The sequence below is a fragment of the Gemmobacter aquatilis genome, assembly GCF_900110025.1.
Classification (GTDB): Bacteria; Pseudomonadota; Alphaproteobacteria; order Rhodobacterales; family Rhodobacteraceae; genus Gemmobacter; species Gemmobacter aquatilis.
On record NZ_FOCE01000002.1, the window covers coordinates 1 to 112581 of the forward strand.

109 protein-coding genes and 2 tRNA genes (1 of these 111 only partly in view) are annotated in these 112581 nt (G+C 65.6%); 62 read left to right on the plus strand and 49 right to left on the minus strand.

From position 1 onward, the window contains the following. The 3 genes from BMX43_RS03785 to BMX43_RS03790 form a co-directional block, all read left to right on the plus strand. The coding region (locus tag BMX43_RS03785) for a hypothetical protein (RefSeq protein WP_217643931.1) at positions 1-220 on the plus strand (220 nt) is incomplete at its 5' end. A 264-nt stretch (positions 221-484) separates the two neighbouring features. After that, a complete protein-coding gene (locus BMX43_RS19720; RefSeq protein ID WP_175482014.1) occupies positions 485-637 on the plus strand; it encodes a hypothetical protein in 153 nt (50 codons plus the stop codon). Further along, a complete protein-coding gene (locus tag BMX43_RS03790) occupies positions 637-1017 on the plus strand; it encodes a hypothetical protein (protein WP_091297205.1) in 381 nt (126 codons plus the stop codon). Before BMX43_RS19720 ends, BMX43_RS03790 begins: the two co-directional genes overlap by 1 nt. 383 nt (positions 1018-1400) lie before the next feature. Here the strand turns inward: BMX43_RS03790 and BMX43_RS03795 are convergent. Continuing rightward, positions 1401-1475: transfer RNA gene (locus BMX43_RS03795), tRNA-Gln, on the minus strand. Between the two features lie 102 nt (positions 1476-1577). Between BMX43_RS03795 and BMX43_RS03800 the strand changes: the two genes are divergently transcribed. From BMX43_RS03800 to BMX43_RS03810, 3 genes are all read left to right on the plus strand, one after another. Continuing rightward, the gene (locus tag BMX43_RS03800) at positions 1578-2756 is read left to right on the plus strand and encodes a BaiN/RdsA family NAD(P)/FAD-dependent oxidoreductase (protein ID WP_091297209.1); all 1179 of its coding nucleotides are present in this window, start codon (positions 1578-1580) and stop codon (positions 2754-2756) included. 117 nt (positions 2757-2873) lie between these two features. After that, a complete protein-coding gene (rpe, locus tag BMX43_RS03805; protein WP_091297213.1) occupies positions 2874-3566 on the plus strand; it encodes a ribulose-phosphate 3-epimerase in 693 nt (230 codons plus the stop codon). A gap of 94 nt (positions 3567-3660) precedes the next feature. Next, complete coding sequence (locus BMX43_RS03810; protein ID WP_245749370.1) at positions 3661-5415, plus strand: SulP family inorganic anion transporter; 1755 nt, start codon at positions 3661-3663, stop codon at positions 5413-5415. A gap of 18 nt (positions 5416-5433) precedes the next feature. On the opposite strand, the gene BMX43_RS03815 is transcribed toward BMX43_RS03810, so the two are convergent. Beyond that, positions 5434-6624, minus strand: coding sequence for an NAD(P)/FAD-dependent oxidoreductase (locus BMX43_RS03815; RefSeq protein ID WP_091297219.1), 1191 nt, complete (start codon positions 6622-6624; stop codon positions 5434-5436). A gap of 141 nt (positions 6625-6765) precedes the next feature. Here BMX43_RS03815 and BMX43_RS03820 point away from each other — a divergent pair, with 141 nt between their 5' ends. Continuing rightward, on the plus strand, positions 6766-7557 hold the full coding sequence (locus BMX43_RS03820; protein WP_091297222.1) for a helix-turn-helix transcriptional regulator: 792 nt from the start codon (positions 6766-6768) through the stop codon (positions 7555-7557). 367 nt (positions 7558-7924) lie between these two features. Here BMX43_RS03820 and tsf read toward each other — a convergent pair whose 3' ends face one another. Together tsf and rpsB are read right to left on the minus strand one after the other, a co-directional pair. Next, positions 7925-8833, minus strand: coding sequence for a translation elongation factor Ts (gene tsf, locus BMX43_RS03825; RefSeq protein WP_091297223.1), 909 nt, complete (start codon positions 8831-8833; stop codon positions 7925-7927). A gap of 73 nt (positions 8834-8906) precedes the next feature. Beyond that, positions 8907-9671, minus strand: a complete 765-nt coding sequence (gene rpsB, locus BMX43_RS03830) for a 30S ribosomal protein S2 (protein ID WP_091297228.1) — start codon at positions 9669-9671, stop codon at positions 8907-8909. Positions 9672-9907: 236 nt separating this feature from the next. Between rpsB and BMX43_RS03835 the strand changes: the two genes are divergently transcribed. The 4 genes from BMX43_RS03835 (at position 9908) to BMX43_RS03850 (ending at position 13789) form a co-directional block, all read left to right on the plus strand. Next, a complete protein-coding gene (locus BMX43_RS03835; protein WP_091297232.1) occupies positions 9908-11173 on the plus strand; it encodes a tetratricopeptide repeat protein in 1266 nt (421 codons plus the stop codon). Next, positions 11170-12069 carry a PfkB family carbohydrate kinase gene (locus BMX43_RS03840; RefSeq protein WP_091297236.1) on the plus strand — a complete coding sequence of 300 codons (900 nt, stop codon included), beginning with the start codon at positions 11170-11172 and terminating at the stop codon, positions 12067-12069. Before BMX43_RS03835 ends, BMX43_RS03840 begins: the two co-directional genes overlap by 4 nt. Continuing rightward, the gene (locus BMX43_RS03845; RefSeq protein ID WP_175482015.1) at positions 12066-12986 is read left to right on the plus strand and encodes a pseudouridine-5'-phosphate glycosidase; all 921 of its coding nucleotides are present in this window, start codon (positions 12066-12068) and stop codon (positions 12984-12986) included. The genes BMX43_RS03840 and BMX43_RS03845 overlap by 4 nt, the downstream gene beginning before the upstream one ends. An 86-nt stretch (positions 12987-13072) precedes the next feature. Further along, complete coding sequence (locus BMX43_RS03850) at positions 13073-13789, plus strand: DUF502 domain-containing protein (RefSeq protein WP_091297240.1); 717 nt, start codon at positions 13073-13075, stop codon at positions 13787-13789. Here BMX43_RS03850 and BMX43_RS03855 read toward each other — a convergent pair. Continuing rightward, positions 13760-14791, minus strand: coding sequence for a patatin-like phospholipase family protein (locus BMX43_RS03855; protein WP_091297243.1), 1032 nt, complete (start codon positions 14789-14791; stop codon positions 13760-13762). The two genes, BMX43_RS03850 and BMX43_RS03855, sit on opposite strands and share 30 nt — an antisense overlap. Next, on the minus strand, positions 14791-15564 hold the full coding sequence (locus BMX43_RS03860; RefSeq protein WP_091297246.1) for a 3-hydroxybutyrate dehydrogenase: 774 nt from the start codon (positions 15562-15564) through the stop codon (positions 14791-14793). Before BMX43_RS03860 ends, BMX43_RS03855 begins: the two co-directional genes overlap by 1 nt. Positions 15565-15915: 351 nt before the next feature. On the opposite strand from BMX43_RS03860, the gene BMX43_RS03865 reads away from it, so the two are divergent. Then, positions 15916-17730, plus strand: a complete 1815-nt coding sequence (locus BMX43_RS03865) for an extracellular solute-binding protein (RefSeq protein WP_091297249.1) — start codon at positions 15916-15918, stop codon at positions 17728-17730. A gap of 68 nt (positions 17731-17798) precedes the next feature. Further along, positions 17799-17915 (plus strand): entericidin, encoded by a 117-nt coding sequence (locus BMX43_RS03870; RefSeq protein WP_091297251.1) that lies wholly within the window; start codon positions 17799-17801, stop codon positions 17913-17915. Between the two features lie 25 nt (positions 17916-17940). Here BMX43_RS03870 and BMX43_RS03875 read toward each other — a convergent pair whose 3' ends face one another. The 3 genes from BMX43_RS03875 to BMX43_RS03885 form a co-directional block, all read right to left on the minus strand. Beyond that, positions 17941-19005: a dipeptidase gene (locus tag BMX43_RS03875; RefSeq protein ID WP_091297254.1), complete on the minus strand. Its 1065-nt coding sequence runs from the start codon at positions 19003-19005 to the stop codon at positions 17941-17943. A 62-nt stretch (positions 19006-19067) separates the two neighbouring features. After that, positions 19068-19463, minus strand: coding sequence for a Cu(I)-responsive transcriptional regulator (gene cueR, locus BMX43_RS03880; protein ID WP_091297259.1), 396 nt, complete (start codon positions 19461-19463; stop codon positions 19068-19070). Next, positions 19460-21883, minus strand: a complete 2424-nt coding sequence (locus BMX43_RS03885; RefSeq protein WP_245749371.1) for a heavy metal translocating P-type ATPase — start codon at positions 21881-21883, stop codon at positions 19460-19462. Before BMX43_RS03885 ends, cueR begins: the two co-directional genes overlap by 4 nt. A gap of 140 nt (positions 21884-22023) precedes the next feature. Between BMX43_RS03885 and BMX43_RS03890 the strand changes: the two genes are divergently transcribed. The 3 genes from BMX43_RS03890 (at position 22024) to BMX43_RS03895 (ending at position 23043) form a co-directional block, all read left to right on the plus strand. Then, positions 22024-22221: a heavy-metal-associated domain-containing protein gene (locus BMX43_RS03890; protein ID WP_091297264.1), complete on the plus strand. Its 198-nt coding sequence runs from the start codon at positions 22024-22026 to the stop codon at positions 22219-22221. Between the two features lie 225 nt (positions 22222-22446). Continuing rightward, entirely contained in the window at positions 22447-22581 is a 135-nt protein-coding gene (locus tag BMX43_RS20355) for a hypothetical protein (protein ID WP_281243107.1), read from the plus strand. 96 nt (positions 22582-22677) lie between these two features. Continuing rightward, positions 22678-23043 carry a TfoX/Sxy family protein gene (locus tag BMX43_RS03895; protein ID WP_091297268.1) on the plus strand — a complete coding sequence of 122 codons (366 nt, stop codon included), beginning with the start codon at positions 22678-22680 and terminating at the stop codon, positions 23041-23043. Here BMX43_RS03895 and ndk read toward each other — a convergent pair. Then, positions 23040-23462, minus strand: coding sequence for a nucleoside-diphosphate kinase (gene ndk / locus BMX43_RS03900; protein WP_091297272.1), 423 nt, complete (start codon positions 23460-23462; stop codon positions 23040-23042). The genes BMX43_RS03895 and ndk overlap by 4 nt on opposite strands. 306 nt (positions 23463-23768) lie before the next feature. Between ndk and BMX43_RS03905 the strand changes: the two genes are divergently transcribed. The 4 genes from BMX43_RS03905 (at position 23769) to BMX43_RS03920 (ending at position 28949) form a co-directional block, all read left to right on the plus strand. Further along, positions 23769-25619, plus strand: a complete 1851-nt coding sequence (locus BMX43_RS03905) for an ABC-F family ATP-binding cassette domain-containing protein (RefSeq protein WP_091297276.1) — start codon at positions 23769-23771, stop codon at positions 25617-25619. A gap of 129 nt (positions 25620-25748) precedes the next feature. Further along, positions 25749-27194 carry a calcium-binding protein gene (locus tag BMX43_RS03910; protein ID WP_091297279.1) on the plus strand — a complete coding sequence of 482 codons (1446 nt, stop codon included), beginning with the start codon at positions 25749-25751 and terminating at the stop codon, positions 27192-27194. A gap of 398 nt (positions 27195-27592) precedes the next feature. Then, complete coding sequence (locus BMX43_RS03915) at positions 27593-28210, plus strand: MarC family protein (protein WP_091298943.1); 618 nt, start codon at positions 27593-27595, stop codon at positions 28208-28210. Positions 28211-28376: 166 nt separating this feature from the next. Next, on the plus strand, positions 28377-28949 hold the full coding sequence (locus tag BMX43_RS03920) for a retropepsin-like aspartic protease family protein (RefSeq protein WP_091297281.1): 573 nt from the start codon (positions 28377-28379) through the stop codon (positions 28947-28949). On the opposite strand, the gene BMX43_RS03925 is transcribed toward BMX43_RS03920, so the two are convergent. After that, positions 28939-29406: a DNA polymerase III subunit chi gene (locus tag BMX43_RS03925; RefSeq protein WP_091297299.1), complete on the minus strand. Its 468-nt coding sequence runs from the start codon at positions 29404-29406 to the stop codon at positions 28939-28941. The two genes, BMX43_RS03920 and BMX43_RS03925, sit on opposite strands and share 11 nt — an antisense overlap. Further along, entirely contained in the window at positions 29406-30875 is a 1470-nt protein-coding gene (locus tag BMX43_RS03930) for a leucyl aminopeptidase (RefSeq protein ID WP_091297303.1), read from the minus strand. The genes BMX43_RS03925 and BMX43_RS03930 overlap by 1 nt, the downstream gene beginning before the upstream one ends. Before the next feature lie 151 nt (positions 30876-31026). On the opposite strand from BMX43_RS03930, the gene lptF reads away from it, so the two are divergent. From lptF to rsmA, 6 genes are all read left to right on the plus strand, one after another. After that, positions 31027-32157 carry an LPS export ABC transporter permease LptF gene (gene lptF / locus BMX43_RS03935; RefSeq protein WP_091297306.1) on the plus strand — a complete coding sequence of 377 codons (1131 nt, stop codon included), beginning with the start codon at positions 31027-31029 and terminating at the stop codon, positions 32155-32157. Further along, positions 32154-33248, plus strand: a complete 1095-nt coding sequence (lptG, locus tag BMX43_RS03940; protein WP_091297309.1) for an LPS export ABC transporter permease LptG — start codon at positions 32154-32156, stop codon at positions 33246-33248. Before lptF ends, lptG begins: the two co-directional genes overlap by 4 nt. Continuing rightward, positions 33248-35416: an LPS-assembly protein LptD gene (locus BMX43_RS03945; RefSeq protein WP_091297312.1), complete on the plus strand. Its 2169-nt coding sequence runs from the start codon at positions 33248-33250 to the stop codon at positions 35414-35416. The genes lptG and BMX43_RS03945 overlap by 1 nt, the downstream gene beginning before the upstream one ends. Positions 35417-35468: 52 nt before the next feature. Next, positions 35469-36677, plus strand: coding sequence for a peptidylprolyl isomerase (locus BMX43_RS03950; RefSeq protein ID WP_091297314.1), 1209 nt, complete (start codon positions 35469-35471; stop codon positions 36675-36677). Between the two features lie 3 nt (positions 36678-36680). Beyond that, positions 36681-37652, plus strand: coding sequence for a 4-hydroxythreonine-4-phosphate dehydrogenase PdxA (pdxA, locus tag BMX43_RS03955; protein WP_091297318.1), 972 nt, complete (start codon positions 36681-36683; stop codon positions 37650-37652). 70 nt (positions 37653-37722) lie between these two features. Next, on the plus strand, positions 37723-38565 hold the full coding sequence (gene rsmA, locus BMX43_RS03960; protein WP_091297321.1) for a 16S rRNA (adenine(1518)-N(6)/adenine(1519)-N(6))-dimethyltransferase RsmA: 843 nt from the start codon (positions 37723-37725) through the stop codon (positions 38563-38565). Positions 38566-38618: 53 nt separating this feature from the next. On the opposite strand, the gene BMX43_RS03965 is transcribed toward rsmA, so the two are convergent. From BMX43_RS03965 to BMX43_RS20130, 8 genes are all read right to left on the minus strand, one after another. Further along, on the minus strand, positions 38619-39479 hold the full coding sequence (locus BMX43_RS03965) for a DUF4167 domain-containing protein (RefSeq protein ID WP_091297324.1): 861 nt from the start codon (positions 39477-39479) through the stop codon (positions 38619-38621). Positions 39480-39709: 230 nt separating this feature from the next. Further along, positions 39710-40543 carry a peptide chain release factor N(5)-glutamine methyltransferase gene (gene prmC, locus BMX43_RS03970; RefSeq protein WP_091297328.1) on the minus strand — a complete coding sequence of 278 codons (834 nt, stop codon included), beginning with the start codon at positions 40541-40543 and terminating at the stop codon, positions 39710-39712. Then, positions 40540-41595, minus strand: a complete 1056-nt coding sequence (gene prfA / locus BMX43_RS03975; protein ID WP_091297331.1) for a peptide chain release factor 1 — start codon at positions 41593-41595, stop codon at positions 40540-40542. Before prfA ends, prmC begins: the two co-directional genes overlap by 4 nt. Positions 41596-41689: 94 nt before the next feature. Further along, positions 41690-42148: a DUF1499 domain-containing protein gene (locus BMX43_RS03980; RefSeq protein WP_091297334.1), complete on the minus strand. Its 459-nt coding sequence runs from the start codon at positions 42146-42148 to the stop codon at positions 41690-41692. Beyond that, positions 42145-43110 (minus strand): agmatinase, encoded by a 966-nt coding sequence (gene speB, locus BMX43_RS03985; protein WP_091297338.1) that lies wholly within the window; start codon positions 43108-43110, stop codon positions 42145-42147. Before speB ends, BMX43_RS03980 begins: the two co-directional genes overlap by 4 nt. Before the next feature lie 110 nt (positions 43111-43220). After that, positions 43221-44618, minus strand: coding sequence for an aminotransferase (locus BMX43_RS03990; protein WP_091297341.1), 1398 nt, complete (start codon positions 44616-44618; stop codon positions 43221-43223). 78 nt (positions 44619-44696) lie between these two features. Beyond that, the gene (locus BMX43_RS03995) at positions 44697-45443 is read right to left on the minus strand and encodes a YoaK family protein (protein WP_175482016.1); all 747 of its coding nucleotides are present in this window, start codon (positions 45441-45443) and stop codon (positions 44697-44699) included. A 13-nt stretch (positions 45444-45456) separates the two neighbouring features. Continuing rightward, a complete protein-coding gene (locus BMX43_RS20130) occupies positions 45457-46617 on the minus strand; it encodes a M20 aminoacylase family protein (protein WP_091297348.1) in 1161 nt (386 codons plus the stop codon). Positions 46618-46683: 66 nt separating this feature from the next. Between BMX43_RS20130 and mazG the strand changes: the two genes are divergently transcribed. From mazG to BMX43_RS04015, 3 genes are all read left to right on the plus strand, one after another. Continuing rightward, a complete protein-coding gene (gene mazG / locus BMX43_RS04005) occupies positions 46684-47538 on the plus strand; it encodes a nucleoside triphosphate pyrophosphohydrolase (protein ID WP_091297353.1) in 855 nt (284 codons plus the stop codon). 57 nt (positions 47539-47595) lie between these two features. Then, positions 47596-48603 carry a Fe(3+) ABC transporter substrate-binding protein gene (locus tag BMX43_RS04010; protein ID WP_091297356.1) on the plus strand — a complete coding sequence of 336 codons (1008 nt, stop codon included), beginning with the start codon at positions 47596-47598 and terminating at the stop codon, positions 48601-48603. Positions 48604-48744: 141 nt separating this feature from the next. Next, positions 48745-49683 carry a nucleoside hydrolase gene (locus BMX43_RS04015; protein WP_425431780.1) on the plus strand — a complete coding sequence of 313 codons (939 nt, stop codon included), beginning with the start codon at positions 48745-48747 and terminating at the stop codon, positions 49681-49683. Here BMX43_RS04015 and BMX43_RS04020 read toward each other — a convergent pair whose 3' ends face one another. Then, a complete protein-coding gene (locus BMX43_RS04020) occupies positions 49684-50715 on the minus strand; it encodes a sensor histidine kinase (protein WP_091298946.1) in 1032 nt (343 codons plus the stop codon). Between the two features lie 172 nt (positions 50716-50887). Between BMX43_RS04020 and BMX43_RS04025 the strand changes: the two genes are divergently transcribed. Continuing rightward, entirely contained in the window at positions 50888-51247 is a 360-nt protein-coding gene (locus tag BMX43_RS04025; protein WP_091297363.1) for a response regulator, read from the plus strand. 6 nt (positions 51248-51253) lie between these two features. Here BMX43_RS04025 and iolB read toward each other — a convergent pair whose 3' ends face one another. The 5 genes from iolB to BMX43_RS04050 form a co-directional block, all read right to left on the minus strand. Further along, the gene (gene iolB, locus BMX43_RS04030; protein WP_091297366.1) at positions 51254-52060 is read right to left on the minus strand and encodes a 5-deoxy-glucuronate isomerase; all 807 of its coding nucleotides are present in this window, start codon (positions 52058-52060) and stop codon (positions 51254-51256) included. Positions 52061-52132: 72 nt separating this feature from the next. Beyond that, positions 52133-53029 carry a myo-inosose-2 dehydratase gene (iolE, locus tag BMX43_RS04035; protein WP_091297370.1) on the minus strand — a complete coding sequence of 299 codons (897 nt, stop codon included), beginning with the start codon at positions 53027-53029 and terminating at the stop codon, positions 52133-52135. 11 nt (positions 53030-53040) lie between these two features. Beyond that, positions 53041-54867, minus strand: coding sequence for a 3D-(3,5/4)-trihydroxycyclohexane-1,2-dione acylhydrolase (decyclizing) (iolD, locus tag BMX43_RS04040; RefSeq protein WP_091297374.1), 1827 nt, complete (start codon positions 54865-54867; stop codon positions 53041-53043). Continuing rightward, positions 54864-56771, minus strand: coding sequence for a bifunctional 5-dehydro-2-deoxygluconokinase/5-dehydro-2-deoxyphosphogluconate aldolase (locus BMX43_RS04045; RefSeq protein WP_091297378.1), 1908 nt, complete (start codon positions 56769-56771; stop codon positions 54864-54866). The genes iolD and BMX43_RS04045 overlap by 4 nt, the downstream gene beginning before the upstream one ends. A gap of 120 nt (positions 56772-56891) precedes the next feature. After that, on the minus strand, positions 56892-57722 hold the full coding sequence (locus BMX43_RS04050) for a MurR/RpiR family transcriptional regulator (protein ID WP_091297381.1): 831 nt from the start codon (positions 57720-57722) through the stop codon (positions 56892-56894). An 88-nt stretch (positions 57723-57810) separates the two neighbouring features. Here BMX43_RS04050 and BMX43_RS04055 point away from each other — a divergent pair, with 88 nt between their 5' ends. Further along, on the plus strand, positions 57811-58941 hold the full coding sequence (locus tag BMX43_RS04055) for a Gfo/Idh/MocA family protein (protein WP_091297385.1): 1131 nt from the start codon (positions 57811-57813) through the stop codon (positions 58939-58941). A 265-nt stretch (positions 58942-59206) separates the two neighbouring features. Here BMX43_RS04055 and BMX43_RS04060 read toward each other — a convergent pair whose 3' ends face one another. Next, positions 59207-60577 carry a class II 3-deoxy-7-phosphoheptulonate synthase gene (locus BMX43_RS04060; RefSeq protein ID WP_091297389.1) on the minus strand — a complete coding sequence of 457 codons (1371 nt, stop codon included), beginning with the start codon at positions 60575-60577 and terminating at the stop codon, positions 59207-59209. 141 nt (positions 60578-60718) lie between these two features. On the opposite strand from BMX43_RS04060, the gene BMX43_RS04065 reads away from it, so the two are divergent. Further along, positions 60719-61741, plus strand: a complete 1023-nt coding sequence (locus BMX43_RS04065; RefSeq protein WP_091298949.1) for a GlxA family transcriptional regulator — start codon at positions 60719-60721, stop codon at positions 61739-61741. A gap of 12 nt (positions 61742-61753) precedes the next feature. Here the strand turns inward: BMX43_RS04065 and BMX43_RS04070 are convergent, their stop codons facing one another. Together BMX43_RS04070 and BMX43_RS19725 are read right to left on the minus strand one after the other, a co-directional pair. Next, the gene (locus tag BMX43_RS04070; protein ID WP_091297393.1) at positions 61754-62152 is read right to left on the minus strand and encodes a DUF805 domain-containing protein; all 399 of its coding nucleotides are present in this window, start codon (positions 62150-62152) and stop codon (positions 61754-61756) included. A 10-nt stretch (positions 62153-62162) separates the two neighbouring features. Continuing rightward, entirely contained in the window at positions 62163-62303 is a 141-nt protein-coding gene (locus BMX43_RS19725) for a hypothetical protein (RefSeq protein ID WP_175482019.1), read from the minus strand. Between the two features lie 150 nt (positions 62304-62453). Here BMX43_RS19725 and BMX43_RS04075 point away from each other — a divergent pair, with 150 nt between their 5' ends. The 7 genes from BMX43_RS04075 to BMX43_RS04105 all read left to right on the plus strand — a co-directional run bounded on the left by BMX43_RS04075 (position 62454) and on the right by BMX43_RS04105 (position 70899). Continuing rightward, complete coding sequence (locus BMX43_RS04075; protein WP_091297396.1) at positions 62454-63638, plus strand: ABC transporter substrate-binding protein; 1185 nt, start codon at positions 62454-62456, stop codon at positions 63636-63638. A 125-nt stretch (positions 63639-63763) separates the two neighbouring features. After that, positions 63764-64552: an ABC transporter ATP-binding protein gene (locus BMX43_RS04080; RefSeq protein WP_091297400.1), complete on the plus strand. Its 789-nt coding sequence runs from the start codon at positions 63764-63766 to the stop codon at positions 64550-64552. Between the two features lie 80 nt (positions 64553-64632). After that, a complete protein-coding gene (locus BMX43_RS04085) occupies positions 64633-65343 on the plus strand; it encodes an ABC transporter ATP-binding protein (RefSeq protein ID WP_091297402.1) in 711 nt (236 codons plus the stop codon). A 4-nt stretch (positions 65344-65347) separates the two neighbouring features. Continuing rightward, positions 65348-66358 (plus strand): branched-chain amino acid ABC transporter permease, encoded by a 1011-nt coding sequence (locus BMX43_RS04090; RefSeq protein ID WP_091297404.1) that lies wholly within the window; start codon positions 65348-65350, stop codon positions 66356-66358. Continuing rightward, positions 66358-67656 carry a branched-chain amino acid ABC transporter permease gene (locus BMX43_RS04095; protein ID WP_091297406.1) on the plus strand — a complete coding sequence of 433 codons (1299 nt, stop codon included), beginning with the start codon at positions 66358-66360 and terminating at the stop codon, positions 67654-67656. The genes BMX43_RS04090 and BMX43_RS04095 overlap by 1 nt, the downstream gene beginning before the upstream one ends. 148 nt (positions 67657-67804) lie before the next feature. After that, a complete protein-coding gene (locus BMX43_RS04100) occupies positions 67805-70225 on the plus strand; it encodes a GcvT family protein (protein WP_091297409.1) in 2421 nt (806 codons plus the stop codon). 86 nt (positions 70226-70311) lie between these two features. Next, positions 70312-70899, plus strand: coding sequence for a nucleotidyltransferase family protein (locus tag BMX43_RS04105; protein WP_425431774.1), 588 nt, complete (start codon positions 70312-70314; stop codon positions 70897-70899). A 28-nt stretch (positions 70900-70927) separates the two neighbouring features. Here BMX43_RS04105 and BMX43_RS04110 read toward each other — a convergent pair whose 3' ends face one another. From BMX43_RS04110 to ypfJ, 4 genes are all read right to left on the minus strand, one after another. Further along, positions 70928-73168 (minus strand): Hint domain-containing protein, encoded by a 2241-nt coding sequence (locus BMX43_RS04110; protein ID WP_091297411.1) that lies wholly within the window; start codon positions 73166-73168, stop codon positions 70928-70930. Between the two features lie 383 nt (positions 73169-73551). After that, complete coding sequence (locus BMX43_RS04115) at positions 73552-76449, minus strand: Hint domain-containing protein (protein ID WP_091297414.1); 2898 nt, start codon at positions 76447-76449, stop codon at positions 73552-73554. Between the two features lie 776 nt (positions 76450-77225). Beyond that, positions 77226-77309 (minus strand) — tRNA-Leu (locus BMX43_RS04120). A 52-nt stretch (positions 77310-77361) separates the two neighbouring features. After that, positions 77362-78204 (minus strand): KPN_02809 family neutral zinc metallopeptidase, encoded by an 843-nt coding sequence (ypfJ, locus tag BMX43_RS04125; RefSeq protein WP_091297417.1) that lies wholly within the window; start codon positions 78202-78204, stop codon positions 77362-77364. A gap of 140 nt (positions 78205-78344) precedes the next feature. Here ypfJ and BMX43_RS04130 point away from each other — a divergent pair, with 140 nt between their 5' ends. Together BMX43_RS04130 and BMX43_RS04135 are read left to right on the plus strand one after the other, a co-directional pair. Further along, positions 78345-78929, plus strand: a complete 585-nt coding sequence (locus tag BMX43_RS04130; protein WP_091297421.1) for a YqaA family protein — start codon at positions 78345-78347, stop codon at positions 78927-78929. Between the two features lie 18 nt (positions 78930-78947). Further along, positions 78948-79409, plus strand: a complete 462-nt coding sequence (locus BMX43_RS04135; protein WP_091297424.1) for a disulfide bond formation protein B — start codon at positions 78948-78950, stop codon at positions 79407-79409. Positions 79410-79482: 73 nt separating this feature from the next. On the opposite strand, the gene BMX43_RS04140 is transcribed toward BMX43_RS04135, so the two are convergent. Further along, a complete protein-coding gene (locus BMX43_RS04140; RefSeq protein ID WP_091297427.1) occupies positions 79483-80649 on the minus strand; it encodes a deoxyguanosinetriphosphate triphosphohydrolase in 1167 nt (388 codons plus the stop codon). 84 nt (positions 80650-80733) lie between these two features. Here BMX43_RS04140 and BMX43_RS04145 point away from each other — a divergent pair, with 84 nt between their 5' ends. Then, positions 80734-81060: a HesB/IscA family protein gene (locus BMX43_RS04145; protein WP_091298955.1), complete on the plus strand. Its 327-nt coding sequence runs from the start codon at positions 80734-80736 to the stop codon at positions 81058-81060. Here BMX43_RS04145 and BMX43_RS04150 read toward each other — a convergent pair whose 3' ends face one another. From BMX43_RS04150 to BMX43_RS04155, 3 genes are all read right to left on the minus strand, one after another. Then, a complete protein-coding gene (locus BMX43_RS04150; protein WP_175482020.1) occupies positions 81061-81951 on the minus strand; it encodes a DMT family transporter in 891 nt (296 codons plus the stop codon). Beyond that, positions 81948-83051, minus strand: coding sequence for a DUF6902 family protein (locus tag BMX43_RS19730; RefSeq protein ID WP_175482021.1), 1104 nt, complete (start codon positions 83049-83051; stop codon positions 81948-81950). Before BMX43_RS19730 ends, BMX43_RS04150 begins: the two co-directional genes overlap by 4 nt. Before the next feature lie 85 nt (positions 83052-83136). Then, entirely contained in the window at positions 83137-83391 is a 255-nt protein-coding gene (locus BMX43_RS04155; RefSeq protein ID WP_091297434.1) for a hypothetical protein, read from the minus strand. 347 nt (positions 83392-83738) lie between these two features. Here BMX43_RS04155 and xth point away from each other — a divergent pair, with 347 nt between their 5' ends. After that, positions 83739-84548 carry an exodeoxyribonuclease III gene (gene xth / locus BMX43_RS04160; RefSeq protein WP_091297438.1) on the plus strand — a complete coding sequence of 270 codons (810 nt, stop codon included), beginning with the start codon at positions 83739-83741 and terminating at the stop codon, positions 84546-84548. Positions 84549-84554: 6 nt separating this feature from the next. Here xth and BMX43_RS04165 read toward each other — a convergent pair whose 3' ends face one another. Together BMX43_RS04165 and dksA are read right to left on the minus strand one after the other, a co-directional pair. Next, positions 84555-85748: an FAD-dependent monooxygenase gene (locus tag BMX43_RS04165; protein WP_091297442.1), complete on the minus strand. Its 1194-nt coding sequence runs from the start codon at positions 85746-85748 to the stop codon at positions 84555-84557. Between the two features lie 85 nt (positions 85749-85833). After that, the gene (gene dksA / locus BMX43_RS04170; protein WP_091297445.1) at positions 85834-86256 is read right to left on the minus strand and encodes an RNA polymerase-binding protein DksA; all 423 of its coding nucleotides are present in this window, start codon (positions 86254-86256) and stop codon (positions 85834-85836) included. Positions 86257-86441: 185 nt separating this feature from the next. Here dksA and BMX43_RS04175 point away from each other — a divergent pair, with 185 nt between their 5' ends. From BMX43_RS04175 to BMX43_RS04205, 7 genes are all read left to right on the plus strand, one after another. Then, positions 86442-87281, plus strand: a complete 840-nt coding sequence (locus BMX43_RS04175; RefSeq protein ID WP_091297449.1) for an AAA family ATPase — start codon at positions 86442-86444, stop codon at positions 87279-87281. Between the two features lie 192 nt (positions 87282-87473). Beyond that, positions 87474-88838 (plus strand): DUF2927 domain-containing protein, encoded by a 1365-nt coding sequence (locus BMX43_RS04180; RefSeq protein WP_091297452.1) that lies wholly within the window; start codon positions 87474-87476, stop codon positions 88836-88838. A 32-nt stretch (positions 88839-88870) separates the two neighbouring features. After that, positions 88871-89035 (plus strand): hypothetical protein, encoded by a 165-nt coding sequence (locus tag BMX43_RS19735; protein ID WP_091297456.1) that lies wholly within the window; start codon positions 88871-88873, stop codon positions 89033-89035. Between the two features lie 4 nt (positions 89036-89039). Further along, entirely contained in the window at positions 89040-90221 is a 1182-nt protein-coding gene (locus BMX43_RS04190; RefSeq protein ID WP_091297459.1) for a vWA domain-containing protein, read from the plus strand. Further along, on the plus strand, positions 90221-90559 hold the full coding sequence (locus tag BMX43_RS04195; RefSeq protein WP_091297462.1) for a hypothetical protein: 339 nt from the start codon (positions 90221-90223) through the stop codon (positions 90557-90559). Before BMX43_RS04190 ends, BMX43_RS04195 begins: the two co-directional genes overlap by 1 nt. After that, positions 90556-91146: a DedA family protein gene (locus BMX43_RS04200; RefSeq protein WP_091297464.1), complete on the plus strand. Its 591-nt coding sequence runs from the start codon at positions 90556-90558 to the stop codon at positions 91144-91146. Before BMX43_RS04195 ends, BMX43_RS04200 begins: the two co-directional genes overlap by 4 nt. A gap of 43 nt (positions 91147-91189) precedes the next feature. After that, entirely contained in the window at positions 91190-91876 is a 687-nt protein-coding gene (locus BMX43_RS04205; protein ID WP_091297467.1) for a M48 family metallopeptidase, read from the plus strand. 117 nt (positions 91877-91993) lie between these two features. Here BMX43_RS04205 and BMX43_RS04210 read toward each other — a convergent pair whose 3' ends face one another. From BMX43_RS04210 to BMX43_RS04220, 3 genes are all read right to left on the minus strand, one after another. Then, positions 91994-92545 (minus strand): RSP_2648 family PIN domain-containing protein, encoded by a 552-nt coding sequence (locus BMX43_RS04210; RefSeq protein ID WP_091297469.1) that lies wholly within the window; start codon positions 92543-92545, stop codon positions 91994-91996. 1 nt (position 92546) lies between these two features. Continuing rightward, a complete protein-coding gene (locus BMX43_RS04215; protein ID WP_091297473.1) occupies positions 92547-93755 on the minus strand; it encodes an RSP_2647 family RNA methyltransferase in 1209 nt (402 codons plus the stop codon). Positions 93756-93850: 95 nt separating this feature from the next. After that, positions 93851-94531 carry a DUF6778 family protein gene (locus tag BMX43_RS04220; protein ID WP_139201521.1) on the minus strand — a complete coding sequence of 227 codons (681 nt, stop codon included), beginning with the start codon at positions 94529-94531 and terminating at the stop codon, positions 93851-93853. A gap of 257 nt (positions 94532-94788) precedes the next feature. Here BMX43_RS04220 and edd point away from each other — a divergent pair, with 257 nt between their 5' ends. After that, entirely contained in the window at positions 94789-96594 is a 1806-nt protein-coding gene (edd, locus tag BMX43_RS04225; protein ID WP_091297479.1) for a phosphogluconate dehydratase, read from the plus strand. Between the two features lie 129 nt (positions 96595-96723). Further along, entirely contained in the window at positions 96724-97365 is a 642-nt protein-coding gene (eda, locus tag BMX43_RS04230; protein ID WP_091297482.1) for a bifunctional 4-hydroxy-2-oxoglutarate aldolase/2-dehydro-3-deoxy-phosphogluconate aldolase, read from the plus strand. A gap of 15 nt (positions 97366-97380) precedes the next feature. On the opposite strand, the gene BMX43_RS04235 is transcribed toward eda, so the two are convergent. Both BMX43_RS04235 and BMX43_RS04240 read right to left on the minus strand, forming a co-directional pair. Continuing rightward, positions 97381-97650, minus strand: coding sequence for a hypothetical protein (locus tag BMX43_RS04235; RefSeq protein ID WP_091297485.1), 270 nt, complete (start codon positions 97648-97650; stop codon positions 97381-97383). Continuing rightward, the gene (locus tag BMX43_RS04240) at positions 97640-100435 is read right to left on the minus strand and encodes a [protein-PII] uridylyltransferase family protein (protein WP_091297489.1); all 2796 of its coding nucleotides are present in this window, start codon (positions 100433-100435) and stop codon (positions 97640-97642) included. Before BMX43_RS04240 ends, BMX43_RS04235 begins: the two co-directional genes overlap by 11 nt. Positions 100436-100633: 198 nt before the next feature. On the opposite strand from BMX43_RS04240, the gene BMX43_RS04245 reads away from it, so the two are divergent. The 7 genes from BMX43_RS04245 (at position 100634) to BMX43_RS04275 (ending at position 106268) form a co-directional block, all read left to right on the plus strand. Next, on the plus strand, positions 100634-101104 hold the full coding sequence (locus BMX43_RS04245) for a YbaK/EbsC family protein (protein ID WP_091297492.1): 471 nt from the start codon (positions 100634-100636) through the stop codon (positions 101102-101104). A gap of 37 nt (positions 101105-101141) precedes the next feature. Then, positions 101142-101708 carry a TetR/AcrR family transcriptional regulator gene (locus BMX43_RS04250; RefSeq protein WP_091298958.1) on the plus strand — a complete coding sequence of 189 codons (567 nt, stop codon included), beginning with the start codon at positions 101142-101144 and terminating at the stop codon, positions 101706-101708. Beyond that, positions 101705-102046, plus strand: coding sequence for a DMT family transporter (locus BMX43_RS04255; protein WP_091297495.1), 342 nt, complete (start codon positions 101705-101707; stop codon positions 102044-102046). The genes BMX43_RS04250 and BMX43_RS04255 overlap by 4 nt, the downstream gene beginning before the upstream one ends. Positions 102047-102168: 122 nt before the next feature. After that, complete coding sequence (locus tag BMX43_RS04260) at positions 102169-102612, plus strand: DUF2852 domain-containing protein (protein WP_091297499.1); 444 nt, start codon at positions 102169-102171, stop codon at positions 102610-102612. Positions 102613-102670: 58 nt separating this feature from the next. After that, positions 102671-103117, plus strand: coding sequence for an RDD family protein (locus BMX43_RS04265; protein ID WP_091297503.1), 447 nt, complete (start codon positions 102671-102673; stop codon positions 103115-103117). Between the two features lie 91 nt (positions 103118-103208). Next, a complete protein-coding gene (locus BMX43_RS04270; RefSeq protein WP_091297507.1) occupies positions 103209-104045 on the plus strand; it encodes an arginyltransferase in 837 nt (278 codons plus the stop codon). 459 nt (positions 104046-104504) lie between these two features. Then, positions 104505-106268 (plus strand): acetolactate synthase 3 large subunit, encoded by a 1764-nt coding sequence (locus BMX43_RS04275; protein ID WP_091297510.1) that lies wholly within the window; start codon positions 104505-104507, stop codon positions 106266-106268. A 61-nt stretch (positions 106269-106329) separates the two neighbouring features. Here the strand turns inward: BMX43_RS04275 and BMX43_RS20490 are convergent, their stop codons facing one another. After that, on the minus strand, positions 106330-106377 hold the full coding sequence (locus BMX43_RS20490) for a hypothetical protein (RefSeq protein ID WP_425431781.1): 48 nt from the start codon (positions 106375-106377) through the stop codon (positions 106330-106332). Here BMX43_RS20490 and ilvN point away from each other — a divergent pair. Next, positions 106358-106918, plus strand: a complete 561-nt coding sequence (gene ilvN, locus BMX43_RS04280; protein ID WP_091297512.1) for an acetolactate synthase small subunit — start codon at positions 106358-106360, stop codon at positions 106916-106918. The genes BMX43_RS20490 and ilvN overlap by 20 nt on opposite strands. A 172-nt stretch (positions 106919-107090) precedes the next feature. Here the strand turns inward: ilvN and BMX43_RS04285 are convergent, their stop codons facing one another. The 4 genes from BMX43_RS04285 to BMX43_RS04300 all read right to left on the minus strand — a co-directional run bounded on the left by BMX43_RS04285 (position 107091) and on the right by BMX43_RS04300 (position 111065). Continuing rightward, the gene (locus tag BMX43_RS04285) at positions 107091-107867 is read right to left on the minus strand and encodes an enoyl-CoA hydratase-related protein (protein ID WP_091297515.1); all 777 of its coding nucleotides are present in this window, start codon (positions 107865-107867) and stop codon (positions 107091-107093) included. Between the two features lie 63 nt (positions 107868-107930). Then, a complete protein-coding gene (locus tag BMX43_RS04290; protein WP_091297518.1) occupies positions 107931-108377 on the minus strand; it encodes a cytochrome c-type biogenesis protein in 447 nt (148 codons plus the stop codon). Between the two features lie 5 nt (positions 108378-108382). Further along, the gene (locus BMX43_RS04295) at positions 108383-110353 is read right to left on the minus strand and encodes a heme lyase CcmF/NrfE family subunit (protein ID WP_091297521.1); all 1971 of its coding nucleotides are present in this window, start codon (positions 110351-110353) and stop codon (positions 108383-108385) included. A 280-nt stretch (positions 110354-110633) separates the two neighbouring features. Further along, the gene (locus BMX43_RS04300; protein ID WP_091297524.1) at positions 110634-111065 is read right to left on the minus strand and encodes an Lrp/AsnC family transcriptional regulator; all 432 of its coding nucleotides are present in this window, start codon (positions 111063-111065) and stop codon (positions 110634-110636) included. A 108-nt stretch (positions 111066-111173) separates the two neighbouring features. Between BMX43_RS04300 and rocF the strand changes: the two genes are divergently transcribed. Further along, positions 111174-112100, plus strand: coding sequence for an arginase (rocF, locus tag BMX43_RS04305; protein ID WP_091297528.1), 927 nt, complete (start codon positions 111174-111176; stop codon positions 112098-112100). Between the two features lie 9 nt (positions 112101-112109). Continuing rightward, positions 112110-112581, plus strand: the start of a protein-coding gene (locus BMX43_RS04310) for an ornithine cyclodeaminase (RefSeq protein WP_091297531.1). 578 nt of this gene lie beyond the right edge of the window; only the first 472 of its 1050 coding nucleotides appear in the window; it begins with the start codon at positions 112110-112112; its stop codon lies beyond the right edge, outside the window.

A 112581-nucleotide genomic window follows, 5' to 3' on the forward strand; every position in this document is an offset into this window, starting at 1 on the left:
TTCTGGGCATCGAACCAAGCACAAGGCCGAACCGATGCCGCTGTTTCTCTCTGATGACGCCTATTCCCGCCTGCTGGCCGATCTGGCCGGGGCCTTCATTGCCGCCACCAGCACGGGCGCCGATCTGCGCGACAAGTTGGCCGAAGCCTTGGCCGGTGCGGACGTGCTGCCCGAGGCCTGCCGGGGTGACTTCGTGGAAGGCGTGGCGGCGGCGGCGTGATGGGGTGACGCCTGCAAATATCCTGCAAACTCGACTGTTTTCAGGGGCGTTACGGTTTTTTCTGCAAACGCAAATCCGCAACGCACTGAGATATAATGATAAAATCTGCAAAGTTTGCCGCGCATTTTCCTGAAGTTTGCCGCGCGACAGATAGCAGAATCGTGTTTATTAGTAGGTTTGCCCGCAGCGGTTCCCGCCGCTGCGAAGCAAGAGCGGCAGGTGTTAGCGCACCTGCCAAAACGAAACGCTCATACGGAGAAAGCCATGCACGAGCGCAACGACACGACCCCTTTTGACGAAATCAAGAAAGCCGAGGTAAATATGAATACCATGAACACGCCCGAAACCGCAACCATGACCGCCGCCCGGCTGATCCGCGCAAAGCTGGCACCTGTCGTCAACGTGGAGGCCGCGTGATGACCGTTTCTTACCTGCGCCTCGTTACCGTAGATGGTGTTCGAATTGGCCCGGACTACTCCGAACTTGACCTGTTTGCGCAGGAACAGGCTCGGGCAAGTGCGCGGTTTCATAGAGAAGAGGCCGCACACGAACGCAGATTCTGGTTTAATATGCGCGCAGCCTTGCCGCACTGTGCCGAAGCCGACTTGATGCTTGCTTCGGTTGAATACGGTGTTGCGATGCACCTGCGCGCCGCTGAATTGTTTGACCGCATTCATAAGGCTGACCAGTTCACCAAGGAGGTCTGCGAACAGAAGGCCAATCTTAGCGAGAAGGCCGCGCAGGCGTTTACGCAAGCTGGCGATTTGATGATGCAGATTGCCCCGCGAGTGGCCTGACCACGACCAGAACGGGCGCCTTCACCGGCGCCCGTTTTTCTTTCCATTCCAACCGACACTTCCCCGGCCCGCGCGTATTCATAGCTAAGAGGTTGACACGCCGGGCCACCCAAGCAGGGCCGAATGTGTTGCGATTAGTCGGAAAGTGCGCGGGTTCATTCACACCCAACAACCCCGACACGGCACGGCGGCTGCCTCCTAGCTGCGCGGTGCTGGAACTGGTTTGTGCAGCCAGAGAGAGGGGCGGGGCGAAAGCCTCGCCCTTTCTTCATGGCGAGAGTCGCCAAAATCTGTTCCTGGCCCATGTGGAACAGCCACGGGACTGTAACACAGGAGATCACTTCGGCCTGCGTAAGTCTTTGATTTTACTATGAAATTTCTATTGGCTGGGGCGCTAGGATTCGAACCTAGGTATGGCGGTACCAAAAACCGCTGCCTTACCACTTGGCGACGCCCCAACCGTGCCGCGGTGTTTAGCCAAGCAGCTGGGGGGCTGCAAGAGCGATCTGACGAAAAATGCACCCGTTGCTGTGCCGGGGCCGAAAGGTTACGAACATGGCATGACACAGGTGGATACGGTTGTTCTGGGGGCCGGTGCGGCCGGGATGTTTGCTGCGATCGAGGCAGGGCGCCGGGGGCGCCGGGTGCTGGTTATCGACCATGCGAAGGCCGCGGGCGAAAAGATCCGCATCTCCGGCGGCGGGCGTTGCAATTTCACCAATCTCGACATTCGGGGCGAGAGGTTTCTGTCGCGCAACCCGCGCTTTGCGCTTTCGGCGCTGAAACGCTTCACCCAATGGGATTTCATCGCCCGCGTCGATGCGGTGGGCATCCCTTGGCACGAAAAGACGCTGGGGCAACTGTTCTGCGATGGGTCTGCCAAAGAGATCATCGCCATGCTGCTGCGCGACATGGCGCAGGCCGGAGTGCAGCTTTGGCTGGAGACGGAGCTTGGCGCCGTGACGCAAGACAAGCAGGGCTTCCGCGTGGAAACCTCGCGCGGTGTGGTGGTGGCGGCGCGGGTGATCGTGGCGACGGGCGGCAAATCCATCCCGAAGATGGGCGCCACCGGCTATGGCTACCGCATCGCCGAAAGCTTCGGCCTGCCGCTGGTGGAAACCCGGCCCGGTCTGGTGCCGCTGACACTGGCCGAACAGGTGCTGGAACCGATGAAGCCGCTGGCGGGCACCTCGGTTCAGGGACGCGCCAGTCTGGGGCGCATCGGGTTTGACGAGGCGATCCTGTTCACCCATCGCGGGCTGTCCGGTCCGGCTATCTTGCAGATCAGCTCTTACTGGCGCGAGGGCGAAAGCCTGAGCCTAGATCTGGCGCGCGGCGCCGAGGCGGGGCGCGTGCTGCGCGAGATGCGGCAAAGCACCGGGCGCATCGCCTTGCGCACGGCGCTGGCGCGGCTGGTGCCCGAGAAACTGGCCCGCCATCTGGAAGAGATCAGCGGGCTGAACGGCAATCTGGCCGATCAGGGCAATGCCGCGCTGGATCATCTGGCGGGGCTGGTGCATGGCCTGCCGATCACACCGGTTGGCAGCGAGGGCTACCGCACCGCCGAGGTGACGCTGGGTGGCGTGGATACCGACGCGCTCGATGCCCGCACAATGGAGGCCAAGGCTGTGCCGGGGCTGCACTTCATTGGCGAGGTAGTGGATGTCACCGGCTGGCTGGGTGGTTACAACTTCCAATGGGCGTGGTCATCGGGTTGGGCGGCCGGGCAAATACAATAATCCGATAATCAATATTATGTAATATAAATACGGTACAGAACTGACCTTCGCATCAGCCCTTGCATTTCAGGGCAAGGATCGGGCAAAGAACCCGCACTCCCACAGATGAGGCTGCCCATGACCTTCTCGCGTGCCATCAAGATCGCCCCGTCGATCCTGTCTGCTGATTTCGCCAATTTCGGTGCCGAATGCGAAGCCATTGAGGCGCAGGGCTGCGACTGGGTGCATGTCGATGTGATGGATGGGCACTTTGTTCCGAATATCACTTTCGGGCCAAGCACTTGCGCGGCGATCCGCAAGCACATCAAGGGCGTGATGGATGTGCATCTGATGATTGCCCCGGTCGATCCCTATATCGAGGCCTTTGCCAGCGCTGGCGCCGACGTCATCACCGCACATCTGGAGGCTGGACCGCATATCCACCGCACCCTGCAGGCGATCCGCGCCAGTGGCGCCAAGGCCGGGTTGGCGCTGAACCCCGGCACCGGGATCGAGTCTGTGGCCCATCTGCTCGACATGGTTGACCTGATCTGCGTGATGACGGTAAACCCGGGCTTCGGTGGCCAGAAATTCATTCATTCCCAAGTGGATAAGGTGCGTTCTTTGCGTGCCATGATCGGTGATCGCCCGATCCATATCGAGATTGACGGCGGCGTGACGGTGGAAACCGCGCCGCTGGTGGCCGCTGCGGGCGCCGATGTGCTGGTGGCCGGGTCGGCGGTGTTCAAGGGCGGCTCTGTCGGCAATCCCGCCCCTTACGGCGAGAATATTCGCGCCATCCGGGCCGTTGCGGAAGCTGCGCACGGCTGACACATACATATTCAAGACTTGAAATGTATCCCCAGCATGGGTAGGTATCGCTGAGACGCACCGGAATTGGTCTGGTGCGTTACAGGTGCCAACCATGCAGCGCTACTTTCCCATCCTCGACTGGGGCCGGACCTATCGCCGCGCCACGCTGGGCAATGACCTGCTGGCGGCACTGATCGTCACCATCATGCTGATCCCGCAATCGCTGGCCTATGCGCTGCTGGCGGGGCTTCCGGCGCAGGTCGGGCTGTATGCCTCGATTGCGCCGCTGCTGCTGTACACGGTCTTCGGAACCGCGCGCGCCTTGGCCGTTGGCCCGGTGGCGGTGGCCAGCCTGATGACGGCCGCCGCAGTGGCACCGCTGGCCGCCGAGGGCAGCGCGGCCTATCTGGGTGCGGCTGTCGCGCTGGCCTTCCTGTCGGGGCTGCTGCTGCTGGCGATGGGGCTGCTGCGGCTGGGCTTCATGGCGAATTTCATCAGCCATCCGGTGATTTCTGGCTTCATCACCGCCTCGGGCCTGCTGATCGCGGCGGGACAGATCCCGCAACTGGCGGGGCTTTCGGTGCGCGGCGAAACGCTGCCCGACCTGGTGATCGCCATCACCGAAAAACTGCCCCAAGCCAGCCTGATCACCCTGCTGATCGGCCTGCCGGTGCTGGCCTTCCTGTTCTGGACGCGCAGCCGCCTGAAAGGCACGCTGATGCGCCTCGGCCAGTCAGCCAAGCTGGCGGGGGTGATGACCCGCGCTGCGCCAGTCGTCGCGGTTGCCGCCACGACGCTTGCAAGCTGGGGCTTTGGCCTGTCGGGCCGCGTGCCGGTCGTGGGCGAGATTCCGGGCGGCTTGCCGGTGCCGGTTTTGCCACCCTTTGACCTCGCGCTTTGGAAACAGATCCTCGTCCCCGCCGCGCTGATCTCGCTGGTGGGCTATGTCGAGACGATCTCGGTCGCGCAGACGCTTGCCGCCAAACGCCGCCAGCGCATCGACCCGGATCAGGAGCTTGTGGCGCTTGGCGTGGCAAACATCGGCTCGGCGGTTTCGGGCGGCTTTCCGGTGACGGGCGGGTTTGCGCGGTCGGTGGTGAATTTCGACGCCGGGGCCGAAACCCCTGCTGCGGGCGCCTTTACCGCCATCGGCATGGCACTGGCGACGCTGTTTCTGACCCCCCTGCTCTTTCACCTGCCCAAAGCGACCCTGGCCGCCACCATCATCGTCGCGGTGCTGAGCCTTGTGGATTTCGGCGCGCTGCGCCGCACCTTGGCCTATAGCCGCAGCGATTTCGCCGCCATGCTGGCCACCATCCTCGTGACTCTGGTCGCGGGGGTCGAGGCCGGGATCAGCGCAGGCGTCGCACTGTCCATAGGGCTGCATTTGTGGCGCAGTTCGCGCCCGCATGTCGCCGTGGTGGGTCAGGTGCCGGGGACCGAGCATTTCCGCAATGTGGCCCGGCACAATGTCGTCACCGCACCGGGCATCCTGTCGATCCGCATTGATGAAAGCCTGTATTTCCCCAATGCCCGCTTTCTGGAAGACCGCCTGCTGGAGGCGCTGGCCGAACAACCCGGGCTGCGCCACGTCGTGCTGATCTGCGCGGCGGTGAATGTGATCGACAGTTCGGCGCTGGAAACGCTGGAGGATATGAATGCCCGGCTGAAGGATGGCGGCGTGAGCCTGCACCTGTCCGAGGTGAAGGGTCCGGTGATGGACAAGCTGGCGCGCAGCCCGTTCCTGCACGAGCTGACAGGCCAGGTGTTCTTGACGCAGTATGATGCGATGATCGCGCTGGCCCCCGAAGTGACCCAAACCTGCCACGATGCGGCGCGCTGCGAAACGGCAAGGGCCGCGCGGTAGGGCGCGGCCTCCCTGCCCTTAGACGATGGCCTGTTCGCGGAATGGCCGCCCCGCCAGCACCCGCGCCACCGACAGATCCGACAGATCGATGCTCTGCCAGCCGCCATGCAACACATGTTCGGCAATGCCACGCCCGATCGCCGGAGCCTGTTGCAGCCCGTGGCCCGAAAAGCCGTTCATCAGGAACAGCGAAGGCAGATCGGGGTGCGGCCCGAGAATCGCGTTCTGATCCAGCGTGTTATAGGCGTAATGGCCCACCCAGTGCCGCAGCACCTTGGCCGCGTCAAACCCGGGTATGCGGTTGTAGATCTGTTCCCAGATCACATCCTCGAACAGATGCAGATCGGGTTCGAAATCATCCACCGCGCAAGGCCCGTCATCCTGCGGCACGGTCGCCGTGATCCATTGGCCATGCTCGGGGCGCATGTAATAGCCCGCGTCGATCAGCAGCGGCGCGTCGGGATGGCGGGCATTGGGCGCATCCACCACGAAGACCGTGCGCTTGCGCGGCTCCACCGGCAGGTCAAGCCCGGCCCAGCGGCAGACCTCTGCCGCGCGGGTGCCGGCGGCATTGATCGCGGTGGCGCAGGGAATGAAGCCGCGCCGCGCCAGTGTGACCCCGGTCACCTTGCCCCCGGCCACCGTCAGCCCGGTTGCGGTATCGCTGACAAACTCTGCTCCCTGTGCTTTCGCGGCGGTGCGGAACCCGGCCAGCAGGCCCATATTGTCGAACCAGCCCTCGTCCCGGTCACCGAACGACCCGCCGGTGATGTCATCCACCGCGATCCATGGAAAGCGCGCCTGAACGGCCTCGGGCGTCAGAACCTGCGTCGCCGCCCCATGTGCGCGCTGCATCGCCGCCGCCTCTTCCAGCATCTGCCGCCCTTCTGCGCTGTGGCACAGGAACAGATAGCCGTTCTCCTTCAGCCCCAGTTCACCGACACCGGCCCCCGCAGCGCCCAGACTCGCCTGAAAATCGCGGATGAAGCCAATGCCAAAGCGCGAAATCTCCACATTCACCGCCGTGGTGAACTGCTGCCGGATCGACGCCGCCGATAGCGCGGTGGAGGCGCGCGCAAAGCTCGGATCACGTTCCACCACCAGAACCCTCAGCCCAGGGGACATTCGCGTCAGCCAATACGCCGCCGCCGCCCCCATCACAGCGCCGCCGATGATCACGATGTCACGCGGCTGAACCTGTTCCGTCATCTTCCTGATCTTCCTTGCAAACCTGCCACCTGCCCTGCGTTAGGCTCGACAAGCGGCTACAATCGCCGGTAATACAGAGCTTCGGTGTAGTTTCCAGCCCTGCGGCGACAGTCTGTGACGGTTTCTGCCAGGTATGTCTAAATGGGGTTTTACAAGGTGACGGACGTGCTTGGCCTGCTGAACCGGATCGCGGCTGCCTCCAGTGTGGACGCCGTTTGGGATCTTGCGGTGTCGCAGTTCCGGCGACACGGGTTCTCACGGGTGAATTACGGCTATACCCGTTTCCGCAATGCCAGCTCGATGGGCAATACCGATGATGCGCTGTATCTGACGACCTTCGGCCCCGATTACAGCCAATTCTACTTTCGCGAGGGGTTCTTCGCACGGACGCCGCTCTATCGCTGGGCCGTCGAAAATGCGGGAGTCTGCACCTGGCGTTGGGTCGAGGAGCATTTGTTGTCGGGAAAATTCGGGCCCGAGGATGCCGCCGCCGTGCAACAGAACGCGGCCCGGGGTCTTCGGGCGGGCATCACCATCAGCTTCCCAGAACCGACACCGCGCGAAAAGGGAGCGCTGGGTCTGGCCGCCGATCCGGGGATGGACCACGATGCCGTGGATGCGATCTGGGAGGAACATGGCGCGGGAATCGAGGCGGTGGCGCATATGATGCATCTGCGCATATCGCAACTGCCGCTGGTCACCCGTCGCCGCCCGCTTTCACCTCGCCAGCGCGAGGCTTTGCAATGGGTCGCCGATGGCAAGACCACACAGGATATTGCGCTTTTGATGCAGATTTCGCCCACAATGGTCGAAAAACACCTGCGTCTTGCTCGCGCTGCGCTCGATGTGGAAACAACCGCGCAGGCGGTTGCCAAGGGCACGCTGCTGAACCAGATTTTCATTCGAGCCGACGAGAAGCCACAAAATCCCTAACAAATCATTAACGACCTATACGAAAGGTTAGGAATACCGCACTTACCCAGCGTCAAATTCTGTGGAACAACGTGGATGTCCCAGAGTGGTGGCTTCGGCCTTGGGATCAGCGGGAAGATACGATTTGTTGGTCTGAACGCGAACCGCCCTTTGGGGCGGATAGTGCCGGTTCGTGCAGAGATTGTTTCTGCCTCCGATCCGTTTATACCCGCGCTCCACCCTCATCCCCAATGAGGAGCGCAAAAAATGGTGCAGTCCTTGGGACTGCACCATTTTTTTATGCCTGGCCTGCAACATGCCTCACCCCTGCTCCAACGAAAAACGGCGCCCCTTGGGGCGCCGTGTTCCTTCAACCAATCCGGGAGAATCAGCCTTTCAGAGCTTTCGCCACTTCGGCAGCGAAATCTTCTTTCTCTTTCTCGATCCCTTCGCCCACGGCGACACGGGCATAGCCGGTGATCTCGACGCCGGCATCCTTGGCGGCCTGCTCGACCGTCAGGTCCGGGTTGATCACGAAGGCCTGACCCAGCAGCGTGTTCTCGGCGAGGAATTTCTTCATCCGACCGGGAATGATGTTGTTGTGGATCACCTGCTCGGGCTTCGGCTTGGCCGAAGTGGCGTTTTCTTCCAGCGCCTTGGCGGTCTGCACGGCCAGCTCACGCTCCAGCACCGACGGGTCCAGAGTGGCTTCCGACAGCGACAGCGGCGAGGTTGCGGCAATGTGCATCGCAAACTGACGACCGATTTCCTGCGCCTTGTCAGCCGGGCCATTCAGCGCAACCAGCACGCCGATCTTGCCCAGGCCATCGGCCGCAGCGTTGTGGACATAGGACACAACGGTATCGCCTTCCAGCACATGCAGGCGGCGGAAGGTCATGTTCTCGCCGATGCGAGCCACCGCATTGGTGATGACCTGTTCGACGGTTTCGCCGTTCAGATCAGCAGCCTTGACCACCTCGACCGTCTCGCCCACTTCCAGCGCGACTTTGGTCACTTCACGTACCAGCGCCTGGAAATCGGCGTTCTTGGCCACGAAGTCGGTTTCCGAGTTGATTTCGACGGCAACGCCGCGACCGTTGGAAACGGCCACGCCGATCAGGCCTTCGGCCGCAACGCGGTCGGCCTTCTTGGCGGCTTTCGCCAGGCCCTTGGTGCGCAGCCAGTCAACAGCGGCTTCCATGTCGCCATTGGTTTCGGTCAGCGCTTTTTTAGCGTCCATCATGCCTGCGCCAGTCGACTCGCGCAGTTCTTTCACCATCGCAGCGGTGATTGTCATTTCACATCTCCTGAAATCGGATTGCCCCGGCGGGATATGCCCCCGCCGGGTAACGGCCTTGCGACAGCAGGTCTCAGGCTTCGGCGACGGCTTCTTCTTCCGGCGCAACTTCCAGTGCGCCGATGTCAACGCCAGCGGCGCCGAGCTGAGCCGACATGCCTTCCAGCGCAGCCCGCGAAATGAGGTCGCAATACAGCGCGATCGCACGGGCGGCGTCGTCGTTGCCCGGGATCACATAGTCCACGCCCTTGGGCGAGCAGTTGGTGTCCACCACAGCCACGACCGGGATGCCCAGCTTCTGCGCTTCCAGAATGGCCAGATCTTCCTTGCCCACATCAATGATGAACAGCAGGTCCGGCACGCCGCCCATTTCACGAATGCCGCCCAGCGAAGCCTGCAGCTTGGACTGCTCGCGCTCCATGTTCAGGCGTTCTTTCTTGGTCAGACCGTCGGCGCCATGCGCCATCAGCTCGTCGATCTGCTTCAGACGGTTGATCGACTGCGACACGGTTTTCCAGTTGGTGAGCGTGCCGCCCAGCCAGCGGTGGTTCATGTAGTATTGCGCGCATTTTTCGGCGGCTTCGGCGATCGGCTTCTGGGCCTGACGCTTGGTGCCGACGAACAGGATACGGCCGCCCTTGGCGACGGTGTCGCGCACGACTTTCAGCGCCTGGTCCAGCATCGGAACAGTTTGCGTCAGGTCGAGAATGTGAATGCCATTGCGGTCGCCGTAGATGTATTCACCCATCTTCGGGTTCCAGCGAGCGGTCTGGTGACCGTAGTGAACGCCAGCTTCAAGCAGCTGACGCATCGAGAAATCGGGGAGCGCCATGTCCATATCCTTTTCCGGTTTGCGCCTCGGCGAAGCCTTGAGGGATCTCTCCCAACCGGCGGACCCATGAGGATTTCTCCCCCATGAAGCCCAAGCCTCGCCTGTGAAGTGCCGCGCACCTAGCACCCCGCCCCGGCCTTTGCAAGGGGGCGCGTCCCGCTTGCACCGCGTGTTTTCCGCAGTTCCCCGCCCGCGCACAACGCTTTATACACGGCGCAAGCGGAACGTGACAGAGGTGCAAGGTGCAGCTTGCCTACAAAGGCCCGGCCTATGAAGGGGCCTTCATCGACAGGGGCGGCAACACGCTCGTCGTGACATTCAGCGAACGCCGGATGCCGGACTCGCCTGCGTTTTTCGCCGAGGCGTTTCTTGAAAAGCGTGGCTACAGTGCCCTGCATATCCGGGCGCTGAACAATGGCTGGTATCTGGAAGACGAGGCTGCCACCTGTATCACCGCCTGTCTTGCGCAGGTTCCGTCGGGGCGGTTCCGCCGCACCGTTCTTTACGGCGCGTCGATGGGCAGTTTTGGTTTGCTGCGGCACGCCCATCGCTTTGCCGCCCGCGACATTCTGATCGCGGCGCCGGTCTGCAACATTGCCCCGAAATTCGATAATCGTTGGTTGCCGGATTACAAGGCTCTGATTGCAGGCCCCGAAGATCCGCGCCTGCGCTTCCGCAGCACCCTTGCCGGTGTCAGGGTCCGGGTATTGTATGACCCCTACGGTGACGATGCCAAGCAACTGCGCTTTCTGGAACGGTCGGTGACAGTTGATCGGATTGCCGTGCCGTTTGCCGGGCATAACGTGCTGGCCTTTCTGAAACGGGCCGGGGTGCTGGGTACGGCAATCGGCGCGCTGCTCGCAGAAGAAGACGGGGTGGCGCAGACGCAGGCCCTGATCCGGCAGGCCCGCAAGCAGAACCCGCTCTATTACACCGGTCTGTCCGATCGGCTGCGCCGTCGTCCCACGCTGGCGCGCCGCGTGCTGTCGCAGGGGGTGCGGGTCTTGCCCGCCGATCCCACGCTTGCGCTGCGCATGGCCGGGATCGAGGCCCAGACGGGTCAACCCGCGGCCGCCGCAAGCCGGATCAGCGCGGTTCTGAGCCAGCATGACCCGCGGCGCATTTCAGCCGAACTGTGCCGCGCCCTGGTACCCTATCTCGAAGCAGGCGGCGAACTTGCGCCGATGCAATCCGCCATCGCCCGGCTGGATGCGACACTGCGCCCGCGCAACCGCCCCGAACAGCTTTGGTATGCGCGGTTGCTGCGCGCGTCGGGGCGGCTGGACGACGCTTGCCGCGCCCATGAACCGCTGTTGCAGGGCGGCGCATTCGATGCACATGTGCATTACGAACGCGCCATGATCTTCCTGACGCTCGGCCTGCCGTATCTGGCCCGCAGCTCGCTTCATCAGGCCTTGGTCGCCGTTCCCGGCTATGGCCGCGCGCGCGAGGCTTTGCAGAATCTCGACACCCCTGCCCCGTACAAATCGGCCGAGGCGGCGCAATGATCGGTCAGCCCCCTGACATCCTCTGCATCGGCTCTGTCCTGTGGGACATCATCGGCCGCTCGCCCACCGCCATGCGGCTTGGCTCTGACGTGCCGGGGCGCATCACCCGCCTGCCCGGCGGCGTGGCGATGAACATCGCCATGACGCTGCGCCGCTTCGGTCTGGCGCCGGGCCTGCTGACCACCATCGGGCGCGACCCTGAAGGCGACGAGCTGGTCGCCGCCTGCGCCCGCATGGGCATGGTCACCGATCACATCTATCGGTCCGAAGACCTGCCGACCGACCGCTATATGGCCGTCGAGGGCGCCAATGGCCTGATCGCCGCCATCGCCGACGCCCATTCGCTGGAAGCCTCGGGCGACAAGATCCTGCGCCCGCTGGCCGATGGGCGGCTGGGCAGTGCGGCGGCGCCGTGGTCCGGCCCCATCGCGCTGGACGGCAACCTGACCGAGGCGCTGCTGGCCGACATCGCGGGCTCGGCCCTGTTTGCCCGCGCCGATCTGCGCGTGGCCCCCGCCAGCCCCGGCAAGGCGGAACGGCTGTTGCCGTTGCTGGCCCATCCGCGCGCAACGCTTTATGTGAACCTTGAGGAAGCCGGGCTGCTGTGTGCGGCCGAATTTTCCAGCGCGCCCGAGGCTGCGGAAGGCCTGCTGGCGCGCGGGGCGCATCGCGTGCTGGTCACCCATGGCGGCAAGCCCTGTGCCGACGGGTTGCACGGCGCCGGTGTGATCAGCGACAGCCCGCTCCCGGTTCTGGTGACCCGCATCACCGGCGCGGGCGATACTTTCATGGCGGCGCATCTCGTCGCCGAACGGCGGGGCGAGGATCGGGCGCAGGCGCTGGCCTCTGCCCTGCGCGCCGCCGCCATCTATGTTTCAGGAGAAATCGGATCGTGACCCAACTGCCGCTCAGCTTCACCCCCGAGGTCGCCGAGGCGCTGGCCGCTGGCCGCCCCGTCGTCGCGCTGGAATCGACGATCATCACCCATGGGATGCCCTTCCCGCAGAATGTGCAGGCGGCCCGCGCGGTCGAGGCCGAGGTGCGCGCCCATGGCGCCGTGCCCGCCACCATCGCGGTGATGGGCGGGCGCATCCATATCGGCCTGTCCGATGCGGAGCTTGATGCGCTGGGGCAGGCCGAACATGTGATGAAGCTCAGCCGCGCCGATCTGGCCGCCTGTCTGGCCATGGGGCGGATGGGGGCCACCACGGTCGCCGCCACGATGATCTGTTCGGCGCTGGCGGGCATCCATGTCTTTGCCACCGGCGGTATCGGCGGCGTGCATCGCGGCGCCGAAACCTCGTTCGACATTTCCGCCGATCTGCCGGAACTCGCCGCCTCGCCCGTCACCGTGGTGGCCGCCGGCGCCAAGGCCATTCTGGATCTGCCCAAAACGCTGGAAGTGCTGGAAACCCAGGGCGTGCCGGTCATCGCCTTCGGACAGGATGAGTTTCCGGCCTTCTGGTCGCGCTCGTCCGGCCTGAAGGCGCCGCTGCGCATGGATGATGCCGCGACGATCGCCGCCGCCCATCTGATGCGCGTGCGCCTGGGCCTGCCGGGCGGGCAGCTTGTCGCCAACCCGATCCCGCTGGAGGCCGAAATCCCCCGCGAAGACATCACCCCGGTGATCGAGGCGGCGCTGGCCGAGGCGGAGGCCGCCAAGATCGCCGCCAAGGACGTGACCCCCTTCCTGCTCGACCGCATGTTCGAGATGACCGGGGGGCGTTCGCTCGATGCCAATATCGCGCTGGTGCTGAACAATGCGCGCCTGGCTGCGGCAATCGCCACCGAAATCGTCGCACAACGCGGATAAGCAGGTGCAGGGCGGCAATTCTTCCGCCCTGCCCGTTGCCGCCCCCTGCCGCGACGCTTAGGTTAGCCGGGCCGACAGGAGATCGCATGGAAGAGCCGCACGATACCGCCCACCGCAAACGCGGCCTGCTCGCCGGGCTGCGGGCCAGTTTTCTGACCGGGCTTGTCGTGGTGCTGCCCATCGGCCTGACCATCTATCTGGTCTATACCGTGGTCGGCTGGATCGACGGCTGGATCCTGCCGGTGATCCCCTGGGGCTGGCGGCCCGATCAACTGGTGGCCTATTACCTTGGCCCCGACGCCAATTTCCCGACGCGCGGGCTCGGCGTCATCGTCTTTCTGGTGTTCACCATCATCGTGGGCTGGATCGCCAAGGGCCTGATCGGGCGCTCCATCCTCGCACAGGCCGAGGCGCTGGTAGACCGGATGCCGGTCGTCCGCTCGGTCTATGGCGGGTTCAAGCAGATCACCGAAACCTTCTTCGCCAAATCCGAGAAAAGCTTCGATCGCACCTGCCTTGTCGAATTCCCCCGCCCCGGCAGTTGGGCCGTGGGTTTCGTCGCCACAACCGCCAAGGGCGAGATTGCGGCGAAACTGCCCAGCGACAAGAAGATGATCGCGGTTTTCGTGGCGCTGACGCCACTGACCTCGGGCATCCTGCTGTTCGTGCCGGAAGAGGACGTGATCTTCCTCGACATGAAGGCGGATGATGCGGTGAAGCTGATCGTATCGGCCGGGCTGGTCTCGCCCGGCACGAAAGAGGTGCAGGGGCTGCTAGCCGAACAGCCCGCGCAGATCGACTGAGCTGCGCTGCCCCAGATCCTGCCGGTGCTGGCGCAGGAACCGCGCCGCCGCCTGCTGCCCCGCCTCGCGCAGTCGCGCGATCATGCCCGGCGCCGGGGTCAGCTTGCTGGAGGCATCCAGCTCGTTCATCAGCGCATCGTCGGCAATGACATGGACATTCAGATCCTTCATCGTCCCCTGCGGCATCCGCCCCTCGGCCAACAGCCGCTTGACGAAATTCACCGCCCGCAATTCGCCCAGCAGCGCCGAGTTGAAGCTGATCTCATTGATCCGGTTCTGAATTTCTACCGGCGTTACCGGCAGATCTTCGCGCCGCAGCGGGTTGATCGACACGATCACGATGTCATCGGGCAGATGCGGCTGATACAGCGGAAACAGCGCGGGATTGCCGGAATAGCCGCCATCCCAGAAGACTTCCTGCCGCCCCGTCGCCGGATCGCGCAATTCCACCGCCTGAAACACCGTCGGCAGGCAGGCCGAGGCCAGCAGCACTGCGGGCGAAATCTCGTCGCCCGCAAACACCCGGATCTTGCCCGACCGCACATTGGTAGCCGAGATGAACAGATCCGGCCCCTGCTTTGCGCAGATGCGGGTGAAATCGAACCGCGCCACCACCTCGTTCAGCGGGTTCTGCCAGAACGGCCCCCAAGCATAAGGCGTATAGACCTGCGCGGCCATCGCGGCGGGGGACACCGGCATGTTCGCCGCCATCGCCTCGGCCATGGCCGTGGTCATCGGGAAGGCCGCGCTCAGCCAGCGCGCCACCCGCAGATCCCCCAGCGCACTGACCCGGCCCCAAAGCCGGGCGAGGTTGTCCACCGCCCCGACCTTGCCGCCCTCGATCAGCCCCATCTTCAGCGCCGCCGCGTTCAGCGCCCCGGCCGAGGTGCCGGAAATCCCGGCAATCTCGATCTCCGGCTCTTCCAGCAGCCGTTCCAGCACGCCCCAGGTAAAGGCGCCATGCGCGCCCCCACCTTGCAGCGCCAGATTGATCCGCAGCATCAAAGCGCCGTCCAGCCGCCGTCCACGCTGATCGTGGTGCCGGTGATCTGCTCTGCCGCGCCCGAACACAGGAAGACAACGGTGCCGCCCAGTTGTTCCGTGGTCGCGAACTGCTTTGACGGTTGGCGCTGCAACAGCACGTCGCGCACCACCGTCTCGCGGTCCATGTTGTATTGCTTCATCGTGTCGGGGATCTGCGCCTCGACCAGCGGGGTCAGCACATAGCCGGGGCAGATTGCGTTGCAGGTGATGCCCTTGCCCGCCACTTCCAGCGCAACCGTCTTGGTCAGGCCCACCACCCCATGCTTGGCCGCCACATAGGCCGATTTGAACGGCGAGGCGGTCAGACCATGCGCCGAGGCGATGTTGATCACCCGCCCCCAGCCCGCAGCCTTCATTCCCGGCAGCGCGGCGGCCGTGGTGTGAAAGGCCGAAGACAGGTTGATGGCAATGATCGCGTTCCACTTGTCCACCGGGAAATCCTCGATGGCGGCGACGTGCTGGATGCCTGCATTGTTCACCAGAATGTCGCAGCCCCCGGCCTTTTCCACCAGCGCGCGGCACGCGTCGCCATTCGACATGTCGGCGGCGATGTAGCGCACGCTCACCCCATGGTCTGCCGCGATCTTCGCCGCCAGCGCGTGATCTTCGTCGCGGTCGGTAAAGCTGTTGATCACCACCTCGGCGCCCGCCTTCGCCAGCTCTTCCGCAACACCCAGCCCGATGCCGGAATTGGAGCCGGTGACGATGGCGCGTTTGCCCTTCAGGGTCATGTCTGATCTCCGGTTATGAATTTGCGATACCATAAGACGCGCCGCGCCGGATGACAGCCCCATCTTGCCGCACCCTGCACATGGGCCGAAAACCCGCCCCGCGCCCTTTGCAAACCGCCCGCGCTTTGCGCATTGCCGCCCGTAAAACAGGCGGCCGAACCAAAAAAAACGCCGGCGCGAAGCCGGCGTTAAGTCGTTGAGGCAGGTTTCATACAGGCAAGAAACCTATCGAGCAGTGAAACCCTTATACCCCTCTGCGCGCTTCGATCCAAGTTAAAAGTTTGAAAAGGCTCAAAAGCCGTCTTAGTGTCCAACCCAAGAAAAACAGGCGAACAAAGGATTGTTGCGCGGATGAGACAGGACTTTTTCAGCACGATGCGCAGAATCGGGATGATCGCGGGGCTTGCGCTTCTCGCATCTCCAGTCTTGAGCGACTCACCTGAACACGCCATAGCTATGTATGGTGAACCGGCCCTCCCACCGGATTTTGTGTCTCTGCCCTATGCCAACCCCGAAGCGCCCAAGGGTGGCCAGATCGTGTTCGGCGAGGCGGGCGGGTTCGACAGCCTCAACCCCTATATCGTGAAGGGCAACGCGCCCTCGCAGATCACGCCCTTCACCGTCGAAACCCTGATGGGGCGCAGTCTGGACGAACCGTTCACGCTTTATGGCCTGCTGGCCGAATCAATCCAGACTGACGCGGCGCGCAGTTATGTGGCCTTCACGCTGCGCGAAAATGCCCGATTCTCTGATGGATCGCCGGTCACTCCCGAAGATGTGATCTGGTCGTTCGAGACGTTGGGCACCCAAGGGCAGCCGCGCTATGCTACCGCCTGGCGCAAGATCGCCAGCGCCGAGATCACCGGCCCGCGTAGCGTGAAATTCACCTTCAACGTGCAAGACCGGGAACTGCCGCTGATCCTCGGCCTGCGCCCGATCCTGAAAAAGGCGCAATGGGCGGGCAAGGATTTCACCGCCTCGTCGCTGGAAGCGCCGATAGGGTCCGGCCCCTATGTCGTCGATACGTTCGAGCCGGGCCGCTTCATTGCGTTCCGCCGCAACCCCGATTGGTGGGGCAAGGATCTGCCGTTCAACCGTGGCCTCTATAATGCCGACACGCTGCGCGTCGAATATTTCGGCGTGGATACCGCGCTGTTCGAGGCGTTCAAGGGCGGCGCGATTTCCAGTTTCCGCGAATTGAACCCGGCGAAATGGGCCGCGAATTACGATTTCCCCGCCGTTGCCGCAGGCGATGTGGTGAAAGAAGAAATCCCGCATGGCCGCCCATCGGGGATCGAAGGCTTTGCCTTCAACACCCGCAACCCGCTGTTCGCCGACTGGCGCGTGCGCGAGGCGCTGATCCATGCCTTCAACTTCGAACTGGTGAACCAGACGCTGAACGGCGGGGTGCAGCCGCGCATCACCTCGTATTTCTCCAACTCCGCGCTGGGGATGGAGCCGGGCAAACCGGCCGAGGGCCGGGTGAAGGACTTGCTCACCCCTTTCGCCGCCGATCTGCTGCCCGGCGCGCTGGACGGCTACACCCTGCCGGTGTCCGATGGCAGCGAGGCCAACCGCAAGAACATCCGCACCGCCACCAAACTGCTGGCCGAGGCCGGGTGGACGGTGCAGGACGGTGTGCTGAAAAACGCCGCAGGCCAGCCCTTCGCCTTTGAAATCCTGCTGACCCAGGGCCAGGACGAGATGATCTCTGCCGCCGCGATCTATGTGGAATCGCTCAAACGGCTGGGCATCGACGCCCGCATCACCACGGTGGACAATGCGCAATACAAAGAGCGCACCAATGCCTACAGCTTCGACATGACCCATTACATCCGCGCCCTGACCCCCTCGCCGGGGAACGAGCAGATGCTGTATTGGGGCGCGAAAGGCGTGACCGAACCGGGCACCCGCAACTGGCCCGGCATCAACTCCCCTGCTGCCGAGGCGATGATTTCCGCCATGCTGACCGCCCCCGATACGCAAGAATTCGCCGCTGCGACGCAGGCGCTCGATCGGGTGCTGACAACGGGTAGATATGTGATTCCGGTGTGGTATTCTCGGGTCTCACGGCTCGCCTACCGCAAAGAGCTTCACCACCCTGCCCGCCTGCCGCTGTATGGTGACTGGCCGGGCTGGATGCCGGATGCGTGGTGGGTCGAGTAAACCAGTTTGCGCTGCGGGGTACCCCGCAGCGCATCACAAGAATAAACCAAGGCAGAAGAGCAGACCCCATGAAGAAACTTCTGATGATTGCCACGCTGGCGGCACTGGCAGGCTGCAACACCGTGGATGGTGTCGGGCGCGACATCTCGGGCGGCGCCAATCAGGTGGCAGGCTGGCTGGGCTGACGCCCAGCCCTTCGGCCCCCCGCGCTCAGGCGCCCCAGGTCCGCCGCAGCACGCCCATCCAGTTCGACCAGCGCAGCTTCTCGATCAGCGCCTCGTTATAGCCATGCGCGGCGAGGGCGGCGAGCAGGTTGGGCAGGCCCGCTGCATCGGTGATCCCCTCCGGGATCGCCGCCCCGTCGAAATCCGACCCGAAGCCCACATGGTCTTCGCCCAGGTGTTCGATCAGATGGTCCAGATGGCGCAGCACCGGCTCCCATCCCATCGCGGTCGATCGTTTGCCATCGGGCCACAGGAACACCGTGGCGAAGTTCAACCCCACCATGCCGCCGCTCTCGCGGATCATCGCCAGTTGGCGGTTGGTCAGGTTGCGGGTCGAAGGCGTCACCGCATGGGCGTTGGAATGGGTGGCGATCAGCGGCGCATCGGAAAGCGCCGCCACATCGTTGAACCCGGCCTCGTTCAGGTGGCTCAGATCGACGACCATGCGCAGCGCATTGCATTCGCGCACCAGCCGCTTGCCTGCCGCCGTCAGCCCCGGCCCGGTATCGGGGCTGCCCGGAAACCGGAACGGCACGCCATGGCCAAAGATCGTCGGGCGCGACCAGACCGGCCCGATGGAGCGCAGCCCCATGGCATGAAAGGCGTGCAGCGCATCAAGGCTGTCATCAATCGCCTCGGCGCCTTCCATATGCATCACGCCCGCAATCGCGCCCGCCGCCTGCGCCGCCTCGATCTCGGCCACGCTGCGGCAGATGCGGAACGCGCCTTGCGAGCTGCGCTCCATCCACAGCAGATGCCCCGCCATGGACAGCGCGACCGGCTGCGCCACCGCCAGCGGGATCATCGCCGGAAGCTCGATCTCGTAGGGCGGGTTGTCCATCATCGCGTCGTAATTCGGCGCGCCCGGATCTGCGGGGCTGGGGATATAGATGGCGAACATGCCACCCGCAAAGCCGCCCGCCTGCATCCGCGGCAGATCCAGATGGCCGCGCCCCTCGCCTGTCAGCCAGATCGCCTCGCGCTTGGCTGGCGCCATTTGCAGCCGCAGCAGGATGTCATTATGGCCGTCGAATACCGGCTGAAGCCCCATGTCCGTCTCCCCGTCTTGTCTTTTCGGCGAACCTGCCACGCGCTGCGGGGGAAGACCAGAGGTCAGCAACAGCCCGATGTCGCAAGCCCGGTCAGGATCGGGCAATCGGGCCGGTGATCGCCCGCGCAAGCCGTGACAAGATCGGACAAGGTGCGCTGCATCGCCTCCAGCTCGGCGATCTTGGCGCCGATCTGCACCAGATGCGCCTCGGCCAGCGCTTTCACATCCGCACTGGCCCTTCCCTTGTCCTCATACAGCGCCAGCAGCGTGCGACATTCCTCGATCGAGAATCCCAGCCCCCGCGCCCGGCCCAGAAAGGCCAGCTTGTGCAGATCGCTTTCGCGAAAGGCGCGATAGCCGTTCGCCTGCCGCTGCGGGCGGATCAACCCGATCTCCTCGTAATAGCGGATCGTCTTGGCGGGCAGACCCGCCCGCACGGCCACTTCCTTGATGTTCATGCTGCCTCCACCGCCTTGATGCGCTTCAACCGCAGCGCATTGGTCAGAACGAACACCGACGACAGGCCCATCGCCCCCGCCGCCAGCATGGGCGACAGTTGTGGGCCGCCGAACGGCACCAGACCCCCCGCCGCCACCGGGATCAGCGCGGCGTTGTAACCAAAGGCCCAGATCAGGTTCTGCCGGATATTGCGCATCACCGCCCGGCTGATGCGGATCGCAGAGGCCACCGCCAGCGGATCGCCGGTCATCAGCACCACCTCTGCCGCCTCGATGGCGACATCGGTGCCGGTGCCGATGGCGATGCCCACATCCGCCGCCGCCAGTGCCGGGGCATCGTTGATGCCGTCGCCCACGAAAGCCACGCCGGGTTTCAGCCCGCGCACCACATCGACCTTGCCACCCGGCAGCACCTCGGCATGAATATCGGTGATACCCAGTTCCGCCGCGATGGCACGCGCCACGCGTTCGGCATCGCCGGTGATCATCGTGGCTTCCACCCCCATCGCCTTCAGCGCGCCAACCGCCGCCGCCGCCGTCGGCTTCACCTTGTCCGCCACCGCCAGCACGCCCATCGGCTTGCCGTCCAGCGCCAGATAGACCGGGGTCTTGCCCTGCACCGCAAAGCCCTCGCCCTCCACCAGCCATGGCCCCAGCCCCTGCGGGAACATCCGCGCCGCGCCCAGCGTCACGCGGTGCCCCTCCACCATCGCCTCGGCCCCATGGCCTGGCGTGGCGGTGAACCCAGAGGCGTCAGGCACCTGCAACCCCTGCCCCTGCGCCGCCTGCACCACCGCCCGCGCCAAAGGATGCTCCGACTGCGCCTCCACCGCAGCCGCCAACCGCAGCAGATGGCCGGATTTCGGTTTGAGGTCGGTCAGCACCGGATGCCCCTCGGTCAGCGTGCCGGTCTTGTCAAAGGCCACGCGCCCCACCTCGGCCAGCGTCTGCAACGCCTCGCCCCGGCGGAACAGCACGCCCAGTTCCGCCGCCCGCCCGGTGCCCACCATGATCGACACCGGCGTGGCCAGCCCCATGGCACAGGGGCAGGCGATGATCAGCACCGACACCCCGGCCACCAGCGCCTCGGCCAGCCCCGGCCCGAAGATCAGCCAGACCCCCACCGTCAGCACCGCCAGCCCCATCACCACCGGCACGAACCACAGGGTGATCCGGTCCACCAGCGCCTGAACCGGCAGCTTGGCGCCCTGCGCCTCTTCCACCATCGCAATGATGCGCGACAGTACGGTATCGGCGCCGACCTGCGTCACCCGCATCACCAGTGCCCCGGTGCCGTTCACCGTGCCGCCGGTCACCGCATCGCCCGGCGCCTTGGCCACCGGCAGCGCCTCGCCCGTCAGCATCGCCTCATCCACCGCCGAGCGGCCTTCTTCCACCATCCCATCCAGCGCGATCCGTTCGCCGGGCCGGACCAGCAGCCGCGCCCCGGGGCGGATCGCCGCAATCGGCGCCTCGATCCAGCCCTCCGGCCCCTCGACCTGCGCCACCTTCGGCTGCAAGCCGATCAGCCCGGCAATCGCCGCGCCCGCGCGCCCGCGCGCCCGCGCCTCCAGCGTGCGGCCCAGCAGGATCAGCACCACGATCACCGCCGCCGCCTCGAAATACACCGCCCGCGTGGCATCGGGCAGCAGACCTGGCGCAAAGGTCGCCAGTGTCGAATAGGCCCAGGCGGCAAAGGTGCCCACCGCCACAAGGCTGTTCATGTCCGGCCCGCCCCGCAGCAGTGCCGGAATCCCCTTGGTGTAAAAGCGCCGCCCCGGAAACAGCAAGACCAGCGTTGCCAGCACGAATTCCAGCGGCCACAGCAGCTCCATCGGCAGCCGCATCATCAGCCAGTGATGGAAGGCAGGCACCAGATGCCCGCCCATCTCGACCACGAAGACCGGCAGCGTCAGCCCTGCCGCAATCACCGTATCGCGCCGCAGATGCGTAAGTTCCACCAGCCGTGCATCCGGGTCGGCCTGCGCCATCGCCGCCGCCTCATACCCCGCCCGCGTCACCGCCGCCGCCAGCAGATCGGGCGTCGCGGCGCCATCCCACAGCGTCACCGTGGCCCGCCGCGCCGCCAGATTGGCCGAGGCCGCAATCACCCCCGGCTGCGCCTTCAGCACCCGTTCCACCCGCGCCGTGCAAGAGGCACAGGTCATCCCCTCCACCGCAAGCTGCACGGTCACCTGCCGTGCCGGATAGCCCGCCTTGGCCAGCGCCCCGGCCAACCCTTCCCGCGTGGCGGGCGCCGCGAATTGCACATCGGCACTTTCATCCGCCAGATTGACCCGCGCCACCGCGACCCCCGGCTGCGCCTTCAGCACCCGCTCCGCCCGCGCCACGCAAGAGGCACAGGTCATCCCCTCCAGCCGGAAGCGGGCGGTCTCGGTCATATCGGCACTGTCAGGCATCGGGGGAACTCCTTTGTCTTGGATATGGGGCTTCCCGTCACGGGAAGGTCAACCTCTTTTCCCCTCACGATCCCGTCACCACGATGCCGCTTGACCTTCCAGCCACAGGAAGCCCCATATCGAAGACAAAGGAGTCCACCATGACCAAACTTGCCATTCCCGACATGAGCTGCGGCCATTGCCGTGCCTCGATCGAAGCCGCGCTGCGCCCCTTGCCCGGGGTCACCGCCATCGCCTTCGATGCCGACCAGCGCACGGCCACCATCGAAGGCCCGGCCCAGGTCGCCTTGCTGATCAAGACCCTCGAGTCCATCGGCTTCCCGGCGCAACCGGCCTGAGACCTGTGGCTCTGCGGCAAGATCGCACAAAAGTTACGCGGAATTGAATCGATTCTGTGGCGACAACCCTTGCCGCCCGTCCATTCCCGCCGTATCTGCCCGCGAACGCGCCACGAGTCTGCCGCATCGCCGCCGGTTTCCCGGTTCAGCATGGGGTTTATCGCAGTGGCGGGGGCGCCCGCCGCCCGACCCCATAAGCAGAGCCAGTGAACCGGAGCAAACATCATGGCCACCTCGGAACCGAAACCGCAACCGCAGCAGGGCGGCACCCCCAGCCCCGCGCAGCAGCAGGGCCAGACCGCCCAGCCGCAGCCGCAACAGGGCAGCACGCCCGTGTTCCGCGACTGGGCCGCGATCTGATCCACCAGCCCACCGGAGCTTGGACCGGGGCTTGGAATCGACTGGGCGAGCCATTAGGCTCGCCCGTGTCATTTCAGGGGGCCGCAGCGCCGCACCATGCCCGAACCCGTTTCCTCCATCCCCAATCTCGGCCCGGCGTCAGAGGCGGCTTTTGCCCGCGCGGGCATCCATTCTGCCGAAGAGATCCGCGCCTTGGGCGCTGATGCCGCCTATCTGGCGCTGCTGCGATCCGGCACGCAGCCGCATTTCATCGGCTATTACGTTCTGGTGATGGGCCTGCAGGGCCGCCCGTGGAACGATTGTCAGGGCGCCGAGAAAAAGGCGCTGCGGGCGAAATTCGATGCGCTGAAGGCCGAGGCAGGCCCGGCTCTGGCAAAAACCAAGGGCCGCTCCGATCTGGAAGCGGCCCTTGACATGTTGGGTGTGGTGGAGCGCGCTCCGACGCCCCGCCGCAAATCTTAGCCGACCAGTTCAAGGCCCGAGAAGTAGAAGGCAATCTCGCGTGCGGCCGAGGCTTCGCTGTCCGACCCGTGGACCGAGTTTTCACCCATCGACAGGGCAAATTCCTTGCGGATGGTGCCGTCAGCCGCATTGGCCGGGTTGGTGGCGCCCATCACTTCGCGGTTTTTCAGAATGGCGCCTTCGCCTTCCAGAACCTGCACAACGACCGGCTCGGAGGCCATGAATTCGCACAGTTCGCCATAGAAGGGGCGCTCTTTGTGCTCGGCATAGAACTGCCCGGCCTGCGCCATCGACAGGTGGATGCGCTTTTGTGCGACGATGCGCAGACCGGCTTCCTCGAACTTGGCATTGATCTTGCCGGTGAGGTTGCGCTTGGTTGCGTCGGGCTTGATGATCGACAGGGTGCGTTCGATGGCCATGAGGGCTCTCCATGGAAAAATGCGCGGGATTTGGCCCCCCGCGCGAATGCTGTTGCGGCCGCTCCCTACCATGGGCTGCGCATGATGAAAAGCCGTGACGGTGGGGGCGCTGCCCCTGCCGCGCGTGCCGCGCGACTCCCCCGGGATATTTTCGCCAAGATGAAGAAGGGGCGTCGGCATTGTCTTCATCTTGGTGAAAATATCCCGGGGGTCCGGGGGCTGGCCCCCGGCGCTGCCGCAAATGCGCGATGTGGTCCCCAGAAGGCCCGTTGACGCTGCGCCGCGCATCAGGCAAGGCTCCCGCCCATGCTGCGTATCACCGATATCACCTATTCCGTCGAAGGCCGCCCCCTGTTCGAAGGGGCCTCGGCCACCATTCCCACCGGCCACAAGGTTGGTCTTGTCGGGCGCAACGGCGCGGGCAAGACCACGCTGTTCCGCCTGATCAAGGGCGAACTGGCGCTTGAGGGCGGCGAGATCTCGATCCCCGCCCGCGCCCGTATCGGTGGCGTGGCGCAAGAGGTGCCCTCCTCCTCCACCTCGCTGCTCGACACCGTGCTGCAGGCCGATACCGAACGCTCTGCCCTGCTGGCCGAGTCGGAAACCGCCACCGACCCGCATCGTATCGCCGAAATCCAGACCCGCCTCGCCGATATTGATGCCTGGAGCGCAGAGGGCCGCGCCGCAGCCATCCTGCGCGGGCTGGGCTTTGATGCCGAGGCACAATTGCGCCCCTGTTCCGATTTCTCGGGCGGCTGGCGGATGCGGGTGGCGCTGGCCGGGGTGCTGTTCGCCCAGCCCGACTATCTGCTGCTGGACGAACCGACCAACTACCTCGATCTCGAAGGCGCGCTCTGGCTGGAAAGCTATCTGCAGAAATACCCCCATACCGTGCTGATCATTTCGCACGACCGGGGCCTGCTGAACCGCGCGGTGCAGGGCATCCTGCATCTTGACGCCAGGAAGCTGACCTATTGGAACGGCCCCTACGATCAGTTCGCCCGCCAGATGGCCGAACGCCGCGCCGTGCTGACCGCCGAGGCCAAGAAGCAGGACGCCCGCCGCGCCCATCTGCAAAGCTTCGTCGATCGCTTCAAGGCCAAGGCCAGCAAGGCCGTGCAGGCGCAAAGCCGCGTGAAAATGCTGGAAAAGATGACCCCGATCACCGCCCCGGAAGAGGCGCGCAAGCAGGTCTTCACCTTCCCGGCCCCCGAAGAACTGTCGCCGCCGATCATCAATATCGAAGGCGCCAATGTCGGCTATGGCGGCCCACCCGTGCTCAAGCGGCTGTCGCTGCGCATAGATCAGGATGACCGCATCGCGCTGCTGGGTCGCAACGGAGAAGGAAAATCCACGCTTTCCAAGTTGTTGGCGGGAAAACTTGAAGCGTCCGGGGGGCAGGTTACCCGCCATTCCAAGCTGCGCATCGGCTATTTCGCGCAGCATCAGGTGGACGAACTGCATATCGACGAAACGCCGCTGCAACATATCCAGCGGCTGCGCCCCACCGAAGGCCAGCCCCGGCTGCGCGCCCGCCTTGCCGGGTTCGGGCTGATGGCCGATCAGGCCGAAACCGTGGTGGGCCGTCTGTCGGGTGGCCAGAAGGCGCGGCTGTCGCTGCTGCTGGCCACCATCGATGCGCCGCATCTCTTGATCCTCGACGAACCGACCAACCACCTTGACATCGAAAGCCGCGAGGCGCTGGTCGAGGCACTGACCGAATATTCCGGCGCCGTGGTGCTGGTCAGCCATGACATGCACCTGCTGGGCCTTGTGGCCGACCGGCTGTGGCTGGTGAAGGGCGGCGCGGTCACGCCCTACGAGAAGGATCTCGAAACCTATCGCGCCGAGCTTCTGGCCGGGGAAGACCCTGTGAAGGAAGTCGCAAAACCCGTTGAAAAGCCGAAGAAACCCAGCCGTGACGAAATTCTTGCCCTGCGCGGCGAGGTGCGCAAATGCGAAGACCGGCTGGGTAAGCTGAACGAGATGCGCGACAAGCTGGCTGCAAAGCTGGCGGACCCCGCGCTCTATGAAGACAGCCGCAAGGGCGAGCTTGAGACCTGGAACAAGAAATACGGCGAACTGATGGATGGGCTTGACCGGGCCGAGGCGATGTGGCTGGCCGCACAGGAAAAGCTGGAAGCTGCAGGGGGGTAGCGGCAAGATCTGCCGCAGCTTTACTCGTCACGCCGGCGTGATAATGTGAACCGATCTGCCAAGCCAGCATCCCATGCCAGCCGGTGACCCTGACCCTGATCCCGACTGGCCCAACCAGCGGAGGACGAGATGAGCGAGCTCAGGATTGACGGTGCCGACAATGTGGATGACGTCATTTCGCCTGTCCATGCCAGCGATCAGGATACGCTCATATCTTCGACCGGCAGCGGCAACGATCATGTGACGCCATGGGCGGCTGCCTATCTGGTGCACCTCGGGGAAGGCGACGACCAGTTCGACGGCTATCGCAATGGCGGCACTGTCTGGGGCGAGGCCGGTCGGGACATCATGTTCACCGGGCCGCACAGCGGCACTCATGTCATGTATGGCGGCTCGGAACATGACTGGATCAGCGCTACCAGCTACAGCAGCAGCACCGGCACGCTTCTTGCGCATGGTGACGAAGGGCATGACCTGTTCGCGGACAGCGGAGTTCGGGGCACCGAAACTGTCAGCTGGAACGGAGGGGACGGGTTCGACATCGTCTTTTTCACGGGCAGCGGCGCCCTTGCCCTGAAACTTGACGGGCAGGGTACCGGAGGAACGGCGCTGAACCGCAGTTTCTCCAGTGTCGAGGGCGTTGGCGGCACGCAGAGCGATGACAGCATCATTGGCAGCATTGCCGACAATCTGATTGTGGGGGGCGGTGGCAACGACCATCTGACAGGCGCAGGCGGCAATGATCTTCTGATCGGGGACGCGCGGTATGACGAATTCTACGAGGCCTATACGGGCACGCTGATCAGTTCTGCCTTCACGCCGGAAGCGCCGCTGGACCCGCTGAATTCCAATGCGCTGGGCGGTTGGGCTTTCGATTCCGGCGGGCTGGTCGATACATTGCTGGGCGGCGCGGGGTCGGATGTTCTGATGGGCGGCGACGGCGGTGACAGTCTGAATGGCGGCGACGGTTCCGATTGGGTCAGCTACGTCTCGGCGCGCGAGGGGGTCAGCCTGCGGCTGGCCCGGGGGGGCACCCAGGGGCAGGCGGCGGGCGATGTGTTCAGGTCCGTGGAAAATGCACAGGGATCAAACTTTGCCGATCTGCTGATCGGCAGTGCGCAAGCCAATGAACTGCGCGGATTGAACGGTGCTGACCAGCTTAAAGGTCTTGCCGGGTCCGATACGCTGCTGGGTGGGGGCGATTCCGATACGTTGGTCGGCGCTGACGGCGCAGATGTGCTGACCGGGGGGGCCGATGCCGATGTTTTCGTGATCTCCGGCCCCGATGCCACGCTCTTTGCTGACCATATCACCGATATGGAGATCGGGATCGACACCATCCATCTGTCGCGCCACGTCATCCGAAACATCGGCCCGGCGGGGGCTGAACTCGACAGTGCCCGTTTTACGATCGGGAGCGAGGCCACCACCCGGGCGCAGCGGATTCTCTACGACGAAACGAACGGCGATCTGTTGTTCGATGCCGATGGCAACGGCGCGGGCTCTGCCGTGCTGATCGCCCAGCTATCGGCCGGGCTGGCGCTGGACGTTTCGGATTTCCAGATCATCGCGTGATGCCCGCCGCGTCTTGCGCCCGCTGAACAGGCTGCGCAGGTGAAGATAAAACCTGCGCATCAGCACAGTTTCAATAGGTTCCCCCCAGTCGCAGCGAAGCACCGTGTTGCTGCAACCGTGAAAGCTGTTTCAGATGACCTGTACCCTCCTCTCGCTCAAGGAGTGCTGCGGGCCAGCATTCCGGCAGCAAATCCTGCCCGACCTGGGTCAGCATGTCTGCTTGCGCCGCAGGTGAGGCACCGTGTTGTCCCATCACGTCGGCCGGTCAAGGGTTCGACGTGGCCGCCCGCGGATGCCTGCGGGATGGCTGACAGGCATCCGCGGCAACCCGGCTGCCTTTTTGATTGCGCGGCCGCGGGTTCCGCGTCACCATGGCTCAAGCGCAACAGGGCGGTGGCATGATCGAGACCGGATTTCTGATTACCGCCTTTGCCACCCTGTTCGTCGTGATCGACCCGCCGGGCCTTGTGCCGCTGTTCATCGCCCTGACGCGGGGGATGAGTACCGAACGCCGTCGCGCCATGGCCCTGCGCGCCTGCATCATCGCCACGGTGCTGTTGCTGCTGTTCGCCGTGGCGGGCGAGGCGATTCTGGGCTTTGTCGGAATCTCGATGCCAGCCTTCCGCATTGCAGGCGGCATGCTGCTGTTCCTGACCGCGCTCGACATGCTGTTCGAACGCCGCACCCAGCGCCGCGAGGGCCAGCACCCCGAGCCGGACCATGACCCCTCGGTCTTCCCGCTGGCCACGCCGCTGATCGCCGGGCCGGGCGCCATTGCCACGATGATCCTGCTGGCGGGGCAAAGCGGCGGCGGCTGGGTGGGCACTTTGGCGGTGATCGGGCTGATGGTGGCGATGATGCTGGTCACCTTCCTGTTCCTGCTCGCCTCGCCGCCGATCGAACGTGCGCTGGGGCGCACCGGCACGATCGTCATCACCCGGTTGCTGGGCATGTTGCTGGCGGCGCTGTCGGTGCAGTTCGTGATCGACGGGGTGAAGGGCACCGGCTTGATCTGACGCGCCCGGTGGCTGCCGCAGGCATGAGTATTTGGGCCAGGATGAAACACCTGCCGCTTTCATCCTGGCATAAATACTCCTCTTCCTTACCCCCCGCGCCGCAACCGGATCGCCGCCCATCTTGCGCAGCCGACCCCCGCCCCCTACCTCTGTCCCAGGAGGCGCCATGGACAGTGACCGGATCACCCAGCTCATCTATCTCGCCCTGATTCTGGCCGCCGTATCGGGCTGGGTCATGGTGGAATATCGCGGGCGTCTGGGGCAGGCGATGCGCGCCGCGATGGGCTGGGGGCTGATCTTTGTCGGCGTGGCCGCAGGTTATGCGCTGTGGAGCGACATCCGCCATAGCGAGCAGCCGATCCAGGCCATGGTGCAGGGCCGCATCGAAGTGCCGCGCGCACCGGACGGGCATTATTACCTGACGCTACAGGTGAATGGCGCGCCGGTGACCTTTCTGGTCGATACCGGCGCCACGAATATCGTGCTCAGCCGCCGCGATGCCGAAGCCGCCGGGATCGACCCCGGCGCGCTGGCCTATATCGGCAGCGCCAATACCGCCAATGGCACTGTGTCCACCGCGCGGGTGCGGCTGGACAGCCTCGCCCTGGGCGATGTGGTGGACGCGGGCATATCGGCCTATGTCACCAGCGGTGCGATGATGGATTCGCTGCTGGGCATGGATTACCTGCGCCGCTACCGGATCGAGATCGACGGCGCCAAGATGATCCTCAGCCGCTAGCCGGTTTCTCGGTCTTCATCTGCCAGCGCCCGCTTTCCTCCGACCAGTATTGCGCGTGCAGCCCTTCGGCCACCACCGCCTTCCACAAGCCCCGCGCGCCGTTCAGCGCCACCTCATCCAGCCCGTCGAACAGCACCCAGACACGCTCCAGCCCCGCCGCCTCGCCCGGCAGCGGCTGCGCGCCATCCATCAGCATCAGCGCACGGGCCCCGTTGGTGATCGGCCCGCGCCCCAGCAGCACCGGCTGATCCGCGTCATGCGGCCCGCCTTCCACGCCATGCGGCAGGAACCCGTCTTCCGGCCCCTGCCACAGCTTCTGGTCCAGCCAGTCCAGCCGCTCGGCCGTGCAGGCGCGCAGCATGACGCGCCAGCCCGCGGCCAGCGCGCGCGGCAGCAGTTGCACCGCCGTTTCCTCGGCGGAAGACCGCGTGAGGTGATAGAACAGGACGAGCGCCATCAGCGCTCGAACCGGTCCTTGATCAGCCGGTTCAGCGCCATCACGCCCCAGCCGGTGGCCCCCTTCGGCGCCAGAACCGACTCCGCCTTCAGCAGCGCCGTGCCCGCGATATCCAGATGGATCCACGGTGTTTCCGGCTTCACGAAGCGTTGCAGGAACTGCGCTGCGGTGATCGCCCCGCCGTCGCGCCCGCCGACATTCATCATGTCGGCAATGCGCGATTTCAGCTTGGCATCATAGGCTTCGCCCATCGGCATCCGCCAAGCCCCCTCGCCCTCGGCCTTGGCGGCCTTGAGGAAGTTTTCGCACAGTGCATCATTGTTGGAAAAGACCCCGGCATTTTCATGCCCCAGTGCCACGATGATCGCGCCGGTCAGGGTGGCAAGGTCGATCATGCCGACCGGGTTGAACCGCTCCTGCGCATACCACATCACATCGGCCAGCACCAAACGCCCCTCGGCATCGGTGTTGATCACCTCGATCGTGTCGCCCTTCATGGATTTCACCACGTCGCCGGGCCGCTGCGCCCGCCCGTCAGGCATGTTTTCCACCAGACCGACGATGCCCACCACATTGGCCTGCGCCTTGCGCAGCGCCAGTGTGCGCATCACGCCCGACACGACGGCTGCGCCGCCCATGTCCATCGTCATCTCTTCCATGCCTGCTGCGGGCTTGATCGAAATGCCGCCGGTGTCGAACACCACGCCCTTGCCGATCAGCGCCAGCGGCGGCGCACCTTCCGGCCCACCCTTCCACTGCAGCACCACGACTTTCGAGGGGGTCTCGGACCCCATGCCGACGCCGATCAGCGCCCCCATGCCCAGCTTGATCAGCTCGTCTTCCTCGATGATCTCCACCTCCAGCCCCAGCTCCTGCATGGCGGCCAGACGGGCGGCGAAATCGAAGGTGGTCAGCACATTGGCCGGCTCGTTCACCAGATCGCGGGTGAAGAACACGCCTTCCACCAGCGCGGCCATCGGCCCGGCCTGTGCCGCCACCGCCTCGGGCTCGCTGACCATCACCGTGACCGGGCCGGTCACGGTTTTCTCGCCGGTCTTGTGCGGGGTGAAATCATAGGCGCGCATCGCAAGGCCGAACGACAGGTCAGCCGCCAGTTTCACGTTTTCCGCCAGAACCAGCGTGCCGGCCTTGGCCAGCGCCTTGCCGATCGCGGCCCCCGCCTTGCGCGCCTGCGCCGCATCGGCCCGGCGCTCCAGCTTCACCACCTGCACCACTTCGGCTGCCAGCCCGGCGGGCCAGGCCAGATCGGCGGCCTCGCCCGATTTCAGGCTGCCGAACGCCTCCGACGCCAGATAGCGCGCCAGCGCCCCCTTCATCGCCTTGTCCAGCTTGCGCCCGGCAAGCCCCAGCTTGCCACCCTCGTCAACCACCAGTGCGATGCGCCCCGGCGTGGTCAGCACCGCATCGGCATCGACGGGCTGGAACTGAAGCGGAACGGGATGGGACATGAGACTTCTCCGGCTGGCTGCACCCGCGCTGTGGCGGGCTTTCGCCGGGAGGCTATCGCCGGGCAGCGCGCTTGACCAGATAGCAGTTTTCCCCGCGGGGGAATTCGGCTAGCGTCCCGCGCACTTGACGCGATTTTTGAAAGGAGCCCGCTTGTCCAGATTCGACAGATACCTGCTGTCGCACCTTCTGGCGCTTTTCGGGTTCTTCTCGCTGGTGCTGGTGGCGATCTACTGGGTAAACCGCGCGGTCAGCCTGTTCGATGAACTGATCGGCGACGGGCAATCCGCACTGGTCTTTCTTGAATTCTCGATGCTGACCCTGCCCAATGTCATCCGCCTCGTGTTGCCCATTTCGGCCTTTGCCGCCACGGTCTACGGCATCAACCGGCTAACTGCCGACAGCGAGCTTGTGGTGATGCAGGCCACCGGCTTTTCGCCGTTCCGGCTGGCGCGGCCCGTCTTGTATTTCGGGCTCTGCGTCGCGCTGATGATGATCGTGCTGATGAATGTGCTGGTGCCCGCCAGCCGCGCCGCCCTTGCCACCCGCAGCGCCGAAATTGCCGAGAATGTCACCGCCCGCTATCTGTCGGATGGCGAATTCCTGCATCCGGCCGAGGGAATCACCCTGTTCATCCGCCGCATCACCGATCAGGGAGAACTGCACGACCTTTTCCTCGCCGATGACCGCAAGCCCGAGGCGCGGCGCACTTATACCGCCGCGCGGGCGCTGCTGGTGCGGGGCGATGCGGGGCCGAAGCTGATCATGTTCGACGGCATGGTGCAGGCGCTGGATGGATCGGCCCGGCTGGCCGTCACCCGGTTTGACGATTTCACCTATGATCTGGGCGCGTTGCTGGGCGAAACCGTGCTGCCCGGGCGCAGCGTGGACGAGCTTTCCACGCCAGAGCTGTTTTCCGCCACCCCCGCCCTGATCGCCGAAACCGGCAAGAGCCGCGCCACCTTTCTGGCCGAGGCCCATGCCCGCATCGCCGTGCCCTTCCTTGGTCTTGCCTCTGCGCTGCTGGGCTTTGCGGCGCTGCTGGTGGGCAGCTTCTCGCGCTTTGGCCTCTGGCGGCAGATCGTCGGGGCGGTGCTGCTGCTGATCCTCGTGCAACTGATCTCCACCGCCGCCAGCGGTGCGGCGCAGCGGGTCAATCACGGCTGGGCGCTGGCCTATGTCGCGCCGCTGGCCGGTCTGGCGCTGGCGGGCGGCCTGCTGTGGCTGGCGCAACGCCCGCGGCGCCTGCGCCGCACACCGGCAGACGGGGGGCAGGCGGCATGACGCTTTCGCTGTATATCGCGCGCAAGTTCACCTGGATGTTCCTGCGGGTGCTGCTGGCCTTCTTCGGCATCATGGTGCTGATCGACATGCTGGAACAGCTGCGCCGCTTTGGCGACAAGGGCGCGGGGCTGGCGCAGGCCGCGCATCTGTCGCTGCTCAACGTGCCTGACAGCCTGTATCGCATCCTGCCGCTGATCATGATCCTGTCGGCCATCGCCCTGTTCATCGGCCTTGCCCGCAGCTCCGAACTGGTCGTGGTGCGCGCCTCGGGCCGATCCGGCCTGCGGTTTCTGGTCACTCCTGTCGTCGTGTCGCTGGGGATCGGCGTGATTGCGGTGGCGGTGCTGAACCCTCTGGTGGCGGCCACCAGCAAGGAATATGAAACGCTCTATACCAATTATGCCCGGGGCAAGGAGCGGATCTTGTCGGTGTCGGAAGAGGGGCTCTGGCTCAGGCAAGGCGGTGACGGATCGCAGACGGTGATCCATGCCGCGCGCGCCAATGCCGATGGCACCTCGCTTTACGGCGTCACCTTCCTGTCCTTCGATGACACCGGCCTGCCGGTGCAGCGGATCGAGGCAGACAGCGCCACCCTTGTGCCCGGTGCATGGGATCTGACAGCGGCCAAGCACTGGGCGCTGAACAGTGCCAACCCCGAACAGGCCGCCACCACCTCGGCCAGCAGCCAACTGCCGTCCGACCTGACGCGCGAGGCGATCCGCGACAGTTTCGGCAGCCCCGCCGCCATCCCGATCTGGGATCTGCCCGCCTATATCAAGGGGCTGGAGCGGGCAGGTTTTTCTGCGCGCAACCATCAGGTCTGGCTGCAGACGCAACTGGCCCTGCCGCTGCTGATGACCGCCATGGTGCTGGTCGCCGCGGGATTCACCATGCGCCATGCGCGGTTCGGGCGCACGGGGATGCTTGTGCTCATGGCCATTCTGGGTGGCTTCGCCATCTTCTTTCTGCGCAACTTTGCGCAGGTTCTGGGCGAAAATGGCCAGATCCCGGTGCCCCTGGCCGCCTGGGCGCCGCCCGTCGCCGCCACGCTGTTCGCCATCGGCTTGCTCCTGCATCTGGAGGACGGCTGATGCGCCCCCTTCCCCGCCTGCGATCCCTGCTCGCCGCGCTGCTGCTCAGTGCCCTGCCGCTGGCCACACCCGCGCAGGACATGGCCAGCCTTATGGCCGACCGCGTGTCGGTCAATGGCAGCAGCCTGCTGATCGCCGAAGGCGGCGTGGTGATCCGCTATCGCGGCCAGACCCTGCGCGCCACCCGTGTCAGCTACGATCAGGCCACCGACCGGCTGGAGATTGCCGGCCCGATCTCCGTGACCAGCCCCGAGGGAGATCTGGTGCTGGCCGACAGTGCCAGCCTCACCTCCGATCTGCGCGACGGCATCCTGCTCTCGGCGCGGCTTGTGCTGAAACAGCAGATGCAGATCGCGGCAGAACGCATGGTGCGGGCGGGCGGGCGCTATACACAACTGTCCAATAGCGTGGCCTCGTCCTGTCAGGTCTGCGCCGCGAACCCCACCCCGCTGTGGGAAATCCGCGCCCGGACCGTGGTGCATGACCAGCAGGAACGGCAGCTCTACTTCGATGGCGCGCAACTGCGCGTGGCAGGGCTGCCGGTGTTCTATATCCCGCGCCTGCGGATGCCCGACCCGACGCTGGATCGCGCCACCGGCCTGCTGACCCCGGAACTGCGCACCACCTCCGGCCTCGGCTCGGGGCTGAAGATGCCGTATTTCGTGCCGCTGGGCGACAGCCGCGATCTGACCTTCACCCCCTATCTCAGCACCGAGGGCGGGCGCACGCTGGAACTGCGCTACCGTCAGGCCTTCACCAATGGCCAGATTTCCGTCACCGGCATGGGGTCGCGCGACCAGATCCTGCCCGATGAGGCGCGCGGCTATCTGCGGGCCGAGGGCACCTTCGCCCTGCCGAAAAGCTTTACCCTGACCTTCGAGGCCGAGGCGGTCAGCGATCCGGCCTATCTGCTCGACTACGGCATCTCCGACAAGGACCGCCTGCTGAGCGAGGTGGAGATCGCCCGGACCCGCCGCAACGAATATATCTCGGGGCGGCTGGTCAATGTCCATTCGATCCGCGACATCGGCGGCCAGCTGGAAAGCAATGCCAGCCTGCCCACCCTGATCGGCGATGTCACCTGGCACCGGCGTTTTTCCGGCGGGCCACTGGGCGGCGAAGGCGGCTTCCGGCTGCAGACACATGCGCATTACCGCAGTTCCACCAGCCCGATCGACAGCGACATCGACACCGATACCATCGCCGATGGCCGCGATATGAGCCGCACCTCGCTGCGCTTCGACTGGCGGCGCAACTGGGCTTTCGGCCCCGGCCTGCTGGGCGCGGCCTTGGGCGAACTGAACGGCGATTACTATGTCATCCGTCAGGATGCCACCTATGAGGGCACGATCGGCCGCCTGTTCGGGGCCGCCGCCGTCGAACTGCGCTGGCCCTGGATCGCCACCAGTGCCGACGGCGCCAGCCATGTCATCGAACCCGTGGTGCAACTGGTCATGGCCCCCACCGACAGCGCCGATGTGCCCAATGAAGACAGCGCATTGGTGGAATTCGACGAAAGCAACCTGTTCTCGCTCGGTCGCTTTTCCGGCTCCGACGCGCGCGAGGAAGGCAACCGCGTCAACCTTGGCGTGATGTGGACCCGCTACGCCCCCTCGGGCTGGAGCCTCGCAACCGCGCTGGGCCGCGTCTATCGCAGCGCCGATCAGGGGCAGTTCACCTCGGCCTCGGGGCTGAACGGCATCAATTCCGACTGGCTTGCCACCGCACAGGTGATCGTGCCCGGCGGGTTGACGCTGACCAACCGGATGCTGATCGCCAATGACATGACGCTGACCAAGACCGAATTCCGCATGGATCTGGACCGTGAAACCTACGGTCTCAGTTCTTCCTACATCTGGCTGGAGGCTGACGATGCCGAAAACCGCACCACCGATACACAGGAACTCTACTTCGACGGGCGCTATGCCCTGACCGAAGCCTGGACCGGCAAACTCTCTGCCCGGTATGATTTCGAGGCCGACCGCGCCACCCGCGCCGGGGTGGGCTTCCAGTTCCGCAACGAATGCCTGCTGGTCGATCTTTCCCTCTCGCGCCGCTTCACGTCCTCGACTAGTGTGAAACCGACCACCGATTTCGGCCTCTCGGTCGATCTTCTGGGCTTTGGCGGCTCGGCTCCCTCCGGGGCAACCCGGCGCTGCCGAAGCTGACCCGAAGACCCACCGGAACCCGGCCCGAGGCCAACAGGATGAGACTGCCCCGATGACCCGCCTTTTCCCTCTGCTCACGGCCAGCCTGATCGCCCTCGGCGCCAGCCAGGCCCCTGCCCATGCGCAGGCCAACCCCTTCGCGCCGGTGCTGATCATCAATGATCGCGCCATCACCCATTACGAATTGCAACAGCGCACCCTGTTCCTGAAACTGCTGGGCGCGGGCGGCGATGTGGAAAAGCTGGCACTGGATGGGCTGATCGAAGACCGGCTGCGCCTGCAAGAGGCCAAACGCTACAAGGTCGAACTGCCCGAAGAAGACATCACCGCCGCGATGGAAGAGTTTGCAGGCCGCGCCAACCTGACGTCCGAGGCTTTCGTGGTGCAACTGGGCACCGCCGGTGTGGCCCCCGAAACCTTCCGTGATTTCGTCAGCGCCGGGGCGATCTGGCGCGAGATCGCGCGCGGCAAGTTCGCGGGCACCACCAAGGTTTCGGAAACCGAGATCGACCGCGCGATCGAGGCCGAAACCCGCAAGACCGAACTCAGCTTTTCGCTGTCCGAACTGATCATCGGTGTCCCACCGGGGCGCGAGGCCGATGCCATGGCCCTGGCGCAACAGATCAGCACCACCGTCAAGTCCGAGGCGGAATTCACGGCTGCGGTGGCGAAATATTCGGCCGCCGCATCGCGCGATCAGAACGGGCGCCTGCCGCCGATGATCTCGTCGAACATGCCGCCGCAACTCGCCTCCATCGTCACCGCCCTGAAACCCGGCCAGGTAAGTGCGCCGGTGCCGATGACCGGCGCCATCGCCATCCTCCAACTGCGCGGCGTGACCGAAATCAAGGCCGCCAGCGCGGGCCGGGTCGAAGTGGACTATGGTCGCCTGCGCCAGCCCGCCACACCGGAAGGTGAGGCTGAACTGGCCCGCGTGCGCAGCCAGATCGAAACCTGCAAGGATGTCTATGGCGTTTCCCCGGGCCTTGGCACCGACCAGTTCTCGATCCAGACCGCCGCCATGTCCAGCCTGCCCGCCGATCTGGCGCTGGAACTGGGGCGGCTGGATCCCGGCGAATCCGCGCTGCGCAGCGCCGCAGGTGCACGCGAACTGCTGATCCTCTGCGCGCGTCGCCCGGTCAGCGAAACCCCGATCGACCGGGAAACCGTGCGCCGCGCCCTGCTCAACCGCAAGATCGACGCCCAGAGCAACCTGTATCTTTCGACCCTGCGGGCCGATGCGATCATCCGGAAGCCCTGATCCGTGACGGCCCCGATTGCACTGACCTGCGGCGAACCTGCCGGAATCGGCCCGGAAATCGCGGTGAAAGCCCGCCATATTCTGGGCGCCGACCTGCCGTTCTTCTGGATGGGTGATGCGCGCCACCTGCCCCCCGGCACTGCGCATCGCCTGATCGCCAGCCCGGCCGAGGCCATCGCCGTGCCGCCCGGCCTTCTGCCGGTGCTGCCCCACCCCTTTGCCGCCCCCGCCACGCCCGGCCAGATCACCTATGCCAATGCGCGCGGCGTGATCGAGGTCATCGCCCGCGCGGTGCGGCTGGTGCAGCAGGGGCAGGCCAGCGCCATCTGCACCGCGCCGATCCACAAGAAGGTGCTGAAAGACGGCGCCGGGTTCAAGCATCCCGGCCATACCGAATACCTCGCCTTTCTGGCCGGGGTGGACCGCGTGGTGATGATGCTGGCCGCGCCCGCGCTGCGCGTGGTGCCGGTGACCATCCATATCCCGCTGGCCGAGGTGCCGCGCGCGCTGACGCCCGCGCTGCTGGAAGACACGATCCGCATCACCGAAGCCGCCCTGCGCCGCGATTTCGGGCTGAGCCACCCGCGTCTGGCGGTGGCGGGGCTCAACCCCCATGCCGGCGAAGGCGGCGCCATGGGCACCGAGGATCTGCGGGTCATCGCCCCGGTGATCGAGAAACTGGCGGCGGAAGGCATGGTGATCCGTGGCCCGCTGCCTGCCGACACCATGTTCCATCCCCGCGCCCGGGCGGGCTATGACGTGGCGATCTGCATGTATCACGATCAGGCGCTGATCCCGATCAAGACGGTGGATTTCGACGGCGGGGTGAATGTGACGCTGGGCCTGCCCTTCGTCCGTACCTCGCCCGATCACGGCACCGCCTTCGACATCGCGGGCAAGGGTATTGCCGAGCCGTCAAGCCTTGTGGCGGCGCTGCGGATGGCGCATCAGATGGCGGTGGCGCGGGGGCTTTGACCGCGCAGCGGGGGCCAGCCCCCGCACCCCCGGGATATTTGGGCCAAGATGAAAGCAGGAGCCGCAGCATATGGCGACGATTGACGGGCTTCCGCCCCTGCGCGAGGTGATCGCGGCGCATGAGCTGGTGGCGAAGAAGCAACTGGGCCAGAACTTTCTGCTGGATCTGAACCTGACCGCGAAAATCGCGCGGCAGGCCGGTGATCTGACCGGCTGCGACGTGCTGGAGGTCGGGCCCGGCCCCGGTGGGCTGACGCGTGGCTTGCTGGCCGAGGGCGCGCGCCGGGTGCTGGCAGTGGAAAAGGATGCCCGCTGCCTGCCCGCGCTGGCCGAGATCGCGGCGGCCTATCCCGGCAAGCTGGAGGTGATCCACGGCGACGCGCTGGAGGTGGATGTGCTGTCGCATCTGACGCCGCCGATCCGCATCGTGGCGAACCTGCCCTACAATGTCGGCACCGAACTGCTGGTCCGCTGGCTGACGCCGAAGGTGTGGCCGCCCTTCTGGGACAGCCTGACGCTGATGTTCCAGAAAGAGGTGGCCGAGCGGATCGTGGCCAAACCCCGGACCGATCATTACGGGCGGCTGGCGCTGCTGGCGCAATGGCGCTGCGACGCAAAGATCGTGCTGCATCTGCCGCCCGAGGCCTTCACCCCCGCGCCCAAGGTCCATTCTGCCGTGGTCCATCTGACCCGGCTGGCCGAGCCGCGCTACCCGGCGGATGGCGCGGTGCTGAGCCGGATCACCGCCATGGCCTTCAACCAGCGCCGCAAGATGCTGCGCTCGTCGCTCAAGGGGCTGGGGCCGCAGGTCGAAGCGATGCTGGAAGCGGCGGGGATCGCGCCCACCGCCCGGGCCGAGGAAATCGCGCTGGAGCAGTTCTGTGCGCTGGCCCGGATCGTCGCGGCGGGCTGAGCGGGCACAGGCTGGGGCAGAATGAAAAACGGGGCCAAGCGGCCCCGTTTTCCTTATTCTGCGGCTTCGGCCGGATCGCTGCCTTTGGGCGCGGCGGCAGGCTTTTCGACCTTGGGCTTGCGCGGCGCCGGGGCGCGTTTGGGCTTGGGCGCCGGGGCTGGGGCCTCGCTGGCCTCGACAGAGGCGGCGGCGGGCGGCGTCTCGGCCACAGGCTCGGGCCGGGGGGCCTCTGCCCGTGCGATTTCCACCTTTTCCACCTTGCGCGGCGCATCCGGGCGGGGCTCGCGCTTTTCATTGCGCGGCTGCGGCTCACGCCGTTCGCCCTGATACTCGCGCCGTTCGCGCGGCGCGCGGCTGTCCTGACGCGGCGCATCGCTGCGCGGTTTCATCTCGGGGGTTTCGACCAGAATGGCGTCTTCTTCCGCACCGGGAAAGCGCACGGTATCCCCCAGATCGGGCTGTTCGCCCGCGCCGATATCACGCTCGTCTCGCGGGTCGGGGCGATACTCGCCACGATCCGGCCGGTCGCCCCGGTCGGTCCGCTCATTGCGGTCGCGGTAGCCCTGATTGCCGTTCTGGCCATTCTGGTTGCCGTTCTGGCCCCCCTGGGCGTTCTGGCCACCACCCTGCCCGAACTGCTGCTGGCGGGCCTCCTGCTCGGCGGCCAGCTCGCGCTGCGCTTCGCCCAGCATGCGGGTGTAATGTTCCGCATGTTGCAGAAAGTTCTCCGCCGCCACGCGGTCATTGGAGAGCTGTGCATCCCTGGCAAGGAACAGGTATTTCTCGATGATCTGCTGCGGCGTACCGCGCACCTTGCCTTCGGGGCCGGAGCTGTCGAAGACACGGTTCACGATATTGCCCATCGAGCGCGGGCGGTTCGACTTCGAACGCGAGCGGGACTTGGAGGATCTCATAGTGTCCTTTGATCCAGACTATACTGGCTTTGACCGACGGCCTGCCACGCGGGGGGGCTGGAGGTTCCTCAGGAACCCGTCGTCATGCTTTTTGCTTGACCGCAGGGGCGACCCAATCCCGCCCGACTGCTGACCCCGAGTAACCATGCGGGCGGAGTTCTGACAAGCGGATTCTCACTGGATACCCCGGCAAAGCGGCAGTTTTTCGCGTGGTGCGGCGCGATGGCGGCTCAGATTGGGCAGGAAGCCGCCACCACGCGGTCGCGCCCGTCGAAATCGGGCAGGATGCGCGGGGCCTGCAGCCCGGCCCCGGCGAACAGCGCGGCCACCGCCTGCCCCTGACGCGGGCCGATTTCCACCATCAGCCGCCCGCCCGGCACCAGATGCGCCAGCGCCCCCGCCGCGATGGCACGGTAGGCCGCCAGCCCGTCGCCGCCCGGCGTCAGCGCCAGATGCGGCTCCCAGTCGCGCACCTCGGGCGACAGGTCGCCCATCTCGTCCTGCGCGATATAGGGCGGGTTCGACACGATCAGATCGAACCGCCCCTCGACCGCTGCGAACCAGTCCGACAGGTGAAAACGCGCGCGACCGTCCAGCCCCAGCGCCGCCGCATTGCCCTGCGCCACCGCCAGCGCGGCGGGCGACAGATCGACGGCCAGCCCCTGCGCGCCGGGCCGTTCGGCCAGCAGCGTCAGCAGGATCGCCCCCGATCCGGTGCCCAGATCCAGCACGCGGGCAAACGGCGCCTCCAATGCGGCGGCGATCAGGGTTTCGGTTTCGGGCCGCGGGTCCAGCACATCGGGCGTCACCCGGAAGCTGCGGCCCCAGAACTGCCGCTGCCCGGTGATCTGGCTGACCGGCTGGCGCGCCGCGCGCGCCGCCAGCGCCGCCTCGAACCGCTGCGCGGCCTCGGGTGGCAACGGGTCGTGCAGCGCCAGCATCAGCCGGTCGGGGGCAATCCCCATCGCATGGGCCAGCAGCAGCCTTGCGTCGCGCGCGGGGTCGGCCACGCCTGCCGCCGCCAGCCGGGCCACAGCGGCGCGATAGGCGGCACCCGCGCTCATGCCTCCATCTCCGCCAGTTTGGCGGCCTGATCATGGGCTGTCAGCGCGTCGATCACTTCGGTCAGGTCGCCCGCCATGATCTGCGGCAGGGCGTAAAGCGTCAGGTTGATGCGGTGATCGGTCATCCGCCCCTGCGGGAAGTTGTAGGTGCGGATGCGTTCGCTGCGGTCGCCCGAACCCACCTGCGCCTTGCGGTCGGCGGCGCGGGCATTGGCAACCCGATCCCGCTCGCGTTCAAACAGCCGGGCGCGCAGCACCTGCATGGCGATCTCGCGGTTGCGGTGCTGCGACTTTTCCGAAGAGGTGACGATGATCCCGGTCGGCAAATGGGTGATGCGCACCGCCGAGTCGGTGGTGTTCACATGCTGCCCGCCTGCCCCGCTGCTGCGCATCGTGTCGATGCGGATGTCGCTGGCCGGAATGTCGATATCCACATCCTCGGCCTCGGGCAGCACGGCGACCGTGGCGGCAGAGGTGTGGATGCGCCCCTGCGCCTCGGTTTCCGGCACGCGCTGCACGCGGTGGGTGCCCGCCTCGTATTTCAGCCGGGCGAACACGCCCTCGCCCTGCACATGGGCGGTGAATTCCTTGATCCCGCCCAGATCGGACAGTTGCTGTTCCAGAATCTCGAAGCGCCAGCCCATGCGTTCGGCATAGCGCTGATACATCCGCGCCAGATCGCCCGCGAACAGCGCCGCCTCGTCGCCGCCGGTGCCGGGGCGGATTTCAAGGATGGCGGGGCGGGCATCGGCGGCGTCTTTCGGCAGCAGGGCAAGGCGCAGCGCCTGTTCCATCTCGGGGATACGGGCGCGCAGGCGGGGCAGTTCTTCCTCGGCCAGCACCTTCATCTCGGGGTCGGCCAGCCAACCCTCGGCCTCGGCCAGATCGGCCAGCGCGGTGCGATAGGCGGCGATTTCGGTGACGACGGGTTTCAGATCGGAATATTCACGGCTCAAGGCAGCGATTTCCGCCGGGGCCGCGCCGGCGCCAAGCTTCGCTTCAAGAAACTCGAAGCGGCGGGTGATCTGGTCGAGTTTTTCAAAAGGAACCATGGCACGCGGTTTGGCGCGAAGGCCCTGCGGGGTCAAGGGTGGAAGCCCCGGGGCGCTGCCCCGGACCCCGGGATATTTAGGCCAAGATGAAGGATCAGCGCAGCGCTGCAAGCCAGCGGCTGGCGCGCGCGCGGTTCACCCCCATGTCGGAATAGCCAAAGCGCGACCGCGACCACAGGCGCAGCGTGCTGCCACCGGGCACGGCCAGGGTTTCCACCGTGATGATGTCGGGAAAGCCCCAGAGCGCCGAGCGTTGCACGAAGGTCATGTGCTGGCTGGCGGCACTGCCCGCCAGCAGAAGGGTGTGCGGTTCGGCCAGCGCCAGAGCCGCGATCCGCGCGGCCAGCGCCTCGGGCGGCTCGGCGAAGACCGGGGCGGCGATCTCGCCGCCCTCGGGCCGGAGGCGCAGATCATTCGGCTTGCCGGTGCGCATCGGCACCTCCAGCCCCACATGCCAGCGTGCCGGGTCCATCGGGGCCAGCCGCACGAAGGTGGCAAAGCACAGCAGCGCCAGCAGCGGCAGGCCAAAGGTGACGAGCGCGATCCATTTCATCTGCGGGTCTTCGCCCAGTGATAGAGGCAGATGATCTCATAGGCGACATGGGCCCCGGCAATCGCGGTGGCGCCGGTGGTATCATAGGGGGGCGACACCTCCACCACATCGCCGCCGACGATATTGATGCCCGCAAGGTCACGCAGAATCGCTGCCGCCTGCCAGCTTGCCAGCCCGCCCCAGACCGGCGTGCCGGTGCCCGGGGCAAAGGCCGGGTCCAGCGCGTCGATATCGAAGGTCAGGTAAACCGGATTGTCGCCGACGATGGCCTTTACCTTTTCGACAATCCGCGCCACGCCGATTTCGTGACATTCGCGCGCGTCGATCACGTTCATGCCCAGATAATCTTCGCAGAAGGTGCGAATGCCGATCTGGACCGAGCGTTTCGGGTCCACCAGCCCGGTCTTCACCGCCTTGTACATCATCGTGCCATGGTCGATGCGGCTCAGATCGTCATCTTCCCACAGGTCGGAATGGGCGTCGAAATGGATCACGCTCATCGGGCCGAACTTCTCGGCATAGGCCTTGAGGATCGGGTAAGTGATGTAATGGTCACCGCCCAGCGTGACCGAGCCCGCCCCCGCCGCCAGAATGGTGCGGATATGGTCGGTCAGCCGATCCGGGAAATCGGCGGTCTTGGCGTAATCAAACGCCAGATCGCCATAGTCGATGACCGAAAGCTCTGCCAGCGGATCGGTGCCCCAGCCATGCGGCGGATCATAGGGTTGCAGGCTCGATGCCTCGCGGATCGCGCGGGGGCCAAAGCGGGTGCCGGTGCGGTGGGTCACCGCCTGATCGAAGGGCACGCCGGTTACCGCCAGATCGACCCCGGTCAGGTCTTTGGTATAGGTCCGCCGCAGGAAAGACGTGGCGCCACCGAAGGCGTTTTCAAAGGCATAGCCGCGCAGCCCCTTGCGGGTGAAGGCGGTGTCAACTTGCGTCTTGGCATCTTCAAGGGCCATGGAACGCTCCTCTCAAGAAAAGCGGTCGTCATTTGGTCATCGGAGACGCGCCGGATCCGGGTGGGGCGACTTTGGCCAAGGCCCGGCCAAAGTCAAGTCGTTTGATCAAATCAGCCCAGCCGCACGCCCTCGCGCACCAACGCGTCGGCCACCTGCCGGATCGCCGCCTCCAGCGTATCGCCGATGAGATCGACATCGGTCGCGGTCAGGATCAAGGGCGGCGACATCACGTTCAGATGGCCCATCGGCCGCACCAGCAGGCCCATCGCCTCGCAGGTGTCGGCGATGCGGGTGCCCACGTCCAGTTCTTCGGGCAGCAGCGCCTTCGTCGCCTTGTCGGCCACGTTTTCCACGCAGACCATCAGCTTGCGCCCACGCACCTGCCCCACCATCGGCAAAGCCTCCAGCGCCTTCATCCGGGCCTCGAACAGCGTGCCGATGCGGGTGGCATTGCCCAGCAGGTCTTCGCGCTCGATGATCTCGATGTTCTTCAGCGCCGCGGCACAGGCCACCGGATGGCCGGAATAGGTGAAGCCACTGGTGAACCAGCGCGCCCCGTCCGCCGCCATGGCCTCCCAGATCCGGTCGGTAAAGATCAACGCGCCCAGCGGCAGATAGCCCGAGGTCAGCCCCTTGGCGCAGGTGATGATGTCGGGCTGCACGCCGAATTCCTCCCAGGACGCAAACCAGTGCCCCAGCCGCCCGAAGGCCGTCACCACCTCGTCGGCCACGAACAGGATGTCATGCTGGCGGCAGATCGCGGCCATGCGCGGCAGATAGCCCGCAGGCGGCACGATCACCCCGCCACTGGCCTGCACAGGTTCGGCAAAGAAGCCGCCCACGTTTTCCGGCCCGATCTCGGCCAGCTTGGCCTCGAACTCCGCCACCAGCCAGTCGCAGAACGCCGCCTCACCCATGCCATCCGGCGCACGGTAAGCGTTGGGCGCGGTCAGATGGTGGATGCCGTCCTCCTTGTAGCGGAAGAACGGCACCCGGTCGCCGGGCCGCTTGCCGATGGATTGCGAGATATAGGTGGAGCCGTGATAGCTATACTCCCGCGCGATCATCTGGGTCTTTGAAGGACGGCCCATAACGCTCTGATAATACTGCACCATCCGATAGGCCGTATCCACGGCGTCCGAGCCGCCGGTGGTGAAATGCACCCGGTTCAGATCGCCGGGCGCGAGGCTGGCCAGCTTTGCCGCCAGCAGCGCCGCCGGGCCGTTGGTCATATCGACAAAGGAATTGGCGAAGGCCAGGTGCTGCACCTGATCGGCAATCGCCTCGGCCATCTCGCGTCGGCCCAGCCCGATATTGGTGCACCACATGCCGCCGATCGCGTCGAAATAGCGCCGCCCCTCGGTATCCCACAGCCAGCACCCCTCGCCCCGCGCCATGACCAGCGCGCCCTTCGCCTCGAAAGGCCCGAAATTCGCCCAAGGGTGCAGGTGATGCGCCTTGTCCAGGGCGCGCAGATCGGGGGCGTTCAGGGGGAATTGCACGGTCATGTCGGGCGTCCTTGGGTTGCCGGTTTCGACCAGCCTAACATACCCAATAGAATGTTTCAACATACCGAGCGGAATGTTCTAGGTGCCCGACCACCGGCCAAGCAGCGTCGGCAAAGAGATCCCCAGCAGCACCAGCGCCAGCGGGATCGAGAACAGGAAACCCAGATGCCCATAGCCAAAGGCGCCGACGATGCCGCCCGCCACAAACGCCACCACCAGCCGCAGCAGGATGCCCAGCTTGCGCCGATCCACCCGGACCCGCGGCGACAGCAAGCCAAAGGCGCCCCGCCCGATCTCGATTCCGATATCGGTGATCATCCCGGTCGCATGGGTGGTGCGGATGCGCGCGCCGGAAATCTTGGTGATCGTCGCGTTCTGCATCCCCATGATGAAACACAGACAGGCGAGCGAGAACAGCCGCCCCGCCTCGGTGGTGAATATCCCGCCCCCCGCGAAACACAGCATGAAGCCGCCCTGCACCGCCAGCGGCAGCGCGAACTGCATCCGCGCATCGCGCAACCGCGCCCAGTTGATCAACACCGTGCTGAACGCCGCGCCGCAGACAAAGGCGCCAATCGCCAGCACGCTGATCGCCGCCAGCCGGAAATTCAGCACAACAAGATTGTCGGCGATCTGCGACAGATAGCCGGTCATATGCGAGGTATATTGCCCCAGCGCGAAAAAACCGCCCGCATTGGCCGCCCCGGCAATCGCCGCCAGAACCGTGGCCAGCGCCAGATCGCTGCCCGCCGACCGGCGATGCCCCACCAGCGCCCGCGCCGATTGCACGGGCCGCCCGAGATGGCTCTGCTGGATCGGCTTCATTGCGGGCCCCCGGTCACAGCGGCAGCGCGCGCTCCACCAGCCGCGCAAAGAAACTGGCCCCGATCGGTGCCGCCTCGTCGTTGAAATCATAGGCCGGGTGATGCAGCCCCGCCCCCGGCCCCATGCCCATGAACAGATAGGCGCCCGGACGCACCTCCAGCATATAGCTGAAATCCTCCGACCCCATCTCGCGCGGCGCCTCGGCATTCACCGCCGCGTCGCCCGACACTTCGCGCGCCACCTCGGCGGCAAAGGCAGCTTGCGCCGGATGGTTCACCGTCGCCGGATAGCCCCAGTCATACTCCACCCGCGCCGTCACGCCAAAGGCCGCCGCATGTCCCTCGACAATCTCGTGGAACCGCTTTTTCAACAGCTTGCGCACCTCGGGGTTGAAACAGCGGATCGTGGCGCAGAACATCGCCTCTTCCGGGATGATATTGCTGGCGGTGCCCGCATGGATCTGCGTCACCGAAATCACCACCTCGTCCAGCGCATAGACATTGCGGGTGATGATGGTCTGCACCGCCTGCACCATGGCCACCACGGCGACAATCGGGTCCACGCAGTCATGCGGCGTGGCGGCGTGGCCACCCTTGCCGGTCACATAGACAAACGCCGTATCGACTGAGGCCATCAACGCCCCGCCATTGGTCTGAAAATACCCCAGCGGCATCCCCGGCGCATTGTGGATGCCGTAAACCTCGGTGATGCCGAAGCGGTCCATCACGCCTTCCTGCACCATCACATTGCCGCCGCCGCCGTCTTCCTCGGCGGGCTGGAACAGCAGCGCCACCCGGCCCTTGAAGCGCCGGGTTTCCGCCAGATACTTGGCCGCGCCCAGCAGCATGGTCACATGCCCGTCATGGCCGCAGGCGTGCATCTTGCCGGGAATGGTCGAGGCATGGTCGGCCCCGGTCAGCTCTTCGATCGGCAGCGCATCCATATCGGCGCGCAGCCCGATCGTCGGCCCCTCGCCCGTGCCGTTGATGATCGCCACCACCCCGGTCCGGGCGATTCCGGCATGAATCTCGTCCACCCCGATCTCGTGCAGCCGTTCCACAATGAACCCCGCCGTCTCGTGGCAGTCGAACTCCAGCTCCGGGTGCTGGTGCAGATACCGCCGCCAGCCCTTCATCTCCTCGGCAAAGTCGGCGATGCGGTTGAGAACGGGCATGACGGTGGACTCCTCACCAAATTCAAGTTTAAGCCCGCAGGGAAGCCGAAAACCGGAGCCGCCGCAATGCCCCATCGCCCCCGTCCCCGCGCCGAAAGCGACGCCCTCGTGCGTGACCCGACGGCAGGAATGTCCCGCCTGCTGGAAATCATGGCCCGCCTGCGCGCGCCCGACGGCTGCCCCTGGGACATCGAACAGACCTTCGCCACCATCGCCCCCTATACGCTGGAAGAGGCGCATGAGGTGGCCGACGCCATCGCCCGCGAGGCTTGGGACGAGCTGAAATCCGAACTCGGCGACCTGCTGTTCCAATCCGTCTTCCACGCGCAAATGGCCGAAGATGCCGGGCTTTTCACCTTTGAAGACGTGGTTCAGGCGATCTCCGACAAGATGCTGACCCGCCACCCCCATGTCTTCGGCGACGAAAGCCGCGACAAGACCGCCGCCCAGCAGACGCTGGATTGGGAACGCGTGAAAGCCGCCGAACGCGCCGCGAGGGATGAGTCCCGCGTGCTGGACGGCGTGGCGCAGGCCCTGCCCGCCCTGACCCGCGCGGTCAAACTGCAAAACCGCGCCGCCCGCGTGGGATTCGACTGGCCCTCTACCGCAGAAGTGATCGACAAGATCACCGAAGAAGCGCGCGAATTGCATGAGGCGCGCGACAGTCTGACCCAGGCCGAGGTCGCCGAGGAATTCGGCGATCTGCTCTTCGTCATGGCCAATCTCGCCCGCCACATGAAGGTGGACCCCGAGGCCGCCCTGCGCGCCGCCAACACCAAATTCACCCGCCGCTTCAATCGCATAGAAGACTGGCTGGCCGAGGCGGGCCGCAGCCCCGCGCAATCCGATCTGGCGGAAATGGATGCGTTGTGGAACCGCGCCAAGGCCGAAGAAAAGGCCCGCGCGCAAACAGGTGATTGACCAAAGTAAAATTGTCGGGTTTAAGCGACGCCATAAACCCGACGAAAGAGGTCAGAAATGAACCGCGCCCTTCTCGCCCTTGCGCTGTGCAGCACCGCGCTTCCGGCTTTCGCTGACGAAGTGAACATCTATTCGCATCGCCAGCCCAGCCTGATCCAGCCGCTGCTGGATGCCTTCACCGCCGAAACCGGCATCACCACCAATGTGGCCTTTGTCGAAAAAGGCATGGTGGAACGTCTGGTGGCCGAAGGCGACCGTTCGCCCGCCGATCTGGTGCTGACCGTCGATATCGCCCGCCTGACCCAGATCGTCGAGGCCGGTGTGGTGCAGCCGGTGCAATCCGACGTGCTGGAGGCCAATATCCCCGAGGCGTTCCGCGACAAGGCCGACCTCTGGTTCGGCCTGACCGCCCGCGCCCGCATCGTCTATGCCAGCAAAGAGCGCGTGGCCGATGGCGCCGTAACCACCTATGAAGACCTCGCCGACCCGAAATGGAAGGGCAAGATCTGCACCCGTTCGGGCACCAATGATTACAACATCGCCCTGCTGTCGGCCTATATCGCCCATCATGGCGCCGAGGCCGCCAAGACCTGGGCCGAAGGCCTGAAGGCCAATCTCGCCCGCAAACCCGATGGCGGCGACCGCGATCAGGTCAAGGCGATCTGGGCGGGCGAATGCGACATCTCGCTCGGCAACACTTATTACATGGGCCAGATGGTCAACGACCCGGAACAGAAGGCCTGGGCCGACTCGGTCCGCATCGTGTTCCCGACCTTTGAAGGTGCGGGCACCCATATGAACGTCTCGGGCGTGGCGATGACCAAATCCGCCCCGAACAAGGCCGCGGCGCTGAAGCTGATGGAATGGCTGTCCTCCGACGCCGCCCAGAAGATCTATGCCGAAACCAACCATGAGTTTCCGGTGAAACCGGGCGTCGCCGCTTCGGCGCTGGTGGCCAGCTGGGGCAGCTTCACCCCCGATACGCTGGCGCTGACCGACATCGCCGCCCACCGCGCCGAGGCGCTGAAGATCATGGAAGAGATCGACTTCGACGCCGGCTCCTGAGACATAAATACAACGCGGGCGCAGCGCCTCTTGCTGCGCCCGTATTTCATGTGCCTGCACATGAGTTTGCCTGTTTTACCATGTGGACAAATCCCGCCCCATCGGTTTTTCTCCGCCCGACAGGAGAGAGCCATGACCCACATGCCCCGCAAGATCATCATCGACACCGATCCCGGTCAGGATGACGCCGTGGCCATCCTGCTGGCGCTGGCCAGCCCCGAGGATGTGACTGTGCTGGGCATCACCGCCGTTGCGGGCAATGTGCCGCTGGCGCTGACCGAAAAGAACGCCCGCATCATCTGCGAACTGGCCGGCAAGCCGGAAACCCGCGTCTTCGCCGGATGCGACCGCCCGCTGGCCCGCAAACTGGTCACCGCCGAACATGTCCATGGCAAGACCGGGCTGGATGGCCCGCAACTCGCCGCGCCCACCATGCCGCTGCAACCGCAGCACGCCGTCGATTTCCTGATCGACACGCTGCGCGCCGAACCGGCCCACACCGTCACGCTCTGCGTGCTGGGCCCGCTGACCAATATCGCCGAGGCGTTCCGCCGCGCCCCCGACATCATCGGTCGCGTGCAGCAGATCGTGCTGATGGGCGGCGCCTATTTCGAGGTGGGCAACATCACCCCCGCCGCCGAATTCAACATCTATGTCGATCCGGAAGCCGCTGAAATCGTGTTCAAATCCGGCATCCCGCTTGTGGTGATGCCGCTTGATGTCACCCACAAGGCCCTCACCACCCGCGCCCGGATCGAGGCGTTCCGCGCCCTTGGCACCGAACCGGGCCGCATGGTCGCCGAATGGACAGATTTCTTCGAACGCTTCGACATGCAGAAATACGGCTCCGAAGGGGCGCCGCTGCATGATCCCTGCGTCATCGCCTATCTGATCGACCCCGCGCTGTTCAAAGGCCGCCACATCAACGTGGAAATCGAAACCACCTCGGCCCTGACGCTGGGCATGACGGTGGCCGATTGGTGGGGCGTCACCGACCGCCCGGCCAATGCGCTGTTCATCGGCGATCTGGATGCCGACGGCTTCTACACCCTGCTGATCGACCGGATCGGGCGGCTCTGATCACGCAAGCGGCAGCACCACGGTAAAGGTGCTGCCCTTGCCCTTCTCGCTTTCGATGCGCAGCCGCCCGCGATGGCGGTTCACGATATGCTTGACGATCGCCAGCCCCAGCCCCGTGCCGCCCTGCGCGCGCGACCGATGCGCATCCACCCGGTAGAAGCGCTCGGTCAGCCGCGGCAGGTGGATCGCGTCGATCCCCTCGCCCCGGTCCTGCACCTGCACCATCACCCCCGGCCCGCGCAGCCCCGGATCCACCGCCACCCGTTCCAGCCGCACGCTGACGCGCTTGCCGCTGCCGCCATATTTCACCGCGTTCTCCACCAGATTGTGAAACACCTGCGTCAGCTGATCGGCATCGGCGCGGATCGCCAGCGGCTCGGCCCCCCCCAGCAATTCCAGCTCCACCCCCGCCGCCTCGGCCACCGGGCGCAGCGCCGACAGCGTGCCTGACAGCAGCCCCGCCAGATCGACTGATCCCGCCGGGCGCTGGCGTTCTTCCGCCTCCACCCGGCTCAGCGACAGCAGGTCTTTCACCAGCCGCGTCATCCGGCCCGCCTCGCGCGCCATGATCGCCAGAAACCGCTCGCGCGCCACCGGGTCATCCTTGGCGGTGGTCTGCAAGGTCTCGATAAAGCCCAGCAGCGCGGTCAGCGGCGTGCGCAGCTCGTGGCTGACATTGGCCACGAAATCGCGGCGCAACTGGCCAATCAGCTCCTGCTCGGTGATATCCAGAAAGCTGCAGATCGCGCCGCCGCCCGGCGCCGGGGCCACCGTCACCCGCCAGACCTGCTCGGCCACGCTGGGCGACACCGCATATCGCACCTCGCGCGCCGCAGCCCCGCGCCCCACCGCCTCGATCGCCTCCACCAGCGCAGGCTGGCGCAGCGCCAGACCGTAATGCCGCCCCAGCGCCGCTGCCCCCACCAGCGCCCGCCCGCCCGCATTGGCCGCCGCCAGCCGCCAGTCCTCGGCGATATGGATCATCGGCAAAGGCACCGCCGCCAGTATCGCCTCGCGCTCTGCCGTCTCCATCGCCCCGCCCCCCTGCGCCTGTTCCTGCCGTTCTGCCCGCACCGCGCCGCCAAGGCAACCGCCCTTGCACCCGCCGCCGCCCGGTCCTATCTCTCAATCGGCGAGAGCTACACCGCGGCCCGTAACAGCGATGCGACAGCATTCCCCCCGCCTGACGACCCGGAGCCGACCGATGGACCAGCCTCTCTTCTACGGCGCCGACACCGCCCCCCCGCGCAGCGTTCTGGTGATCGAGGCGCCCGAGGCCCTGCCGCTGATCGAAGCGCTCGATCCGCCGCCGCGCGTACTGGCCATCCGTTTCCGGCAACTGGGCGCGGGCCTGCTGGCCCTGGCCCAGCCCGATTGCGTGGCGCTGCCCCTGCTGCGCCCCGGCTTCGACGCGCTGGAAGTGATCGAAAAGCTGCAAGCGCTCGGCTACACCGGCCATATCTGCGCCTTCGCGCCGCCGCTGCCCGATCCCGATCTGGTCGCCGCCGAATTGCAACAGGCCGCAGCGGGCCTGCCGCTGCGGCTGATCATCGTGGGCGCCTGATCCGCCTTACAGATCGCGCTGATAGATCCAGTCGTGATCCGGGTCGTTCTTGAACCGCCATTTGCGCAGCGGCCCGGCCATGACGTTCAGATAATACAGCTCATATCCATAGGGCGCGCCGCAGGGATGATGCCCCTTCGGCACCAGCACAACGTCGTGGTTCTGCACCGCCATGGTCTCGTCCAGCGTGCCATCCTCGGTATAAACCCGCTGCACCCCGAACCCCTGCGCCGGGTTCAGCCGGTGGTAATAGCTCTCTTCCAGATAGGTCATGTGCGGATAATCATCCTCGTCATGCCGGTGGCTCGGATAGCTGGACCAGTTTCCGGACGGCGTGAATACCTCGGTCACCAGCAGACTGTCCGCCACCTCGCGCGCCTCCATGGCGATGTTGTTCACGAACCGGGTATTCGCGCCCTTGCCGCGCGGTGTCAGCGCGATCCCCTCCGGCCCCAGCCGCTGCGCCCCATGCCCGCCCTTGCCCGGCGCCGAACACACCGCCAGCGTGCAGACCGTGGTCGCCTCCGCGCTCCAATCGCTGTCATTGGGCACATACAGGCAATGCGGCGGCGTCTTCTCGAACACATCCATCCGGTCGCCCATCTCGCCGAAATCTGCGCCCCCGGCGGTCAGCTTCGCCTTGCCCTCCACCAGCACAAGGATCACCTCGCGCCCGCCGGTCGCTTCCGCCACCTGCTCGCCCGGTTCCAGCCGGTACAGCCCGAACCCCACATAGCCCCAGCCCGCGCTTTCGGGCGTCACATCATGCACCTTCCCGTGTGCCCCGCTCGGCTTCACCAGCAGATCGCCCATTCCTTGCCCCTTCATCCTGGCAAAAATACTCCACGGGGGTCCGGGGGTGTGAAACCCCCGGTCCAACCGCTCTCAGACGAGCCCCGCATCCCGTGCCAGGCGCTTCAACGTCGCCAGCCCCAGAGTCTGATACAGCAACGGGTTGCGCACCGCCGGATCCTGCTCCGCCTCGATCACGATCCAGCCATCATAGCCCGCCCCAGCGAGGATCTTCAGCAGCGGCCCGAACTCCACGCCGCCCTCCTGATCGCCCGGCACGGTAAACGCCCCGGCCACCACGCCCTGCAGAAAGCTCATCCCCTCGGCCCGCACCCTGGCGGTGACGGCGGGCCGGATGTTCTTGGCATGGAAATGCCGCACCCGCCCCACATGTTTCGTCAACACGGCCACCGGATCGCCGCCGCCGAACGCACAATGCCCGGCATCGAACAGAAGATGCGTCGCAGGCCCGGTTGCCGCCATCAGCGCGTCGATCTCCTCGGGGGATTCCACGATGGTCCCCATGTGGTGATGATAGACCAGCGTCACACCCTCGCCCGCCAGATAAGCGGCAAAGGCCTCCAGCTTCGCGCCAAACGCCACCATCTCCTCAGCACTCAGCACGGGCCGGTCATTCACCGGCTTGCCCGCATCGCCATGAATGGCGTTGGAGGTTTCGCACACGATGCAGACCTTGCAGCCATTATGCTTCAGCTTCGCCAGATGCCCTTGCACCGCCGCGATCTCGTCTTCCACAGACCGGACCAGCAGCTCGGTCGAATACCAGCCCGAGATGAACTTCAGCCCGTAACGGCCCAGCAGCGCGCGCAATTCCTCCGGGTCATCCGGCCAGCGGTGGCCGTTCTCGATGCCGTCAAAGCCGATCTGGCGCCCCGCCTCGTCCAGAATGCGCGCGGTGGGAATATCGGCGCCGATGCTGCGGTCGTCGTCATTGGCCCAGGCGATGGGGTTGGTTCCGAATTGGATCATGGTCTTTGCTCTCAGTTGCCCAGCCACTGGCGGGCGGTGTTCGTCACATATGTCTCGCGCGCGGCATTGACCTGCGGGCGGACGGAAACCTCCGGCACCGCCACATCCCACCACGTCCCGCCCGCGCCGGTGCCCGGCACCGAGTCCGTCTCGATCAGGATCACCGTCGGCAGGCTGGCGCCCTTGGCCTCGGCCATCGCGGCCTCCAGCTCGGCCACCGACCCCACCTTCTTCGCAATCGCCCCCATGGAGCCCGCATGGGCCACAAAGTCGATCTGCGCCGGGTTCACATGATAGCTGTCGTCCAGCATGTTGTTGAACGGCGCGCCGCCGCAGCCCTGCTGCAGCCGGTTGATGCAGCCGTAACCCCGGTTGTCGGTCAGCACGACGGTAAAGGGCACCGCCATCATCACCGCCGTCGCCAGCTCGCTGTTCGCCATCATATAGCTGCCATCGCCCACCATGCAGACCACATGTTTGTCCGGCGCCGCCATCTTGATGCCCATGGCCCCGGCGACCTCGTATCCCATGCAGGAAAAGCCATATTCCATATGGTATCCGCCCGCCGCCGCCCGCCACAGCACATGCAGCGCGCCCGGCATGGTGCCCGCCGCCGACATGATGACCGACTCCTTCCCCGTCGCCCGCGTCACCGCGCCGATGATCTGCGCATCGGTCGGCAGGGCATTGCCTTCTGGCGCCGCGAACAGCGCATCGGTGGTGGCAAACCACGCCGCCCGGCTGGCGAAATCCGGGTCGGCAAAGCGCTTGGCGCCCAAGCCCGCGCTGATCTTTGCCAGCGCCACCTTCGCGTCACTCACCAAAGCCTGCGCCCCACGCTTGGCGCCATCATAGCCGTGAATGTTGATCGACAGGATCTTGCGCCCCGGCGCGCTGAAAACCGTCCAGCTTCCGGTGGTGAAATCCTGAAACCGCGTGCCGACGCCAATCACCAGATCCGCCGCCGCCGCCAGCGCATTGCCACAGCCCGTGCCGGTCACCCCGGGTGATCCGAAATGCAGCGGCTCCTCCCAGTCGATGGCGCCCTTGCCCGCCTGCGTCTCCACCAGCGGGATGTTGTGGCGCTTGGCAAAGGCCAGCAGATCGGCCTCGGCCTCAGAATAGATCACCCCGCCGCCCGCCACGATCAAGGGCCGCTCCGCCGCCAGTATCGCCGCCACCGCCGCTTCCAGCTCGCGCTGATCCGGTTCGGGCCGCCGGATATGCCACACCTTGGGCGTGAAGAATTCCACCGGGTAATCATAGGCTTCGGCCTGAGTATCCTGACAGAAGGCCAGACACACCGGCCCGCAATTCGCCGGGTCCGTCATCACCCGCAGGGCGCGGGGCAGCGCGGTCAGGATATGTTCGGGCCGCGAAATCCGGTCGTAATAGCGCACCACCGGGCGGAAACAGTCATTCGCCGACACCATGCCATCGTCGAAATCCTCGATCTGCTGCAACACCGGATCGGGCGCGCGATTGGCAAACACATCGCCGGGGATGAACAGCACCGGCAGCCGGTTCACATGCGCCAGCGCCGCCGCCGTCACCAGATTCAGCGCCCCCGGCCCGATGGAGCTTGTGACCGCCATCGCCCGCTTGCGCTTCATGGTCTTGGCATAGGCAATCGCCGTATGCGCCATGGTCTGTTCGTTATGCCCCCGCCATGTCGGAAACACGTCCTGCGCGTGATACAGCGCCTCGCCGATCCCCGCCACATTGCCATGGCCAAAGATCGCCCAGATGCCCTCGATGAACCGCTCGCCCTCTTCCGTCATCTGCACGGAAAGCCATTTCACCATGGCCTGCGCGGCGGTAAGCCGGATCGTCGTCATGCTGCCAGTTCCTTGCTTGCGCGCGCCGCGTCCCAGACGCCGCAGAGTTGTTGGTATTTCGCCACCATATCGGCCACCGCCGCCGCGTCGGACATCCGCCCGCCCAGCCATTCGCGCGCCGCTTCGGCAAAGATCGTGCGGCCCACCGCAAAGCCCTTCACCAGATCCTGCCGCGCCGCCACCGCGAAACTGGCGGCCAGTTGATCCAGCGGCGCATCCAGCCCCAGCACCACGATGCCGCGCACATGCGGGTCGTTGCGGGTGATCGCGGCACAGGCCTTCTCCCACGCTGCCGCATTGGTGAACGGCTCCAGCTTCCACCAGTCCGGGTACACCCCCAGATCATAGAACCGCTGGATGATCGTGGCCGAGGTGTCGTCATCCACCGCCGCCACCTTGGACGGGATGATTTCCAGCAGCATTTCCAGCCGGTTACGCCGACAGGCGTGGAACAGGCGCAGCACCGTCGCCTCCTGCTCCGCCTTCATCTCGGGCGTGTCGTCGGGGTGATAGAAGCACAGCACCTTGCACACATGCTCCAGCGGCCATTCCTGCACGCCGCCGAAATCCGGCCCGATCTCGGGTTCCAGCACCAGCGGGCGCGAGCCCGGCCATTCCACCGGCCGCCCGATCCACAGCCCGGTGCCCGCCGCCGCATACAGCGCCTCGCGCCCCAACCGGCTGTCGCACAGGATGCCATAGCCCGGCCGCCCATCTTGAACCTGCATCGCAGCTTTCAGGCACAACTGTTTGAAAGCGCCAATCTTTTCCGGCGTCGCCCCCGCCATCGCCTCCAGTTGCATCCGGTGGTCAAAGGCAAACACCCGCATGGTGGACCAGTCCTTGTGCCGGTTGGTCGCCCAATGCACCTGCTCCAACGCCGCATCCTTGCGCAGCGCCTTTTCCACCACGCCGCGTTTCAGAAAGAACTCCAGCTCCGCAAGGCTCGGGTAAGCCGGGGTGCAGCCATGCCGGCTGACCGCAAAGGCCCCGCAGGCATTGGCGTATGTCAGCGCGACCGGCCAGGTTTCGCCGTCCAGCCAGCCCTTGATCAGCCCCGACATGAAACCGTCGCCCGCGCCCAGCACGTTGAACACCTCGATCGGAAAGCCCGGCCCGGCCTCGCCTTCGTCCAGCGTGTCCGGGATCGCGCCGGTAAAGGCCACCGCCCCGGCAGCGCCCCGCTTGCACACCAGCGCCGCACCGGAAACCGCCCGCACCGCCCGCAGCGCCGCGATGGTATCGGTCGATCCGCCCGCGATGTGGAACTCTTCTTCCGTCCCCACGATCAGATCGAACAGATGCAGCGTGCCCTGCAATTTCGCCGTCACCGCCGCCGATTCAATGAACCGGCTTTCCCCATCGCCATGGCCCGCCAGCCCCCACAGGTTCGGGCGGTAATCAATGTCCAGCGCCGTCTGCGCCCCGGTCTCGCGCGCCAGCCGCAAGGCCTTCAGCACCGCCGCCTCGGTGCGCGGGTGGCTCAGATGCGTGCCCGTTGCCACCACCGCCCGCGCATCGCCGATCAACGCGGGGTCGATATCCTCCTCGCACAGCGCCATATCGGCACAGTTTTCGCGGTAAAAGATCAGCGGAAACTGCGTCTCGTCCCGGATGCCCAGCAGCACCAGCGCCGTCAGCCGCTCGCGGTCGGTCAACACGCCGCGCACATCGACGCCTTCGCGCGCCAGTTCCTCGCGGATGAAGCGCCCCATATGCTCATCCCCGACCCGGGTAATCAGCGCCGATTTCAGCCCCAGCCGCGCCGTGCCCGCCGCGATGTTGCAGGGCGAGCCGCCGATATATTTCTGGAACGAGCCCATGTCCTCCAGACGCCCGCCCACCTGCGCGCCATAAAGATCGACCGACGCGCGGCCGATGGTGATGACATCCAGCGCTTTCATGCAAACTCCCCCCGCGATGCCTGCCGCCCCCGGATCGGGAGACTCAGGCAGCTTCCTGCTTTTTGGAATATTTATTCCATTTTTAGCCGCAGGGGAAGCGCTATTTTGGAATCACCCGCCTCAGGCCTCGCCGCGCGCCGTGCCCACCGCCACCGCCAGCGCCAGCGCCATGGCAATCGTCGCCGAAAGCGACCGGAACGCGCCGAAATCCACCTCGGGCACTGTCAGAATGGCATCGGCGTGGCGGGCCAGCGGGCTGGTCAGCCGGTCGGTCATCGCCACCACCGGCAGCCCCCGTTCACGCGCATCCGCCGCCAGCGCCAGCGTTTCCTCGGAATAGGGCGCAAAGGTGATCGCCAGCAGCGCATCGCCCGGCCGCAGGGCAAAGCGGTGATCCAGCTTGCCTGCCCCATCATGGTGCATCGCCGGAACGGCCATTTTTTCAAACACATAGGCCAGATAGCTCGACACCGGATAGGCGCGGCGGAACCCCACCACATGCACCGTCTCCGCCACCGCGAGCACCGAAACCGCCTGCGCCAGCGCGCCCTCGTCCAGCGTTTTCGCCAAGGCCTCAAGGCTCAGCCGCCCCGCCTCGACAAATTCCGCCAGCAGCGCCGCCGGGCTGCCCGAGCCGTTGTCCTTCAGGTTTTTCAGCCGCGTCGCATAATCCGGCCAGCCCGGCGCATAGACCTCGCGGAACAGCTTCTGCATCCCGGAAAAGCCCGAAAATCCCATGATCTGACAAAAGCGCATCAAGGCCGAAGGCGGCACATCCGCCCCCGCCGCCAGTTCCGCCACCGTGCTCACCGCGATCCGGTCGGTATTGGCCGAAATGTAATCGGCGCATTGCCGCAACCGCTTGGGCAGCCCATCCGAAACCGCCGCCAAGCGCTCGCGGAATTCCTCCACACTGCCCGGGGCATTTGACGAGGTTTCGGCATGGTCCATACGATGATCCTTGACAAAGGGGCACCCCTTCACGCTAGCACGCATGGAACAAATATTCCAAGCGGAATGCAGAGGGAGGGTTTCGGCGATGCGTCTGGGGGTTGGGGTAATCGGCACGGGCTTCATGGGCAAGACCCATGCACTGGCTTGGCGCAATGTGCAGGCGGTTCTGGGCGGGATGATGGGCGATGTCGCCACGCCCGACCTCGCGCTGCTCTGCGACGCGCCGCTGGACAGGGCGCAGGCGCTGGCCGCGCAATTCGGCTTCGCCCGCGCCACCGACGACTGGCAGGCGCTGGTCACCGATCCCGCCGTCGATGTCGTCTCGATCACCACGCCCAACGGCTTGCATCACCGCATGGCGCTGGCCGCGATTGCCGCAGGCAAGCATGTCTGGTGCGAAAAGCCGATGGCGCTGACCCTGGCCGAGGCCGAGGAAATGGCCGAGGCCGCCCGCGCCCGTGGCGTGGTCACGCTGGTCGGCTACAACTACCTGAAAAACCCCGCCTTCACCCATGCCCAACGCCTGATCGCCGCCGGGGCTATCGGCCGCCTCGTTCAGTTTCGTGGCTGGGTCGACGAAGACTATCAGGCCGACCCCGATCTGCCGTGGAGCTGGCGCGCCAAACTCGCCGAGGCCGGTCTGGGCGCTCTGGGCGATATCGGCACCCATCTCGTCTCCTTCGCGCATGGCATCATGGGCCCGATCACCTCGCTGATCGCCGACATGCAGACCATTCACGAAACCCGCCCGCTGCCCGACGGATCGGGACGCGGCGTGGTGGAAAACGAGGATGCCGCCTCGGTCCTCCTCCGTTTCGCCAATGGCGCGCAGGGCAGCCTGGTGATCTCGCGCTCCGCCTGGGGCCGCAAATCCCGGCTGGGATTCGAGGTGCATGGCACCAAGGGCATGATCGTCTTCGATCAGGAACGCATGAACGAATTGCAGATCTACCAGAATGAAGGGCCAAAGGCCGAACAGGGTTTCAAGACCATCCTCACCGGCCCCACCCATCCGCCCTACGGCGAATTCTGCCCGGCCCCCGGCCATCAACTGGGCTTCAATGACTTGAAGGTGATCGAATGCGCCGCCCTGCTGCGCGCCATTGCCGGGGCCGAACCGGCCCATCCCAGCTTCGACGACGCCCTGCGCATCGAACGCGTGATTCACGCCATCGCCGACTCCGCCCGCAACGGCGGCGCGCGCATCCCCCTGTAACCTGCGCAAGGCACCAGCGTCGCAGGGGGGCTGTCTGCCCCCCACGGCCCTGCGGGCCTCCCCCCGAGGATATTTAGGAACAGAAAATAGGCAAGAGCCCGCCCTTCCTGCATTTTCTGTTCCTAAATATCCTCGGGGGTGAATTGGCCGCAGGCCAAGAGGGGGCGCGAGCGCCCCATGAACGGCGACGCCGCAGGCGGCGCAAGTCAAAAAAGAAAGGCGGGGTTTCCCCCGCCTGTCCTGTCCGATCCGGCGCGGTTGCGCCTTACATAGCCACGCGGCGCTGATCTTCGCGCCGTGCTGTCAGTTCTTCGGCCACAAGGAAGGCCAGTTCCAGTGATTGCGAGGCGTTCAGCCGCGGGTCGCAGGCGGTGTGATAGCGGTCCGACAGGTTCTCGTCGGTCACCGCGCGCAGGCCGCCGGTGCACTCGGTCACGTCCTTGCCGGTCATCTCGAAATGCACGCCACCGGGGATCGTGCCCTCGGCCTTGTGGATCGCGAAGAACTCGCGCACTTCGCGCAGCACCGAATCGAAGGGCCGGGTCTTGTAGCCCGAGGCCGCCTTGATCGTGTTGCCATGCATCGGGTCGCAGGACCACACGACATTGGCGCCCTCTTCGCGCACCGCCTTGATCAGCCGCGGCAGGTGATCGCCCACCTTGCCCGCGCCGAACCGCGCGATCAGCGTCAGCCGCCCCGCCTCGTTCGCCGGGTTCAGCTTGGCCATCAGCACCTTCAGGTCTTCCGCCGTGGTGGACGGCCCGCATTTCAGCCCGATCGGGTTCAGCACACCGCGGCAGAATTCCACATGCGCGCCATCGGGCTGCCGCGTGCGGTCGCCGATCCAGATCATGTGCCCCGAGCCCGCCACCGGCTGGCCGGTCAGGCTGTCGATCCGGCACAGCGCCTCTTCATATTCCAGCAGCAGCGCCTCGTGCGAGGTGTAGAAATCCACCCGGCTCAGCTCATGCGCGGTTTCCGAATTGACCCCGGCCGCGTTCATGAAGTCCAGCGCGTCAGAGATGCGGTTGGACAGTTCGCGATAGCGTTCGGCCTTGTCATGTTCGGCGAAGCCCAGCGTCCAGGAATGCACGCGGTGGATATCGGCGAAACCGCCGGTCGAAAACGCGCGCAGCAGGTTCAGCGAGGCCGCGGCTTGGGTATAGGCCTGCAGCATCCGCTGCGGATCGGGCATCCGCGCCTCGACCGTCGCGTCAAAACCGTTGATGATGTCGCCACGGTAGGACGGGTATTCCACGCCGCCGATCACCTCGGTCGGGGCCGAACGCGGCTTGGCGAACTGGCCCGCCATGCGGCCCACCTTGATCACCGGCACCTTGGCGCCATAGGTCAGCACTACCGCCATCTGCAGCATCACGCGGAACGTGTCGCGGATATTGTCGGCGCTGAATTCGGCAAAGCTTTCGGCGCAATCGCCGCCTTGCAGCAGGAAGGCCTTGCCCTCTGCCGCCAGTGCCAGCTCTTTCTTCAGACGCCGCGCCTCTCCGGCAAAGACGAGCGGAGGATATTTCGCCAGTTGAGCCTCGACCCCCTGCAGCGCAGCCTGATCCGGATAATCCGGCATCTGCACCCGCGGTTTCGCGCGCCAATCCGATTTCGACCAGGCTTTGGTCATGGCTCTCCTCCGTCCGTTAGCGGTATCGCCTGCCCTATAGATATTTGCCCGGGAAAAGCAATGGGGCACACCGTCCCGCCTCTTGAACAGAAGGTCAAATCCTGCCTAGATGCGACGAAACCGACGCAAACAGGTCGCATCATGTCCAGCCCCCAGCGCAAAGCCACCCCTGTGACGAAAGAGGCTGCACCGCGCCGCTTCATTTTCCTGTTGCTCGACCGCTTCACCATGCTGTCCTTCGCCGGCGCGATCGAGCCGCTGCGCATCGCCAACCGTCTCGCCGGGCATGATATCTATTCCTGGAAACTGGCGGGCGAAGGCGGCGATGTCGCGGTCTGTTCCAATGGCGCGGCCTTCAAGCTCGACATGGGTCTGGACGAGATCGACCGCGAAGATACGCTGCTGGTCTGTGGCGGCATCGACGTGGCCCGCGCCACCACCCGCGCCATCATCGCCTGGCTGCGGCGCGAGGCGCGGCGCGGCGCCGCCATCGGCGGGTTGTGCACCGGCGCCTATGCACTGGCCAAGGCCGGGCTGCTCGACGGCAAGAAAGCCACCATCCACTGGGAGAATCAGGACGGCTTTCTTGAGGAATTCGAGGAAGTGAAGCTGACCAAATCGGTCTTCGTGATCGACGGCAACCGGCTGACCACCGCAGGCGGCACCGCCTCCATCGACCTGATGCTGAAGATCATCGCCGCCGATCATGGCGAGGATCTGGCCAATACCGTGGCCGACCAGTTGATCTACAACTCCATCCGCACCGATCAGGACACGCAGCGCCTGTCGATCCCCACCCGCATCGGCGTGCGCCATCCCAAGCTGAGCCAGGTCATCCAGATGATGGAAGGCGCCATCGAAGACCCGCTTTCCCCCTCCGATCTGGCCGAGGATGTCGGCATGTCCACCCGCCAGCTTGAACGCCTGTTCCGCCGCTATCTGAACCGCAGCCCCAAGCGTTACTACATGGAACTGCGGCTGCAAAAGGCGCGCAACCTGCTGATGCAGACGGATATGAGCGTGATCAACGTGGCGCTGGCCTGCGGCTTTGCCTCGCCCTCGCATTTCTCGAAATGCTACCGCAGCCATTACAACACCACGCCTTACCGCGAGCGCGGCACGCAGGGCAATGTGCCCGGGGTCGGCGTGCGCCTGTCGATCTGAGGCGCGCGCGGCTTACGAAGAAGCGGCCAGAGGGTCGGCGCCAAAGCGGTTGGCGCCCGCCGTGCCCTTCATGCAGAACCAGGCCAGCAGGAAGATCCAGCCGATCAGCGGCACCAGCACCAGCAGCAGCCACCAGCCGGATTTGTCCAGATCGTGCAGCCGCCGCACGCCAAGCGCCAGTCCGGGCAGCAGATTGACCAGCGACCAGAGCGAGCCGACCGGCCCGGCATCGTAGGCATAGCCCATCATGCCATGGCCCATGCTGCCCTGCCCGCCCCCCTCGACCGCGGCAATGGCCAGCGAAACAAGCACGGTGAACAGCACGAACCACCAATAGTCCGACCGCGCGGCGCGCCCGGAAAAGGTGGCATAGTTGCGATAGGCGGATTTCACGGCGTCAACAAAGGTCATTATCGGTCCTTTACCGGCCCAAGCTGTCACCCAGCCTGCCATGGCGCGGCAGGGCCTGTCCATCGCCCGATTGCCCGGCCCGCCCCGCCGCACCGGCAAGTCCCCCGGCAAATCCCTGCGCCATATCGGAAAAATCGCAGCCCTTGCGCATCGGGCACCCGCAGCATGCCGCGCCGCAGCGTCCGTTGACCCCGCGTCACCCGATCATTCTGCGGCATATGGGCCACAAACGGCGCTTTTCTTTTCAAGACGCCCGATCTAGCCTGCGCCCCATAAGACTGTTTCGACATGGGAGAAACCAATGAAAAAACTGCTGCTTGCCACCACAGCAACCGCCCTCTTCGCCGGCATCGCCAGCGCGGAAGAGGTCAAGGTCGGCGTTCTGCTCGGCTTCACCGGCCCGCTGGAATCCACCGTTCCGAACATGGCCAACGGCGCCGAACTGGCGATGAAGGAAGTGTCCGAGTCGGGCAAGTTCATGGGTGGCTCCACCGTGACCCCGCTGCGCGGTGACAGCACCTGCGTCGATGCCGCCGCCGCCCAGTCGGCTGCCGAACGTCTGGTCACCTCCGACAAGGTGGCGGGCATTGTCGGCGGCGATTGCTCGGGTGTCACCGGCGCCGTGCTGCAGAACGTCGCGCGCCCCAATGGCGTCGGCATGATCTCGCCCTCCGCCACCTCGCCCGCGCTGTCCTCGGCCGAAGATGACGGGTTGTTCTTCCGCACCGCCCCGTCGGATGCCCGTCAGGGCGAAATCATGGCCGATGTGCTGGCCGACAAGGGCGTGACCTCGGCCGCCGTCACCTACACCAACAACGATTACGGCAAGGGTCTGGCCGAAAGCTTCCAGAAGGCGTTCGAGGCCAAGGGCGGCAAGGTCACCCTGTCTTCGCCGCATGAAGACGGCAAGGCCGACTATTCCGCCGAAGTCGCGGCGCTGGCCTCGGCGGGCGGCGATGTGCTGGTGGTGGCCGGTTACGTCGATCAGGGCGGCAAGGGCATGATTCAGGCCTCGGTCGATTCGGGCGCCTTCTCGACCTTCTTCCTGCCCGATGGCATGTATGGCGAAAGCCTGATCGCCGCGATCGGCGCACCGCTCGATGGCTCCTATGGCACCGTCCCCGGCACCGACAGCCCCGGCTCGGCCAAATTCATCGAGATTTCCAAGGCGGCTGGCTTCGACGGCGCCTCGGCCTATTCGGGCGAAAGCTATGACGCGGCGGCGCTGATGCTGCTGGCGATGGAAGCGGCGAAATCCACTGCGGGCAAAGACTGGTCCGCCAAGGTGATGGATGTCGCCAACGCCCCGGGCGAGCCGGTCTATCCGGGCGAACTCGGCAAGGCGCTGGAGCTGATCGCGGCGGGCACCGATATCGACTATGTTGGCGCAACTGCCGTCGAACTGGTCGGTTCCGGCGAATCCGCTGGCGCTTTCCGCGAATACAGCGTGAAAGACGGCGCCTTCACCACGGACAAGTTCCGCTGAGCGCCGCCGCCGTATAAACAGATCAGCGCGGCCCGGGGCTTGCCCCGGGCCGTTGCCATAACAACTGGCGCACCGCTACCGGGGATCAACCGCGGAGCATCCGTCGCGCCACTGGGGGACATCGGATGATCGTTGTCGAAAATCTGCATAAACATTTTGGCGGCTTCCATGCCGTCGATGGCGCCTCGCTGGAAATCCGGACAGGCTCCATCACCGGGCTGATCGGCCCGAACGGCGCCGGGAAAACCACGCTGTTCAACGTGATCGCAGGCCGCCTGCCGCCAACCTCGGGCCGCGTGCTGATGGATGGCGAAGACATCACCGGCCTGCCGCCGCACACGCTGTTTGCCAAGGGCCTGCTGCGCACCTTCCAGATCGCGCATGAATTCGGCTCGATGACCGTGCGCGAAAACCTGATGATGGTGCCCGCGCAGCAATCGGGCGAACGGCTGTGGAACGCCTGGTTCCACCGGGGCCGCATCACCGCCGAGGAAAAGCGCCTGCGCGACAAGGCCGACGAGGTGCTGGATTTCCTCACCATCAGCCATATCGCCGATGCCAAGGCCAGCCAGATCTCGGGCGGCCAGAAAAAGCTGGTCGAACTGGGCCGCACCATGATGGTCGATGCCAAGATCGTGTTTCTGGACGAGGTGGGGGCGGGTGTGAACCGCACCCTGCTCAACACCATCGGCGACGCGATCATCCGCCTGAACCAGGAGCGCGGCTATACCTTCTGCGTGATCGAACACGACATGGATTTCATCGCCCGCCTGTGCAACCCGGTCATCTGCATGGCCGAGGGCAAGGTGCTGGCGCAAGGCACGGTTGACGAAGTGAAGAACGACGAACGGGTGATCGAGGCCTATCTGGGCACCGGGTTGAAGAACAAGGTGAAGGAGGGCGCACATGTCTGAACGCAGCATGGGGCGGATGCGCCCGGGGCGCTGCCCCGGACCCCGGGATATTTTCAAACAGAAAATGAAAGAGGTGCAGCATGGCTGAACCTTTCCTCATCGGTGAAGCGATGACCGGCGGCTATGGTGGCGCCGACATCCTGCATTCCTGCACCATTGCCGTCGAAAAGGGCGAAATCGCCGTGATCGTCGGCCCGAATGGCGCGGGCAAATCCACCGCGATGAAGGCGGTGTTCGGCATGCTGCGCCTGCGCGAAGGCCGGGTGCGGCTGGCGGGCGAAGACATCACCGCCCTGTCGCCGCAGGATCGCGTCGCCAAGGGCATGGGCTTCGTGCCGCAGACCCACAACATCTTCGGCTCGATGACGGTCGAGGAGAATCTGGAAATGGGCGCCTTCATCCGGCGCGACGATTTCGCCGATACCATGACGCAGGTCTATGACCTGTTCCCCATCCTCAAGCAGAAACGCCACCAGCCCGCGGGCGAATTGTCGGGCGGCCAGCGCCAACAGGTCGCCGTGGGTCGCGCGCTGATGACCCAGCCCTCGGTGCTGATGCTCGATGAACCCACCGCAGGCGTCAGCCCCATCGTGATGGACGAGCTGTTCGACCGCATCATCGAGGTGGCGCGCAGCGGCATCTCGATCCTCATGGTGGAACAGAACGCGCGGCAAGCGCTTGATATTGCGGATAAAGGCTATGTCCTCGTGCAGGGCGCCAACCGCTTCACCGACACCGGCCGCGCCCTTCTGGCCGACCCGGAAGTCCGCCGTTCCTTCCTGGGGGGCTAAGGCCATGGATATTCTCAACGCCCTTGTGGCTTTCCTCAACTTCGTCTTCGTCCCCGGCCTGACCTATGGCGCGCAACTGGCGCTGGGTGCGCTGGGGGTCACGCTGATCTACGGCATCCTGCGCTTTTCCAACTTCGCCCATGGCGACACCATGGCCTTCGGCACCATGGTCACCATCCTGTTCACCTGGTGGTTCCAGTCGATGGGGATCAGCTTCGGGGTGCTGCCCACCGCCCTTCTGGCCCTGCCCTTCGGCATCGCCGTCACGGCGGCGCTGGTGCTGGGCACCGACCGCGCGGTCTATCGCTTCTACCGCAAGCAGAAGGCCGCGCCGACCATCCTGGTCATCGTCTCGATGGGGGTGATGTTCGTGATGAACGGCATCGTCCGCCTGATCATCGGGGTCGAGGATCAGAACTTCGCCGATGGCGGTCGTTTCCTGATTTCCGCCGGTGATTTCAAGAAGATGACCGGCCTGTCCGAAGGTCTGGCGATCAAGGGGTCGCAGGCCGTGACCGTCATCACCGCCGTGGTGGTGGTGGCCTTCCTGTTCTGGTTCCTGCAGAAAACCCGCACCGGCAAATCCATGCGCGCCTTTTCCGATAACGAGGATCTGGCACTGCTCTCGGGCATCAACCCCGACCGCGTGGTGCAGGTGACGTGGATTCTGGCGGCGGCGCTGGCCACCATCGCCGGGGTGCTTTACGGGCTGGACAAAAGCTTCAAGCCCTTCACCTATTTCCAGCTTCTGCTGCCGATCTTCGCGGCGGCCATCGTCGGCGGTCTGGGCAGCCCCTTGGGCGCCATCGCGGGCGGCTTCGTCATCGCCTTTTCCGAGGTGATGCTGACCTATGCCTGGAAAAAGGTGGTCACCTACCTTGTGCCCGACAGTCTCGCCCCTGACGGATTGCTGCAACTGATGTCCACCGATTACAAATTCGCGGTCAGCTTTGCGATCCTGATCATCGTGCTTCTGTTCATGCCGACCGGCCTGTTCAAGGGGAAATCCTTCTGATGTCGCGCAATCTGTTCCTGTTCGGCGGCGTGGCCGTCCTGTTCCTGCTGACCGGCCTCATGGCAAGCTGGAACCAGTCTCTCTATATCCTCAACATCTCGCTGGTCTTTGCGCTGATGTCGCTGGGGGTGAACATGCAATGGGGCTATGCCGGGCTGTTCAACACCGGCGTCATGGGCTTTGCCGCGCTGGGCGGTCTGGCCGTGGCGCTGACCGCCGCGCCGCCGGTGGCCGCCGCCTGGCAGGCCGGGGGGCTGGGCGTGCTCGGCGGGCTGATCCTTGGCGCCGCGATCCTGGGTCTGGCCGTGGTTCTGTATCGCCGCATGGCGCCCGGGCGCAGCCGCACGCTGGCGCTGCTGGTGGTGCTGATCGGCGGCTTCTTCCTGTTCCGCGCCGTGTTCGATCCGGCGGTGACGGCGGTCGAGGCGATCAACCCCTCGGTCTCCGGCAACCTTGGCGGGCTGGGCCTGCCGCTGCTCTTCGCCTGGCCGCTGGGCGGGCTGCTGGCCGCCGCCGCCGCCTGGGCGATCGGCAAGACCGCGCTCGGCCTGCGGTCGGATTACCTCGCCATCGCCACGCTCGGCATTGCCGAAATCGTGGTCGCGGTGATGAAGAACGAAGACTGGCTGGCCCGTGGTGTGAAGATGGTCAACCTGTCCGAGCGCCCCTGGCCCGTGCCTTTCGAGGTCGATCTGCAGCGCACCGCCTGGTTCACCGACATGGCGGCGAACTGGGGCTTCGATCCGGTCACCGGCTCGTCGATCTTCGTCAAGCTGTGCTACACCGCGCTGATCGCCGTGGTGCTGGTCTCCATCGTCTTCCTGTCCGAACGCGCGCTCAACAGCCCCTGGGGCCGGATGATGCGCGCCATCCGCGACAACGAGATTTCCGCCGCCGCCATGGGCAAGGACGTGACGCGCCGCCATCTGCATGTCTTCATCCTCGGCTCGGCGGTGATCGGCGTGGCCGGGGCGATCTTCGTGTCGATGGACGGCATCCTGAACCCCGGCACCTACCAGCCGCTGCGCTTCACCTTCCTGATCTGGGTGATGGTGATCGTTGGCGGATCGGGCAACAACTGGGGCGCCGTGCTGGGCGCGCTGCTGATCGGCTGGCTGTATCTGATCGTCGAACAGGTCGGCCCCAACATCATGGGCGCCATCACCGCAGGCCTGCCCGAAGGCGCCTTGAAGGCCCATCTGGTGGACAGCGCGCAACACATGCGCCTGCTGACACTGGGGGTGATCCTGCTGCTGGTCCTGCGCTTCAGCCCGCGCGGGTTGCTGCCGGAAAAGTAAGCCCCCCAACCTTCCCCCGTCAGGGCGCCTTCGGGCGCCCTTTCGATTCCTGCCGCCCCGCACGGAATCCGACACATCCTGTCGCCCCCGCGCATGATGCACCGCGCCCCGCCCGCCATCCTGACCCAAACCCGCGACGGAGTGCCCCATGAAAACCCATACCCGCGTTCTGGTCATCGGCGGCGGCGTCGTCGGCTGTTCCGTCCTTTATCACCTCACCAAACTCGGCTGGTCCGATGTGATGCTGGTCGAACGGTCCGAGCTGACCTCCGGCTCCACCTGGCACGCGGCGGGCGGGTTTCACACACTGAACGGCGATACCAACATGGCGGCGCTTCAGGGTTATACCATCCGCCTGTATAAAGAGCTGGAGGCGATCACCGGCCTGTCCTGCGGCTTGCACCATGTCGGCGGCATCACCCTCGCCGACAACCCGGCCCGCTTTGAACAGCTCAAGGCCGAACGCGCCAAACACCGCTACATGGGGTTGGAGACCGAAATCCTCGGCCCCGCCGAGATTGCTAAGCTGACCGACGGAATGGTCAATCTCGAAGGCATCATCGGCGCGCTTTACGACCCGCTTGATGGCCACCTCGATCCCTCCGGCACCACCCATGCCTATGCCAAGGCCGCGCGGATGGGCGGCGCCGAAATCGTGCTGCACAACCGCGTGCTGGAAACCAACCCCCATCCCGAAGGCTGGGAGGTGGTGACCGAAAAGGGCACCATCATCGCCGAACATCTGGTCAATGCCGGTGGCCTCTGGGCACGCGAGATCGGCGCCATGGCCGGCGTCTATCTGCCGCTGCTGCCGATGGCGCACCAATATCTCGTCACCGACGACATCCCCGAAATCGTCAACTTCCTGAAATCGGGCCGCGAATTCCCGCATGTGATGGACCCGGGCGGCGAATCCTATCTGCGGCAGGAAGGCCGCGGCCTCTGCATCGGCTTTTACGAAAAACCCTGCGAACCCTGGTCGGTCGATCAAACCCCCTGGACCTTCGGCCACGAACTGCTGAACGAAGACTGGGACAAGATCGAGGATTCCGTCGCCTTCGCCTATCGCCGCTTCCCGGTGCTGGAACGCACGGGCGTCAAGCGCGTCATCCATGGCCCCTTCACCTTCGCCCCCGATGGCAACCCGCTGATCGGCCCGGTGCCCGGCCTGCGCAACTACTGGTCGGCCTGCGCCGTCATGGCGGGCTTTTCGCAGGGCGGCGGCATGGGCCTCGCCCTCGCCCAATGGATGATCCAAGGCGAGGTGGAACGCGATCCGCGCGGCTTCGATGTCGCCCGTTTCGGCGGGTGGACCTCACCGGGCTACACCGTGCCCAAGGTGATCGAAAACTACCAGATGCGCTTCTCCGTCTCTTACCCGAACGAAGAACGCCCCGCCGCGCGCCCGTTCCGCACCACGCCGATGTTCGATATTTTCGACGGCATGAACGCCGTCTGGGGCCAGCAATACGGGTTGGAGGTGGTGAATTACCACGCGCTGCCCGGCGAACCCCGCTATGAAACCCCGTCCTTCAAACGCTCCAACGCCTGGGGCCCGACCCGGGCCGAGGTGCAGGCCGTGCGCAATACCGTCGGCATCAACGAGGTGCAGAACTTCGGCAAATATCGCGTCACCGGGCCGAACGCCCGCGCCTGGCTGGATCGGATCATGGCAGGCGCCATCCCGAAACCGGGGCGGCTCAGCCTCACGCCGATGTTGGCGCAAAGCGGCAAGATCATCGGCGATTTCACCGTCTCCTGCCTGTCGAACGACGACTTTCAACTGACCGCCAGTTATGGCGCGCAGGGCTGGCACATGCGCTGGTTCGATCAGAATATCGAAACAGGTGTTCACATTGAAAACATCTCCGACACGCGCTCGGGCTTCCAGATCGCCGGGCCGCTGGCGCGTGAATTGCTGTCGCGCGTGACGCGCGCCGATGTTTCCGAACAATCGTTCAAATTCATGGATGTGAAGCGGATGACTGTCGGCATGGCCAACTGCCTCGTGCAGCGCGTCAGCTATACCGGCGATCTGGGGTTCGAGATTTTCACCGATCAGATGTCGGTGCGCCACCTGTGGCACACGCTCTGGGCCGCCGGGCAGGATCTGGGCCTGCGCCCCTTCGGGATGCGCGCGATGATGTCGCTGCGGCTGGACAAATGGTTCGGAAGCTGGGGCCGCGAATACAGCCCCGATTACACCCCGGCCGAAACCGGGCTGGATCGCTTCATCCGCTGGGGCAAGGGCGATTTCATCGGCAAAGCCGCCGCTTTGGCCGAAAAGGCCAACGGCCCGCAACGCCGCCTCGTCTCCTTCATCGTCGAGGCCGCCGATGCCGATGTGGTGGCATGGGAGCCGATCTGGCTTGACGGCGCCGTGGTCGGCTATTGCACCTCGGGCGGCTTTTCGCATTGGACGGGCCACTCCGTCGCCCTCGGCTTCCTGCCCGCCGACAGGGTGCAAGACGGCCTCGCCTGCGAGATCGAGATTCTCGGCGAACGCCGCCCCGCCCGCGTCCACCTCGCGCCGCTGTGGGATGGCGACGGCGCGCGGATGCGGGGCTGAGCCATGGAATTTCGTGGCACCGATAGCCGACGCCTGCTGTACAGGGGGTGTACCAATGTCACCCCCCGATTTTCGCGGCGGTTCCGGTGATCCCGCCTACCATCCTGCTGCTCGCTGCCGGGGCCTCCAGCCGGATGCGCGGCGGTGACAAGCTGCTGGAACAGGTCGATGGCCAGCCGCAACTGCGCCGCGCCGCGCTGGCCGCGCTGGCCAGCGGCGCCCCGGTGCGCGTGGCCCTGCCGCCCGATCACCCGGCCCGCCTTGCCGCGCTGGAAGGTCTGCCGGTGACGCAGATTATCGTGCCCGATGCGGACCTTGGCATGTCCGCATCGATCCGCGCCGGGGCGGCAGGGGTGAGGGGGGGCTTGATGATCCTGCCCGCCGACATGCCAGAGATCGACGCGAAGATTATCATGCAACTTGTTGAATTACATTATGAAAATTCAAGATTGATCCTGCGCGGCGCCAGCCACGGCACCCCCGGCCACCCCGTTCTGATCCCCGCCGATCTGCTGCCCGCCCTCGCCAACCTCACCGGCGACGAAGGCGCCCGCGCCGTGCTGAAAGCCCATGCCGCGTGTCTGCATCTGGTCGATCTGCCGGGGCAAGCCGCGCTGACCGATCTGGATACACCCGAAGACTGGGCCGCCTGGCGCGCCGCGCGGCAAAGTTGAGCTTCGCCGCGCAATGCTCTGAAATTATTCAGGAATGAAGAAGAACCCGCGCCTCGTGCGCCCGCAAACTGCGCCGCGCCGCCATATAGCGGCCGCCCGGGGCCTGCAGGTCCGGGAATAGCAACAGGATTTCATTGCGTTGTGCGTCGTCCATCCCCGCCAACGTCAGATCGCCCGGCTGGAAGCTCTCGGTCCAGCAGCCATCGGCGCGGATGATTTCATGCTTGTCGAACAGCAGGTGGAAATAGGTCACACCCGGCGGAGAAGCCCTTGTAATTCCTTCCATTCCCACCAGATGCAGCGCCGCGACCAGCACCTCGTGCTCGCCGAACAGCATCTCGGCCCGCGTGCCCGTCACCAGCATCCGGTGTTGCGGGCTGACCATCATGTCCCGCTCCGGCAACCCATCCCCCAGCGCGCCCTTGCTGATCAACACCGGCCGGAAATTCGGCTGCACCAGCAGATCCGCCTCGGCGATCCGCCGCCGCCCCAGCCAGCGGATGACCTGCCAGCCATTGTCGCGCGTCAGCACCGCCTTGCCCGGGATCAGGTCTTCGACCAGCACGTCTCCGTCTTCACACAGGATCTTGGTGCCAGCGGTAAAGCAAGGCACAACCTGTTCGATGTCGGTAAAGGTCATCGTGCCGATGACATTGCCGAAATCATCCAGAAACTCGACCGTTCCGTTCTCGGGATTATCGGGGTCGAAGATGATATTGGTGTGGTCTTTGCCCCAGCTCGTCAGATCCAGTTCGTCATGGTCGTCGCCCGTGCCACCGCCGACGATGGTATCCCCGACGGTCAGATTGGCAAACACATCCCGGTCATCGCCACCGTCCAGCAGGTCAGCCCCATCGCCACCCGACAGGGTATCATTGCCCGCGCCCCCATACAGGCTGTCCGCGCCGATCCCGCCGTTAACGATATCGTCGCCATCCCCGCCATAGACTTGGTCATTGCCCGCGCCCCCATCGACAGAATCGTTCCCGGCATCGCCATAGACCGAATCCGCCCCATCCCCGCCCAGCACGGTATCATGATCCGCCCCCCCATAGAGCGCATCATCCCCGCCACGGCCATCCAGCGAGTCATTACCTGCGGCCCCATAGAAGATGTTGGTATAGGTATCCGCCCCGCTGCCCTGGCCATCAAAGCCCAGCAGCGTGTCGTTGTAACCCGAGCCGATGATACCATCGACGCCGCTCAGCGTATCGCCCGCCGCAGTGCCGCCGCCGCCAAGTCCGGTATTCAGATCAATGGAAACTCCGCTGCCACTGTCAGAATAATCGGCATAATCCATGCCGGAACCGGCATTCAGGATATCTGCGCCATCACCGCCCTGCAGCGTGTCATCCCCGGTACCGCCGAAAAGCTGATCGGCACCCGTGCCCCCGAACAGATGGTCAGAGCCATCGTCGCCATAAAGCGTATCCGCATCGGCCGCGCCATACAGGCTGTCATTGCCGATGCCACCACGAATCTGATCGTTTCCTGCCGCGCCGAGAAGCGTGTCATCGCCGTCTTCGCCATACAGCGTATCGTTGCCATCCCCGCCATCGACGGAATCATTGCCTATGCCCGCATAAACGCTGTCATTGCCCAAACCCGACATAACCGTGTCGTTCCCGGCTCCGGCGCGGATGTAATCGTCATTGCCGCTGGATCCGGCAAGGCCCGCATCAGTGTTGTCAACCTTGTCAGAACCATTGGCCGCAGGCTCGACATAGCTGCCATTGATCAGATCGCCACCGGACGTGCCGTCGATATAGCCATCGTCAAAGGCAGTGAAGTAACGATCCGTCGCAAAGTTCACATTGGTCGCGCTGCTGACGCTGTTCAGTGTGATCGACAGGATCGGCTTGGCCTCATAGGCGGTCGTATCCGTGTTCGCCGTCAGTTCCGGCGACAGGAACAGCTCGCCTGTCGTGGTCTGCGCCACAACCGCCGTCACGGTGGCCGTGGTGCCATCGGCATAGGTGATCGTGGCGTTATAGGCGGCATTGCCATCATAGGTGAAGGTCTGGGTGCCCGCGCCGATATTGGTGGTGAACTGGTCGTTCGACGCGTTGTTATTGGTATCCAGCGCACTGGCCGTGCCACCATTGTCGATCATTGTGGCAGAGGTGATCTTGCTGAACAGCGGCGAGGCCGATGAGCCGAAGGTCTGGCCATTGAACGCGGCAGCGTTGTCCGACGTGGCATTGCCCTCGAACCTGTCCATCGAGGTGGTGGAGGTGCCGAGGTAGATCCAGTTGAATGTCGTCGCCATGGCCGCCTCCCTTACCTGGGTTCAGCGCAATGCGTTGCGCCCAGCACAACCGGAAGAAAACCGACATGAAACCCAATACAAATCGCCATCGGAACCAACTCTTTTCCCAAACATCCGAGAAGGCCCGCCTCACCAGACGGACCAATCTGTTATTCTGTCTGAGCGAGGATAGCGGCGTAAGCGTGAACAGTTCCTGACCGGATTGCGGCCATACCCCTTCGCAATCAGCGGAAATCAGGCAAAGCTGTGGCAAAGTTTCCTAAAAATCCACAAGCTTCCTGACCGGCAAGCACCGTTCCGGGACGGAACACAAAAAAAGGGGCCCGCAAGGGGCCCCTTTTTCCGCTGCCCTGGCCTTACGGCGCGGGGCAGTGCTGCATAACTCATTTCACGAGCAGACGGGCCTCGTGCTTCTTCAGCGTGCGCCGCGCCGCGCCATAATTCTCGCGCCCTTCCTCGGTCTTCAGATCGGGGAACAGCTCGAAGATTTCCTGACGCTGGGCATTGCCCATGCCTTTCAGCGTATAGTCGCCGGGCTGGAAGCTTTCGGTCCAGGCACCATTCGACAACACGACCTCGTGGCGGTCGAACATGAAGTGGATATAGGTGGTGCCCATGCTGTCCACCTCATGCACGCCCTTGCCCGCAATCAGGTGCTTGGCCGCGACCAGCACTTCATGCTCGTCGAAGTAAAGCGCCGTGCGGTCATTGGCCACCAGCACGCGGTGGTTGGGCGACACCATCATGTCCCGCTCCGGCAAACCGTTGCCAAGGCTGCCGCGACGGATCAGCACCGGCTTCAGATGCGGGTTCAGCGACAGATCCTGCCAACCCATCTTCTTGGCACCGACCCAGCGGATCGGCTGGATGCCATTGTCGCGGGTGATCACCCGGTCGCCGGCTTTCAGCTCTTCCACCGGCACTTCACCGCGCGGCGTCGCGATCAGCGTGCCGGGGGTGAAGCAGGGCACGATATCCTCGATATTGGTGAAGGTCAGCCCGCCGGTGACGTTGCCGTCACTGTCGAGGAATTCCACCCGGCCATCAAAGCCGTTGCCGTCACTGTCGGTCACCCGGTCCACGATGCGGAACTCGCCCGAACCGGTCAGATCCAGCGTATCCCAGTCGGTCCCACCGGCACCGCCATCCACCACATCGCCATCGCCATCGGTGGCGCTGGTCACGAAGAACGTGTCCTGATCGTCGCCGCCCGACAGGCTGTCATCGCCATGGCCGCCGGTGATCAGATCGCGGCCTTCGTCGCCCGAGATCGTATCGTTGTCGATTCCGCCGTCGATCACATCGTTATTGGTGCCGCCATAGATCACATCGGCGTCGTCCATACCGAAGATCGTGTCATTACCCTCGCCGCCCATGATGGTGTCATCAGCATTGTCGGGGCGCAGATCGGTTTCGTCGGGGATGTTCAGCTCGTCCGGGGCGCTGGCATCATAGCCGCCGAAGATCACGTCATGGTCATTGCCGCCGTCGATCAGATCGGCCCCTTCGCCGCCCACGATCGTATCGCCACCCTGACCGCCCATCAGCGTGTCATCATCCAGCCCGCCATCGACCAGATCCCGGCCCGAGCCGCCATAAACCACATCCGCGTCGTCGCCGGTGCGGATCGTGTCATGGCCGATGCCGCCATAGACGGTATCCAGATCGTCGGTCGGGTCGCTGTCAGCCGGGTAAAGGCCCGGATAGTCGCGGTCAGGAAGCTGATAGCCCGGCGCATCGCTGTCGATCACATCATCGCCGATGCCGCCATAAACGAGGTCGCTGCCCTCGCCGGTGGTGACCGTGTCATTGCCATAGCCGCCGCCAACCGAGTCATTGCCCGCATCGGTATAGACCAGATCATTGCCCGAGCCCGCATTGACGGTATCGTCGCCCGCCCCGGCATAAACCGTGTCGTCGCCATCGAAGGCGCGCACGAAATCGTCGTCGCCCACGGCACCCGGCAGCAGCGCGTCATTGGCGTCCACCATGTCGCCATCCGGGTCGCCGGTATAGGCCACGTCGATCAGATCGCCGCCCGCCGTGCCATCCACATAGCCATCGCGCACAGGCCCATCACCCACGGTCACCGTAACAGTGGCGGTATCGGTGCCGCCATTGCCATCGGTCACCTCGTAGGTGATCGTCGCGTCACCCGAGAACCCGTCATTCGGGGTGAAGGTGATCGTGCCATCGCCGTTCACTGTAACCGAGCCATCTGCCGAAACCGGCGTGCCGAGAATCGACAGCGTGTCGCCATCCACATCGGTGTCATTGCCCAGCACATTGACGGTGACTGCCGTCTGGAAGTCGGTCGAGCCGATGTCGTCATTGGCCACCGGATCGTCATTCACCGGGTTCACCGTCACCGTGACCGTCGAGGTGGAGGTGTTCCCCCCCGGATCGGAAACCGTGTAGGTGATGGTGTCGGGGCCGTTGTAATTCTCGTTCGGCGTGTAGGTGACAGAGCCATCGTCATTGATGGTCACCGTACCGTTTTCCGCCGTCGCCGTGGTCACGGTCAGCGGGTCGCCTGCGGGATCGGTGTCATTGTCCAGCACCGGAATGGTGACCGGGGTATCCTCGTCCGTCACCGCATCGTCAGGATTGGCGGTCGGGTCTTCGTCGCAGACCGGCGGATTGTCCACCGTATCGGACAGCGAGAAATAATCGACAGTGCCCGCGAAATGGCTGTCAATATTGTTCAGCGCGTCGGGCGAGGCGGTCGATTGGCCGGCGCCCACGATCCAGTTCTTGTTCATGCCGGCACTAGTCTGATCCATCGTCAGACCGGCCGGGGTATCGGCGGTTTCGCTGGTGCCGGTGGTGGCGTTTTCCAGCAGGATATGGCCGCCGCTGGTCTCGTCCCAGGAATAGCTGACCTTCACGTCTTCGCCGACACCGGCAAAGCCTGCGGCGCTGTTATAGGTGAAGGTGCCGCCTGCGGCGCTTTCATGGGTGATCTGCAGCGAGCCATCGGCCAGACGCTCGATCCGGAAACCGCCATCGGTTTCGCCGGCGCTGTCCCGCGACAGCACGGTCTGCGTGTCGTCGCTGCCGGACGCGGCGGTGTTGAACTTGATCTCCAGCGTACCGCGATCCATCTGGAACACGTCATTGTTGAAGATCTTCACCGCGTCATCGACGCCATCCAGCACGGCATTCACTCCGTCCGACACGGCGCCGTTGTAATAAAGCCCATTCTGCGCACCGTTTCCGAGCGCCGAGTCTTCGGCGATGGTCCCGGAATCGTCCAGGTTGTAGAATGCGATAACCGGCATAGCACCTTCCTCATCTCAGCAGGGCCCAAAGGCCTTGATCCACATCGGCGGGCCAGAAGGCCCATTTGACGCGGCCCAAAAACACTGGACCCTGCGCCGCTCGACCAGACATCAGATCGGAGGATGAAAAATAACGCCGCCTCCCGCGCACGGGTGCGTCCAAAACAACGTCCCTTCGCGGGACAAATCAGAAATACAACATTCCGAAGCTTGGCAGCGCTTTTCGTTACACCCTGGCGTCTTGCGACGCGATACCACTGACGACCGCCCCCACGGCCAACACATCTCACCCAGACGAGACATGTTCTAGATACCCCCAGTTATGCTTTCCGAAAAGTGAAAAAATTGCGGCACGCCGTGGATGCTGCGCCTGCAACGGCTTGAATGGCGGAGAAAAAATACCGGAATCGATGCGAAACTGGGCAGGATTGTTTCGCAATGCGACGCCATTTTGGTGGATAGAGCTGTGGATATGTCGGGCAACCCCATCTAAAACAAATGCTTGCCTGCTAGCCCCATGCAGCGCGATCACACGCATTGTTGCGTAACGGATAACGACAACCTTTCGCCACAGTTGATTAACCCTGACCACGGATTTGCCATATTCTTTCTGCGATCTCGCCATCTTTGGCCGCAGCGGTGTTGCCTGTGCGGCATCAATCCGGCGGATCGGCGATGATAAATCGTGGATAAGATACTGTTAACTCAGGCAAAGGCCGAATCGCCCATAGGTGGCATGCCTTGCCGGCGGAACTGCGGAAATTGTCAGAGAAATATGGTGCCCGAGGCGAGATTCGAACTCGCACACCTTGCGGCGGAGGATTTTGAATCCCCTGCGTCTACCGTTCCGCCACTCGGGCCCATGCCGGACCATTAGCGCGGCCCGGCGCGGGCGTCAATCGCAGGACGCGATCAGAGTTTGCGCGCTGCGAAAGTATCGCACTGATCCAGGTTGCCGGTCTTGTAACCGCGCAGGAACCAGCGCGCCCGCTGGTCCGATGTGCCATGGGTAAAGGTATGCGGCATCGGCGTGCGCCCGGCATTGCGTTGCAGCGTGTCGTCGCCGATGCGATGGGCGGCGTTCACCGCCTCCTCCACATCCCCCGCCTCCAGCGTGCCAAAGCGCGCGTCGGCCTCGCGCGCCCAGATGCCCGACAGGCAATCGGCCTGCAGCTCGATTCGCACGGAAATCGCGTTGCTGTCGGCCTCGCTGGCGCGTTGGCGCACCTCGTTTGCCTGGCCGAGGATGCCCAGCTCGTCCTGCACATGATGGGCCACCTCATGCGCCACGACATAGGCGGCGGCGAAATCGCCGCCTGCCCCCAGCTCGCGCGACATGGTGGTGAAAAAATCGGTGTCGAGATAGATTTTCTGGTCGTTCGGGCAATAGAACGGCCCGGTCGCCCCGCTGGCCCCGCCGCAGGGCGATTGCGTCACACCTTTATACAGCACCAGAACCGGGGGCTGATAGGGTTGGCCGATCTGTTCGGGGAAGACATGGCCCCAGACCTCTTCGGTATCGGCCAGCGTAACCGAAACAAACTGCCCCGCCTGTTCATCCGCCGCTGTCAGCTCGGTCTGGCTGCCGCTGCCGGTGCTGGTCCCCTCCAGCAAGGGGGTCACGTCGATGCCGAGGAAATAGCCGATGATCACCACCGCCAGCACGCCGACCCCGCCGATCGCGCCGCCGCCGCTGATTCCGGCGCGGCGCCGGTCCTCGATGTTGCCGCTTCCGCGACGGCCCTTCCACTGCATGATCGCCCCCCTTACCGGATACCCACGCACCGAGCCTAGCCGCTACCGCCCATTGCGGGAAGCCCCGGCCTGACCTGCGCCACGGCCTTGACCTTGCACGCGCCACATGATGCAAGCAGCCAACGCAAGAGGTGCCCAAAATGTTCCGCCGCCTGTATGACTGGACACTGCGCTGGGCGGGCTCGCGCCATGCCGAAACCGCGCTGGGCGTGGTGTCGCTGGTCGAAAGCTCGGTCTTTCCGATCCCTGCGGATGTGCTGTTCATTCCGATGTGCCTGTCGCGCCCCGAACGGGCGATGCGCTATGCGCTGATCGCTACGGTGACTTCGGTGCTGGGCGGGGTGCTGGGCTGGCTGATCGGCATGTATGCCTTCGACATTCTGGCACGGCCGCTGCTGGAATTCTATGGCAAGATGGCCGCTTTCGAGTCGCTGCGCTCGGGCACCGGCGATACGGCGATCCTGCTGATGCTGGTCACTTCGGGCCTGTCGCATCTGCCGCCGATGAAGGTGGTCACGATCCTGTCAGGGGTGGTTGCCTTCGACCTGAAACTGTTCATCCTGTCGGCGATCGTGGCGCGGGGCGGGCGGTTTTTCCTGCTGGGCTGGCTGCTGAAGCATTTCGGCGTGAAGATCGTCGATTTCATCGAACGCCGCTTTCCCTGGATCGCGCTGGGCCTTGCCGTGGTGCTGACCGCGGTCTGGCTGGTGCTGAAGGGCCTGTGACGGGCAAGGAGTAAGACGATGGGTAAGGCGACACTGATGCTGCTGGCAGCGGCGGGTTCTGCCGGGATGTTGCTGGGGGCGCTGGCCTTTCAGTATATCGGCGGGCTGGCGCCCTGCCCGCTCTGCCTGTGGCAGCGCTGGCCGCATCTGGCGGCGGTGCTGATCGGCGCGCTGGCGATCTGGCTGGGTTGGCGGGTTCTGGCGGTTCTGGCGGGCCTTGCGGCGCTGACCTCGGCGGCGATCGGGGTGTTTCATGTCGGGGTCGAGCAGCAATGGTGGGAAGGGCTGGCGAGTTGCTCCTCCGGCTCTGTCGCCGGGATCAGCGCGGCGGATCTGCTGAACCCGGCGGTGGATGTGGCCCGCGTGGTGCGCTGTGACGAGATTGCGTGGCAGATGTTCGGCATCTCGATGGCCGGGTGGAATGTGCTGATCTCGGTCGCGCTGGCGCTGATCTGGTTCGCGGCCGCACGGCGGAGGTGAAGAAGGGGGCTGTCTGCCCCCTCTTGAGCCTGCGGCTCAATTCACCCCCGAGAGTATTTTTGCCAGGATGAAATCAGCCGAACAGGCGGCCGTGTTCCTGAATGGCAAAACGGTCGGTCATGCCGGCGACGTAATCGGCGACGATGCGGGCAAGCTGGCTGTCATCGCGGGCCGCCTCGATATCGGTGCGCCATTCCTGCGGCAGCAGATCGGGCTGGCGCAGGAACAACGGGAACAGATCGTCGAGCATGGCGGTGACGCGGGCGCGTTCTGCCATCACGCTGGGCGCGCGATACATGCGGTGGAACAGGAAGCTGCGCACCGCCTTCAACTCCTGATACAGCGGTTTGGAAAAGCGGATGATGGTGGTGCCCATCAGGCGGATCTCGTCCACCGATTTCGGCTGCGCGGCGGTCAGCCGGTTCTGGGCGACGGCGATCACGTCTTCGACCATGCGACCGAACACCCGGCGCAGCGCCTCATGCCGACGGCGCATCTTGTCCAGCCCGGGATAGAGGCGGTCCACCTCCTCGAAGGCCGGGGCGGTAACCGGCAGTTCCATCAGGTCGGCTTCGGTGAACAGGCCGGAGCGGAGGCCATCATGCAGATCGTGATGCGAATAGGCCACGTCATCGGCGATGGCGGCCACCTGCGCTTCGGCGCTGGCATGGGTGTGCAGTTCCAGATCCCAGTCGGCATTGGCCTCGACCAGCGCGTAAGGCAGCGGGTCGGGCGCGTGTTTGGGATCGGCATTGGGGCCGATGAGCGGGCCGTTATGCTTGGCGATACCTTCCAGGCTTTCCCAGGTCAGGTTCAGCCCGTCGAAATCGGCATAGTGCCGTTCCAGCTTGGTGACGATGCGCAGCGCCTGGGCATTGTGGTCGAAGCCGCCATAGGGCTGCATCAGCCGGGCCAGCGCATCTTCGCCCGTATGGCCAAACGGCGTGTGGCCAAGGTCATGCGCCAGCGCGATACATTCAGCCAGATCGGCATTCAGCCCCAGCACGCCGGAAATGGTGCGGGCGACCTGCGCCACCTCGATCGAATGGGTCAGGCGGGTGCGGTAGTAATCGCCCTCGTGTTCGACAAAGACCTGCGTCTTGTGCTTCAGCCGCCGGAAGGCCGAAGAATGGATGATCCGGTCCCGGTCGCGCTGGAAGGGCGAGCGGAAGGTGGACATGCCTTCGGGGTGGCGGCGCCCGCGCGAGGCTTCGGGCAGGCAGGCAAAGGGAGCAAGCATTCTGGTCACGGTTCTTGTCTGGTCTTTCCTTGAAGCCTATATGATGAAAAGCCCATGAAGGATATGGAAATTCCACCGATGGACCTGCAGCTTCCCCCCCGTGTGACCGACCGTGCCTTTGCCCGGCTGGCCGAGATTGCCGAAATGACTGGTGAACAGAAGGCCCTGCGCGTCGCGGTCGAAGGCGGCGGCTGTTCCGGCTTTCAGTATGACATAAAGCTGGACGATCCGGCAGGCGATGATCTGGTGCTGGAAAAGGGCGGACAGAAGGTTCTGGTCGATCCGGTGTCCCTGCCCTTCCTGTCCAACGCGGTGATCGATTTCACCGAAGAGCTGATCGGCGCGCGCTTCGTGATCGAAAACCCGAATGCCAGTTCAAGCTGCGGCTGCGGCACATCTTTTTCGATGTGATCAGCGCGCCGCAGCGCGCTGAGCGTTCACCAGCCAGATGCCCGAGCCGATCACCAGGGCCGAGCCGAGCCAGACATGGGCGCCCGTCACCTCGCCGAACAGGCTTTGGCCGAGGATCACCATCCAGATGAACTGCACATTGGCCAGTTGCAGCACGACATAGGCGGGCAGCAGCCGCACGATCACCACCATCAGCCAGCGGGTGGCGATCAGGAACAGCGTATAGAGCGCGATCAGGCCAAGATCGGCGGCGGCCATGGGTTGCCAGACCAGCGGTGCCAAAGCCAGACCGAGGATCAGGCAAGCCAGTTGCGCATAGAACACCTGCGCCATGGAATGGGTATGGCTGCGGCAGATCCGCCGTGACAGCACGATGGACCCCGCGCCGGTGGCACTGGCGGCCAGCCCGATCCAATGGCCAAGGCCGATGGTGGCCAGCCCGCCGGGCAGCAGATACACCATGCCCAGCAGCCCGACCGCCAGCGCCAGCCAGACCGCGCGGCTGATCCGCTCGTTCAGGAACAAGCCGGACAGCAGCGCACCGAAGATCGGCATGATGGCGATGAAGACAAACACCTCGGCAAAGGGCAGATAACGCAGGGCGTAGAAGAAACAGGTGGTGCTGACAGCCCCCAGCGCCGAACGCAGCGCCAGCAGCCGCGGTGCGCCGGTGTGCAGCACGCGCGCCTGCTGCCCCATCGCGGCGGCCAGCAGGCCCAGCCCCACCGCAATCGCCCCGGCCACCGCCATCAGTTGCGGCGCGGCATAGCTGGCGATCAGATCCTTTGCGATCGCATCGGCGCTGACAGAAACCAGCGTGTTCAGAAGGGTCAGCCCCGCGCCCAGCAGGGCGGCGCGTTGCAGCGGAACCGCGCCGGAAACCGCGGTCATGCGCCCACCCGCAGACTGTGCGGCGCGGCGCGGACCGGCGTCGAGGCACGGGCGAATGCGGCAAAGAATGTTTCGAATCCCGGGCTGTCGGCAGCGCCCTGATCGGCAAGTTCCAAGGCGCGCCCGGACAGGTGAGGCGCACAGCGGATGCGCATCTCCGGCCAGTCCGCGCTGCGCCCCTCGCCCAGTGACAGCAGCGCCTGAGACCATTCACGCAGCGGGGAAATCAGGGGTTTGTCGAGACGAATACGCATCGGACCTGCCACAAAATGCTCACAAAACGCGGTAGCGCCATTAACCGACAACAACCACTGATTGACAAGATAATTATGGTAGGCATCCGAGGAATCCTCGCAGGCGCCCCGCTCCACCCGGAAGGCCGATGCCTCGGCCTCGCAGAAGGCGCGCCACGATGCAGGTTGCGGTTGGCCGGTGAAGCGCAGGGCAAGGCAGACCTCGGCCAGCAGATCGCCGTTCTGTTCCAGATGCGCAAGGCAGCCCAGATGCAGCAGCGACAGGCGCGCCGGTTCCGGCAGGTCCAGCGGGCGCTGGCCATAATGGCTCAGATAGAAGATCACATGCAGCAGATCATAAGCGGCGCGCGGGTTGGGCAGGGCAAACACCGCCGGGCGCGACAGGAAGCGCATCAACCGTGCATCCAGCCCCGGCTCGTCGATCACTTGCCCGGCGCGGGCCAGCAGATAGCGCGTCTCGGCGCGCTGCAGGTCGTTCACCTCTGACTCGGGCCAGCCCTGCGCCACGATCCATGCGGCCAGCGCGGCGGATTTGCCGCCCGCAAGTCCCAGCGTTTCCAGCGAAAGCGTCAGGCCCAGCAGCATCCGGTAATATTGCGGGTAGAAGGCGATCTGCGTTTCGATCGCGTCATGGAACGGCTGATAGACCGCCAGCGCCAGATCGGGCAGCCGCGTGCCACAGGCCGCAAGAATGCCCAGCAGTTCGGCGTTTTCCTTCAGCCAGAAGGCGTCGCCCTCGCGGCGGCGGTGCTGCGCAAAGCTGGTCAGCAGCGGCGCGAGTGCCCCCGGCGCCTGCGCGGCGCGGGGGGAACGGGTATGGGTGGCAAACCGGACCACGTTGGACATGAAACTCTCCCTGGCCCGGCCTGATCTCCGAAAGCCCCCCTCCCGCGCCGGGCGTCTGGCGGTGGAGGGGGTGCCTTGGGGGCGCTCAGTTCGAGCAGGGCATCAGCGCCACGCCGGAACCCGCCAGCATGTCATCGGCCTTGATGTTGGAGCAGGGCATCAGATCGGCGGCCACGCCGGTTTCCACGTTGGAGCAGGGCATCAGTGCCACGCCACCGCCCAGCACCATGTCGGCGCCTTCGATGTTGGAACAGGGCATCAGATCGGCGCCAAGGCCCATGGCCATGTCGGTCACGCGGAGGGTTTCGATTTCGACGGCGATTTTACGAACGGCGCTCATGGCGATCTCCTTGAATGAGCAGTTTCTGCCCCTTCACGGTTGCGCCATCTGATTGATTTTTCAAACGTTTTTACATCCACAGGTTGTGAGATGCCTTATCCACACAGCCCTGTTGTCGCAAGCCTCGTCAGCCGTTAACCTAATTTCCGCAAGGTAGACTTATCCACACCCGCACAGGAAGAAACTTATCCACATCGCCGCAGTCTGAGGATGATTCGCATGTATTAACAAAGCGTTAATATCATGCGTCAGGCCATTTCTTGGCCCGGCCTTGCCATGGCAAGCGGCGCTTGCGATAGGTTGTGACCACGGCCCCATTCGGGCCGCATGCCAGCCCCGGAGACGCCATGAAACTCGCCACCTTCAACATCAACGGCATCAAGGCCCGGATCGACGCCCTGCCCCGCTGGCTGGAAATCGCGCGCCCCGATGTGGTGGCGCTGCAGGAAATCAAATCGGTGGACGAGGCCTTTCCCCGCGCGCTGTTCGAGGATCTGGGCTACCGGGTGGAAACCCACGGGCAAAAGGGCTTCAACGGCGTGGCGATCCTGTCGCGCCTGCCGCTGGAGGATGTGACGCGCGGCCTTCCCGGTGATGACAGCGACGAACAGGCCCGCTGGATTGAGGCGACCGTGCTGGGCGACAAGCATCCGCTGCGGCTGTGCGGGCTGTATCTGCCGAATGGCAACCCGGTCACCTTCGACGCCGAGGGGCGGCCCGAAGCGACCGGAAAATACGGCTACAAGCTGGGCTGGATGGAGCGGATGCGCGCCCGCGCCGCCGAGTTGTTGACCAGCGAGGAACGCGTTGTGCTGGCGGGCGATTACAACATCATCCCGCAGGCCGAAGACGCCGCCCGGCCAGAGGTCTGGGCGCAGGACGCGCTGTTCCTGCCCGAAAGCCGCGCCGCCTTTCGCCGCATCCTGAACCTTGGCTATACCGAGGCGTTCCGCGCCTGCACGCAGGGGCCGGGGCATTACAGCTTCTGGGATTATCAGGCCGGCGCCTGGGACAAGAACAACGGCATCCGCATCGACCATCTGTTGCTGAGCCCGCAAGCCGCCGATCTGCTGCAAGACTGCCGCATCGAACGCGAGGTGCGCGCGGGCGACAAGCCGTCGGATCACGTGCCGGTCTGGATCGAACTCGACGCCTGAACGCGCTCAGACGCCGGGCTGCGCCGTCACGTCAAACCCATGCAGCCAGTCGAACCGTTTCAGCGGTGCGGCGGGGGCGATCTTGCTGCCCAGCCGCAGCCCCAGATGCGCCACCTCGCGCAGCGGGCTGCCCAGGTGATAGGCCCGCGCATTGCCATTGGCCGCCGCCACGATCCGCGCGCAGCGTGGCGCGCGCGCAGCCTGATAGGCGGCCAGCGCCTCGGCGGTCGGCCCCAAGGCCTCCAGCGTTTCGGCCAGCACCCAGGCATCCTCCAGCGCCATATTGGCCCCTTGCGCCAGGAAGGGCAGCGTCGGATGCGCGGCATCGCCCAGAATCGCCACCGCGCCTTCGGGCAGCACCCGGCCCCAATGCTGCGCGACCGGATGGCGGAACAGGCCCCAAAGCCAGACCTCCGCCGCCTGATCCAGCCAGCCGCGCACCCTTGGGCCAAAGCTTTCAAAGGCCAGACGCAGGCTCATCGGGTCGTCCTGCGTGTTCCAGCCTTCCTCCACCCAGCGGTTGCGTTCCTCCACCGCCACGATGTTGCGGATCGTGCCGCCGCGCAGCGGATAGCTGACCAGATGCCGCCCCACGCCCATATGCACCTCGGCCACCGGCGCCGCGTCGGGTTCTGCCGGGATCAGGCAGCGCCAGGCCACCTGCCGGGTAAAGAACGGCGCCACCATGCCGTTCAGCGCCCCGCGCAGTTTCGAATGAAGCCCATCGGCGCCGATCAGCAGCGTGGGCGACATCTCGGCCCCCTGCGCGGTCACCAGCCGGGGCCGCGCACCCGACAGATCGACCGTCTCCACCTTCTGCAACAGCCGCACCTGCACGCCCGCCGCCCGGGCGCCCGCCGCCAGCACCTCGATCAGATCGGCGCGGTGCAGCAGATGCCAGCCCATCGCCGGGCGCAGCCGCGCCAGATCCATCCGCAGCACCAGATCGCCATCCAGCCCGTCGCGCAGTTCCACCGCGCGGGACCGCATCGAGGCCGCCTCCAGCGCAGGCCCAAGCCCCAGCGCCTTCAGCACCGCCGCGCCGTTGGGTGTGATCTGCAACCCGGCGCCCACCTCGCGGATCGCCTCGGCCTGTTCCAGCACCGTGACCGCGGCGCCTTTCAGCGCCAGCGCCCGCGCCAGCGCCAGCCCGGCGACCCCTGCCCCCAGAACCGTGATTTCCGCGCCGTTCAGCCGCATCCCATCCCCCGCAAACGCAAACGCCGGACCCTGAGGCCCGGCGTAACCCTGCGCCACAGTCCGGCGCAAGCGCGAAAGCCTGCGCTCAGTCGTCGCGGTGCACCTTCTCGCGCCGCTCGTGCTTTTCCTGCGCTTCCAGCGTCATGGTGGCGATCGGGCGGGCATCCAGCCGCTTGAGGCTGATCGGCTCGCCGGTCATTTCGCAATAGCCATATTCGCCGTTCTCGATCCGGCGCAGAGCCGCGTCGATCTTCGACACCAGCTTGCGCTGCCGGTCGCGCGTGCGCAGTTCCAGCGCGCGGTCGGTCTCTTCGCTGGCCCGGTCGGCAATGTCGGGCACGTTGCGACCGCTGTCTTGCAGGTTGTCGATCGTCTCGGCGCTCTGGCCCAGAAGCTCCTGCTTCCAGACCAGAAGCTTGCGGCGGAAGTATTCCAGTTGCCTCTCATTCATGAAAGGCTCGTCTTCCGCGGGGCGATAGTCGTCGGTAAGAAAGACCTCTGCCTTCATCGCTGCACTACTCCAGTTAGGCGGACGGCGCCGGTCGGGCAAGGCCGGGTCTCGACCGAGGTCTGACAGCGCGTCTTGTGGCGCTCTCCTACCGGATGCCGGGGGCATTGTCACTAGCAGTTGCGACGAAATCGCTGCGCGGATACGGTCTGTAGCGGCCCCGCCTTGCAAGTATCGGATGCACCATGAAATTCGCCTCAACCTCCAGCTACATCGCCTCGGAAGACCTTGCCGTTGCGGTCAATGCCGCCGTGGCACTGCAACGCCCGCTGCTGGTGAAGGGCGAACCCGGCACCGGCAAGACCGAACTGGCGCGGCAGGTGTCGGCCAGTCTTGGCCTGCCGATGATCGAATGGAACATCAAGTCCACCACCAAGGCGCAGCAGGGCCTGTATGAATATGATGCGGTCAGCCGCTTGCGCGACAGCCAGTTGGGCGATGCCCGCGTCAACGACGTGAAGAACTATATCCGCAAGGGCAAGCTGTGGCAGGCGTTCGAGGCCGAGACCCGCGTGGTGCTGTTGATCGACGAGATCGACAAGGCCGACATCGAGTTTCCCAACGACCTGTTGCAGGAACTCGACCGGATGGAGTTTCACGTCTACGAGACGGGCGAGACGATCCGCGCCAAACACCGCCCCGTGGTCATCATCACCTCGAACAATGAAAAAGAGCTGCCGGATGCCTTCCTGCGCCGCTGCTTCTTCCACTACATCCGCTTCCCCGACATCGACACGCTGCGCGCGATTGTCGATGTGCATTTCCCCGGCATCAAGGAACAGCTTCTGACCACCGCGCTGACCCAGTTCTACGAAATCCGCGAAACGCCGGGACTGAAGAAGAAACCCTCCACCTCCGAGGTGCTGGACTGGCTGAAGCTGCTGCTGGCCGAGGATCTGGCGCCCGAGGATCTGAAGCGCGACGGCAAGGCCAGCCTGCCGAAACTGCATGGCGCCCTGCTGAAGAACGAACAGGACGTGCATCTGTTTGAACGGCTGGCCTTCATGGCGCGGGGCCGGGGCTAGGCCCCGCGGAATGTGGCGCAATTCCCCGCGTTTGCCACGGCTTTGCCTTCCTGCCGACATGCCGACGCGCTTCCTTGGGCGTGACGGTTGTATGACGCCAGACCGGCCGACGGCGGGCTTGCACCCGGAAACACCCTTTGGCGTCTCTGGCCCGCAAGGCCGCGCCGCAACAACGAGCAGAGTCCGGTAAGTATGCGCATCCCCGCCGCCTTCGCCTTCGCCGCCCTGTCGGCCTGCGTCCAGCCCGGGGTGCCGCGCGATGCCGCGCAGGTGTCGATGCTGCGCAACCCCGAAGCAGTGGCCCTGCCCCTTGCCGCCGGGGCTGCCCGTTCCAACACCCGGATCGCGCAGGATTTTCTGGATCTGGAATTCCAGCTGGAAAACGGGCGCCGCCTTCCGGTGTTCACCCGGTTCACCGGGCCGATCACCGTGGCGCTGGCGGGTGATGTGCCCGCGACCGCGCCGCAGGACCTGGCGCAGCTTCTGGCCCGCATGCGGCAAGAGGCGGGGATCGACATCACCCCCGTCACATCGAACGGGCGCATCACCGTCACCTTCCTGCCCCGCCGCACCATCCGCGCCACCCATGCCAATGTCGCCTGTTTCGTGGTGCCCGGCGTCTCGGACTGGGCCGGGTTTCAGGCCAGTCCCAGCCGCGCGACCGATTGGTCCAGCCTGCGCGACCGTGACCGCGCCGCGATCTTCGCCCCCTCGGATGCCAGCCCGCAAGAGGTGCGCGATTGCCTGCATGAAGAACTGGCGCAAGCCATCGGCCCGCTGAACGACCTGTATCGCCTGCCCGACAGCGTGTTCAACGACGACAACTTTCAAACTGTGCTGACCGGTTTCGACATGCTGATGCTGCGCCTGCACAACGCCCCCGCGCTGCACTCCGGCCTGACCCGGGCCGAGGTGGACGCCCGCCTGCCCGCGCTGCTGGCGCAGATCAACCCGCAGGGCGGCGCGGTCAATCCTGCCGCCCTGCGCGCAGACGGCGCCGAAACACCCCGCGCCTGGACCACCGCGATCGAAACCGCCTTCGCGCAGGAAGGCGGCGGCGGGGTGCGCCGCGCCGCCGCGCAACGGGCGCTGACCATCGCGCAAACCCAGGGCTGGCGCGATTCGCGGCTGGCCTTCTCGTGGTTCGCCGTCGGACGCCTGACCCTGACCCGCGATCCGCAGACCGCCGCTGCCGCCTTTGCCGAGGCGGAGCGCCTCTACCACGCGCTGCCCGGCGCCGCCCCGCAGCGCGCCCATGTCGATATGCAGCTTGCCGCCCTCGCCCTCAGCCAGGGTCAGCTGGCCCATGCCATCGCCTTTGCCGACCGCGCCTTGCCGGTGGCCCGCGCCAGCCAGAACGCCACGCTGATGGCCACGCTGCTGTTGCTGAAAGCGCAGGCGCTGGAGGCGGGCGGCAATGCCGCCGCCGCCCGGGCGCTGCGCCTCGACAGTCAGCCTTGGGCGCGCTATGGCTTCGGCTCGGACGCCGTGGCAGAGGAACGCCTGCGCGACATCGCGGGGCTGGTGCCACCGTCGCTGCGTCTGGCACAGAAATAACGGGGTGGCCCTGCCACCCGGCAGGAGGCCCGATGATCGTCATTTCCGCCGCACTTTTCGGCGCCCTGCTCGGCGCTCTCACCGCCCGGCGTCAGGGCGGGCGCGGGCTCGACATGCTGCAATATGGCGCGGGCTTCGCCATCGCTTTCGCCCTGCTGGGCCTGTTCGCCACGATCCTCATCGAAAGGTCGATCTGACGCGATGTTCCTGCCCTTTTTCGAAACGCTGCGCCGGACCGGAGTCCCCGTCTCGTTAAGGGAATATCTCAGCTTTCTCGAAGCCATGGCTGCGGGCCTCGCCACCTACGACCCGGAGGCGTTCTACTACCTCGCCCGCACCACCATGGTGAAGGACGAACGCCATCTGGATCGCTTCGACCGCGCCTTCGCCGAAAGCTTCAAGGGGCTGGAGGCGATCACCCCCGATCAGGTGCTGAACGCCGTGGACCTGCCGCGCGAATGGCTGGAAAAGCTGGCCGAAAAATACCTGACCCCGGAAGAAAAGGCGCAGATCGCGGCGCTGGGCGGTTTTGACAAGCTGATGGAAACCCTGCGCCAGCGGCTGGCCGAACAGAAGGGACGCCATCAGGGGGGCAACAAATGGGTGGGCACGGCGGGCACCTCGCCGTTTGGCGCCTATGGCTACAACCCCGAAGGCGTGCGCATCGGCCAGAACGAAAGCCGCCACCAGCGCGCGGTCAAGGTCTGGGACAAGCGCGAATTCCGCAATCTCGACGACAGCGTGGAACTCGGCACCCGCAACATCAAGGTCGCCCTGCGCCGCCTGCGCCGCTGGGCCCGCGACGGCGCAGCCGAGGAATTGGACCTTGACGGCACCATCCGCGCCACCGCCGAACATGGCTGGCTGGATGTGCAAACCCGGCCCGAACGGCGCAATGCCGTGAAGGTGCTGCTGTTTCTCGACATCGGCGGCAGCATGGACCCCTATGTCCGCGTGCTGGAAGAACTGTTCTCCGCCGCGAAATCCGAATTCAAGCACCTGCGGCATTACTACTTCCACAACTGCCTTTACGAAGGCGTGTGGACCGACAACGCCCGCCGCTGGAACGAACAGACCCCGACATGGGAGGTGCTGCGCTCCTACGGCCCCGACTACAAAGCGATCTTCGTCGGCGATGCCGCGATGAGCCCTTACGAGATCCTGCATCCCGGCGGCGCCAGCGAACACTGGAACCCGGAACCCGGCCAGCTCTGGCTGCAACGCGCCTGCCTGCAATGGCCCCACCACCTGTGGATCAACCCGACGCCCGAGGCCTATTGGCCCCACACCCATTCCACCCGGCTGATCCGCGAGATTTTCGGCAATGCCATGGTGCCGATGACGCTGGACGGTATCGCCCGCGGCATCAAGCAATTGCGCTGATGCGCCGCCTCGCCCGGCTCTGGCACGCGCATCCCTTGCTGGTGCTGGCCTTTCTCGCCGCCTGCCTGCTGTTTGCGGGCTTCCTGATCCGCCTGTTGCTGCTGGCACCGCATTGGCACCCCGACGGGCCACCGCCGCCGCTGGCCGGCTGGATGACCCCGCGCTTCATCATCCATGCCTACCACCTGCCGCCCGAAGACCTCGGCGCGATTCTGGGCCTCGACCGCGGCGAAAAGCCCCGCGCGACGCTGGATCAGATCGCCGCCGAACAGGGCGTGCCGCTGGCCGATCTGCTGGCACGCATCGCGGCGGTGATCGCGGCGCAGCCGCCGCAATGACCGAAACGCTGCTCGCCCTCGTGCCGGAATACGGCGCGCTGCTGCTGGGGCTGGCGACCTACCTGTCCTGCCTCGCCGTGCCGCTGCCCTCGTCGCTGCTGATGCTGGCCGCCGGGGCCTTCATCGCCTCGGGCGATCTGGCGGCGGCCCCCGTCGCGCTGGCGGCGCTTGGCGGCGCGGTGGCGGGCGATCAGACCGGCTATGCCCTAGGCCGCTGGATCGGCGCGCCGCTGCGCGCAAGGCTGACCCGCCGCCCCGCCACCGCACACCTGGTCGCCCAGGCCGAATCCCGGCTGCACGCCGCCGCCACCCCCGCCGTGTTCCTCACCCGCTGGCTGTTCTCGGCGCTTGGCCCCTATGTCAACCTGCTCGCCGGCGCCGCCCGCCTGCCCCATGCCCGCTTCACCCTTGCCGCCACGGGGGGCGAGGCGGTCTGGGTCACCGCCTATACCGGCGCGGGCTATACCTTCGCCGACCAGATCGAGGCGCTGGCGCAGGCCGCCTCTGCCCTGGGTGGCGCGCTTGCGGCGGGGCTGGTGGCGCTGCTGCTGGGCCGCGTGCTGTGGCGCGCGCTGCGGCAGGCCTGACCATGCACATTGACGCGCCGCCGCCAAAGCCCATATCTGAGCGATGACCCGCTTCCTGCCGCTGATCCTCGCCGTTCTCTATGCGCTGGCGCTGTACCGCTTCTCGGTCTGGCGCACCCGCAAGGTGCTCGACACCGCCTCGCACCCGCTGCACGAGCCGCGCCTCGCCGCGCTGACCGACCGGCTCGCCGCCGCGCTGGAGTTGCCGGGGCTGCACATCCATGTGTTCGAAATCCCGCAGGTCAACGGCCTCGCCGCCCCCGATGGTCGCATCTTCCTGACCGAAGGTTTCCTGCGCAAATTCCACCGGGGCGAGGTCAGCGCCGAAGAGCTGGCCAGCGTCATCGCCCATGAACTCGGCCATGTTGCGCTGGGCCATACCCGCCGCCGCATGATCGACTTCACCGGCGCCAATGCGGTGTTCATCGTGCTGACCGCGCTGCTGTCGCGCTTCCTGCCCTTCATCGGCGTGTTCATCGCCAATGCGATCTCGGGCGCGCTGATGGCCCGCCTGTCGCGCAAGGATGAATTCGAGGCCGATTCCTATGCCTCCGCGCTGCTGATCAAGGCGGGCATCGGCACCGCGCCGCAGAAATCGCTGCTGCGCAAACTGGAAAGCCTGACCGGATCGTCCAGCGAAGACATCCCGACCTGGGTGCTCAGCCACCCGCGCATCCCCGACCGCATCGCGGCGATCGAAACCAACGAGGCGCGCTGGCTGCAAGGCTGACCCCGGGTCTGCGCTCTTTGTCCCGGCAAAGGCCCTTCATCCTGGCAAAAATACTCCGGGGGGTGCGGGGGGCTGGCCCCCCGCTACGCCTGCCGCCCCCCGCGACGCCTGTCGCTGCTAAACGCCCTCCGCCCCCAGCGCCTTGGCAAACCGGTTCAGCTTCACCCGCTTCAGCATCGCCTTCAGCGACACCGGCTGCCCCGCCAACCGTTCCGCCTCGGCGTGAACCGCGCGCACGGTGGCGCCCACGGTGTCGGGGTCGCCCGACCACAGCTCCCACAGAAACCCGTCCGGGTCGCGCCGGTCCAGATGTTCCTCGGCCAGCAGATGGCGCGGAAAATCGGTGGCGTTGAAGGTCAGGATCGCGTCCGCCCCGGCACTGATCGCCACCGCCAGCACATGCGCGTCATTGGCATCGGGCAGCACCAGCCGCGCCTCGATGTCGGGCCGCGCTTTCGCACAGGCGCGCGGGAACGCGGCCTGCATCAGCGCCGCATCGCCCCGCGCCACCGCCTCGGCGCCTGGTCCCAGCCGCCGCACGGCGCGGGCCCATTCTTCCAGAATCCGCTCTGACCAGACCGGCTCGTACAGCCCCGCCCGCGCCACCCCCAGCAGGATTTCCCGCAGCACCGTCGGAAACAGCACGCAGGCATCCAGCACGACCTTCATCTCAGTCGAGCCGGAAGACCAGCGACTTCAGATAGCCGCTTTCCGCCAGTTGCGGCAGCAGCGGATGGTCCGGCCCGGCGAACCCGGTATGGATCAATTGCCCCCGCCGCCCGCCGCGCCCGATGCCGCGCCCGCTGGCATTGCGGAACGCGCTCAGATCGGCGGCATGGGAACAGGAACACAGCACCAAATAGCCACCCGGCGCCACCAAGGGCGCCGCCAGCCGGGCGATGCGTTCATAGGCGCGCAGCCCCGCCTCCAGCGCCGGTTTGGCGGGGGCAAAGGCCGGCGGATCACAGATCACCAGCTCGAACCGCGCGCCCTCGGCGCCCAAAGCCTCCAGCACCTCGAAGGCATCGCCCTGCCGCGTGCTGAACCGATCTGCCACGCCCGAGGCTTCGGCCCCCTTGGCTGCCAGCGCCAAAGCGGGGGCCGAGGCATCCACCGCCAGCGCCGATTCCGCGCCACCTGCCAGCGCCGCCAGGGCAAAGCCGCCAACATGGGTGAACATGTCCAGCACCCGCGCGCCCTTGGCCAGCCGCGCGGCAAAGGCGTGGTTCGGGCGCTGGTCATAGAACAGCCCGGTCTTCTGCCCGCCCATCACATCGGCCATATAGGTGGCGCCATTCATCGGCACCGGGATCGGCCCGTCCAGCGCACCACACAGCAGCACGGTTTCTTCCGTCAGCCCCTCCAGCCCGCGCGCGCGGCCCGTGCCGTTCTTGACCACGGTCGCCACCCCGGTCACCGCGCGCAGCGCCGCCACCAGCGCCTCGATGTGATCTTCGGCCCAGGCCGCATTGGGCTGCACCACCGCCACATCGCCAAAGCGGTCGATCACCACCCCCGGCAGCCCGTCCGCTTCGGCATGAACCAGCCGGTAGAACGGCGCGTCGAACAGCCGCGCCCGCAGTTCCAGCGCCCGCCCGATCCGCCGCGCGAACCAGTCGGCGTCGATCACCGCCTCGGGGTCGCGGTCCAGCATCCGGGCGATGATCTTGGATTTGGTGTTCACCGTCACCAACCCCAGCGCCCGCCGGTCGCCATCTTCCAGCACCGCCAGCGCGCCGGGCACCAGCGCCTGCGTGCGCCGGTCGGTCACCAGCTCGTCGGCATAGACCCAGGGAAAGCCATGCCGAATGGCCCGGGCCTCGGCCTTGGGTTTCAGGCGAACAACGGGCAGGCCAGCGCGGGGCGAATTCTCGGTCATCGGCTCACAATCGAAAAGGAGGGCGAAAAGGGGGGCATGAAGCCCCCCTCTATCCCGTTCCGTGCGGCCTTGAAAGCCCGCTCACTTGCCCCCGGTCACTTCACCGAGGTCAGCACCAGCGTATTGATGCCGTTCTGCGAAACCAGATCGCTGCCCGGCGGCACCGCCACCGGCATCGACAACTCGCGCCGGATCACCGCCGCCAGATGCTCGACGATCACCACCCGCTGGGTGCGCCCGGCCTGATCCTCGGCCATTGCCCGCGATCCGCCCGCCGCCTTCACATCCGCCACGATCATCCGCGGCCCGTCCAGCGCCACACCGCTGGCCGCATCGCGCACCGTCAGCATGAACTTGATCGAATGAACCCCGCCCACCGTGTAGCGGGTCTTTTCCGTCAGCGCATGAAAGCGCACCAGTTCGACATCGACGTTCACCTTGCGGCCCTGATGCATGGCCCCCGTGCCGGAGGTCACGCCATCCTCAAGGATTGCGCGCACCTGTTCATAACGGTCGCCCGGCGCCTCGCCGCGCCAGACAATATCGGCGATCGGATAGAACACATTCGCCTCGGAAACTTTCAGATCGCGGGGCACCGTGACATGCACCGCTGTCACGTCATATTGCGGCGCCATAACCACCGCACCGCCCATGGCCGGAACCACCAGCGCCGCACCATCCACCCCGCCGCGCGACACCGTCCCGCTGCCGCCGACACAGGCCGAAAGGCCCGATGCAAGACCCATGGCCACAAGAACTCGAATCGCGTTTTTCATCTGATCCTCCGGGGATGTCCCGTTGCTGTTGGCGCCAGATAGCCTGCGAATCGTGGCGCAAATGCGGAGTAAAAAGGTTAATATGGCGGTATCCTTGAACGCCGCCCCCACCACAGGGCGTTGACGCTGCGCAACCGCTGCGGCAAAGATCTGAAAGCGCGCCCGGATGGCACCGCCGTTCCCGATATTCCGACACGGGTTGTTAGCGCTAACAAAGTCTGCTAGAAACAGGGCTGTCTGACCGAGAGGAAGCCGCCATGACGCTGAACGCCACCATCGCCCGCGTGACCGACCGTATCCGCGCCCGATCTGACGCGACGCGCGGCACCTACCTTGCCCATATGCAGGCCGCCGCCCTCAAGGGCCCGGCCCGCGCGCATCTGTCTTGCGGCAATCAGGCCCATGCCTATGCCGCCATGACCACCGACAAGGCCGATCTTGCCGCCGCCCGCCTGCCCAATATCGGCATCGTCACCGCCTATAATGACATGCTCTCGGCCCACCAGCCCTATGAAGATTACCCCAAACTGATCCGCGAGGCCGCCCGCCGCGCCGGGGCCACCGCACAGGTCGCCGGTGGCGTGCCCGCCATGTGCGATGGCGTGACGCAAGGCCAGGCGGGGATGGAACTGTCGCTGTTCTCGCGCGATGTGATCGCGCTGGCGGCGGGCGTCTCGCTTAGCCACAACACCTTCGATGCGGCGCTGTTCCTCGGCGTCTGCGACAAGATCGTGCCCGGCCTGATCATGGCCGCCGCCACCTTCTCGCACCTGCCCGCCGTCTTCGTGCCCGCCGGCCCGATGACCTCCGGCCTGCCGAATGACGAAAAATCCAAGGTCCGCAACCTCTTCGCCCAAGGCGAAGTCGGCCGCGACAAGCTGATGGAGGCCGAGATGGCCTCGTATCACGGCCCCGGCACCTGCACCTTCTACGGCACCGCCAATACCAACCAGATGCTGATGGAGTTCATGGGCCTGCACCTGCCGGGCGCCAGTTTCGTGAACCCCGGCACCCCGCTGCGCGAGGCGCTGACCCATGCGGCGGTGGACCGCGCGGCGCAGATCACCGCGCTCGGCAATGATTTCCGCCCGGCGGGCGAGATTCTGGACGAACGCGCCTTCGTCAACGGCATCGTGGGCCTCATGGCCACTGGCGGCTCCACCAACCTCGTGCTGCACCTGCCCGCCATGGCGCGCGCGGCGGGGATCATTCTGGATCTGGAGGATTTCTCCGATATTTCCGATGTCGTGCCGCTGATGGCCAAGGTCTACCCGAACGGGCTGGCCGATGTGAACCATTTCCACGCGGCGGGGGGTCTGGGCTACATGATCGGGCAGTTGCTCGATGCGGGCCTGCTGCATCCCGATGCCAAGACCGTGGTCGGCGACGGCCTCGCCCTCTACCGGCAGGAACCCAAGCTGATTGATGGCAAACTGGTCTGGCAGGATGGCGCGGGTGACAGCCTGAACGAAAAGATCCTGCGCCCCGCCCGCGATCCCTTTGCCACATCGGGCGGGCTGAAACAGCTGACCGGCAATCTCGGGCGCGGCGTGATCAAGGTCTCTGCCGTGGCCCCCGAACGCCATGTGATCGAAGCCCCGGCCCGCATCTTCCACGATCAGGAAGACGTGAAACGCGCCTTCAAGGCGGGCGAGTTCACCTCGGATACCGTGGTCGTCGTCCGCTTTCAGGGCCCGCAGGCCAACGGGATGCCCGAACTGCACTCGCTGACCCCCACGCTGTCGGTGCTGCAGGAACGCGGGCTGAAAGTGGCATTGGTCACCGATGGCCGCATGTCCGGCGCCTCGGGCAAGGTGCCCGCCGCGATCCATGTTTCGCCCGAGGCGGCTTGCGGCGGCCCACTGGCGCGCCTGCGCAATGGCGACCTCATCCGGCTGGATGCCGTGGCAGGCACGCTGACCGTGCTGGCCCCCGATTTCGACAGCCGCACACCGATCACCGCCGATCTTTCTGCCAACACCCACGGCACCGGGCGCGAGCTGTTCGAGGCGTTCCGCCGCAACGTCGGCAATGCCACCGAAGGCGCCGCCGTCGTCGTCTGAGTTTCGCCTTCGGCGAGAGAGTATTTGGACCAGGATGAAAGCCGCACGTTTCGCCCTTCATCCTGGCAAAAATACTCCCGCCGGAGGCATCCGCCCTCTCCATCCGCGCCAGCGTCAGGAACAAGCAGCATGACCCCGCAAGAAGCCTCGATCAAATCCGCCGCCCTCTGCCGCCTCGCCCCGGTCATCCCGGTGCTGGTGCTGGACGATCTGTCCTTCGCCCGCCCGCTGGCCGAAGCGCTGGTGGCCGGTGGCCTGCCGGTGCTGGAAGTCACCCTGCGCACCCCTGTCGCACTGGACGTAATCCGCGCCATGGCCGAGGTGCCGGGCGGCGTGGTGGGCGCAGGCACGCTGCTGACCCCGGCTGATGTGAAGGCGGCCAAGGCCGCAGGCGCCACTTTCGGCGTCTCGCCCGGCGCCACCGACCGGCTGCTGGATGCCTGCGAGGAATACGACCTGCCGCTGCTGGCCGGGGCCGCCACCTCGACCGAGGTCATGGCCCTGCTGGAACGCGGCTACACCGTGCAGAAATTCTTTCCGGCCGAGGCCAATGGCGGCGCCCCGGCGCTGTCAGCCATCGGCGCGCCGCTGCCGCAGGTCAGCTTCTGCCCGACCGGCGGCATCAGCCTCGCCAAGGCGCCGGATTATCTGAAACTGCCGAATGTGCTGTGTGTCGGCGGCAGCTGGGTGGCGCCCAAGTCGCTGATGCAGGCGGGCGACTGGGCCAGCATCACCAAGCTCGCCGCCGAAGCCGCCGCCCTGCCGCGCTGATCCGATCCGCGCCGCCTATTCGGCAAACCGCCCGGCGCGGCCGCCCCGGCGCCGCGCGGGCGGCGGGGCCTCCAGCGCCGCGTGCAACACGCCGGTCATCGGATGATCCGCCCGCCCGGCGCCGTAATGCGCGATCAGCGCCGCCGCTGCCGCGGGCACTTCCACCCCAACCTTCAGGCTCAGCGCCCAATCCACGAAGATCGAGCGGCATTCCTCTGCCGTGATCCCCTCGATCGCATAGCTTTCGCGCACCAGCCCTTTCGGGTCCGCCTCTTCAAGCTGCATCGCCCGCTCCTTCCAATCGTGCCGCGATCACCGCCGCCGCCGCCTCTGCCGCCGCCTCCAGCCGCGCCGTCAGCGCAGCACCATCCTCGGCCCCCGTTTCGCGCACCAGAAAAGCCCGGCCACCCTCGCCCAGCCGGTCCAGCTCCAGCGTTCCATCGGTCAGCAGCCGCGCCCCGGCCTGCAGGCGCCACATCACCCTGTAGGCGTCCAGCAAGATCCGCTCGTCCGAAAGCGACAGGAAACCGCTCTTCACCCCCGCATGGATCTGCCGCTCCACCTGCCGCGCCGGATCGGCGGCGCGCAGGGCCGCCGTCTGCGCCAGCAGTTCGATGTCCATCAGCCGCCCCGCGCCGTTCTTCGCCTCCCACGATCCCGCCGCAGGCTTGGCCGCCTGCAACCGCCCGCGCATCGCCGCCACATCCGCCAGCACGCTGGCCCCGCCCGCCTTGGCCGTCAGCACCGCGCGCCGCACCGCCTCCACATCCGCAGCCAGCCCCGCATCGCCCGCCAGCACCCGCGCCCGTGTCAGCGCCAGATGTTCCCAGGTCCAGGCCTCCTCCATCTGATAGCTGCGGAACCCTTCGATCGAGGTCGCCACCGGCCCCTGCCGCCCCGAGGGGCGCAGCCGCATGTCCACCTCATACAGCCGCCCCTCCGGCATCTGCGCCGTCAGCGCCGTCACCATCGCCTGCGTCAGCCGCGCGAAATAGGGCCGCGCCGCCAGCGGCTTCGGCCCCGTGCTGACCTCCACCCCCTGCGCGTCATAGATCACGATCAGATCCAGATCCGACCCGGCATTCAGCCGCCCCGCGCCAAGGCTGCCCATCCCCAGCACCACCGCGCCGCGCCCCGGCGCCGGGCCATGGCGGCGGGCAAATTCCGCCTCCACCACCGGCCACAGCCCGGCCACCATCACCTCGCCCAGATCGGCATAGCATTTCGCCGCCTCGAACGCGTCGATCAGCCCGCGCAGATGATGCACGCCCACGCGGAAATGCCATTCCTTCATCCAGCGCCGCGCCGCATCCAGCTTGCGCTCGTAATCGGGAACGTCGATCAGTGCGGTCGCCAGCCCCGCCCGCAACTGCGCCACCCCCGGCCAAGGCGCCCAGAATGACCCGCCGATCACCGCATCCAGCACCCCGGCATTGCGGCTCAGATAGCGGGCCAGCGCCGGGGTCGTTCCGGCAATATCGACAATCAGGTCGATCAGCACCGGATTGGCCTCGAACAGCGAAAAAAGCTGCACCCCCGCGGGCAGGCCCTTCAGAAACCCGTCCAGCGCCAGCAGCGCCTCGTCCGGGTTGGCCGCTTTCTGCAAGGCCTTCAGCAGCGTGGGGCGCAGCCGCTTGAAGATCTGCACCGCCCGTTCCGACCGCAGCGCCGGATAGGCGCGCCAGCCGTCCACAATGCCCCGCGCGGTGTCCGAAAGCTCCGGCCCCTCTTCCGCCGCCCCCGGCGCGAAAAACCCCTCGGCCAGCCGGTCTGTCCGCGCCAGCCGGTCGCGCAGATCGGCTCGAAACCGCGCCACATCGGTTTCACCGCAGAAATACGCGATCCGCGCCACGCCGTCGGGGGTCACCGGCATCTCATGGGTCTGCGCATCCAGCACCATCTGCAAGCGATGCTCGATTTCCCGATGCGCGCGATAGAGGTCGGTCAACTCCGCCGTCACCGGCTCGGGCACCCAGCCCTTCGCCGCCAGCGCCGCCAGCCCGCCCACCGTCGTGCGGTCACGCAGATCGGGGTCGCGCCCGCCTGCGATCAACTGCCGCGTCTGGGTGAAGAACTCGATCTCGCGAATCCCCCCCACCCCCAGCTTCATGTTGTGCCCCTCGATCACCACCGGCCCATGCAGCCCGCGGTGGTCGCGGATGCGCAGCCGCATGTCATGGGCATCCTGAATCGCCGCGAAATCCAGATGCTTGCGCCAGACAAACGGCGTCAGCGCCCGCAGGAACCGCGCGCCCGCCGCAAGGTCGCCCCCTGCCGGACGCGCCTTGATATAGGCCGCCCGTTCCCATGTGCGGCCCTGCGCCTCGTAATAGGCCTCGGCGGCGGCCATCGAGATGCAGACCGGCGTCACGCTGGCATCGGGCCGCAGCCGCAGATCGGTGCGGAACACATAGCCCTCGCCGGTGATGTCCGACAGGATCGAGGCCATCTTGCGCGTCACGCGAATGAACCCGGTCCGCGCCTCCTGCCAGTCCGCCCCATAGCGCTCCTGATCGAACAAACAGATCAGATCAATGTCGGACGAGTAATTCAGCTCGCCCGCGCCGCCCTTGCCCATGGCCAGCGCCACCATGCCGCCCGCCGTTTCGGCATCCTCGGGCCGTTGCCCCGGCAGCTTGCCCCGGCGAATCTCCTCGGCGACCAGCCGTTTCAGACACAGATCCACCGCCAGATCGGCCAGCCGCGACAGCGCGCCGGTCACCGCCTCCAGATCCCAGACGCCACCCAGATCGGCCAGCCCGGTCAGCAGCGCCACCCGCCGCTTCGCCTGCCGCAAGCCCGTGGGCAACTGATCCACCGGCAGCTCCGCCAGCGGCGCGAACACCGCGTCCAGCGTCCCTTCGGGCGCCCCGGCCAGCGCCGCGCGCAACCACTCCGCCTCGCGCCCCATCAGCCCGCGCAGATAGGGCGAACAGCCCGCCGTCCCCGCCAGCAGCCCGCGCAGCTCTGGCGCCAGATCGGCAAATTGTCCCGCCACATCCGCCCCGGCAGCGGCATCAAAGGCAATCGGAGAGCGGTTCAGGCGCGAGGCGAAATCAGCATGTGTCATGCGCCGACCATGCCGCCGCCCCCCGCCGCCGTCAACGCCCCCCGGATTGCCCCACACAGCGACCACTCCCCCCTTCTTCTTTGCAAAAATACCCGCAGGGGGTGAATTGGCCGCAGGCCAAGAGGGGGCGCGCGCGCCCCCTCGCTTCCCCTCCGCCCCAGAACCCGCTATCCCGGTTGCGCAAAACCGGAGCCGCCCATGTCCAAAAGCCTCGCCCGCGTCATCGCCGCCCTGCAGGCCGCAGGCATCGCCAGCACCCCGCTGGAAATGGCCGCCGAAACCCGCACCGCGCCCCAAGCCGCCGCAGCGGCGGGCTGCGCGCTCGACCAGATCGTGAAATCCATCCTGTTCGCGGGCGAAACCTCTGGCCGGCTGTTCCTGTTCCTCACTGCCGGCGGCAATCAGGTGGACCCGGCGAAAGCCTCCGCCCTTGCCGGCGAATCCCTGGGCCGCGCCGATGCAAGGCAGGTGCGCGCCGTCACCGGCTTTGCCATCGGCGGCGTCAGCCCGATTGGCCACCTGACCCCCAGCCCCGAGTTTTTCGATCCCCGCCTGCTGGATTTCCCGCAGGTCTGGGGCGCCGCAGGCACGCCGCGCCACATCTTCCCCATCGCGCCGCAAGACCTGCTGCGCCTCACCGGCGCCACCCTCGCGCCCTTCACCGCCTGACCCTTGACCTGAAAGATACCTGATGGTATCTTTCAGCATGTCCAACGCACACCGCCGCCCCAAAACCCCCGATCAGACCCGCCGCGCCCTCCTGGATGCGGCGGCCCGCCTTGGCATCGAAAGCGGCTTTGCCGCCGTCTCCCTGCCTGCCGTGGCCGAGGCGGCGGGCGTCACCAAAGGCGCGCTGTTCCACCATTTCGGCTCCAAACAGGGCCTCGTCGCCGCCGTCTGCACCGACCTGCTGGATCAGATCGACGCCGAACTGGAAGAAGCCCTCGGACAAGACAGCGGCGGCTACGGCACCTTCACCCGCGCCTATGTCACCTGCACCTTCGCCCCCCAAGGCGCCACCTCGCCCTGGTCCTCGCTGTCGCTCTCGGCCATCACCGACCCAGATCTGGCCGCGATCTGGTCGCGCTGGATGACCGGCCGCCTGACCCGCCACGCCGAAACCGATGCCTTCCCCGAGCTGGAGATCGTCCGCCTCGCCACCGACGGCTACTGGCTCGCCAATCTTCAGCACATGGACCCGGGCACCCGCGCCGCGCCCGCCGACCTGCACGCCCGCCTCCTCGCCCTCACCCGCAAGGCTTCCTCCGCATGACCCCCTTCGCCACCTATGCCATCCTCGCCCTCGCCATCGCCGCCGAGGTTGCGGGCACCTCGCTCCTCGGCCTCAGCCAGCAATTCACCCGGCTCTGGCCGACGCTGGGGCTGGCGCTCTGCTATGGCTTTTCGTTCTACTGCCTGTCGGTCGTGGTGCGGCACCTGCCCATCGGCATCGTCTATGCGGTGTGGAGCGGCATGGGCATCGTGCTGATCGCCGGTGTGGGCTACGTCCTGTTCCGCCAGACGCTCGACACCTGGGCGGTGGTCGGCCTTGGCCTGATCCTGTCGGGCGTCGTGGTGATCAACACGCTGTCCAGCAGCGTGCAGCACTGATCCGCCCCCTTCCGGCAAAAATGTAAATTTGTTTTACATCGGCTCTTGAAGCCGGGCCCTGCCATGCGCATCTCCCTCAATGTGAAACGCCTTTACATGAACCCGCAAGCAGGAGACCGCCCATGACCCCCGCCTTCCCCGCCGCCGTGACAGGCGGCCCCCGCAACCCGCTGCGCCGCGCCGCCGACTGGCTGGACGACCGTGGCAAACCCGCCTGGATCGCCGCCGTGGTGCTGGGCTTCATATTTGTCTGGCCCGTCGGCCTCGCCATCCTCGCCTATATGATCTGGAGCAAACGCATGTTCAGCAAATCCTGCGCCCAACGCCGCGCCGAATTTTCCGCCCACCGCTTCGGCGGGGCCTATCGCAGCTCCGGCAACTCGGCCTTCGACGCCTACAAGACCGAAACCCTGAAGCGTCTGGAAGATGAACAATCCGCGTTCGAAGGCTTCCTGCAACGCCTGCGCGAAGCCAAGGACAAGCAGGAGTTCGACCGTTTCATGGACGAACGCGCCCACAAGGCCGCCGAACCCGCCACGGTTGAAGACCCCGCACCCCGCACCTAAGTGATAACCCGGGGGGCCAGACGGCCCCCCACCCATCCCCTGCCACAGGAACCCGCCGATGTTCGCCCTCTCCGCCCCGAACCTCCCTGACCCGGAGCGCCATGCCGAATTCTACGAGGGCGTCGCGTTCAAGCGCGGCCTCGCCTGGCTGGCCGATACGATCCTGATCGCGCTGATCACCGCGATCATCGTGCCCTTCACCGCCTTCACCGCGCTGTTCTTCCTGCCCTTCCTGTTCCTGTTCATCAGCTTCACCTACCGGGTGCTAACGTTGGCAAACGGCTCCGCCACGCCGGGGATGCGGCTGATGAACATCACCTTCCTCACCCGCTATGGCGAGCGGTTCGACTTTGCGACCGCCTTCCTGCACACGCTGGGCTATACCCTGTCCATCGGCACGCTTCTGGTGCAGATCGTCTCGGTGTTCCTGATGTTCACCTCGTCGCGCGGTCAGGGGCTGACCGACCATGTGCTGGGCACTGTGGCGATCAACCGCCCGCGGTGAAAACTGCATGAATTTTTCGCAACAGGGCGCTTGGCGACAGGCGCCCCGCTTGCTAACCTCAGGCGCAATCCACCCTATTCCCGTTCAGGTCATGCGCCACACGCTCCCCATCGCGCCGCAATTCTATGTGACGGCCCCGCAGGCCTGCCCCTATCTCGATGGGCGGCTGGAGCGGAAGCTGTTCACCTCGCTGCAGGGCGAACATGCGCAGAAACTGAACGACACGCTGTCGAAACAGGGCTTCCGGCGCAGCCAGAATGTGCTCTACCGCCCGTCCTGCGCCGAATGTTCCGCCTGCCTGTCCGCCCGCATCCGCGTTGCCGATTTCCAGCCCAGCCGCACGCAGAAGAAACTGCTCAAACGCAATGCCGACCTGCGCCGCAACGCCACCTCGCCCTGGGCCACAGAAGACCAGTATGCCCTGTTCCGCCGCTATCTCGATACACGCCACGCCGATGGCGGCATGGCCGACATGGACATTTTCGAATTCGCCGCGATGATCGAGGAAACCCCGATCCGCTCGCGCGTCATTGAATACAGCCGCCCCGCCCAGCCGGGCGAACACGGTCGCCAGCTTGCCGCCGTCAGCCTGACCGATGTCTTCGATGACGGGCTGTCGATGGTCTACAGCTTTTACGAACCCACCATGCAGGCCCGCAGCCTTGGCGCCTATCTGATCCTCGATCACGTCGAAATCGCACGCGAGGCGGGGCTTCCCTACGTCTATCTCGGCTACTGGGTGCCGGGCAGCCGCAAGATGGGCTACAAGGCCGGCTACAGCGCACTGGAAATCTACAAGGCTGGCGCCTGGCAGGATCTGGGCGATCCCGCCGACCACCGGGCCGAACTGCATCCGCTGTCGGTCGATCCCATCGCCGAACAGGTTGCCCGCATCGCTTTGCCCGAAGCCCGCCCCCGGCAGGACTAGGCCACAGCCCCGCCCCCCACAGCCCGCCCCGCGCCTGCGCCCGCCCCTTCATCCTGGCAAAAATACTCATCTTGCCCCCGCCGCCGCCCCGCAGAGGCGCCGGACAAAGGCGCCTGCCCGCGCCTCTTGCCGCGCATCCGGCACCGAATCCCCGGCTGATTTTCCGCTTCATGCGCCAGAAACCCCAAAACCCGCAACTTTCAGAAACCTTTCACGCCACCTGCGACATTTTATTGCAAAATTTGCCATTGACGCCCCGCGCCGCCGCTCATAATGTCCGCCCCAGTCGAGGCAAGCCCCAAGGGTGAAGAAATGCGTGAGCTTCTTGTCATCGTAGAGGAATGGCGCATGGGCCGGTAACGGTTGACCATCAGGTTCCCCATGCGCCCCCGAAGGAAACTCCGGGGGCTTTTTGTTGCGCTAACGGGCCGCAATGCGGCGGCGAAAAGGACGGAAGATATGACCAGGGCGGATAAAGGTTTGATGACCGGCGCACAGATGATCGTGCAGGCGCTGAAGGATCAGGGGGTTGAGGTCGTCTTCGGCTATCCCGGCGGCGCCGTCCTGCCGATCTATGATGCGATCTTCCAGCAGAACGACATCCGCCATGTGCTGGTGCGCCACGAACAGGGCGCCATCCACATGGCCGAAGGCTATGCCCGCTCCACCGGCAAGCCCGGCGTGGCGCTGGTGACCTCTGGCCCCGGCGCCACCAATGCGGTGACCGGCCTGACCGATGCGCTGCTCGACTCCATCCCGCTGGTGGTGCTGTCGGGCCAGGTGCCCACCTTCATGATCGGCACCGACGGCTTTCAAGAGGCCGATACCGTCGGCATCACCCGCCCCTGCACCAAGCATAACTGGCTGGTGAAGGATACCGAGAAGCTGGCCGAAACCCTGCATCAGGCCTTCCACGTCGCCACCTCGGGCCGCCCCGGCCCGGTGCTGGTGGACATTCCGAAGGACGTGCAGTTCGGCGAGGCGCTCTATTCGCCGAAAGAAAAGATCCGCACCCATTACCAGCCGAAGGTGAAGGGCGACATCGACCAGATCACCCGTCTGGTGGAGATGATCGAGAAAGCCGAACGCCCGGTGTTCTATACCGGCGGCGGCGTGATCAACTCCGGCCCCGCCGCCAGCCAGTTGCTGCGCGAGCTGGTGGAGGCGACCGGCTTCCCCATCACCTCCACCCTGATGGGCCTGGGCGCCTACCCGGCCTCGGGCAAGAACTGGCTGGGGATGCTGGGGATGCACGGGCTCTACGAGGCCAACCTCGCCATGCACGGCTGCGATCTGATGATCAACATCGGCGCCCGCTTCGATGACCGCATCACCGGCCGGGTCAAGGATTTCAGCCCGACCTCGGCCAAGGCGCATATCGACATCGACCCCTCGTCGATCAACAAGGTGATCCGCGTCGATGTGCCGATCGTGGGCGATGTCGGCCATGTGCTGGAAGACCTGCTGCGCGTGTGGAAATCGCGTGGGCGCAAGGTGAACAAGGACGGGCTGGCCAAGTGGTGGAAACAGATCGCCGAATGGCAGGCCGTCAACTGCCTTGACTACAAGAACAGCGAAAAGACCATCAAACCGCAATACGCCCTGCAACGGCTGGAAGCGCTGACCAAGGGGATGGACCGCTACATCACCACCGAGGTCGGCCAGCACCAGATGTGGGCCGCGCAGTTCCTCGGCTTCGAGGCGCCGAACCGCTGGATGACCTCCGGCGGGCTGGGCACCATGGGCTACGGCCTGCCCGCCTCGATCGGCGTGCAGATCGCCCATCCCGAAGCGCTGGTGATCAACGTCGCGGGCGAGGCGAGCTGGCTGATGAACATGCAGGAAATGGGCACCGCGATGCAATTCCGCGCCCCGGTCAAGCAGTTCATCCTGAACAACGAACGCCTCGGCATGGTGCGCCAGTGGCAGGAACTGCTGCATGGCGAACGCTACAGCCATTCGTGGAGCGAGAGCCTGCCCGATTTCGTGAAACTGGCCGAGGCCTTCGGCTGCAAGGGCATCCGCTGTTCCGATCCGAAGGATCTGGATGACGCGATTATGGAGATGATCCGCTATGACGGCCCGGTGATCTTCGACTGTCTGGTGGAAAAGCACGAGAACTGCTTCCCGATGATCCCGTCGGGCAAGCCGCATAACGAGATGCTGCTGGGCGAGGCCGACACCCAGGGCGTGATCGGGGCCAAGGGCGCCGTGCTGGTGTAACGCCCGCCCCATGTGAGACCCCGGGGGACTTTGCGTCCCCCGGACCCCCTGCAGGATATTTTCAGACAGAAAATGAAAGTGAGAGGCGCATGTCCGCACTCAACATCAAACGCGGCTCGACGAGCCATTCCGCCTATGACCTGCGCGATCCCTATGCCGAGGTGATCGAAACCCATACGCTGGCCGTGCTGGTCGATAACGAAAGCGGCGTTCTGGCCCGGGTGATCGGGCTGTTTTCCGGGCGCGGCTACAATATCGACAGCCTGACCGTCGCCGAGGTGGATCACGAGGGGCACCGCTCGCGCATCACCATCGTGACGCGCGGCACGCCGCAGGTGATCGAACAGATCAAGGCGCAACTGGGCCGTCTGGTGCCGGTGCACGAGGTGCATGACCTGACGGTGGAAGGCCCCGCCGTGCAGCGCGAACTGGCGCTGATCAAGGTGTCGGGCAAGGGCGAGGCGCGGATCGAGGCGCTGCGTCTGGCCGAGATCTTCCGCGCCAATGTAGTGGACAGCACGCTGGAAAGCTTTGTGTTCGAAATGACCGGCCTGCCCGACAAGATCGACGCCTTCGCCGAACTGATGCGCCCGCTGGGCCTGCGCGAAATCGCCCGCACCGGCGTCGCCGCCCTCGCCCGCGGCGTGTGACCTGACGCCGGTTATCCGGGGCACCTTCCCTCCCCCTGCAGGGGGAGGGTCAGGGAGGGGGTAATACCCCCACCACCCGCAGCCCATGGCCGGCCCCCTGCGCTTTCCCCTCTCCCCTCGGGGGAGAGGGTCAGGGTGAGGGGGAACCCGGCAAGCTGAGGGGGAGCCCCCCTCAAACCCCGCGAAACTGCGGCTTGCGCTTTTCCAGAAACGCCGCCACGCCCTCGCGGAAATCGGCACTCCGCCCCATCTCGCCCTGCAACCGCGCCTCCAGCGCCAGTTGATCCGGCAGGCTGTGGCCCGGCGCCGCACGCAGCGCCTGTTTCACCGCCCGGTAAGCCGCTGTCGGCCCCTGCGCCAATTGCCCGGCGCGTTCGGCCACCCGCGCGGCAAAGGTCTCATCCGCCACCGCCTCATAGATCATGCCCCAGCTTTCCGCCTGCCGCGCGCTGATCTTGTCGGCAAAGAGGCAAGCCCCCATCGCCCGTGCCATGCCCACCTGACGCGGCAGCCACCAGGTGCCCCCCGCATCCGGGATCAGCCCGATCCGCGTGAAGGCCTGCACGAAACTGGCGCCCTCCGCCGCGATCACCACATCCGCCGCCAGCGCCAGATTGGCCCCGGCCCCCGCCGCCACGCCATTCACCGCCGCGATGGTCGGCACCGGACAATCATAGATCGCGTGCAGCAGCGGCTCATATTCCTCGCGCAGCACCTGTTCCAGCTCGATCTCGCCCACAGCCGCCGCATCGCCCAGATCCTGCCCCGAACAGAAGGCCCGCCCCGCCCCGGTCAGCACGATGACCCGCGCCCGCGCCTCGGCAATCCGCATCGCCGCCAGCAGTTCCGCCCGCATCCGGCTGGACAGCGCATTCATCACCTCCGGCCGGTTCAGCGTGATCGTGGCAATGCCCCCGGCCTCGGCCAGCGTGATCGTGTCAAATTCCATCCCGAACCTCCTCGTTTGCGCCAGCCTAGCGGGACGCAGCCGACAGGAAAGCGGAACGGCACGTCACTCCTTCAGGATTTCCGCCAGCCGCGCCTCTTCTTCCGCCGTCAGCGCCGCAGGGGCTGCCTGCCTGCGCCGCCGCACATAGGCCAGCGCCAGCCCGCCGCCGATCAGCAGCATCCCCGGCCCCGCCCCCCAGAGCAGCAGATTGGAGCCGCGGGTATCGGGCCGGAACAGCACATATTCGCCGTAGCGGTCCACCACATAGTCCAGCACCGCCGCGTCGCTGTCGCCCGCCACCAGCCGCTCGCGCACCAGCAGGCGCAGATCGCGCGAGATGTCGGCGTTGGAATCGTCGATGTTTTCCGACTGGCAGACCGGGCAGCGCAGCATCTGCGAAATCTCGCGCGCCCGCGCCTCCAGCGCCGGATCGGGCAACACCTCGTCGGGCTGCACGGCAAAGGCGGGAGCGGCCAGCAGGCTCAGACAGAAGGCAAGGATCAACCGCATCACGCTCACTCCGCCGGAACCGCAGCGGCGCTGCGACGCGCCCCTGCCGCCACCCGATAGCGCCGGTCGGTCAGCGACAGCAGCCCCCCCAGCGCCATCAGCCCGGCGCCGATCCACAGCCAGTCGGCCATCGGCTTCCAATAGGCGCGCACGGCATAGCCCCCGGCCTCCTGCTTGTCACCGATCACCAGATACAGATCGCGCCACAGCCCCTGATCAATCGCCGCCTCGGTCGTCGGCATCGCCTGCACCGGATAGACCCGCTTTTCGGGATACATCACCGCGATCACCTGATCGCCCTGGCGCACCACCATCTCGGCCCGGGTGGACAGGTAGTTCGGCCCCTGCAGCTCCTCGACCTTGCTCAGCGTCACATCCAGCCCGTGCAGCGCAAAGCTTTCGCCCAGTTGCACCACCTTGATCTGCTCGGTGGACCAGGCATTCATCGCCGCCACCGCAAAGATCGTGACGCCCAGCCCGGCATGGGCGGTCGCCTTGCCCCATTCGGCCCGCGGCAGCCGCGCCATCCGGCCCAGCCGCACGGCAAGGCCCATCCGGCCCGCGCGCTGCCACAGATCGGTCAGCGCCCCCAGCACCACCCAGGCGCCCAGAGCAGCCCCGATCGGCCCCAGCGCCGAGCGCCCGGTCTGCATCGCCCAGACCAGCGCCCCGCAAGCCAGCGCCAGCAGCAGCGCCGGCATCAGCGAGGGCATCACCCGGCCAACCTGAGCCCGCTTCCACGGCATCATCGCGCCAATCGGCAGCACCACCGCCAGCGCCACCATGAAGGGCGAAAACGCCGCGTCAAAGAACGGCGCCCCGACGCTCAGTTTGCGCGCCCACAGCAGTTCGGCGATCAGCGGCCAGATCGTGCCGATGAACACCACGAAGCTCGCCACCGCCAGCAGCAGGTTGTTCACCACCAGCGCGCTTTCGCGGCTGACCATGCCAAACACCCCCTTCGCCTCCATCACCCCGGCGCGGAAGGCAAACAGCGTCAGCGCGCCGCCCATGAACACCGCCAGAATCAGCAGGATGAACACGCCGCGCTCCGGGTCATTGGCGAAGGCATGGACCGAGGTGATGACGCCCGAACGCACGATGAACGTGCCGATCAGGCTGAAGCCAAAGGCGAGAATCGCCAGCAGGATCGTCCAGGCCTTCAGGCTTTCGCGCTTTTCCACCACAATGGCACTGTGCAACAGCGCCGCGGCGATCAGCCAGGGCATGAACGAGGCGTTTTCCACCGGATCCCAGAACCAGAACCCGCCCCAGCCCAGCTCGTAATAAGCCCACCAGGACCCCAGCGCGATGCCGATGGTCAGGAAAATCCACGCCGCCAGCGTCCAGGGCCGCACCCAGCGCGCCCAGGCCGCATCCACCCGCCCCTCGATCAGCGCCGCCACCGCGAAACTGAACGCCATGCTCAGCCCGACATAGCCGAGGTAGAGGAACGGCGGATGGAAGGCGAGCCCCGGGTCTTGCAGCAGCGGGTTCAGGTCATCGCCATTCAACGGCGGATCGGCCAGCCGCAGGAAGGGGTTGGAGGTGAACAGCAGAAACGCCAGAAACGCCACGCCGATCATCCCCTGCACCGCCAGCACCCGCGCCCGCAGCGTCTGCGGCAGGTTATTGCCGAACAGCACCGCACAGGCGCCGAACAGCGCCAGAATCAGCACCCACAGCAGCAAAGACCCCTCATGGTTGCCCCAGACGCCCGAGATCTTGTACAGCATCGGCTTGTCGGTATGCGAATTCAGCACCACCAGCCGCAGCGAAAAGTCCGAGGTGACAAAGGCATAGGTCAGCGCCCCGAAAGCCACCGCGATCAGCAGCAGTTGCACCACCGCCGCAGGCTCGCCCACCGCCATCCACGCGCCCCAGCGCTTCTGCGCCCCCACCAGCGGCACCGTGGATTGCACCACCGCCACCGCCAGCGCGAGCACCAGCGCGAAATGCCCAAGCTCTACAATCATCCGCGTCTCCCTGTTCACGCGCCAGTCTAGGCCAAAGCCGCCCGCCCCGCCATGGGCCGAAAGTCCCCCGCGCGCCGATGTCGCAAGCCGCCCAGGTGCGGCGCAGGTGGACCGCGTGCAAAGGGGGCTGTCTGCCCCCCTCGCCCGTTCCGGGCTCACCCCCCGAGGATATTTGAGAACAGAAAATGAAAAGCGGGCCTATGCCATTTTCTGTTCTCAAATATCCTCAGGGGGTGAATTGGCCAAAGGCCAAGAGGGGGCGCGAGCGCCCCCTTCCTTCTTACTTCCGCCCCGCCTTGCGCGTGGACAGCAGCAGATTGGTTTCAGAGGTCGTCACCCCCTCGATGCTGCGGATGCGGTGAATCACCTCGTCCAGTTCCAGCAGGGTCTGTGTCGCCAGTTCCACGATCAGATCCCATTTGCCATTGGTGGAATGCACCGCCATCACCGCCGGAATCCCCGCCAGCCGCGCCATGATGCGTTCGCCGCCGCGCCCCTCGATGCCGATCATCATCAGCCCGCGCACCGGCGCCGCCGTCACATCGGCCCGCGTCACCACGGTGAAGCCCGCAATTTCGCCCCGCGCCGTCAGCCGCTCCATCCGCGCCCGCACCGTCGCCCGGCTCAGCTCCAGCCGCTCCGCCAGATCCGACAGCGCCGCCCGCCCGTCGCGCCGCAACTCGGCGATCAGCCGTTGATCCACATCGTCCATACCGGCAATTCCCCCAACCGCATTGCGCAAATCATGTTACAAAACGATCATAATGCCGATGGAACCTGCCGCAAGCCGCAAACATCCTTACCCCAACAGGAGACGCAAATGACCCAGACCATTCTCATCGGTGCGCCGGTCGATAGCGGCCAGCGCCGCCCCGGTTGCCTCATGGGCCCCGCCGCCTATCGGGTGGCCGGTCTTGCCCGCATGATCGCCGATCTTGGCCATGGCGTGACCGATTGGGGCGATGTCGCCCCCGTCACCGTGGCCCCGGCCCATTGCCCCAACCCCGCCGTCGATCAACTGCCCGAAACGCTGGGCTGGACCGAGATTCTGCGCGAAAAGGTCGAGGACGCCTTGGCGCAGGATGCCATGCCGATCACGCTGGGCGGCGACCATTCGCTGGCGCTGGGCACCGTGGCGGGCGCCGCCGCCCATGCCCGGCGCATCGGGCGGCCGCTGTTCCTGCTCTGGCTTGATGCGCATAGCGATTTTCACACGCCGCTCACCACCACTTCGGGCAATCTGCACGGCACCCCCGTGGCCTATATCGCCGGGCGCGAGGGGTTCGAGTCCTTCCCGCCCTTTCCGGCCCCGATCCCGGCGCAGCGCATCTGCCTCTATGGTATCCGCTCGGTGGACCCGGCCGAACATGCCGCCCTGCTGCGCCATGACATCGCCATCAACGACATGCGCGTGCTGGACGAGCGCGGCATCGTCGCGCCCTTGCGCGAATTCCTGACCGCCGTGCGCGAGGCGGGCGGGATGCTGCATGTCAGCCTGGATGTCGATTTCCTCGACCCGTCGATCGCGCCGGCCGTCGGCACCACCGTGCCCGGCGGCACCACCTTCCGCGAGGCGCATCTGGTGATGGAGCTGTTGCACGAATCCGGCCTCGTCACCTCGCTGGATCTGGTGGAACTGAATCCCTTCCTCGACGACCGTGGCCGCACCGCGAAGCTGATGGTCGATCTCGTCGCCTCGCTGATGGGCAAGAAGGTCTTCGACCGGCCCACCCGCAGTTTTGCTTGAAAGCTTGCCATGACCCAGCCATCCCGCCAAGCCTTTGTGCCTTTTGTCAGCGTTGACAACATGATGCGCCTTGTTCTTCACATCGGCATCGAACAGATGATGGTCGATCTCGCCGCCGAGATCGAAGCCGATTTCCGCCGCTGGCCGCTGTTCGACAAGACCCCGCGCGTCGCCTCGCATTCCGATGTGGGGGTGATCGAACTGATGCCCACCTCCGACGGGCAGACCTATGGCTTCAAATATGTGAACGGCCATCCGTCGAACATGAAGAAAGGGCTGCAAACCGTTACCGCCTTTGGGCTTCTGGCCGATGTGGCCACCGGATATCCGCTGATGCTCAGCGAGATGACGCTGCTGACCGCGCTGCGCACCGCCGCCACCTCGGCGCTGGCCGCCAAATGGCTGGCGCCGCAAGGCGCCACCACCATGGCGATGATCGGCAACGGCGCACAGTCCGAATTTCAGGCGCTGGCCTTCAAGG

Coding starts and splice junctions, on each gene's coding strand:
- BMX43_RS04260 (WP_091297499.1), top strand. CDS start 102,169: ATGACCCCCGCCTTCCCCGCCGCCGTGACAGGCGGCCCCCGCAACCCG.
- BMX43_RS03840 (WP_091297236.1), top strand. CDS start 11,170: ATGATCGGTCAGCCCCCTGACATCCTCTGCATCGGCTCTGTCCTGTGG.
- prmC (WP_091297328.1), bottom strand. CDS start 40,543: ATGAGCGCGGGTGCCGCCTATCGCGCCGCTGTGGCCCGGCTGGCGGCG.
- BMX43_RS19735 (WP_091297456.1), top strand. CDS start 88,871: ATGATCGTCATTTCCGCCGCACTTTTCGGCGCCCTGCTCGGCGCTCTC.
- rocF (WP_091297528.1), top strand. CDS start 111,174: ATGACCCAGACCATTCTCATCGGTGCGCCGGTCGATAGCGGCCAGCGC.
- BMX43_RS04085 (WP_091297402.1), top strand. CDS start 64,633: ATGGCTGAACCTTTCCTCATCGGTGAAGCGATGACCGGCGGCTATGGT.
- tsf (WP_091297223.1), bottom strand. CDS start 8,833: ATGACAATCACCGCTGCGATGGTGAAAGAACTGCGCGAGTCGACTGGC.
- BMX43_RS04300 (WP_091297524.1), bottom strand. CDS start 111,065: ATGGACGATGTGGATCAACGGCTGATCGCCGAGTTGCGGCGCGACGGG.
- BMX43_RS04045 (WP_091297378.1), bottom strand. CDS start 56,771: ATGAAAGCGCTGGATGTCATCACCATCGGCCGCGCGTCGGTCGATCTT.
- ypfJ (WP_091297417.1), bottom strand. CDS start 78,204: ATGCAGTGGAAGGGCCGTCGCGGAAGCGGCAACATCGAGGACCGGCGC.
- BMX43_RS19730 (WP_175482021.1), bottom strand. CDS start 83,051: ATGTCCAACGTGGTCCGGTTTGCCACCCATACCCGTTCCCCCCGCGCC.
- BMX43_RS03890 (WP_091297264.1), top strand. CDS start 22,024: ATGACCAAACTTGCCATTCCCGACATGAGCTGCGGCCATTGCCGTGCC.
- BMX43_RS04055 (WP_091297385.1), top strand. CDS start 57,811: ATGCGTCTGGGGGTTGGGGTAATCGGCACGGGCTTCATGGGCAAGACC.
- BMX43_RS04200 (WP_091297464.1), top strand. CDS start 90,556: ATGACCGAAACGCTGCTCGCCCTCGTGCCGGAATACGGCGCGCTGCTG.
- BMX43_RS03855 (WP_091297243.1), bottom strand. CDS start 14,791: ATGCTGCGGATCAATCTGGCGCTGCAAGGTGGGGGCGCGCATGGCGCC.
- BMX43_RS04140 (WP_091297427.1), bottom strand. CDS start 80,649: ATGCTTGCTCCCTTTGCCTGCCTGCCCGAAGCCTCGCGCGGGCGCCGC.
- prfA (WP_091297331.1), bottom strand. CDS start 41,595: ATGGTTCCTTTTGAAAAACTCGACCAGATCACCCGCCGCTTCGAGTTT.
- BMX43_RS04130 (WP_091297421.1), top strand. CDS start 78,345: ATGTTCCGCCGCCTGTATGACTGGACACTGCGCTGGGCGGGCTCGCGC.
- BMX43_RS04205 (WP_091297467.1), top strand. CDS start 91,190: ATGACCCGCTTCCTGCCGCTGATCCTCGCCGTTCTCTATGCGCTGGCG.
- BMX43_RS03865 (WP_091297249.1), top strand. CDS start 15,916: ATGAGACAGGACTTTTTCAGCACGATGCGCAGAATCGGGATGATCGCG.
- BMX43_RS04090 (WP_091297404.1), top strand. CDS start 65,348: ATGGATATTCTCAACGCCCTTGTGGCTTTCCTCAACTTCGTCTTCGTC.
- BMX43_RS03875 (WP_091297254.1), bottom strand. CDS start 19,005: ATGGGGCTTCAGCCGGTATTCGACGGCCATAATGACATCCTGCTGCGG.
- BMX43_RS04210 (WP_091297469.1), bottom strand. CDS start 92,545: ATGAAGGTCGTGCTGGATGCCTGCGTGCTGTTTCCGACGGTGCTGCGG.
- BMX43_RS04195 (WP_091297462.1), top strand. CDS start 90,221: ATGCGCCGCCTCGCCCGGCTCTGGCACGCGCATCCCTTGCTGGTGCTG.
- BMX43_RS03910 (WP_091297279.1), top strand. CDS start 25,749: ATGAGCGAGCTCAGGATTGACGGTGCCGACAATGTGGATGACGTCATT.
- BMX43_RS04110 (WP_091297411.1), bottom strand. CDS start 73,168: ATGGCGACGACATTCAACTGGATCTACCTCGGCACCTCCACCACCTCG.
- BMX43_RS04175 (WP_091297449.1), top strand. CDS start 86,442: ATGAAATTCGCCTCAACCTCCAGCTACATCGCCTCGGAAGACCTTGCC.
- BMX43_RS03925 (WP_091297299.1), bottom strand. CDS start 29,406: ATGGCGCTCGTCCTGTTCTATCACCTCACGCGGTCTTCCGCCGAGGAA.
- BMX43_RS04015 (WP_425431780.1), top strand. CDS start 48,745: ATGCCCCGCAAGATCATCATCGACACCGATCCCGGTCAGGATGACGCC.
- BMX43_RS04190 (WP_091297459.1), top strand. CDS start 89,040: ATGTTCCTGCCCTTTTTCGAAACGCTGCGCCGGACCGGAGTCCCCGTC.
- BMX43_RS04250 (WP_091298958.1), top strand. CDS start 101,142: ATGTCCAACGCACACCGCCGCCCCAAAACCCCCGATCAGACCCGCCGC.
- BMX43_RS03870 (WP_091297251.1), top strand. CDS start 17,799: ATGAAGAAACTTCTGATGATTGCCACGCTGGCGGCACTGGCAGGCTGC.
- BMX43_RS03945 (WP_091297312.1), top strand. CDS start 33,248: ATGCGCCCCCTTCCCCGCCTGCGATCCCTGCTCGCCGCGCTGCTGCTC.
- BMX43_RS04285 (WP_091297515.1), bottom strand. CDS start 107,867: ATGGAATTTGACACGATCACGCTGGCCGAGGCCGGGGGCATTGCCACG.
- xth (WP_091297438.1), top strand. CDS start 83,739: ATGAAACTCGCCACCTTCAACATCAACGGCATCAAGGCCCGGATCGAC.
- edd (WP_091297479.1), top strand. CDS start 94,789: ATGACGCTGAACGCCACCATCGCCCGCGTGACCGACCGTATCCGCGCC.
- BMX43_RS03885 (WP_245749371.1), bottom strand. CDS start 21,883: ATGCCTGACAGTGCCGATATGACCGAGACCGCCCGCTTCCGGCTGGAG.
- BMX43_RS04235 (WP_091297485.1), bottom strand. CDS start 97,650: ATGCAGCTTGAAGAGGCGGACCCGAAAGGGCTGGTGCGCGAAAGCTAT.
- ndk (WP_091297272.1), bottom strand. CDS start 23,462: ATGGCCATCGAACGCACCCTGTCGATCATCAAGCCCGACGCAACCAAG.
- BMX43_RS03920 (WP_091297281.1), top strand. CDS start 28,377: ATGGACAGTGACCGGATCACCCAGCTCATCTATCTCGCCCTGATTCTG.
- rpsB (WP_091297228.1), bottom strand. CDS start 9,671: ATGGACATGGCGCTCCCCGATTTCTCGATGCGTCAGCTGCTTGAAGCT.
- BMX43_RS03810 (WP_245749370.1), top strand. CDS start 3,661: ATGCAGCGCTACTTTCCCATCCTCGACTGGGGCCGGACCTATCGCCGC.
- BMX43_RS04155 (WP_091297434.1), bottom strand. CDS start 83,391: ATGAGCGCCGTTCGTAAAATCGCCGTCGAAATCGAAACCCTCCGCGTG.
- BMX43_RS03980 (WP_091297334.1), bottom strand. CDS start 42,148: ATGAAATGGATCGCGCTCGTCACCTTTGGCCTGCCGCTGCTGGCGCTG.
- BMX43_RS04275 (WP_091297510.1), top strand. CDS start 104,505: ATGACCAGGGCGGATAAAGGTTTGATGACCGGCGCACAGATGATCGTG.
- BMX43_RS04065 (WP_091298949.1), top strand. CDS start 60,719: ATGTCCAGCCCCCAGCGCAAAGCCACCCCTGTGACGAAAGAGGCTGCA.
- BMX43_RS03860 (WP_091297246.1), bottom strand. CDS start 15,564: ATGACCCTGAAGGGCAAACGCGCCATCGTCACCGGCTCCAATTCCGGC.
- BMX43_RS04215 (WP_091297473.1), bottom strand. CDS start 93,755: ATGACCGAGAATTCGCCCCGCGCTGGCCTGCCCGTTGTTCGCCTGAAA.
- cueR (WP_091297259.1), bottom strand. CDS start 19,463: ATGAACATCAAGGAAGTGGCCGTGCGGGCGGGTCTGCCCGCCAAGACG.
- BMX43_RS03990 (WP_091297341.1), bottom strand. CDS start 44,618: ATGACCGTGCAATTCCCCCTGAACGCCCCCGATCTGCGCGCCCTGGAC.
- BMX43_RS04150 (WP_175482020.1), bottom strand. CDS start 81,951: ATGACCGCGGTTTCCGGCGCGGTTCCGCTGCAACGCGCCGCCCTGCTG.
- BMX43_RS04100 (WP_091297409.1), top strand. CDS start 67,805: ATGAAAACCCATACCCGCGTTCTGGTCATCGGCGGCGGCGTCGTCGGC.
- BMX43_RS04265 (WP_091297503.1), top strand. CDS start 102,671: ATGTTCGCCCTCTCCGCCCCGAACCTCCCTGACCCGGAGCGCCATGCC.
- ilvN (WP_091297512.1), top strand. CDS start 106,358: ATGTCCGCACTCAACATCAAACGCGGCTCGACGAGCCATTCCGCCTAT.
- BMX43_RS04255 (WP_091297495.1), top strand. CDS start 101,705: ATGACCCCCTTCGCCACCTATGCCATCCTCGCCCTCGCCATCGCCGCC.
- BMX43_RS04245 (WP_091297492.1), top strand. CDS start 100,634: ATGTCCAAAAGCCTCGCCCGCGTCATCGCCGCCCTGCAGGCCGCAGGC.
- BMX43_RS04135 (WP_091297424.1), top strand. CDS start 78,948: ATGGGTAAGGCGACACTGATGCTGCTGGCAGCGGCGGGTTCTGCCGGG.
- BMX43_RS03995 (WP_175482016.1), bottom strand. CDS start 45,443: ATGAAGCCGATCCAGCAGAGCCATCTCGGGCGGCCCGTGCAATCGGCG.
- BMX43_RS03895 (WP_091297268.1), top strand. CDS start 22,678: ATGCCCGAACCCGTTTCCTCCATCCCCAATCTCGGCCCGGCGTCAGAG.
- BMX43_RS03950 (WP_091297314.1), top strand. CDS start 35,469: ATGACCCGCCTTTTCCCTCTGCTCACGGCCAGCCTGATCGCCCTCGGC.
- BMX43_RS20355 (WP_281243107.1), top strand. CDS start 22,447: ATGGCCACCTCGGAACCGAAACCGCAACCGCAGCAGGGCGGCACCCCC.
- BMX43_RS04075 (WP_091297396.1), top strand. CDS start 62,454: ATGAAAAAACTGCTGCTTGCCACCACAGCAACCGCCCTCTTCGCCGGC.
- rpe (WP_091297213.1), top strand. CDS start 2,874: ATGACCTTCTCGCGTGCCATCAAGATCGCCCCGTCGATCCTGTCTGCT.
- BMX43_RS03850 (WP_091297240.1), top strand. CDS start 13,073: ATGGAAGAGCCGCACGATACCGCCCACCGCAAACGCGGCCTGCTCGCC.
- mazG (WP_091297353.1), top strand. CDS start 46,684: ATGCCCCATCGCCCCCGTCCCCGCGCCGAAAGCGACGCCCTCGTGCGT.
- BMX43_RS04050 (WP_091297381.1), bottom strand. CDS start 57,722: ATGGACCATGCCGAAACCTCGTCAAATGCCCCGGGCAGTGTGGAGGAA.
- BMX43_RS20130 (WP_091297348.1), bottom strand. CDS start 46,617: ATGCCCGTTCTCAACCGCATCGCCGACTTTGCCGAGGAGATGAAGGGC.
- BMX43_RS03815 (WP_091297219.1), bottom strand. CDS start 6,624: ATGACGGAACAGGTTCAGCCGCGTGACATCGTGATCATCGGCGGCGCT.
- BMX43_RS04115 (WP_091297414.1), bottom strand. CDS start 76,449: ATGCCGGTTATCGCATTCTACAACCTGGACGATTCCGGGACCATCGCC.
- BMX43_RS04295 (WP_091297521.1), bottom strand. CDS start 110,353: ATGATTGTAGAGCTTGGGCATTTCGCGCTGGTGCTCGCGCTGGCGGTG.
- BMX43_RS04095 (WP_091297406.1), top strand. CDS start 66,358: ATGTCGCGCAATCTGTTCCTGTTCGGCGGCGTGGCCGTCCTGTTCCTG.
- BMX43_RS19720 (WP_175482014.1), top strand. CDS start 485: ATGCACGAGCGCAACGACACGACCCCTTTTGACGAAATCAAGAAAGCC.
- BMX43_RS04220 (WP_139201521.1), bottom strand. CDS start 94,531: ATGAAAAACGCGATTCGAGTTCTTGTGGCCATGGGTCTTGCATCGGGC.
- BMX43_RS04025 (WP_091297363.1), top strand. CDS start 50,888: ATGGACCAGCCTCTCTTCTACGGCGCCGACACCGCCCCCCCGCGCAGC.
- speB (WP_091297338.1), bottom strand. CDS start 43,110: ATGGCCCTTGAAGATGCCAAGACGCAAGTTGACACCGCCTTCACCCGC.
- BMX43_RS04080 (WP_091297400.1), top strand. CDS start 63,764: ATGATCGTTGTCGAAAATCTGCATAAACATTTTGGCGGCTTCCATGCC.
- BMX43_RS04010 (WP_091297356.1), top strand. CDS start 47,596: ATGAACCGCGCCCTTCTCGCCCTTGCGCTGTGCAGCACCGCGCTTCCG.
- BMX43_RS19725 (WP_175482019.1), bottom strand. CDS start 62,303: ATGCGCAAGGGCTGCGATTTTTCCGATATGGCGCAGGGATTTGCCGGG.
- BMX43_RS04240 (WP_091297489.1), bottom strand. CDS start 100,435: ATGACACATGCTGATTTCGCCTCGCGCCTGAACCGCTCTCCGATTGCC.
- iolB (WP_091297366.1), bottom strand. CDS start 52,060: ATGGGCGATCTGCTGGTGAAGCCGAGCGGGGCACACGGGAAGGTGCAT.
- BMX43_RS04020 (WP_091298946.1), bottom strand. CDS start 50,715: ATGGAGACGGCAGAGCGCGAGGCGATACTGGCGGCGGTGCCTTTGCCG.
- BMX43_RS03915 (WP_091298943.1), top strand. CDS start 27,593: ATGATCGAGACCGGATTTCTGATTACCGCCTTTGCCACCCTGTTCGTC.
- BMX43_RS04180 (WP_091297452.1), top strand. CDS start 87,474: ATGCGCATCCCCGCCGCCTTCGCCTTCGCCGCCCTGTCGGCCTGCGTC.
- BMX43_RS04290 (WP_091297518.1), bottom strand. CDS start 108,377: ATGCGGTTGATCCTTGCCTTCTGTCTGAGCCTGCTGGCCGCTCCCGCC.
- eda (WP_091297482.1), top strand. CDS start 96,724: ATGACCCCGCAAGAAGCCTCGATCAAATCCGCCGCCCTCTGCCGCCTC.
- BMX43_RS03905 (WP_091297276.1), top strand. CDS start 23,769: ATGCTGCGTATCACCGATATCACCTATTCCGTCGAAGGCCGCCCCCTG.
- BMX43_RS04070 (WP_091297393.1), bottom strand. CDS start 62,152: ATGACCTTTGTTGACGCCGTGAAATCCGCCTATCGCAACTATGCCACC.
- lptG (WP_091297309.1), top strand. CDS start 32,154: ATGACGCTTTCGCTGTATATCGCGCGCAAGTTCACCTGGATGTTCCTG.
- iolD (WP_091297374.1), bottom strand. CDS start 54,867: ATGACGACGATCCGGCTTACCGCCGCGCAGGCCATGGTGAAATGGCTT.
- BMX43_RS03820 (WP_091297222.1), top strand. CDS start 6,766: ATGGGGTTTTACAAGGTGACGGACGTGCTTGGCCTGCTGAACCGGATC.
- rsmA (WP_091297321.1), top strand. CDS start 37,723: ATGGCGACGATTGACGGGCTTCCGCCCCTGCGCGAGGTGATCGCGGCG.
- BMX43_RS03930 (WP_091297303.1), bottom strand. CDS start 30,875: ATGTCCCATCCCGTTCCGCTTCAGTTCCAGCCCGTCGATGCCGATGCG.
- dksA (WP_091297445.1), bottom strand. CDS start 86,256: ATGAAGGCAGAGGTCTTTCTTACCGACGACTATCGCCCCGCGGAAGAC.
- iolE (WP_091297370.1), bottom strand. CDS start 53,029: ATGATCCAATTCGGAACCAACCCCATCGCCTGGGCCAATGACGACGAC.
- BMX43_RS04270 (WP_091297507.1), top strand. CDS start 103,209: ATGCGCCACACGCTCCCCATCGCGCCGCAATTCTATGTGACGGCCCCG.
- BMX43_RS04060 (WP_091297389.1), bottom strand. CDS start 60,577: ATGACCAAAGCCTGGTCGAAATCGGATTGGCGCGCGAAACCGCGGGTG.
- BMX43_RS03790 (WP_091297205.1), top strand. CDS start 637: ATGACCGTTTCTTACCTGCGCCTCGTTACCGTAGATGGTGTTCGAATT.
- BMX43_RS03965 (WP_091297324.1), bottom strand. CDS start 39,479: ATGAGATCCTCCAAGTCCCGCTCGCGTTCGAAGTCGAACCGCCCGCGC.
- BMX43_RS03800 (WP_091297209.1), top strand. CDS start 1,578: ATGACACAGGTGGATACGGTTGTTCTGGGGGCCGGTGCGGCCGGGATG.
- BMX43_RS04165 (WP_091297442.1), bottom strand. CDS start 85,748: ATGCGGCTGAACGGCGCGGAAATCACGGTTCTGGGGGCAGGGGTCGCC.